116 protein-coding genes, 3 tRNA genes and 1 pseudogene (2 of these 120 running past the window's edge) are annotated in these 110,047 nt (G+C 62.6%); 67 read left to right on the forward strand and 53 right to left on the reverse strand.

Features of this window, described 5'->3' with window-relative positions; translation table 11 throughout:
- Nucleotides 1–10: the end of an RlmE family RNA methyltransferase gene (locus EOA16_RS11690; protein ID WP_127258102.1), read on the forward strand. Its footprint begins 737 nt before the window's first position; 10 of the gene's 747 nt are visible here — the last part of the coding sequence; the start codon falls outside the window, past its left edge; it ends in the stop codon at nt 8–10.
- Between the two features lie 7 nt (nt 11–17).
- On the opposite strand, the gene EOA16_RS11695 is transcribed toward EOA16_RS11690, so the two are convergent.
- Nucleotides 18–1,439, reverse strand: coding sequence for an MFS transporter (locus tag EOA16_RS11695; RefSeq protein WP_127258104.1), 1,422 nt, complete (start codon nt 1,437–1,439; stop codon nt 18–20).
- An 87-nt stretch (nt 1,440–1,526) separates the two neighbouring features.
- Nucleotides 1,527–1,742 (reverse strand): hypothetical protein, encoded by a 216-nt coding sequence (locus tag EOA16_RS11700; protein ID WP_127258106.1) that lies wholly within the window; start codon nt 1,740–1,742, stop codon nt 1,527–1,529.
- On the opposite strand from EOA16_RS11700, the gene guaB reads away from it, so the two are divergent.
- From guaB to EOA16_RS11715, 3 genes are read left to right on the forward strand one after another with little or no spacing between them, the layout of a single operon-like run.
- Nucleotides 1,729–3,231, forward strand: coding sequence for an IMP dehydrogenase (gene guaB, locus EOA16_RS11705; RefSeq protein WP_127258107.1), 1,503 nt, complete (start codon nt 1,729–1,731; stop codon nt 3,229–3,231). The genes EOA16_RS11700 and guaB overlap by 14 nt on opposite strands.
- A gap of 43 nt (nt 3,232–3,274) precedes the next feature.
- Nucleotides 3,275–3,805: a hypothetical protein gene (locus EOA16_RS11710; protein ID WP_164754229.1), complete on the forward strand. Its 531-nt coding sequence runs from the start codon at nt 3,275–3,277 to the stop codon at nt 3,803–3,805.
- 37 nt (nt 3,806–3,842) lie between these two features.
- On the forward strand, nt 3,843–4,262 hold the full coding sequence (locus tag EOA16_RS11715) for an MAPEG family protein (RefSeq protein WP_127258111.1): 420 nt from the start codon (nt 3,843–3,845) through the stop codon (nt 4,260–4,262).
- Between the two features lie 51 nt (nt 4,263–4,313).
- Here EOA16_RS11715 and rnd read toward each other — a convergent pair whose 3' ends face one another.
- From rnd to EOA16_RS11730, 3 genes are all read right to left on the reverse strand, one after another.
- The gene (rnd, locus tag EOA16_RS11720; RefSeq protein WP_127258112.1) at nt 4,314–5,465 is read right to left on the reverse strand and encodes a ribonuclease D; all 1,152 of its coding nucleotides are present in this window, start codon (nt 5,463–5,465) and stop codon (nt 4,314–4,316) included.
- Nucleotides 5,466–5,540: 75 nt separating this feature from the next.
- Nucleotides 5,541–6,785, reverse strand: coding sequence for an MFS transporter (locus EOA16_RS11725; protein WP_127258114.1), 1,245 nt, complete (start codon nt 6,783–6,785; stop codon nt 5,541–5,543).
- Nucleotides 6,786–6,945: 160 nt separating this feature from the next.
- Entirely contained in the window at nt 6,946–7,224 is a 279-nt protein-coding gene (locus EOA16_RS11730; protein ID WP_127258115.1) for a hypothetical protein, read from the reverse strand.
- A gap of 196 nt (nt 7,225–7,420) precedes the next feature.
- Between EOA16_RS11730 and aspS the strand changes: the two genes are divergently transcribed.
- A complete protein-coding gene (gene aspS / locus EOA16_RS11735; protein ID WP_164754237.1) occupies nt 7,421–9,211 on the forward strand; it encodes an aspartate--tRNA ligase in 1,791 nt (596 codons plus the stop codon).
- 115 nt (nt 9,212–9,326) lie between these two features.
- On the opposite strand, the gene EOA16_RS11740 is transcribed toward aspS, so the two are convergent.
- Together EOA16_RS11740 and EOA16_RS11745 are read right to left on the reverse strand one after the other, a co-directional pair.
- Nucleotides 9,327–10,517 (reverse strand): hypothetical protein, encoded by a 1,191-nt coding sequence (locus EOA16_RS11740; RefSeq protein ID WP_127258118.1) that lies wholly within the window; start codon nt 10,515–10,517, stop codon nt 9,327–9,329.
- A 103-nt stretch (nt 10,518–10,620) separates the two neighbouring features.
- Complete coding sequence (locus tag EOA16_RS11745; protein ID WP_127258120.1) at nt 10,621–10,890, reverse strand: hypothetical protein; 270 nt, start codon at nt 10,888–10,890, stop codon at nt 10,621–10,623.
- Here EOA16_RS11745 and parC point away from each other — a divergent pair.
- Nucleotides 10,846–13,098, forward strand: coding sequence for a DNA topoisomerase IV subunit A (gene parC / locus EOA16_RS11750; RefSeq protein WP_127258121.1), 2,253 nt, complete (start codon nt 10,846–10,848; stop codon nt 13,096–13,098). The genes EOA16_RS11745 and parC overlap by 45 nt on opposite strands.
- A 286-nt stretch (nt 13,099–13,384) precedes the next feature.
- Complete coding sequence (locus EOA16_RS11755; protein ID WP_127258123.1) at nt 13,385–14,599, forward strand: AI-2E family transporter; 1,215 nt, start codon at nt 13,385–13,387, stop codon at nt 14,597–14,599.
- A 12-nt stretch (nt 14,600–14,611) separates the two neighbouring features.
- On the opposite strand, the gene EOA16_RS11760 is transcribed toward EOA16_RS11755, so the two are convergent.
- From EOA16_RS11760 to EOA16_RS11775, 3 genes are all read right to left on the reverse strand, one after another.
- The gene (locus tag EOA16_RS11760; RefSeq protein WP_127258124.1) at nt 14,612–15,508 is read right to left on the reverse strand and encodes a DMT family transporter; all 897 of its coding nucleotides are present in this window, start codon (nt 15,506–15,508) and stop codon (nt 14,612–14,614) included.
- Nucleotides 15,509–15,637: 129 nt separating this feature from the next.
- Nucleotides 15,638–16,402, reverse strand: coding sequence for an arginyltransferase (locus tag EOA16_RS11765; protein ID WP_023810205.1), 765 nt, complete (start codon nt 16,400–16,402; stop codon nt 15,638–15,640).
- Between the two features lie 140 nt (nt 16,403–16,542).
- Nucleotides 16,543–17,013, reverse strand: coding sequence for an RDD family protein (locus EOA16_RS11775; RefSeq protein ID WP_127258126.1), 471 nt, complete (start codon nt 17,011–17,013; stop codon nt 16,543–16,545).
- Nucleotides 17,014–17,221: 208 nt separating this feature from the next.
- Here EOA16_RS11775 and sthA point away from each other — a divergent pair, with 208 nt between their 5' ends.
- On the forward strand, nt 17,222–18,610 hold the full coding sequence (gene sthA / locus EOA16_RS11780) for a Si-specific NAD(P)(+) transhydrogenase (RefSeq protein WP_127258127.1): 1,389 nt from the start codon (nt 17,222–17,224) through the stop codon (nt 18,608–18,610).
- 45 nt (nt 18,611–18,655) lie between these two features.
- On the opposite strand, the gene EOA16_RS11785 is transcribed toward sthA, so the two are convergent.
- A complete protein-coding gene (locus EOA16_RS11785) occupies nt 18,656–19,324 on the reverse strand; it encodes an alpha/beta hydrolase (RefSeq protein ID WP_127258128.1) in 669 nt (222 codons plus the stop codon).
- 201 nt (nt 19,325–19,525) lie between these two features.
- Here EOA16_RS11785 and EOA16_RS11790 point away from each other — a divergent pair, with 201 nt between their 5' ends.
- On the forward strand, nt 19,526–20,761 hold the full coding sequence (locus EOA16_RS11790) for an OpgC family protein (RefSeq protein ID WP_127258130.1): 1,236 nt from the start codon (nt 19,526–19,528) through the stop codon (nt 20,759–20,761).
- 2 nt (nt 20,762–20,763) lie between these two features.
- Here the strand turns inward: EOA16_RS11790 and EOA16_RS11795 are convergent, their stop codons facing one another.
- Nucleotides 20,764–21,843, reverse strand: coding sequence for a substrate-binding domain-containing protein (locus tag EOA16_RS11795; protein WP_127258131.1), 1,080 nt, complete (start codon nt 21,841–21,843; stop codon nt 20,764–20,766).
- A 155-nt stretch (nt 21,844–21,998) separates the two neighbouring features.
- Between EOA16_RS11795 and EOA16_RS11800 the strand changes: the two genes are divergently transcribed.
- Nucleotides 21,999–22,142, forward strand: coding sequence for a hypothetical protein (locus tag EOA16_RS11800; protein WP_127258133.1), 144 nt, complete (start codon nt 21,999–22,001; stop codon nt 22,140–22,142).
- A 61-nt stretch (nt 22,143–22,203) separates the two neighbouring features.
- Nucleotides 22,204–22,353 (forward strand): hypothetical protein, encoded by a 150-nt coding sequence (locus EOA16_RS11805; RefSeq protein WP_127258134.1) that lies wholly within the window; start codon nt 22,204–22,206, stop codon nt 22,351–22,353.
- A gap of 63 nt (nt 22,354–22,416) precedes the next feature.
- Here EOA16_RS11805 and EOA16_RS11810 read toward each other — a convergent pair whose 3' ends face one another.
- Both EOA16_RS11810 and EOA16_RS11815 read right to left on the reverse strand, forming a co-directional pair.
- Nucleotides 22,417–22,791, reverse strand: coding sequence for a DUF423 domain-containing protein (locus tag EOA16_RS11810; protein ID WP_127258136.1), 375 nt, complete (start codon nt 22,789–22,791; stop codon nt 22,417–22,419).
- A 41-nt stretch (nt 22,792–22,832) separates the two neighbouring features.
- Entirely contained in the window at nt 22,833–24,092 is a 1,260-nt protein-coding gene (locus tag EOA16_RS11815; RefSeq protein ID WP_127258137.1) for a multidrug efflux MFS transporter, read from the reverse strand.
- A gap of 168 nt (nt 24,093–24,260) precedes the next feature.
- Here EOA16_RS11815 and EOA16_RS11820 point away from each other — a divergent pair, with 168 nt between their 5' ends.
- A complete protein-coding gene (locus EOA16_RS11820) occupies nt 24,261–24,926 on the forward strand; it encodes a GntR family transcriptional regulator (RefSeq protein ID WP_127258139.1) in 666 nt (221 codons plus the stop codon).
- A gap of 112 nt (nt 24,927–25,038) precedes the next feature.
- Nucleotides 25,039–25,272 carry a DUF982 domain-containing protein gene (locus EOA16_RS11825; RefSeq protein ID WP_245455910.1) on the forward strand — a complete coding sequence of 78 codons (234 nt, stop codon included), beginning with the start codon at nt 25,039–25,041 and terminating at the stop codon, nt 25,270–25,272.
- A 53-nt stretch (nt 25,273–25,325) separates the two neighbouring features.
- Here EOA16_RS11825 and EOA16_RS11830 read toward each other — a convergent pair whose 3' ends face one another.
- Together EOA16_RS11830 and EOA16_RS11835 are read right to left on the reverse strand one after the other, a co-directional pair.
- Nucleotides 25,326–25,478: a hypothetical protein gene (locus tag EOA16_RS11830; protein WP_081738829.1), complete on the reverse strand. Its 153-nt coding sequence runs from the start codon at nt 25,476–25,478 to the stop codon at nt 25,326–25,328.
- Nucleotides 25,479–25,654: 176 nt separating this feature from the next.
- Nucleotides 25,655–26,698, reverse strand: a complete 1,044-nt coding sequence (locus tag EOA16_RS11835; RefSeq protein WP_127258142.1) for an aldo/keto reductase — start codon at nt 26,696–26,698, stop codon at nt 25,655–25,657.
- Between the two features lie 278 nt (nt 26,699–26,976).
- Between EOA16_RS11835 and ppk2 the strand changes: the two genes are divergently transcribed.
- Nucleotides 26,977–27,897, forward strand: a complete 921-nt coding sequence (gene ppk2, locus EOA16_RS11840) for a polyphosphate kinase 2 (protein ID WP_127258143.1) — start codon at nt 26,977–26,979, stop codon at nt 27,895–27,897.
- 250 nt (nt 27,898–28,147) lie between these two features.
- Here the strand turns inward: ppk2 and EOA16_RS11845 are convergent, their stop codons facing one another.
- From EOA16_RS11845 to EOA16_RS11865, 5 genes are all read right to left on the reverse strand, one after another.
- On the reverse strand, nt 28,148–28,795 hold the full coding sequence (locus tag EOA16_RS11845; RefSeq protein ID WP_127258145.1) for a dihydrofolate reductase family protein: 648 nt from the start codon (nt 28,793–28,795) through the stop codon (nt 28,148–28,150).
- A 305-nt stretch (nt 28,796–29,100) separates the two neighbouring features.
- Nucleotides 29,101–29,289, reverse strand: a complete 189-nt coding sequence (locus tag EOA16_RS32865; protein WP_127258146.1) for a hypothetical protein — start codon at nt 29,287–29,289, stop codon at nt 29,101–29,103.
- Entirely contained in the window at nt 29,289–29,585 is a 297-nt protein-coding gene (locus tag EOA16_RS11855) for a nucleotidyltransferase domain-containing protein (protein ID WP_127258148.1), read from the reverse strand. Before EOA16_RS11855 ends, EOA16_RS32865 begins: the two co-directional genes overlap by 1 nt.
- Nucleotides 29,586–29,632: 47 nt before the next feature.
- Nucleotides 29,633–30,664, reverse strand: a complete 1,032-nt coding sequence (hemB, locus tag EOA16_RS11860) for a porphobilinogen synthase (protein ID WP_127258149.1) — start codon at nt 30,662–30,664, stop codon at nt 29,633–29,635.
- Nucleotides 30,665–30,752: 88 nt separating this feature from the next.
- Complete coding sequence (locus EOA16_RS11865) at nt 30,753–31,499, reverse strand: DUF2066 domain-containing protein (RefSeq protein ID WP_245455911.1); 747 nt, start codon at nt 31,497–31,499, stop codon at nt 30,753–30,755.
- A 277-nt stretch (nt 31,500–31,776) separates the two neighbouring features.
- Here EOA16_RS11865 and EOA16_RS11870 point away from each other — a divergent pair, with 277 nt between their 5' ends.
- From EOA16_RS11870 to EOA16_RS11945, 16 genes and pseudogenes are all read left to right on the forward strand, one after another.
- Complete coding sequence (locus EOA16_RS11870; RefSeq protein ID WP_127258152.1) at nt 31,777–32,820, forward strand: enoyl-CoA hydratase/isomerase family protein; 1,044 nt, start codon at nt 31,777–31,779, stop codon at nt 32,818–32,820.
- Nucleotides 32,817–33,239 (forward strand): DUF6163 family protein, encoded by a 423-nt coding sequence (locus tag EOA16_RS11875; protein ID WP_127258154.1) that lies wholly within the window; start codon nt 32,817–32,819, stop codon nt 33,237–33,239. The genes EOA16_RS11870 and EOA16_RS11875 overlap by 4 nt, the downstream gene beginning before the upstream one ends.
- A 239-nt stretch (nt 33,240–33,478) precedes the next feature.
- Complete coding sequence (locus EOA16_RS11880; protein ID WP_008875359.1) at nt 33,479–33,994, forward strand: winged helix DNA-binding protein; 516 nt, start codon at nt 33,479–33,481, stop codon at nt 33,992–33,994.
- Nucleotides 33,995–34,285: 291 nt separating this feature from the next.
- Nucleotides 34,286–34,570, forward strand: coding sequence for a hypothetical protein (locus EOA16_RS11885; protein WP_245455912.1), 285 nt, complete (start codon nt 34,286–34,288; stop codon nt 34,568–34,570).
- 329 nt (nt 34,571–34,899) lie between these two features.
- Complete coding sequence (locus EOA16_RS11890; RefSeq protein WP_127258155.1) at nt 34,900–36,153, forward strand: L,D-transpeptidase family protein; 1,254 nt, start codon at nt 34,900–34,902, stop codon at nt 36,151–36,153.
- A 143-nt stretch (nt 36,154–36,296) separates the two neighbouring features.
- Entirely contained in the window at nt 36,297–37,943 is a 1,647-nt protein-coding gene (locus tag EOA16_RS11895; protein ID WP_127258157.1) for a Na+/H+ antiporter, read from the forward strand.
- Nucleotides 37,944–38,122: 179 nt separating this feature from the next.
- Complete coding sequence (gene glyA, locus EOA16_RS11900; protein WP_013532252.1) at nt 38,123–39,436, forward strand: serine hydroxymethyltransferase; 1,314 nt, start codon at nt 38,123–38,125, stop codon at nt 39,434–39,436.
- 76 nt (nt 39,437–39,512) lie between these two features.
- Complete coding sequence (locus tag EOA16_RS11905) at nt 39,513–40,163, forward strand: hypothetical protein (RefSeq protein WP_127258159.1); 651 nt, start codon at nt 39,513–39,515, stop codon at nt 40,161–40,163.
- A 157-nt stretch (nt 40,164–40,320) separates the two neighbouring features.
- On the forward strand, nt 40,321–40,800 hold the full coding sequence (gene nrdR, locus EOA16_RS11910; RefSeq protein WP_127258160.1) for a transcriptional regulator NrdR: 480 nt from the start codon (nt 40,321–40,323) through the stop codon (nt 40,798–40,800).
- 2 nt (nt 40,801–40,802) lie between these two features.
- On the forward strand, nt 40,803–41,918 hold the full coding sequence (gene ribD / locus EOA16_RS11915; RefSeq protein ID WP_127258162.1) for a bifunctional diaminohydroxyphosphoribosylaminopyrimidine deaminase/5-amino-6-(5-phosphoribosylamino)uracil reductase RibD: 1,116 nt from the start codon (nt 40,803–40,805) through the stop codon (nt 41,916–41,918).
- A gap of 12 nt (nt 41,919–41,930) precedes the next feature.
- On the forward strand, nt 41,931–42,548 hold the full coding sequence (locus EOA16_RS11920; protein WP_127258163.1) for a riboflavin synthase: 618 nt from the start codon (nt 41,931–41,933) through the stop codon (nt 42,546–42,548).
- A 36-nt stretch (nt 42,549–42,584) separates the two neighbouring features.
- On the forward strand, nt 42,585–42,845 hold the full coding sequence (locus EOA16_RS11925) for a ribbon-helix-helix domain-containing protein (protein WP_127258165.1): 261 nt from the start codon (nt 42,585–42,587) through the stop codon (nt 42,843–42,845).
- Nucleotides 42,845–43,118, forward strand: a pseudogene (locus EOA16_RS11930) (type II toxin-antitoxin system RelE/ParE family toxin). Before EOA16_RS11925 ends, EOA16_RS11930 begins: the two are co-directional and overlap by 1 nt.
- Nucleotides 43,119–43,196: 78 nt before the next feature.
- Nucleotides 43,197–43,691: a 6,7-dimethyl-8-ribityllumazine synthase gene (gene ribH / locus EOA16_RS11935; RefSeq protein ID WP_127258166.1), complete on the forward strand. Its 495-nt coding sequence runs from the start codon at nt 43,197–43,199 to the stop codon at nt 43,689–43,691.
- Nucleotides 43,688–44,188 (forward strand): transcription antitermination factor NusB, encoded by a 501-nt coding sequence (nusB, locus tag EOA16_RS11940; protein WP_023798402.1) that lies wholly within the window; start codon nt 43,688–43,690, stop codon nt 44,186–44,188. The genes ribH and nusB overlap by 4 nt, the downstream gene beginning before the upstream one ends.
- Nucleotides 44,185–45,396: an MFS transporter gene (locus tag EOA16_RS11945; RefSeq protein ID WP_127258170.1), complete on the forward strand. Its 1,212-nt coding sequence runs from the start codon at nt 44,185–44,187 to the stop codon at nt 45,394–45,396. The genes nusB and EOA16_RS11945 overlap by 4 nt, the downstream gene beginning before the upstream one ends.
- A gap of 8 nt (nt 45,397–45,404) precedes the next feature.
- Here EOA16_RS11945 and EOA16_RS11950 read toward each other — a convergent pair whose 3' ends face one another.
- Entirely contained in the window at nt 45,405–45,977 is a 573-nt protein-coding gene (locus tag EOA16_RS11950; RefSeq protein ID WP_127258355.1) for an NADPH-dependent FMN reductase, read from the reverse strand.
- Between the two features lie 207 nt (nt 45,978–46,184).
- On the opposite strand from EOA16_RS11950, the gene EOA16_RS11955 reads away from it, so the two are divergent.
- From EOA16_RS11955 to EOA16_RS11980, 5 genes are all read left to right on the forward strand, one after another.
- Nucleotides 46,185–47,096, forward strand: a complete 912-nt coding sequence (locus tag EOA16_RS11955; RefSeq protein ID WP_127258171.1) for an ABC transporter substrate-binding protein — start codon at nt 46,185–46,187, stop codon at nt 47,094–47,096.
- Between the two features lie 263 nt (nt 47,097–47,359).
- On the forward strand, nt 47,360–48,523 hold the full coding sequence (locus EOA16_RS11965; RefSeq protein WP_127258172.1) for an ABC transporter permease: 1,164 nt from the start codon (nt 47,360–47,362) through the stop codon (nt 48,521–48,523).
- Nucleotides 48,520–49,458, forward strand: coding sequence for an ABC transporter ATP-binding protein (locus EOA16_RS11970; RefSeq protein WP_127258173.1), 939 nt, complete (start codon nt 48,520–48,522; stop codon nt 49,456–49,458). The genes EOA16_RS11965 and EOA16_RS11970 overlap by 4 nt, the downstream gene beginning before the upstream one ends.
- Nucleotides 49,455–50,204, forward strand: coding sequence for an ABC transporter permease (locus tag EOA16_RS11975; protein WP_023810236.1), 750 nt, complete (start codon nt 49,455–49,457; stop codon nt 50,202–50,204). The genes EOA16_RS11970 and EOA16_RS11975 overlap by 4 nt, the downstream gene beginning before the upstream one ends.
- Nucleotides 50,205–50,442: 238 nt before the next feature.
- Entirely contained in the window at nt 50,443–52,584 is a 2,142-nt protein-coding gene (locus tag EOA16_RS11980; protein ID WP_127258175.1) for a sodium-translocating pyrophosphatase, read from the forward strand.
- Between the two features lie 246 nt (nt 52,585–52,830).
- On the opposite strand, the gene EOA16_RS11985 is transcribed toward EOA16_RS11980, so the two are convergent.
- Nucleotides 52,831–53,343 carry an outer membrane protein assembly factor BamE gene (locus tag EOA16_RS11985; protein ID WP_023810238.1) on the reverse strand — a complete coding sequence of 171 codons (513 nt, stop codon included), beginning with the start codon at nt 53,341–53,343 and terminating at the stop codon, nt 52,831–52,833.
- Nucleotides 53,344–53,457: 114 nt separating this feature from the next.
- Between EOA16_RS11985 and EOA16_RS11990 the strand changes: the two genes are divergently transcribed.
- From EOA16_RS11990 to EOA16_RS12020, 7 genes are all read left to right on the forward strand, one after another.
- On the forward strand, nt 53,458–54,006 hold the full coding sequence (locus EOA16_RS11990; RefSeq protein ID WP_127258357.1) for a ubiquinol-cytochrome C chaperone family protein: 549 nt from the start codon (nt 53,458–53,460) through the stop codon (nt 54,004–54,006).
- Complete coding sequence (locus EOA16_RS11995; RefSeq protein WP_127258176.1) at nt 54,003–54,551, forward strand: DUF177 domain-containing protein; 549 nt, start codon at nt 54,003–54,005, stop codon at nt 54,549–54,551. Before EOA16_RS11990 ends, EOA16_RS11995 begins: the two co-directional genes overlap by 4 nt.
- 113 nt (nt 54,552–54,664) lie before the next feature.
- Nucleotides 54,665–55,735 (forward strand): phosphate acyltransferase PlsX, encoded by a 1,071-nt coding sequence (gene plsX / locus EOA16_RS12000; RefSeq protein ID WP_127258178.1) that lies wholly within the window; start codon nt 54,665–54,667, stop codon nt 55,733–55,735.
- Nucleotides 55,736–55,744: 9 nt separating this feature from the next.
- Nucleotides 55,745–56,716 carry a beta-ketoacyl-ACP synthase III gene (locus tag EOA16_RS12005; protein WP_127258179.1) on the forward strand — a complete coding sequence of 324 codons (972 nt, stop codon included), beginning with the start codon at nt 55,745–55,747 and terminating at the stop codon, nt 56,714–56,716.
- Between the two features lie 103 nt (nt 56,717–56,819).
- Nucleotides 56,820–57,143 (forward strand): integration host factor subunit alpha, encoded by a 324-nt coding sequence (locus tag EOA16_RS12010; RefSeq protein WP_013532231.1) that lies wholly within the window; start codon nt 56,820–56,822, stop codon nt 57,141–57,143.
- A 125-nt stretch (nt 57,144–57,268) separates the two neighbouring features.
- Nucleotides 57,269–57,808 (forward strand): MerR family transcriptional regulator, encoded by a 540-nt coding sequence (locus EOA16_RS12015; protein WP_023810244.1) that lies wholly within the window; start codon nt 57,269–57,271, stop codon nt 57,806–57,808.
- A 91-nt stretch (nt 57,809–57,899) separates the two neighbouring features.
- Nucleotides 57,900–58,202, forward strand: coding sequence for a hypothetical protein (locus EOA16_RS12020; protein WP_127258180.1), 303 nt, complete (start codon nt 57,900–57,902; stop codon nt 58,200–58,202).
- A gap of 229 nt (nt 58,203–58,431) precedes the next feature.
- On the opposite strand, the gene EOA16_RS32605 is transcribed toward EOA16_RS12020, so the two are convergent.
- Together EOA16_RS32605 and EOA16_RS12030 are read right to left on the reverse strand one after the other, a co-directional pair.
- Nucleotides 58,432–58,632: a hypothetical protein gene (locus EOA16_RS32605; RefSeq protein ID WP_164754230.1), complete on the reverse strand. Its 201-nt coding sequence runs from the start codon at nt 58,630–58,632 to the stop codon at nt 58,432–58,434.
- A gap of 197 nt (nt 58,633–58,829) precedes the next feature.
- Nucleotides 58,830–59,444: a hypothetical protein gene (locus EOA16_RS12030; protein ID WP_127258184.1), complete on the reverse strand. Its 615-nt coding sequence runs from the start codon at nt 59,442–59,444 to the stop codon at nt 58,830–58,832.
- A gap of 284 nt (nt 59,445–59,728) precedes the next feature.
- On the opposite strand from EOA16_RS12030, the gene EOA16_RS12035 reads away from it, so the two are divergent.
- Both EOA16_RS12035 and EOA16_RS12040 read left to right on the forward strand, forming a co-directional pair.
- Nucleotides 59,729–60,013, forward strand: a complete 285-nt coding sequence (locus EOA16_RS12035) for a helix-turn-helix transcriptional regulator (RefSeq protein ID WP_127258185.1) — start codon at nt 59,729–59,731, stop codon at nt 60,011–60,013.
- A gap of 185 nt (nt 60,014–60,198) precedes the next feature.
- Nucleotides 60,199–60,660: a YbaK/EbsC family protein gene (locus EOA16_RS12040; RefSeq protein WP_127258187.1), complete on the forward strand. Its 462-nt coding sequence runs from the start codon at nt 60,199–60,201 to the stop codon at nt 60,658–60,660.
- A 118-nt stretch (nt 60,661–60,778) separates the two neighbouring features.
- Here EOA16_RS12040 and EOA16_RS12045 read toward each other — a convergent pair.
- From EOA16_RS12045 to EOA16_RS12065, 5 genes are all read right to left on the reverse strand, one after another.
- Nucleotides 60,779–60,855, reverse strand: a tRNA-Pro gene (locus tag EOA16_RS12045).
- Between the two features lie 56 nt (nt 60,856–60,911).
- Nucleotides 60,912–62,180 carry an O-antigen ligase family protein gene (locus tag EOA16_RS12050; RefSeq protein WP_127258188.1) on the reverse strand — a complete coding sequence of 423 codons (1,269 nt, stop codon included), beginning with the start codon at nt 62,178–62,180 and terminating at the stop codon, nt 60,912–60,914.
- On the reverse strand, nt 62,177–63,712 hold the full coding sequence (locus EOA16_RS12055) for an undecaprenyl-phosphate glucose phosphotransferase (protein ID WP_127258190.1): 1,536 nt from the start codon (nt 63,710–63,712) through the stop codon (nt 62,177–62,179). Before EOA16_RS12055 ends, EOA16_RS12050 begins: the two co-directional genes overlap by 4 nt.
- Before the next feature lie 94 nt (nt 63,713–63,806).
- A complete protein-coding gene (locus EOA16_RS12060; protein WP_127258191.1) occupies nt 63,807–64,937 on the reverse strand; it encodes a glycosyltransferase family 4 protein in 1,131 nt (376 codons plus the stop codon).
- Nucleotides 64,938–64,947: 10 nt separating this feature from the next.
- Nucleotides 64,948–65,511 (reverse strand): polysaccharide biosynthesis/export family protein, encoded by a 564-nt coding sequence (locus EOA16_RS12065; RefSeq protein ID WP_127258193.1) that lies wholly within the window; start codon nt 65,509–65,511, stop codon nt 64,948–64,950.
- A gap of 257 nt (nt 65,512–65,768) precedes the next feature.
- Here EOA16_RS12065 and EOA16_RS12070 point away from each other — a divergent pair, with 257 nt between their 5' ends.
- Nucleotides 65,769–68,039, forward strand: a complete 2,271-nt coding sequence (locus EOA16_RS12070) for an exopolysaccharide transport family protein (protein WP_127258194.1) — start codon at nt 65,769–65,771, stop codon at nt 68,037–68,039.
- A 46-nt stretch (nt 68,040–68,085) separates the two neighbouring features.
- Here the strand turns inward: EOA16_RS12070 and EOA16_RS12075 are convergent, their stop codons facing one another.
- Both EOA16_RS12075 and EOA16_RS12080 read right to left on the reverse strand, forming a co-directional pair.
- Nucleotides 68,086–68,922 carry a GNAT family N-acetyltransferase gene (locus EOA16_RS12075; protein WP_127258196.1) on the reverse strand — a complete coding sequence of 279 codons (837 nt, stop codon included), beginning with the start codon at nt 68,920–68,922 and terminating at the stop codon, nt 68,086–68,088.
- 4 nt (nt 68,923–68,926) lie between these two features.
- On the reverse strand, nt 68,927–70,150 hold the full coding sequence (locus tag EOA16_RS12080; protein WP_127258197.1) for a GNAT family N-acetyltransferase: 1,224 nt from the start codon (nt 70,148–70,150) through the stop codon (nt 68,927–68,929).
- Nucleotides 70,151–70,241: 91 nt separating this feature from the next.
- Between EOA16_RS12080 and EOA16_RS12085 the strand changes: the two genes are divergently transcribed.
- Nucleotides 70,242–71,300: a polysaccharide deacetylase family protein gene (locus tag EOA16_RS12085; protein WP_127258199.1), complete on the forward strand. Its 1,059-nt coding sequence runs from the start codon at nt 70,242–70,244 to the stop codon at nt 71,298–71,300.
- Nucleotides 71,301–71,316: 16 nt separating this feature from the next.
- On the opposite strand, the gene EOA16_RS12090 is transcribed toward EOA16_RS12085, so the two are convergent.
- The gene (locus EOA16_RS12090; protein ID WP_013532215.1) at nt 71,317–71,532 is read right to left on the reverse strand and encodes a DUF2842 domain-containing protein; all 216 of its coding nucleotides are present in this window, start codon (nt 71,530–71,532) and stop codon (nt 71,317–71,319) included.
- 198 nt (nt 71,533–71,730) lie between these two features.
- Here EOA16_RS12090 and EOA16_RS12095 point away from each other — a divergent pair, with 198 nt between their 5' ends.
- Nucleotides 71,731–72,822 carry a COX15/CtaA family protein gene (locus EOA16_RS12095; protein ID WP_127258201.1) on the forward strand — a complete coding sequence of 364 codons (1,092 nt, stop codon included), beginning with the start codon at nt 71,731–71,733 and terminating at the stop codon, nt 72,820–72,822.
- A gap of 25 nt (nt 72,823–72,847) precedes the next feature.
- Here the strand turns inward: EOA16_RS12095 and EOA16_RS12100 are convergent, their stop codons facing one another.
- The 3 genes from EOA16_RS12100 to speB are packed head-to-tail and all read right to left on the reverse strand — an operon-like array spanning nt 72,848 to nt 75,651.
- Entirely contained in the window at nt 72,848–73,690 is an 843-nt protein-coding gene (locus EOA16_RS12100; RefSeq protein WP_206517333.1) for an aminoglycoside phosphotransferase family protein, read from the reverse strand.
- A complete protein-coding gene (argC, locus tag EOA16_RS12105; protein WP_127258204.1) occupies nt 73,687–74,613 on the reverse strand; it encodes an N-acetyl-gamma-glutamyl-phosphate reductase in 927 nt (308 codons plus the stop codon). The genes EOA16_RS12100 and argC overlap by 4 nt, the downstream gene beginning before the upstream one ends.
- 30 nt (nt 74,614–74,643) lie before the next feature.
- The gene (gene speB / locus EOA16_RS12110) at nt 74,644–75,651 is read right to left on the reverse strand and encodes an agmatinase (RefSeq protein WP_127258205.1); all 1,008 of its coding nucleotides are present in this window, start codon (nt 75,649–75,651) and stop codon (nt 74,644–74,646) included.
- A 124-nt stretch (nt 75,652–75,775) separates the two neighbouring features.
- Between speB and EOA16_RS12115 the strand changes: the two genes are divergently transcribed.
- Nucleotides 75,776–76,984, forward strand: a complete 1,209-nt coding sequence (locus EOA16_RS12115; protein WP_127258207.1) for an acyltransferase — start codon at nt 75,776–75,778, stop codon at nt 76,982–76,984.
- Nucleotides 76,985–77,080: 96 nt separating this feature from the next.
- Nucleotides 77,081–78,139: a glycerophosphodiester phosphodiesterase family protein gene (locus tag EOA16_RS12120; RefSeq protein ID WP_127258209.1), complete on the forward strand. Its 1,059-nt coding sequence runs from the start codon at nt 77,081–77,083 to the stop codon at nt 78,137–78,139.
- Between the two features lie 148 nt (nt 78,140–78,287).
- Here the strand turns inward: EOA16_RS12120 and EOA16_RS12125 are convergent, their stop codons facing one another.
- Complete coding sequence (locus EOA16_RS12125) at nt 78,288–79,175, reverse strand: aldo/keto reductase family oxidoreductase (protein ID WP_127258211.1); 888 nt, start codon at nt 79,173–79,175, stop codon at nt 78,288–78,290.
- Between the two features lie 92 nt (nt 79,176–79,267).
- Between EOA16_RS12125 and EOA16_RS12130 the strand changes: the two genes are divergently transcribed.
- Entirely contained in the window at nt 79,268–80,167 is a 900-nt protein-coding gene (locus EOA16_RS12130; protein ID WP_127258212.1) for a LysR substrate-binding domain-containing protein, read from the forward strand.
- A 246-nt stretch (nt 80,168–80,413) separates the two neighbouring features.
- On the opposite strand, the gene rpsI is transcribed toward EOA16_RS12130, so the two are convergent.
- The 3 genes from rpsI to EOA16_RS12145 form a co-directional block, all read right to left on the reverse strand.
- Nucleotides 80,414–80,896, reverse strand: coding sequence for a 30S ribosomal protein S9 (gene rpsI, locus EOA16_RS12135; RefSeq protein ID WP_023810272.1), 483 nt, complete (start codon nt 80,894–80,896; stop codon nt 80,414–80,416).
- Between the two features lies 1 nt (nt 80,897).
- Nucleotides 80,898–81,362: a 50S ribosomal protein L13 gene (rplM, locus tag EOA16_RS12140; protein WP_013532205.1), complete on the reverse strand. Its 465-nt coding sequence runs from the start codon at nt 81,360–81,362 to the stop codon at nt 80,898–80,900.
- Between the two features lie 216 nt (nt 81,363–81,578).
- On the reverse strand, nt 81,579–82,043 hold the full coding sequence (locus EOA16_RS12145; RefSeq protein WP_127258214.1) for a PaaI family thioesterase: 465 nt from the start codon (nt 82,041–82,043) through the stop codon (nt 81,579–81,581).
- 151 nt (nt 82,044–82,194) lie between these two features.
- Here EOA16_RS12145 and EOA16_RS12150 point away from each other — a divergent pair, with 151 nt between their 5' ends.
- The 6 genes from EOA16_RS12150 to EOA16_RS12175 all read left to right on the forward strand — a co-directional run bounded on the left by EOA16_RS12150 (nt 82,195) and on the right by EOA16_RS12175 (nt 86,619).
- Nucleotides 82,195–83,016, forward strand: coding sequence for an enoyl-CoA hydratase (locus tag EOA16_RS12150; protein ID WP_127258215.1), 822 nt, complete (start codon nt 82,195–82,197; stop codon nt 83,014–83,016).
- A 10-nt stretch (nt 83,017–83,026) separates the two neighbouring features.
- Nucleotides 83,027–83,449 carry a VOC family protein gene (locus tag EOA16_RS12155; RefSeq protein WP_127258217.1) on the forward strand — a complete coding sequence of 141 codons (423 nt, stop codon included), beginning with the start codon at nt 83,027–83,029 and terminating at the stop codon, nt 83,447–83,449.
- A 13-nt stretch (nt 83,450–83,462) separates the two neighbouring features.
- On the forward strand, nt 83,463–84,239 hold the full coding sequence (locus tag EOA16_RS12160) for an AAA family ATPase (protein WP_127258218.1): 777 nt from the start codon (nt 83,463–83,465) through the stop codon (nt 84,237–84,239).
- Entirely contained in the window at nt 84,236–84,757 is a 522-nt protein-coding gene (locus EOA16_RS12165; protein WP_127258220.1) for a CoA-binding protein, read from the forward strand. The genes EOA16_RS12160 and EOA16_RS12165 overlap by 4 nt, the downstream gene beginning before the upstream one ends.
- Nucleotides 84,758–84,981: 224 nt before the next feature.
- Nucleotides 84,982–86,262 carry an O-acetylhomoserine aminocarboxypropyltransferase gene (locus EOA16_RS12170; protein WP_127258221.1) on the forward strand — a complete coding sequence of 427 codons (1,281 nt, stop codon included), beginning with the start codon at nt 84,982–84,984 and terminating at the stop codon, nt 86,260–86,262.
- A 6-nt stretch (nt 86,263–86,268) separates the two neighbouring features.
- Complete coding sequence (locus EOA16_RS12175; protein WP_127258223.1) at nt 86,269–86,619, forward strand: cupin domain-containing protein; 351 nt, start codon at nt 86,269–86,271, stop codon at nt 86,617–86,619.
- Nucleotides 86,620–86,681: 62 nt separating this feature from the next.
- Here the strand turns inward: EOA16_RS12175 and EOA16_RS12180 are convergent, their stop codons facing one another.
- Entirely contained in the window at nt 86,682–87,932 is a 1,251-nt protein-coding gene (locus EOA16_RS12180; RefSeq protein ID WP_127258359.1) for a cytochrome P450, read from the reverse strand.
- Nucleotides 87,933–88,035: 103 nt separating this feature from the next.
- Here EOA16_RS12180 and EOA16_RS12185 point away from each other — a divergent pair, with 103 nt between their 5' ends.
- Nucleotides 88,036–89,118, forward strand: a complete 1,083-nt coding sequence (locus EOA16_RS12185; protein WP_127258225.1) for an FAD-dependent oxidoreductase — start codon at nt 88,036–88,038, stop codon at nt 89,116–89,118.
- Nucleotides 89,119–89,158: 40 nt separating this feature from the next.
- Here EOA16_RS12185 and EOA16_RS12190 read toward each other — a convergent pair whose 3' ends face one another.
- Nucleotides 89,159–89,749, reverse strand: coding sequence for a hypothetical protein (locus EOA16_RS12190; protein WP_127258226.1), 591 nt, complete (start codon nt 89,747–89,749; stop codon nt 89,159–89,161).
- A 339-nt stretch (nt 89,750–90,088) separates the two neighbouring features.
- Here EOA16_RS12190 and EOA16_RS12195 point away from each other — a divergent pair, with 339 nt between their 5' ends.
- The 4 genes from EOA16_RS12195 to hupB all read left to right on the forward strand — a co-directional run bounded on the left by EOA16_RS12195 (nt 90,089) and on the right by hupB (nt 95,579).
- The gene (locus tag EOA16_RS12195) at nt 90,089–90,718 is read left to right on the forward strand and encodes an ATP-dependent Clp protease proteolytic subunit (protein ID WP_127258227.1); all 630 of its coding nucleotides are present in this window, start codon (nt 90,089–90,091) and stop codon (nt 90,716–90,718) included.
- A gap of 297 nt (nt 90,719–91,015) precedes the next feature.
- Nucleotides 91,016–92,290 carry an ATP-dependent Clp protease ATP-binding subunit ClpX gene (gene clpX / locus EOA16_RS12200; RefSeq protein ID WP_023759839.1) on the forward strand — a complete coding sequence of 425 codons (1,275 nt, stop codon included), beginning with the start codon at nt 91,016–91,018 and terminating at the stop codon, nt 92,288–92,290.
- Nucleotides 92,291–92,597: 307 nt separating this feature from the next.
- Nucleotides 92,598–95,009 carry an endopeptidase La gene (lon, locus tag EOA16_RS12205; protein ID WP_127258228.1) on the forward strand — a complete coding sequence of 804 codons (2,412 nt, stop codon included), beginning with the start codon at nt 92,598–92,600 and terminating at the stop codon, nt 95,007–95,009.
- Nucleotides 95,010–95,306: 297 nt separating this feature from the next.
- A complete protein-coding gene (hupB, locus tag EOA16_RS12210) occupies nt 95,307–95,579 on the forward strand; it encodes a DNA-binding protein HupB (protein WP_023810287.1) in 273 nt (90 codons plus the stop codon).
- Nucleotides 95,580–95,716: 137 nt separating this feature from the next.
- Here the strand turns inward: hupB and EOA16_RS12215 are convergent, their stop codons facing one another.
- The gene (locus EOA16_RS12215) at nt 95,717–96,739 is read right to left on the reverse strand and encodes an aldo/keto reductase (RefSeq protein ID WP_127258230.1); all 1,023 of its coding nucleotides are present in this window, start codon (nt 96,737–96,739) and stop codon (nt 95,717–95,719) included.
- A 177-nt stretch (nt 96,740–96,916) separates the two neighbouring features.
- Here EOA16_RS12215 and EOA16_RS12220 point away from each other — a divergent pair, with 177 nt between their 5' ends.
- Both EOA16_RS12220 and EOA16_RS12225 read left to right on the forward strand, forming a co-directional pair.
- Nucleotides 96,917–97,483, forward strand: coding sequence for an SIS domain-containing protein (locus tag EOA16_RS12220; RefSeq protein WP_127258361.1), 567 nt, complete (start codon nt 96,917–96,919; stop codon nt 97,481–97,483).
- A 3-nt stretch (nt 97,484–97,486) separates the two neighbouring features.
- Nucleotides 97,487–98,230, forward strand: a complete 744-nt coding sequence (locus EOA16_RS12225) for a creatininase family protein (RefSeq protein WP_127258231.1) — start codon at nt 97,487–97,489, stop codon at nt 98,228–98,230.
- A 56-nt stretch (nt 98,231–98,286) separates the two neighbouring features.
- Here the strand turns inward: EOA16_RS12225 and EOA16_RS12230 are convergent, their stop codons facing one another.
- From EOA16_RS12230 to EOA16_RS12240, 3 genes are all read right to left on the reverse strand, one after another.
- Complete coding sequence (locus EOA16_RS12230; protein WP_126069360.1) at nt 98,287–99,204, reverse strand: carbohydrate ABC transporter permease; 918 nt, start codon at nt 99,202–99,204, stop codon at nt 98,287–98,289.
- A 45-nt stretch (nt 99,205–99,249) separates the two neighbouring features.
- Complete coding sequence (locus EOA16_RS12235) at nt 99,250–100,371, reverse strand: sugar ABC transporter permease (protein ID WP_127258233.1); 1,122 nt, start codon at nt 100,369–100,371, stop codon at nt 99,250–99,252.
- Between the two features lie 89 nt (nt 100,372–100,460).
- Nucleotides 100,461–102,125 carry a sugar ABC transporter substrate-binding protein gene (locus tag EOA16_RS12240; RefSeq protein WP_127258235.1) on the reverse strand — a complete coding sequence of 555 codons (1,665 nt, stop codon included), beginning with the start codon at nt 102,123–102,125 and terminating at the stop codon, nt 100,461–100,463.
- A 289-nt stretch (nt 102,126–102,414) separates the two neighbouring features.
- Between EOA16_RS12240 and ugpC the strand changes: the two genes are divergently transcribed.
- From ugpC to rbsK, 3 genes are read left to right on the forward strand one after another with little or no spacing between them, the layout of a single operon-like run.
- On the forward strand, nt 102,415–103,473 hold the full coding sequence (ugpC, locus tag EOA16_RS12245; protein WP_127258236.1) for a sn-glycerol-3-phosphate ABC transporter ATP-binding protein UgpC: 1,059 nt from the start codon (nt 102,415–102,417) through the stop codon (nt 103,471–103,473).
- Nucleotides 103,474–103,500: 27 nt separating this feature from the next.
- Complete coding sequence (locus EOA16_RS12250) at nt 103,501–103,953, forward strand: RbsD/FucU family protein (protein WP_127258238.1); 453 nt, start codon at nt 103,501–103,503, stop codon at nt 103,951–103,953.
- A 4-nt stretch (nt 103,954–103,957) separates the two neighbouring features.
- Nucleotides 103,958–104,902, forward strand: a complete 945-nt coding sequence (gene rbsK / locus EOA16_RS12255) for a ribokinase (protein ID WP_127258239.1) — start codon at nt 103,958–103,960, stop codon at nt 104,900–104,902.
- Between the two features lie 48 nt (nt 104,903–104,950).
- Here the strand turns inward: rbsK and EOA16_RS12260 are convergent, their stop codons facing one another.
- The 3 genes from EOA16_RS12260 to EOA16_RS12270 all read right to left on the reverse strand — a co-directional run bounded on the left by EOA16_RS12260 (nt 104,951) and on the right by EOA16_RS12270 (nt 107,074).
- Nucleotides 104,951–106,072, reverse strand: coding sequence for a glycosyltransferase family 2 protein (locus EOA16_RS12260; RefSeq protein WP_127258241.1), 1,122 nt, complete (start codon nt 106,070–106,072; stop codon nt 104,951–104,953).
- Nucleotides 106,066–106,626 (reverse strand): dTDP-4-dehydrorhamnose 3,5-epimerase family protein, encoded by a 561-nt coding sequence (locus tag EOA16_RS12265; protein WP_127258242.1) that lies wholly within the window; start codon nt 106,624–106,626, stop codon nt 106,066–106,068. The genes EOA16_RS12260 and EOA16_RS12265 overlap by 7 nt, the downstream gene beginning before the upstream one ends.
- Before the next feature lie 371 nt (nt 106,627–106,997).
- A tRNA-Asp gene (locus EOA16_RS12270) sits at nt 106,998–107,074 on the reverse strand.
- A 216-nt stretch (nt 107,075–107,290) separates the two neighbouring features.
- On the opposite strand from EOA16_RS12270, the gene EOA16_RS12275 reads away from it, so the two are divergent.
- Nucleotides 107,291–107,366, forward strand: a tRNA-Val gene (locus tag EOA16_RS12275).
- A 1-nt stretch (nt 107,367) separates the two neighbouring features.
- Here EOA16_RS12275 and EOA16_RS12280 read toward each other — a convergent pair.
- The 4 genes from EOA16_RS12280 to EOA16_RS12295 form a co-directional block, all read right to left on the reverse strand.
- Nucleotides 107,368–108,021 carry a GNAT family N-acetyltransferase gene (locus EOA16_RS12280; RefSeq protein ID WP_127258244.1) on the reverse strand — a complete coding sequence of 218 codons (654 nt, stop codon included), beginning with the start codon at nt 108,019–108,021 and terminating at the stop codon, nt 107,368–107,370.
- Nucleotides 108,018–108,788: an SDR family NAD(P)-dependent oxidoreductase gene (locus tag EOA16_RS12285; protein WP_127258246.1), complete on the reverse strand. Its 771-nt coding sequence runs from the start codon at nt 108,786–108,788 to the stop codon at nt 108,018–108,020. The genes EOA16_RS12280 and EOA16_RS12285 overlap by 4 nt, the downstream gene beginning before the upstream one ends.
- A 13-nt stretch (nt 108,789–108,801) precedes the next feature.
- Entirely contained in the window at nt 108,802–109,797 is a 996-nt protein-coding gene (locus EOA16_RS12290) for an ABC transporter permease (RefSeq protein WP_127258247.1), read from the reverse strand.
- A 145-nt stretch (nt 109,798–109,942) separates the two neighbouring features.
- A protein-coding gene (locus tag EOA16_RS12295; protein ID WP_127258249.1) for a sugar ABC transporter substrate-binding protein crosses the window boundary here: on the reverse strand, nt 109,943–110,047 show its 3' end. 936 nt of this gene lie beyond the right edge of the window; 105 of the gene's 1,041 nt are visible here — the last part of the coding sequence; the start codon falls outside the window, past its right edge; the stop codon is at nt 109,943–109,945.

The following is a 110,047-nucleotide window of genomic DNA, read 5'->3' on the forward strand; positions in this document are numbered from 1 at the left end:
CGAAGCGTAGGCTGCCATCAGTTGCCGGGTGGGCTCACCGTTTCCAGCGTCTTGGGTGTTGTCAGCCGGCCGTGACCGGAGATGGCGTTGCCGGCATCGGGCGCCAGCCGGACGAAGGACAGCGATGCCGCCGCCGAGACCGCTGCAACGATGAAGAAGGCAATGTGGAAGTCGTCCAGCGACAGCGGGCCGCCATGGATCGACGTCGATACTTCCAGGATTCCGCCGGCCAGCGCCACGCCGAGCGCGACCGACAACTGCTGGAACACTGCTGTAATCGGCGTCGCCTTGCTGGTGTCTTCAGCCGAAACCTCGGCATAGGCGAGCGCATTGACGCCAGTGAAGAACATCGAGCGGATGAAGCCGCCGACGAGCAGCATGGCCAGCATCAAGAGATAGGGTGTGTCGGGTGTGAACAGGCCGTTGATGGCGATCGAGGCCGCGGCGACCAGCGAACCGACAACCAGAACGCGGCGGAAGCCGGCGACGCGGAAGATCAGCGCGGTGACGAATTTCATGCCGATGGCGCCGATTGCAGAGACGAAGGTGATCATGCCGGACTGGAACGGCGTCAGCCCAAAGCCGATCTGGAACATCAGCGGCAGCAGGAACGGCACAGCACCAATGCCGATGCGGAACAGCCCGCCGCCAAGCACCGAGGAGCGGAACACCTGGTTGCGGAACAATTCGAGCGCCAGCAGCGGGTTTTTGGCGCGGCGTGCGTGCAAGAGGTAAAGCGCACCCGACAGCAGGCCAACCGCTACGGTGATGACCCCGATGATTGGCGGCAGGTAGGGCAAGCTGACCACCGACAGGCCGAACACCACGCCCGATGCCGCCAGCCCGCTCAGCACGAAGCCGATGAAATCAAGCGGCGGGGTCTGCGCGGGTTCGATCTCCGGGAGGAAACGGGTCGCCAGCCAGATGCCGACCACGCCGATCGGCACATTGATCAGAAAAATCCAGTGCCAAGTGAAGTAGGTGGTGATGAAGCCGCCGACGGGCGGCCCGACCAGCGGCCCGACCAGTGCCGGAATGGTCAGCCAGGACATTGCCGCGACGAGTTCGCTTTTCGGTGTCGCGCGCACCAGCACCAGCCGCCCGACCGGTGTCATCATGGCGCCGCCAATGCCTTGCAGGAAGCGCGAGACCACGAAAGCCGGCAGCGAACCGGAGAGCGCGCAGGCGATCGAGCCGACGATGAAGACGGCGATTGCGGCGCGAAACACGTGCTTGGCGCCGAAACGGTCGGCCATCCAGCCGCTGACCGGAATGAAGATCGCCAGCGATACCAGATAGGCGGTCAGCGCCAGCTTGAGCGCGATCGGGCTGGTGTGGATATCGACGGCAATCGCCGGCAGCGATGTGGCGATAACAGTCGAATCCATGTTTTCCATGAAAAGGGCGACCGCCAGGATGAGCGGGATGGTGCGGTTCAAGGAACGCGTCCAGACTTGAATGTTGCGTTGCCGGTTGCATGTCGGCCTTGAGGCGGGCGGTTACCATGCCTTCGCCGGGATGTCGCATTAATTTGCTGTCACTTTTGTGCGACCGGCAACCACAGGTGGCATCCCTTCGCCGATAAAGTCACCTTTCCGGGAGCGTGAAATCATCGGCTTTTCATCGGCGCCGGGACGTGTTACCAGCCAGCGCCAATCCTGAAAGGGAAGAAACGAGTCGGCGCTGTCCATTCCGGTCCAGCGCTTTTTTGTATTCCGAGGGCTGGCCATGGCAAAAATCATCGAAACGTCCACCGGCGCATTGGCGCTGACCTTTGACGACGTGCTGCTGCAGCCGGGCCATTCCGAGGTCATGCCTGGCGAGACCGATGTGCGCACCCGCATCGCCGGCGACATCGACCTCAACGTGCCGATCCTCTCGGCGGCGATGGACACCGTCACCGAGGCGCGGCTTGCCATTGCCATGGCCCAGGCCGGCGGCATTGGCGTCATCCACCGCAATTTCTCGCCGGCCGAACAGGCCGAGCAGGTGCGGCAGGTCAAGAAATTCGAATCCGGCATGGTGGTCAATCCCGTCACCATCGGCCCCGACGCGACGCTCGCCGACGCGCTGGGCCTGATGCGCAGCTATTCGATCTCCGGCATTCCGGTGGTCGAGAACGGCGGCAGCGGCGGCCACAAGATCGGCCGGCTGATCGGCATCCTGACCAATCGCGACGTGCGCTTTGCGTCCGATCCGGCGCAGAAGGTCCATGAACTGATGACTCGTGACAACCTGATCACGGTCAAGGAGAACGTCGACCAGGACGAGGCCAAGCGGCTTCTCCATCAACACCGCATCGAAAAGCTGGTCGTCGTCGACAGGCAAGGCAACTGCGTCGGGCTGATCACGGTCAAGGACATCGAGAAGTCGCAACTCAACCCGCACGCCTCCAAGGACTCGCAAGGCCGCTTGCGCGCCGCCGCCGCCACCAGCGTCGGCGATGACGGTTTCGAGCGCGCCGAACGCCTCATCGATGCCGGCGTCGACCTTCTGGTGATCGACACTGCGCATGGCCACTCACAACGCGTGCTCGACGCCGTCACGCGGGCGAAAAAACTATCCAACTCGGTCCGCATCCTGGCCGGCAACGTCGCCACCGCCGCGGGCACGCAGGCGCTGATCGACGCCGGTGCGGACGCCGTCAAGGTCGGCATCGGCCCGGGTTCCATCTGCACCACCCGTATCGTTGCCGGCGTCGGCGTGCCGCAGCTCTCGGCCATCATGTCGGCGGTCGAAACGGCGCACAAATCCGGCGTCTCGGTGATCGCCGATGGCGGCATCAAATATTCCGGCGATCTGGCCAAGGCGCTCGCCGCAGGCGCCAGTGCGGCCATGATCGGCTCGCTGCTGGCCGGCACCGACGAAAGCCCGGGCGAGGTCTATCTGCACCAGGGCCGCTCCTTCAAGGCCTACCGCGGCATGGGCTCGGTCGGCGCCATGGCCCGCGGCTCCGCCGATCGCTACTTCCAGGCCGAGGTGCGCGACACGCTGAAACTGGTCCCGGAAGGCATCGAAGGGCAGGTTCCCTACAAAGGACCTGTGTCTGGCGTGCTGCACCAGCTTGCGGGCGGCCTGAAAGCCGCTATGGGTTATGTTGGTGGCCGCGACCTTGCCGATTTCCGCGAGCGCGCCACCTTTGTGCGCATATCCAACGCCGGACTTCGTGAAAGCCACGCCCATGACGTCACGATTACCCGCGAAAGCCCGAACTATCCCGGCGGAGCCTGACCAGTACGGGCTCGGGCGGAGCCTGACAGCGACGGTCCTGCGGTTGTCGCGCCACGCGGGCGCACTCTGTTTCCTGTCGGCGGTGGTTTTCATCGCCATGACGGCACTGGAATTCTTCTATTTCCGCCAGTTGAGCGGCGGCTTGCCGTCACTCGACACGCGTGTTTTCGGCTTCACGCCCGACGAAGGCATGGCCTGGCTGACGGCGCTCGGCCGGCGCGGCGGCGAGATCATTCTCGTCTGGCACTATCTGACCTTCGATCTGTTGTTCCCGGCGCTGCTGTCGGTGACGCTGGTCAGCCTGATCCTGGCCGCCGGCCGGCGATTGAAGGCTTTCCGCGTGCTGCCGGCGCAGCTGCAGTCGATCTTCGCGCTGGTCCTGGTGCTGCCCTACACGCTTGCCGACTACGCCCAGAACATCGCGGTAGCGCGGCTTCTGTCCGATTTCCTGTCGGCGAACCCGGACTCGCTGTCTTTGGCTTCGGCGCTCACCGTCACCAAATTCGCGCTTTTCGCCATCCCGGTGATCGTCATTGCCGCCTTCTGGCTGGCAGGCCAGAAACGCCAGGCCTGATGCCGCGCGAAAAGCAGAGCCGCGTAGGGGACACTTCGTGAACCAGACCACGATCTTCTGGCCTGTTCTGGCGCATGTGCTGCTGATCTACATCGTCTACTGCGTCCTGGGTCGCCGCAGATACGGCGCAGTCAGGTCAGGCGAAGCCAAGGCCGGTCAGTTCAAGGTGCGCTCGACCGAGCCGGCCTCCAGCGTCACCGTTGCCGCCAATCTCACCAACCAGTTCGAACTGCCGGTGCTGTTCTATGTGCTGTGCCTGACGCTGCACCTGACCAACGGCGTCAACTATCTGACCCTGGCGCTGATGTGGATATTTGTCGCGTCGCGCTATTTCCATGCCTGGGTTCACCTGACCAGCAACAATCTGCTGCTGCGCAGCAGGTCATTCTTCGTCAGTGCGGTGATTCTCCTGCTGGGATGGATCTGGTTCGCGCTACACCTGCTCGGCGTGGTTTGAACAGACAGTTCTGCCTTCTCCCCAGCTTGCGGGAGAAGGAAGAACGCTCGTCTACAGGTCGAACACCGCGATCTTGCGCTTGTCGAACTTGATGCCGATCTCGCCGCGCACCAGTTTGAGCGCAGCCTCGCCGAACACCGCGCGCCGCCAGCCCTGCAGGGCCGGTACGTCGGCTTCCTCGCCCTCGGCGGCGATACGGTCGATGTCGTCGCTGGAGGCCAGCACCTTGGAGGCGACGCCTTCCTTTTCGGCGACGATCCGCAGCAGCACCTTCAACAGTTCCGCCGCGGCGCTCGAGCCCTCGGGCGGCTGGAAACTCTTTGGCAATTTCGGCATCTGCTCCTTGGGCAAGGCAAGTGCGGTGTTGACCGCGCCTAGCAGCGCCGTTGCCGTCGACGAGCGCTCCCAACCCTTCGGTGTCGTGCGCAGCTTGCCAAGGGCTGCCGTGTCGCGCGGCGCCTGCTGCGCCACCTCGTAGATCGCGTCGTCCTTGAGCACGCGGCCGCGCGGCACGTCGCGTTCACGCGCTTCGCGCTCGCGCCACGCCGCCACGCCCTGTACGATCGCCAGTTCCTGCGGCTTGCGCAGCCGCATCTTCAGCCGCTTCCAGGCGTCCTCGGGGTGCGGGTCATAGGTCTCGCGCGAGGTCAGGACCTCCATTTCCTCATTGAGCCAATGGGCGCGGTTTTCCCGCTCCAGTTCGGCGCTGAGGTGTTGATAGACCTCGATCAGATGGGTGACGTCGGCCAGCGCGTAGTCGAGCTGCTTGTCGGAAAGCGGCCGGTGGCGCCAGTCGGTGAAGCGTGATGACTTGTCGAGCCGCGCCCCGGTGATCCGCTGCACGAGCTGATCGTAGGAAACGCTGTCGCCGAAGCCGCAGACCATCGCCGCCACTTGCGTGTCGAACACTGGATGCGGAACCAGGTCGCCGAGATGGACGATGATTTCGATGTCCTGGCGCGCGGCGTGGAAGACTTTGATCACCGCTTCATTGGCCATCAGCCTGAAGAACGGCTTCAGGTCGATATCGGGCGACAGCGGATCGATCAGCGCCGTCACGCCGGGAGCGGCCATCTGGATCAGGCACAGGATCGGCCAAAACGTCGTTTCTCGAATAAATTCGGTGTCGACAGTGACGAAATCCGACTTTTCGAAAGCGGCGAGAACGGTCTCGAGTTCTTTCTGGGTGGTGATGACTTGCATCAAATCGCTTTTGGCAGGAGTAAGGTCTTCCTAGATTTCAGCCGCCGGGGCTTTCGTCAAGCTTTGGCACCGCCATCATGAGGTTCCCGGACCATCGGAATCGCCGTTTCTCCTGGCCAGCCGCGCGAAAACCGTGGAAGTGCGCAGAAGCGCGGTGAAGCGGCCGCGCCTGCCTGCCGGCACGCCGGACCGAGCCTGCATGCGGTAGAGGATGACGGCGATGAAGATCGCATAGACCACCGCGCTGAATACAAACAGGGCGCCCGGTCCGAAATATTGCATCGCCGTCGAGGCGGCGAACGGCCCGCCAATGGCGCCGAAGGAATAGAACAGCATCAAGGCCGCGTTGATCAGCACGAACTCGCCGGTGTCGGCGCGATCGTTGGAATGCGCCGCCGACAGCGAATAGAGCGGCATGGCGAAACAGCCGAAGATGAAGATGAGGATGAAGTTGAGCGCCGGATTGCTGCCGGCGATGAACACCAGCGCCAGCGCTGAAAGCATCGCGCAGCAGGTCGTCATCAGCAGCACCCGGCGCCGGTCCCAGCGGTCGGAGAGATAGCCGAGCGGATACTGGATGATGGCACCGCCGAAGATGCCGACGCTGACGAAGGTGACGACATCGGCGACCGACATGCCGATCTGCTCGGCATAGACCGGCGACAAGGTGCGAAAGGCGCTGTTGGTGACGCCGACGGCGATGCAGCCGAAGCAGCCCAGCGGCGAAATCCGCCAGACGCGCGCCAGGTCGAGCTTGACGTCCTCGGGCGGCGTCGGATTGGAGCGGTCGCCGAGCGAGACCGGCACCAGTGAGAGCGTGATCATCATCGACATGATGGCGAAGATGGCGAAACCGCCGGCGCCGAAGATCGGGATCAGGAACTGGGCTGATGTCACCGAACCAATATCGACCATCCGGTAGATCGCCAGCACGCGCGCACGGTCGTGGTTGCTGACGCCGGAATTCAGCCAGCTTTCGACGATCGTGAACAGCCCGGCGAAACAGAACCCCCCGGCAAAGCGCACCGCGCACCACATCACCGGATCGATCACCAGCACCAGGAGCAAGGTGCCGACCGAGGCGATCGCCGCCAGCGCCGAAAATGCCCTGATATGGCCGACCGCCTTCATGATGCGGGTGATGGCCAGGCAGCCGAGTAGGAAGCCGGCGAAGTAGAAGGTGCCCATCAGGCCGATGTCGGAAGCCGAAAACCCTTCCTGCGCGCCGCGCAGCGCGATCAGCGTGCTCTGCAGCCCATTGCCACCGAGCAGGATGCCGGCGGCGAGAAGGAGCGGGATCATCGGGCGGATGGAGGACATGAAGCAATCACGTGTCGGTGATCCCTTCTTGAACCATCGTCTTGGTCAATACCAGCTGCAATTCCCGGCAACTACAGCGAGGATATGTCCAATTCCTCGTAGAAGCTCCAAACGCTTATGAACGGGCCATCGTTCAGGGCCCTACTATAGAGGGTAAGGATTACCCTTTGTTGCCGGTGATCGCGCGGAACCAACTGGCCGATGATGAGCCGGAAACCGTCGGGAGGTATTCAACGCCAAATTGCCGGTCCAGGTCGATCCGATCGTAGTCGATTGCCAGGCGCGAGCCATCGAACTGTTCCTGCATCGATTCGTCGTTTCCAAAGCCGCCGTCCGAGAGCGCCTTGAACCGCGCCCAATCGTCGATGCGAGCCGCGTCAAGCAGGTTGACGATGCGGCTGCGCTCTTGGGGCGTCAGAGAGAGCTTCTGGTTTTGCATACGCTGATCTCATTTGCAGCAAACGTAGCGGTAAAGGGTATCGCTATCCATTGTGCCGCCCAAGTTTACAACTGATGGCCTGCCCAACGCCGCTTGCCTTGACAAATCCGGCCTCCCATGCGCTTTTCGCGCAAATTTTGAGGCCGGGCTTGATGCTTCGGCCTGCAACCCAGCACCCCGGACTTTACCAATGACAATGCACCGTTACCGCAGCCATACCTGTGCCCAGCTGAGGAAGAGTGACGTCGGCTCGACCGTTCGCCTGTCGGGTTGGGTGCATCGCGTGCGCGATCATGGCGGCCTGCTCTTCATCGACCTGCGCGACAATTATGGCCTGACCCAGATCGTCGCCGATCCCGATTCTCCGGCCTTCAAGGTCGCCGAGACCGTGCGCGGCGAATGGGTCATCCGTGTCGACGGCGAGGTCAAGGCGCGCTTGCCCGAGACCACCAACGCCAATTTGCCGACCGGCGAGATCGAGATCTTCGCCCGCGAGATCGAAGTGCTGTCGGCGGCCAAGGAATTGCCGCTGCCGGTGTTCGGCGAGCCTGACTACCCCGAGGATATCAGGCTGAAATACCGCTTCCTCGATCTGCGCCGCGAGACGCTGCACAAGAACATCATTGCGCGGACGAAAATCATCGCGGAAATGCGCAAGCGCATGGGCGAGGTCGGCTTCACCGAATTCTCGACGCCGATCCTCACCGCCTCGTCGCCGGAAGGCGCGCGCGACTTCCTGGTGCCGTCGCGCATCCATCCCGGCACCTTCTACGCGCTGCCGCAGGCGCCGCAGCAGTACAAGCAGCTGATCATGGTGTCGGGCTTCGACCGCTACTTCCAGATCGCGCCCTGCTTCCGCGACGAGGACCCGCGCGCCGATCGTCTGCCCGGCGAATTCTACCAGCTCGACCTCGAAATGAGCTTCGTCGAGCAGGACGACGTGCTGTCGACCATGGAACCGGTGATGCGCGGGGTCTTCGAGACCTTCGCCAACGGCAAGCCGGTGACGCAGAATTTCCAGCGCATTCCCTATGATGTGGCCATGCGCAAATACGGTTCCGACAAGCCGGACCTGCGCAACCCGATCGAGATGCAGGCCGTTTCCGACCATTTTCGCGATTCCGGCTTCAAGGTGTTCGCCAACATCCTGGCCAACGACCCGAAGGCCGAGGTGTGGGGGATTCCCGCCAAGACCGGCGGCAGCCGCGCCTTCTGCGACCGCATGAACTCCTGGGCGCAGGGCGAAGGCCAGCCGGGCCTGGGCTATATCTTCTGGCGCAAGGAGGGCGACAAGCTCGAAGGCGCCGGCCCGCTCGCCAAGAACATTGGCGAGGAGCGCACGGAGGCGATCCGCCTTCAGCTCGGCCTGGCCGATGGCGACGCCGCCTTCTTCGTTGCAGGCGACCCGAAGAAGTTCGTCTCCTTTGCGGGGGCTGCGCGCACCCGTGCCGGCGAGGAGCTGAACCTTGTCGACCGCGAGCGTTTCGAACTGTGCTGGATCGTCGACTTCCCGTTCTTCGAGTGGAACGAGGAAGAGAAGAAGATCGACTTCGCCCACAACCCGTTCTCGATGCCGCAAGGTGGCATCGATGCGCTGAATGGCGAGGACCTGCTCGGCATCAAGGCGTTCCAGTACGACATGGTCTGCAACGGGTTCGAGATCGCCAGCGGCGGTATCCGCAACCATCTGCCCGAAACCATGGTCAAGGCGTTCGAGACGGTCGGGCTGGATCGCGCCACGGTCGAGGAGCGCTTCGGCGGCCTCTACCGTGCCTTCCAGTATGGCGCACCGCCGCATGGCGGCATGGCTGCCGGTGTCGACCGCGTCGTGATGCTGCTGCTCGGCGCCAGAAACCTGCGTGAGATCACCATGTTCCCGATGAACCAGCAGGCCTATGATCTGTTGATGAACGCACCGTCGGAAGCGAGCCCGCAGCAGCTTCGCGACCTGGCGCTGCGCGTTGCCGTGCCCAAGAAGGACGTCTGATCGCGCTTCGGGCGATGCTTTAAAGAACCGCCCGAACCGATTCTTTCGATTTGCTAATCCATAAAAAAGCCCAGCATCGCTGCTGGGCTTTTTCTTGATCTTGAGATCGCTTCGATCAGTCTTCGTTGGCCTTGACGGTGACGCCGAGCGTCTTCGGCAGGTCTAGCGGGTTGGACATGGCGCCCGCCATGATCAGCGCGAACGGCACGGACGCCGGCGGCTCGGCCGAGATTTCGAGGCTCTTCGGATCGTCGAGGAATTTGCTGACCGCGGCCGTAACCTGCGCAGTCAGTTCCGGATTGTTGAGCTGCGCCATGCCGAACGGCACGATCGCCTTGGCCTGGTTGGCGATGTCCTTACCGGACATGCCTTGCTGCTTGCCGACATAGTCCAGAACCTTGTTGGTCAGCGAATCGTCGTCGAAGCGGATTGAGGCGCTGTTGAACGAAAGCTGCTGCAACAGGCCTAGCATGGCCATCCCTTGCGCCGAATTGTCGGCGCCTTCAGGCTGTGCCGCCATCTTCTTCTGCATTTCCTGCAGCGACTTGATAAAGTCCAGTGTGTAGCCGCCGAGATTGAAGGTCATGCCGAGCGTGCCGGCATTCTCGACCGAGATGTCGTATTTCGACAGTTCCATCTTGCCGTCCGTGGGCTGCCAGGTGCCGGCCATTTCGAGATTGCCCGCGATGTTCTGGTAGCCGAGCGCGTTGATGACTTCCTTCGACTTGGGATCGTCCACCAGCGTCAGGTCGGCGTTGAACTTCTCCGTGGTGGCGGTGAATTCCATCGCCTTGCCGTCCGCCGGCGGCGTGATTTCGATGGCAAGTCCGTCCATCGAGAAGGCGGTCTTGTCGGCGACCTTGACGGTCATGTTCGAGAGTTCGGCTGACTTGTACATCATCAGCGAGCCGAGCGGGCCGGTTGCGCCGTCGGCCGGAACTGTCATGTCATGGATGACGAAGGGGCTGAGGTCGAGGGTGACGCCGTCCTTGCTGTGTGTGAAGGCAGCCGTCGATACTGTGGCGATGTCATAGCCGCCATTTGCCTCGGTCACACCTTCGAGTTTGACGTCACCGATGGGAAGCGCTTCCTTCTCCGCCGCCGGCTTGATGGCAACGCCCTGCAGCACCATGCTGGTGTTGTCGCCGGTCACCCCGGTCCAGGTGATGTCGACACCTTGTGCGACAAGCGCTGCCTTCAGCCGGTCGGCCACTGCCGTGTCCTGTGCGAGGGCCGCATTCAGCGGCAGCGTGAGCAAGAAGGTCGAAAAAGCCAGTTTCTTGAGAGTTGAGCGTTTGATTGTCATCGCAAGGTCCCTGAGAGTGTCCTGAAATTGTTTTTTCAATTATTTGCGCCATCACCATTCCGTGACGAACTGGACCGGAAAAAGGCGTGTCCCGGCACATTGGTCAAAAATCGCGGTGAAAGGCAAACCCGATCCCACCGTCTTTGCGCAAACCGGTGAATTTGTCATGAAGAGCCGATAGCCGGATATCGTCGCGCTTGGCCATAGAACCCGCATGTAACAGGCTGATGTTGGCCGACATCCCCCGGGGTGCGGTTTCATGTTGCAGAAGGGCCGGTATCTCCGTCGGGCTCTTGCCGCGAATCACCCGCTCGGCTAGTCCGAGCCCATGGGAAAAAGGCTTTTGCCGCCTGAAAATGGCGGTGGCGATCATATCGAGCCGGTCGATCTGAAGAAGGCGCTGGAAGAGCGCTATCTGGCCTATGCGCTGTCGACCATCATGCACCGGGCACTGCCCGATGTGCGAGACGGACTGAAGCCGGTCCATCGCCGCATCATGCACGCCATGCGCCTGTTGCGGCTCAACCCCGACCAGGGCTTTGCCAAATGCGCCCGCATCGTCGGCGAGGTGATGGGCAAGTTCCACCCGCATGGGGACCAGTCGATCTATGACGCGCTGGTGCGGTTGGCGCAGGATTTTTCGATGCGCTATCCCCTGGTCGACGGGCAGGGCAATTTCGGCAACATCGACGGCGATAACGCCGCCGCCATGCGCTACACCGAAGCGCGCATGACCGATGTGGCGACCGAATTGTTGTCCGGCATCACCGAGGACGCCGTCGACTATCGGCCGACCTACAATGAAGAAGACGAGGAGCCGGTGGTCTTGCCCGGCGCCTTTCCGAATCTGCTGGCCAACGGCTCGTCCGGCATCGCGGTGGGCATGGCGACATCGATCCCGCCTCACAACGCCGCCGAGCTTTGCGATGCCGCACTTCACCTGATCGAAAACCGCGACGCGCCGGTGGCGAAGCTGATGGAATTTGTCCAGGGGCCGGATTTCCCGACTGGCGGCATCATCGTCGATAGCCGCGCCTCGATCCTCGAAGCCTACGAAACCGGTCGCGGTGGCTTTCGCGTGCGCTCGAAGTGGTTTCAGGAGGACCAGGGCAGGGGCACCTGGAGCATCGTCGTCACCGAAATCCCCTATGGCGTGCAAAAGGCGCGGCTGATCGAGAAGATCGCCGAGCTGCTGATGGCGCGCAAGCTGCCGCTGCTCGAGGACATCAGGGACGAAAGCGCCGAGGACGTCCGCGTCGTTCTGGTGCCGAAGAGTCGTTCGGTCGACCCCGGCATCCTGATGGAATCGCTGTTCAAGCTGACCGAGCTCGAAAGCCGCTTCCCGCTCAACATGAATGTGCTGTCGCGCGGCAAGGTGCCCAACGTGCTGTCGCTGAAGGGCGTGCTGCAGGAATGGCTCGAGCACCGCCGCGAGGTCTTGATCCGCCGCTCGAAACACCGGCTCGGCGAAATCGAAAGACGGCTGGAGATACTTGCCGGCTACCTGATCGCATACCTCAACATCGACGAGGTGATCAGGATCATCCGCGAGGAGGATGAGCCAAAGCAGGTGATGATGGCCCGCTGGTCGCTCACCGACAACCAGGCCGAAGCCATCCTCAACATGCGGTTGCGCGCTCTGCGCAAGCTTGAAGAATTCGAGATCCGCAAGGAATTCGATGGCCTGAGCGCGGAGAAGAAGCAGATCGAGGCACTGCTTGCTTCAAACGAGAAGCAGTGGGCGACGATCAAGTGGGAAGTCACCAACATCCGCGACAAGTTCGGCCCGGAGACCGAGCTCGGCAAGCGCCGCACCCAGTTCGCCGACGCGCCCGAGCATGATCTGACCGACATTGCCCATGCCATGATCGAGCGCGAGCCGGTCACCGTCGTCGTCTCGGAAAAGGGCTGGCTGCGGGCGATGAAGGGGCATCTGGCCGATCTCTCGACGCTGACCTTCAAGGAGGGCGACAGCCTCAAGCTCGCCTTCCATGCCCAGACCACCGACAAGGTGCTGGTCTTCACCACCGGCGGCAAATTCTACACCATCGGCGCCGACCGGCTGCCTGGCGGGCGAGGCCATGGCGAGCCGATCCGCATCATCGTCGATATGGACAATGACCAGGACATCGTCACCGCCTTCGTTCATGACCCGAAACGCAAGCTGCTGCTGGCCTCGCACGACGCCAACGGTTTCATCGTGCCGGAGGAGGAAGTCGTCGCCAACACCCGCAAGGGCAAGCAGGTGATGAACGTCAAGGCGCCGGACGAAGCCAAGCGCTGCATCCCGGTCACCGGCGACCATCTCGCCATCGTCGGCGAGAATCGCAAGATGCTGGTGTTCGCGCTCGCCGAGATTCCGGAGATGGGCCGCGGCAAGGGCGTGCGCCTGCAGAAATACAAGGACGGCGGCCTTCTCGACCTCAAGCCGTTCACGCTGGAGAGCGGCCTCTCCTGGCAGGATTCAGCCGACCGCACCTTCATAAGGTCGCGGGAGGAACTGGCCGAATGGATCGGTGCGCGTGCGTCGGCCGGACGCATGGTGCCGAAGGGATTCCCGAGGACGGGGAAGTTTGGATAGTGGGTGAAGCTGCAATCTCCCCCCTCGTGGGGGAGATGCCCGGCAGGGCAGAGGGGGACGCTGTCCCGCCGACGGTCGAGTTCACAGATACCTGATTGTGCCGGTGTGCGGTTGGTCACGGTCCAAATCCAAGGCTGGCGCTCCTTCACGCCCCCCTCTGGCCTGCCGGCCATCTCCCCCACGAGGGGGGAGATTGGCAGTTTCACCCTCACCATTTGGACTATCGTCACGATTGCTGCACTATATCGGTCCATAAACAGGAGGGGTGTTTGGGAGAGCCAGGCGTTTGAAGGAAGCAAAAATCCAGAAACCGGAGCGGCAGCAGCGCCTGTTCGGCCTGTCGACGCCGCTCAGGGCAGCCGTCATCCCGCCGCTGTCGGCGGCACGCTGGCTGCTGGTGCTGATCGTCGCCGCCGGCGTCTATTTCTTCCACGGCTTCCTGTTTCCGGTGCTGGCGGCGCTCGTCATCGCTTTCGCCAGCTGGCCGCTTTACCGCCGCCTGCTTGTCGCAGTCAGTGGCAACCGAACCATCGCCGCGACCTTTGCCATCCTCTTCATCCTCGCTTTCCTGGTGATCCCGATCGCGCTCGCCGGCACGTACGCGATCAACGAGGTCCGCGAATGGGTCGCCTGGGCGATCGAGACCAACCGTCATGGCGCGGTGACGCCGCACTGGATCGCCACCATGCCTGTCGTGGGCGAGTGGCTGAACGAGCAGTGGACGACCAATTTCGGCCACCCCGGCGGCATTGGTGAACTGATCCAGCTGGTCAGCGGCGCCAACATCGGCAGCATCTATCGCGGTGTGCTGGCCGCCGGCGGCAGTGCTTTCGGCCTCCTGTTGACGCTTTTGTTCATGATGATCGCGCTGTTCTTCGCCTATCGCGACGGCGAGCATTTTGCCGGCCAGGTCGACCGTCTCGGCGAACGCATCCTGCCGACCAGATGGGAGCGGATTTCGCGTGTCGTGCCGGCGACGATCTCGTCGACCGTGACCGGCATGACCGTCATCGCCATCGGCGAAGGCCTGGTGCTGGGCATTGCCTACTGGCTGGCCGGCGTGCCGTCGCCGGTAACACTCGGCGCCCTGACCGGCGTCATGGCGCTGATCCCCGGCGGGGCGCCGCTGTCGTTCACGCTGGTCTCGATTTATCTCGCCGCCAGCGGCTCGCCGATGGCCGGGCTGGCGCTGTTCCTCTGGGGCGCTGTCGAACTGTTCATTGTCGACAAGACACTGCGCCCGAAGCTCGTCGGCGGGCCGATAAAACTGCCCTTCCTGCCGACGTTTTTCGGCCTGATCGGCGGCGTCAAGACCATGGGGTTTCTCGGCCTGTTCATCGGCCCGGTGCTGATGGCCCTGCTGGTCGCGATCTGGCGCGAATGGCTGCGCGAGGTGGAAATGGCCGACGACGTCGTTCCGGGCTCGCCAGCCGAAATCGAAGCCGGTCCGCAAATCGAGGTTTTGCCGGAACCTGACGTGGCGAAGAAGGCCAGCGCCTGATCTCAACGCACCTTAGGCCGGATGTTGCACCGCAAGGTCGCCACGCCGCTTGCGTCCCTCATGAAGTTGCCACAGCGAATGCGCTACCAGCGTGACGATCAGGATCCCGCCCCCGATCAGGCTGTTGCGCGTCGGTGTTTCGGCAAAGATCATCCACACCCAGACCGGCGCCAGCACGGTTTCGAGCAGGTAGAACATCGCCACTTCCGGTCCCGAAATGTATTTCGGCCCGGCGGCAAGGCAGAAGAACGCCACCGGCATGATGACGGCGCCGTTGAGGATGATCCACCAGGGCGCCTCCACCTGAAAGCCGGTTTTGGAGACCATCAACGCCGCCAGCCCGAAAGGCAGGACGACGCCGATCAGTGAGGTAAAGCCCATATCCTTGCCGCTGGCGCGCGAGATGGTGATGGCGCATGCGATCAGGAAGGCCGAACACAATGCCATCAGGTCGCCGAACAGATGTCCGGTGCCGACGGAATCGCCGACGATGATGGCGACGCCGACGATCATCATGGCCAATGCCGCAAAGGTCAGCGGTCGCGGCCGCTCCTTCAGGAATACCCACGACAGCAGCGCGGCGAACATGGTGGTGAAGGCCAGGATGAAAACCAGGTTGGCGGTCGAGGTGTTGTAGACGCCGGTGATGAAGGCAATCGCGCCGAGCCCGTAGATCGCGGCAACGATCAGGCCCGACCAGCCAGGTATCAGCTGCGGCGCATTCTTGCTGAACGAGCGCCAGATGGTCCACATGATCAGTGCCGCGGCCAAGGTGCAGCCGGTGCGCAGCAGCAGGATTGTCCACGCCTCGCCGTGGGCGAGCCGGATCAGCGGGATGTCCACGGTCAGCGTCAGCCCGCCAAATGCGGTGAGCAGAAGTCCTTTGGTGTGAGTATCGTGAGACGACATGCAGCGACTTTCACAATGAATTCGGGAGAGGATGGCGGACCGGCGCAATCGCACGCTCTCCGCCAACCAGCGGAAAGACCAGCATCGTCTCGATTGAGAATGTTTAAGCCCGGACTTGGGAAAGAGTAATCAGCGCGCGACCGCTTCGTTGGTGTAGCGCTCCCAGCCCTTCGGGCCGAGATGCTCCTGCGGCATGAAGCGCATCTTATAATTCATCTTGCGCGAGCCGTTGACCCAGTAGCCGAGATAGACATGGGGCAGGCCCATCGCCCTGGCGCGGGCGATGTGGTCGAGGATCATGAACGTGCCGAGCGACCGTTCCTCGAAATCGGGATTGAAGTAGGAATAGACCATCGACAGGCCGTCGGCCATCTTATCGGTGAGCGCCACCGCGATCAGCTCGCCTTGTCCCTTGCCAGTGATGAAGGTGTCGGGCCCGCGTCGGCGATACTCGATCACCTTGGTGTCGACATGGGTATCCTCGACCATCATCGCATAGTCGAGCACCGTCATGTCGGACATGCCGCCACGGCGGTGGCGGGCGTCGAGATAGCTGCGGAACAGGGAATATTGTTCGGTCGAAGGCTCTGCATTGTGCATGTGGCCGACGAGGTCGGAATTGTGCTGCAGCACGCGCTTCATGTTGCGGCTGGCGACGAATTCCTGGGCGAGGATGCGTACCGAAACACAGGCGCGGCAGGTCTCGCAGGCCGGCCTGTAGGCGATGTTCTGCGAGCGCCGAAAGCCGCCTTGCGTCAAGAGGTCGTTCATCTCCGCCGCCTTGTCGCCGACCAGGTGCGTGAACACCTTGCGCTCGAACTGGCCGTCGAGATAGGGGCACGGCGACGGCGCGGTCAGGAAGAATTGCGGCGACTGGGTCGGATGCTGCGTCATCGAGCCTTGGAAACACTCCTTCGAATCGCTCTACCTTTGGCGCGGACGGCGAAAAATTCAACAGGATTGTGTGGGCGTGGTCGACTCGACGCCTTCACATTTGTGCTCAACGGGTTGCGACTGCTCTTCAGAGGGCCGTTTCAGCGGTCGGTGCGGCTGACGACCGTGCCAAGCAAAAGATCGTGCAAGGTGCGCTTGCGGTCGGAAAACAGCGTCACCAGAAGCACCAGCGGCGACAGGATGACGTTGCCGGCCCAGAACAGCACCGAATGGACGACCGCGGTGAGACCGTCGATCGGCCTGCCGTCGATCCGATCCAGCCGGATGCCCATCATCTTCATGCCCGTGGTGGCCTGGTCGGCACTGCCAAGTGTGTTCCAGATGTAGAGAATGGCCACGGTCGGCAACAGGATGCCGAACAGCATCCAGCCAAGCCCGAGGGTCAAAAGCCCGAGGAAAAACACCAGAATGGCAAACGGGATGGTGAGCAACGCGACGATCACATAGTCGATCACGAAGGCCAGGATGCGCTTCGTGCGCACGCCGTCATAGGCCCTGACATCGTCAAGCCTGCCGGTGATGATTTCGCCGTCGAGAACGCGCGCGTTCATGTCATTTCCTCGTAACAAGGTCCGACATAGGGTGCGGACCGCTCAGCCATGAAATGGTGAAGGCCTGTGGCGGAATCAAGATCGGGCTTCGTGCGGTGCGCCGGCTTCGATGGCGCCGGGCGCAATGTGAGCCGGTTGAATTTGCGGCGCGGATAGCATTAGCTTGCTGCGGCGCAACAAAGCGCTCAGGGGTAGGGGACGGGGCAAGATGGACTATGACATGCTGGTCATCGGCAGCGGCCCTTCCGGTCGCCGTGCCGCGGTGCAGTCGGCCAAGCTCGGCAAATCGGTGCTGGTGGTCGACCGCGGCCGGCGTCTGGGCGGTGTCTCGGTGCATACCGGCACCATTCCGTCGAAAACGCTGCGTGAAACGGTGCTCAACCTCTCCGGCTGGCGCGAGCGCGGCTTTTATGGGCGCGGCTACCGGGTCAAGCAGGATATCTCGGTCGGCGATCTGGTCGAGCGCCTGCACAAGACGCTCGACCATGAGGTCGAGGTGCTGCAGCACCAGTTCATGCGCAACACGGTCAAGAGCGCCCGCGCCGCGGTAAAATTTCTCGGCCCCAACAAGGTCAGCCTGACCACGGATACCGGCGACTACAGCGAGGTTGGTTTTGCCAATGCGCTGATTGCGGTCGGCACCAGGCCGCACCGGCCGCACGACGTGCCTTTCGACAAGACCCGAATCTTCGACAGCGACGAGATGCTGGAGCTTGACCGCTTGCCACGCACGCTGACGGTGATCGGCGCCGGCGTCATCGGCGTCGAATATGCAACGATCTTCTCCGCGCTCGATGTGCCGGTGACCTTGGTCGAGCCGCGCAACTCCATCCTCGATTTCGTCGACCGCGAGATCGTCGACGATTTCATCCACCAGATGCGCGATCGCGGCATGACCATCCGGCTGGGCAGCGCGGTGAAGGAAATACGCTCCAAGCCCGACGCTGCCGAGGTCGAACTGGCCGATGGCCGCACCATTCGTTCGGAGGTCGTGCTCTACGCCGCCGGCCGCACCGGCAATGTCGGTAGCCTGGGCCTGGATGTCGTGGGCATCGACGCCGACTCCAGAGGGCGTATCAAGGTCGATCCGCAATCCTTCCAGACCAGCGTGCCCAACATCTATGCCGCCGGCGACGTCATCGGCTTTCCGAGCCTGGCCTCGACTTCGATGGAGCAGGGCAGGGTGGCCGCCTGCCATGCCTTCGGTGTGCCTTTGCCGCCGCCACCGGAGACCTTTCCCTATGGCATCTATGCGGTGCCTGAAATTTCGACGGTCGGCCAGTCCGAGGAACAGGTGCGTGAGAGCGGTGCTGCCTATGAGGTCGGCGTGGCGCGTTTTCGCGAGACCTCGCGCGGCCACATCATGGGCGTCAACACCGGTTTCCTGAAACTCTTGTTCTCGATCGAAACGCGCCGTCTGCTCGGCGCACATATCATTGGCGAGGGCGCCACCGAGCTCATCCACATCGGCCAGGCGGTGATCAATCTCGGCGGCACCGTCGACTTCTTCGTCAACAACACCTTCAACTATCCGACGCTCGCCGAAGCCTACAAGATCGCCGGGCTGGATGCCTGGAACAGGATGGGACGAGGGTAGAAGGAGCTGCAGTGATGAAGGAGCAGGCCGAACATCGAAGGCCCCTCAACCTGTCTGCGCCCCCGCCGCCGCTCCCGCCCGCCATTGCCTGACGATCGCCGCGTCGGCGCTGCCGAATTCATGACCCGATGCAACAATCCGGGCATCGATCTCCGCGCCGTGCCGGCTGAGCAACGTCACCAGAGCAGGGGCGAAAGGTGCATAGGTGAGGTCGGCGGCGCCGGCGATCATCAGCACCCGCATCTTTGACAGATCCGTCGCAGGCACATCATCGAGCACCGGCATCGGCCGCAGCAGCGCGGCGCGTTCGACCAAGCCTGGATACAGCAGCATCAGGCTCGAAACCAAATTGGCGCCGTTGGAATAGCCGAGGAACGTTGTGCGCGAGAGGTCGAGATGGTGACGTGTAACCGCGTCGGCGACGAAGCCGGCAAATGCCCCGGTTTCGGTGCGGATGCTTGCCTGTTCGAAGCGCGTCGGCGTGATCCGCGCGAACCAGCGGAAACCATCCTCCTGGACAACGCGGCCACGCACCGCGATGAGCGTGGCACGCGGTGCGATCTCTCGCGCCAGCGGAACCAATGTCGTCTCGTCGACACCCGACCCATGCAGCAGGAAGAAGCACTCGCCGGTTGAATCCGCCGGGCTGTAAAGGCGGTAGTGGAAGGCGAGATCACGCCGCAACGCACCATCTTGTGAGGTCTCTTCGATCATCGCCCATCCTCTTGATTATATGACGTTTCGCTCAATTTGCCGGCTTCAAAACGCAATATTTTCAAGCTCCGCGAAAGTTGATTGAACCGGGCGCATTACAGTCCGTTTCTCCGCCGATAACATTCCTTCGGGAGGAATCGAAGCGGTGCGCCGGGGGTCGCATTGCCGGTAGGAACAACCAGCTTTGAGGCCTTTTTGTCGATGACCACCCAGATTTCCCCGGACCGCGATTCGCGTGTCCCAGACCGCGAGGCGCGTGTCCCAGATCGCACTGAGCGTGACACGCGCATCGATGTGATCCGTGCTTTCGCCTTGCTGACCATCTATGTCGACCATGTGCCGGGTACCGCCTTCGAGTATCTGACGTACAAGAATTTCGGCTTTTCGGATGCGGCGGAGGTCTTCGTGCTGATCTCGGGCATCTCGGTCGCGCTCGCCTACGGCAAGAAATTTCAGCCTGGAAACCGGCTGTTGGCAACCTTGAAGATGTTGCGCCGGGCCGGTGTGCTTTATGCCACCCACATCGTCACCACCATGGTGGTGATGGCCATTTTCTGCGCTGCGGCGGTGTTTGCCAGGCGGCCGGAGCTTTTGACGATGATCAACATCGAGCCGTTGATCAAGAATACGCCGCAGGTGCTGATCGGCATCGTGACGCTGGGCCACCAACTTGGCTACAACAACATCCTGCCCGTCTATGCGGTGCTGCTCTTGCTGACGCCGCTGTTTCTGCTCATTGTCAGCTATCGGCCGGTCCTGGCACTGGCGGCATCCGGCGCCCTGTGGCTGGTCGCGGGGATTTATCAGATTGCACCGCCCAACTATCCCGAGCCCGGCTTCTGGTTTCTCAACCCGCTGTCGTGGCAGTTCCTTTTCAGTATCGGCCTGGCAGGCACGCTGCATGTGCGTCGCGGCGGCACCATCCCGGTCAATCGCTGCCTGGTTGGCGCGGCCTTGGCCTACACCGCGACCGCGCTGGTCTGGGTGCACAGTCCGCTCTGGGGGCAGATCTCCTGGTTGGGCCTGCCTCCGGTGCTGACCGGCTTCGACAAGACGTTCCTGTCACTGCCGAGGCTGCTGCATATATTGGCGGTGAGCTACCTGATCGTGGCATTCCCAGCCATCTCGAACCTGTTTCGCACCGGGCGCGATCATCCGCTTGCCATATTGGGCAAACGATCGTTGCCGGTTTTCATTGCCGGCACCGTGCTTGCAATGGCGGCGCAGGTGCTGAAGCTGATCAATCCGGGCGGGTTTGCCTATGACAGCCTGTTGATATCGGCCGGCATCGTCATGCAGTTCGCGCTTGCCTACTATCTCGAGTGGCTTTCGGGCCTTGGCTGGTCCGCCAAAAGCAGGCCGGCTCACAACGCCGCACCGCCCGTCCATGCTGCATCCTTCGCGATGCCGACCATGGCGACAAGAATGGGCCGTTGAGCTCAGGCGGGCGAGGGGCCGGATGAGGCTCGCACCACCAGTTCGACCGGCAGCGATTGCCGGCTGAACGAGCCGTCGTTTTCAAGGATCGCCTTGACGGCAAGGCGGCCCATCTCGGCGATCGGCTGGACGATCGTGGTCAGCGGCGGCTTGGAAACCGCCCCTTCCGGAACACCGTCGAAGCCGACGACCGAAACATCGCCCGGTACCGAGATGTCGTGTTTCCGCAACCAGTCCAGCGCATGGAGCGCCATCCTGTCCGACATAGCCAGGATGGCTGTCGGCGTCTCGGCACCGGCGAAAATATGGTCGAGGCCGGCCCAAACGCTCTCCTCGTCATTGACGGTTTCGTAGATCGGCACACGCTCGACGTCGATGTCGACGCGGGAGAGTTCGGCGAAATAGCCACGCAGGCGGTCGCGCGTCCCGGAATAGAGGGCCTTCTCCATCTGCTCCCTTGTGGTGGGGCCGAAGCCGGAGTCCGCGACGGGCAGGGCAAGCACAGCAAAGCGACGATGCCCAAGCTCGGTCAGATGTCGAGCCGCGAGGCCCGCCCCGGCGATGTTGTCGACACCGATGGCCGCGACGGCGTCGTCGTCGTCCGAATCGAGATCGAGCGCAACGAAGGGGAGCTTGCGTTCGCGCGCCAGTTCGACCAGCTTTGAACCGCCGTCGACACAGAAGACGATGAAGCCATCGACCAGCGCGCTCTGGATGTTCCAGGCGAGCTGCTCATTGTTGGCGGCGGAGACCAGCGAAATCCCCGCACCGGTCGCGTCACAAGCCTGCGAGATGCTGGCCATCATCACCCGGGCGAAAGGGTCTTCGAAGAAATAGGAGAGGGGTTCCGCGGTCGCGACACCGATGGCGTTGACCTTGCCGGCGCGCAGCAGCCGGCCCTTGGGGTCGGGCCCGCCATATCCCATAGCCTCGGCTGCCGCCTTGACTCGCTCGCGGACCTCCTCGCGCACGATCTCCGGACGGGCGAACACGTTGGACGCGGTGCCGTGCGATACGCCGGCTGCCTTGGCGATGTCCGCCAACCGGACCGGTCTTGTCTTAGCAGAGATAAGTGGCGCCATCTTCGTCTCCTGAATTCTTCCCATCTAACACTTTCGTTGGATCGGTTCAAATTTTGACTTGATCGAAGCCTCGATAAGGCCTATGTTTGAATCGATCCAAGGGAATGCCGGTCGTCAGGATTGGATCGATTCAACATCAAGCAGGGAGTTGTGTCATGCATCCCGTCAATTTTCTGTTCGAAGACATTTACCGCAACGACTGGAGCATCTCGTCGAACACCGCGACGCAGAGGCGTCGTGGCAAAGCCGGTCCATGGGTCCGCGAGCTGCGGTTCCTTGTGGAGCGCAAGCGGAGCTGAGCGGGGCGGTTTTTCGTGCCCATCGATTGGATCGATTCAAGCAATGAAAGGAGTGCACATCATGCATCCCGTGAGCTATCTATTTGAAGACATCTATCGCAACTATTGGGGCATCGCGCCGGCTTCCGAACGGCCGGAGCGGCGTCGGTTGGCAAGGTTCCGGCGGCGCAATCGCGAATTGGTCATCCAGCCCGAGCCCCGGCAGGACTAACGGCCCGGCAAACGACGTTTGATAGGCGGAGGTCTGTTTATCGGGCAGGGCGCCCAGAGGCGTTCAGGAACGTGCGCGCACCAGCGCCGAGGCAGCGATCGCCAGCCAACCGGCGATGAGTAGGGTGCCGCCGATCGGCGCCGACAGCGGGAACAGTCGCGACCCGATGAAATCGCGGGCTAGCAGATCGCCGCAGAAAAGCAGAAGCCCAACCAGCAGGATCAGGCTGGCGATGCGCAGGATCCGGTTTGCGCCAAGCAGTCCGGCGGCAAGGAAGACCGGCGCGTGCATCAGCAGGAACGATGCCGCGGTGCCGACGAAAGCGCCACCCAGATGCGCCGCCGCGGCCGACAGCGCCACACCCGCCGCGCCGCAGAGGCCGCTGGCCAGGACGAGGATACGGCTGCTGGCGCCGGAAAATTGCTCGGCTGTGCTCATGTCCGTGGCTCCGTGGTATCAGAGGGATATGCCTGACTCGGTCAGGGCTTGCCGGGGTTGGCGAGCATATCCTGCGCGCGGCGTGATTGCGCCAGCCAGTTATACACCGCACCCCCGGCCATCAAGACGGATGTGCCCAGAAACACCGAGCGCATGCCGAAATGACCACCGGCAAAGCCGCCCAGCAAGGGGCCGGCGACTTGCCCGACATACTGGGCGGAAATCGACAACCCGAGCACATTGCCGCCGACGCCATCGGGAACATTGTGGCGGATCACGCTGGTGATGCAGGGCAAGAGACCGCCCAGCGCCAGGCCCATCAGGAAGCGCAGGCCGATGAGTTGCCAGCTTTGTGTGACGAAGGCCTGCGGGATCAGCAGCAGCGCCGAGACGGCAAGTGCGCCGATAATGACGTTCCAGTGGCCGACGCGGTCGGCGAGCTTGCCGAGGCGCGAGGCCGACAGGATGGCGCCAAGGGCCGCCGCCGACATGACGACGCCTGATATCAGCGTGACGCGGCTTTGGTCCGCAATCAACTGCTGCACATAGACGGTGATGATCGGCTCGATCGACATGGTGGCGAAGCTCAACAGCATGCCGGTCGCCAGCATGGCGACGACAGGCCGCTTGTCGGGGATTTGTGCCCAGCCGCCTTTCTGCTTCTGCTTCGACGCGGCGTCTGCTGTTTTCGGCCGGGGATTCTCCTTGATTAGAAACGTGGTCGCCAGGAACGCCAGGAAGATGACGCCGCCGGACAACAGGAAGGTGGCGCGGATGCCGATCAGCGGCGGCAGGGCGCCGCCAACCAGCGGGCCGACCAGAGCCCCGCCCGTGATGCCGGCCGACAGCAGGCCCAACGCCCAGCCGGAACGCTCCTTCGGCGTCTGCATGGCGACGAGGATGGTCGATCCCGAGGAATAGCCGCCGGCAAAACCGATCAGCAGCCGCAGCAGCACCAGTTGCCAGACCGTCTGCACCATGCCGGTCAGCGACATGCATATGGCCATGCCAAAGCTGGCGCGAACCAGCATCACCTTGCGGCCGTAGCGGTCACCGAGACGTCCCCAGAGCGGCGCCACCAGCGCCGCAGCGAAGAACGTCGCGCCATAGGCGATCCCCGACCATTGCACGATCGCCGCGTGGCCCTCGGCGCCGAGCTGCTCGATATAGAGCGGCAGGAAAGGCAAAAGCAGTGTCATGGCGACGAGCGTCGAGAACGACCCGGCGAAGCACACGAACAGATTGCGCTGCCAGTGGATGTTGTAGGTGCTGTCGGTCGCCGGGGGCGTATTCTGCGGCATGTCATGTGTCCTGTCCGAGCAACGCCGAGCTGTGGGTTGCTGCGGATACCAGTTTGGGATACCAATATGGTGCACGTCATGGACGCAAGCTTGGCCGCTGTCAATGCAACCTGTCGAACGTGATCGGCAAGACGATTGCCAGCAAACGACCAGAAGATGGAAACGACAATGTCGCAGATGCAGAACGTCGAAAAACAGCTTCGGCAGATGATCCTGGGCCTCGAGATCGGTCCCGGCGAAAAGCTGACCGAGCGCTGGATAGAGAGCCGTTTCGGTGCATCGCGAACCCCGGTCAGGGCAGCACTTCTGCGGCTCGAGACCGAGGGCCTGGTCGGCAGGGACGGGCGCGGCTGGACGGTGTCGCCGATCAATCTGGCTGAACTCGAGCAGATCGCCGTCTACAGGGAGGCGGTCGAGATCGCGGCCCTTCGCCTGACATGCAGCCTGGCGGACCGGAGCGCCGTCGATGTCATCGAGGCGATGCTCGAATCCTGCGACAACGACACGCCGCGCGAGGAATGGCATCGCGTCGGCATGGATTTTCACATCGAACTGGCGCGTCTGTCGGGCAATGAATTCCTGTTCCGGGCGGTGCGCGATGCCATGACGCGCCTGTCGCGGGCGCGCTGGCTGGAGGTTCGCGACGAAGCGGCCCTCAGCCGCGCCTGGACCGAACATCGCGCCATACTGGCGGCGGCACGCCTTGGCGACGCCGATGAAGCCGCACGCCTGCTCTCGGTCCACATCGTAGGCAGCCGCGACCGGCTGGTGACGTCGCTCGCCAACGATCGGCGCGGTCTTCGCGCCAGAGGCTTTGCCGTCGTTGCTGCTTGAAGGTGATGAAGGGGCGCAAAGCGGCGTCTGAATGTATGCGCACTTTCGCCTCGCTTCGCAGACGCCGATGGCGTAAGGAGCGGCGATGGAAAACAACCGATTTGAAACACCTGTGACTGTGAAGTCAGTCGCGGCGGGAAATACTCAGCTCCTGCGCACGGCGCGTGAGGCTTCCGACTACCTCCTCAACAGCTGGCCCGGCAAGCGCAGCCCCAAGCATCGCGCAGCCCTGCAGGCCTGCCATGACGCACTCGCTGGCGACAAGCCGGCGATGAATGCCAGGCGCGCCTTCATTGCGGCAGCACGCGAAGTGGACGTGTTCGTCAGCGACAAGACGCCGGCCTAATATCAGGCGACATCAGGATTGAGGCACGGCCCGCATTCGCGGGCCTTTTGCCGTCACTTTGCCGTTTCGGTTTCGCCTTCGGTTTCATCCTCGGGCTTCGAACGTTCCCTCGCTGCAACCTTGGCTGCGAGCTTCTCAGCCTTCTTGGCCGCCTTCTGGCGGTCGCGTTCCTTGCGTTCCTGATCGTAATTTGGTGGTCGCGCCATATCAGCTCCTTTTCACTGCCTCGCGGCTCTGGTCCTGCCTAGGAGCATTAGCCGTCAAACACAACAGCTGAAGCGATAGTGCGTCGATGATGGCCAGGCTTGCAAGATGCGCGTCGCGATGAAGGGGCCAAGCCCGTTATTGCGGTGGCCGATACCTATCGCCGTCGATTTGCCGATCAGATGCCGCTTCGGTCAATCACCAGATCGGCGGCACCAAAGCGGTCCTTTGCCGTCAGTTGCTGGTGCCAGTAGGGATAGAGCAAGGGCGGCCGGCTGACCGCGTCGAGGCGCTCGCGCTCCTCGCCGGAAAGCACCAGGCTTGCCGCCGCGATGTTGTCCCGGAACTGCGTTTCCGTCCTGCCGCCGATCACCAGGGAACTGATGGACGGCCGGCCAAGCAGCCAGGCCAGCGCCACCTGCGCTGCCGACACGCCGCGCTGCGCGCCGATCTCCACAAGCACATCGACGATCCGCCACAGCCGGTCCTCGTCGCGGATCGGTGGTTCCGACCAGCCCGCGAGCTGGCGGGCGGTGGGGCTGTCGCGGCGGTATTTGCCGGACAGCAATCCGCCGGCAAGCGGGCTCCAGACCAGAACGCCCAGCCCCTGGTCGACGGAAATCGGCAGCAGTTCGTACTCCGCCTCGCGCGCTTCCAGCGTGTAATGGATCTGCTGCGTGACAAAGCGCGGCTGATGATGGCTGTCGCTGATGCCGAGCGCCTTCATCACCTGCCAGCCGGAGTAGTTGGAGCAGCCGACATAGCGGATCTTGCCCTGGGCAACCAGCGTGTCGAGCGCGCCGATGGTTTCCTCCAGCGGTGTCACGCCATCCCATTCGTGCAGGAAATAGATGTCGATGACGTCGGTCTTGAGCCGTTTCAGGCTCTTCTCGCATTCGCGGATCAGGTGATAACGCGACAGGCCTTCATCGTTCGGACCTTTGCCGATCCGCATCCGCGCCTTGGAGGCGATCAGCACGTCGCCCTTGCGCTTGCCGCCGAGCGCTTCACCGACGATCTCTTCCGAAATGCCGTTCGAATAGACATTGGCGGTGTCGATGACATTGATGCCGGCGTCGATGCAGAGGTCGATCATCCGGCGCGCCTCGTCGAGGTCGGTCTTGCCGACAGCCGAAAACGCGCCGGCGCCACCGAAAGTCATGGTGCCCATGGTCAGCGTCGATACTTTCAGGCCGGAACGGCCGAGAGTGCGGTATTCCATGTAGGTCCTCGCGATTGCATTGGGAAAGGGGCCGGGGAAGGGGCCCGAATATGGCCGCTATTTGTAGGATAATTTGGGTGACTTGTCTCCATGCCAGGACGACGGATCGATCATGCCTGGCGGGATTGGCAGCTGCGGTGATCACGCTCGGCTGCAATAAAACCGTCATTGCAGGCCTATATTGAAGTCGGCTCAGGTGTTGCCTTTCCCAGGCCGTAAGCCGGGATTCTGGGGCGCCGGACGTGGATCGACAGAGCTTGCAAGTGGAGCAGCCGATAATGACCGAGCTAAAACAGAATTCTGCGGCCAGGGATTGGCTTGAAGCCGAGCTCGCCGACACGCTTGACGAAGACTATGAGCTCGAAATGTCGGAGCCGGCGCTGTCGATGGAGATCGCCAAGATCTACAAGAACGCGCATCCGCCTTCGATCGATCGCATGCAATATTTTCGTGATTTGATCAGCCTGCAGTCCGAATTGATCAAGCTTCAATCCTGGGTCGCCTACCACAAGAAGAAGCTGGTGGTGATCTTCGAGGGCCGCGACTCGGCCGGCAAGGGCGGGGTCATCAAGCGCATCACCCAGCGGCTCAATCCGCGCATCTGCCGTGTCGTGGCACTGCCGGCGCCGACCGAGCGCGAAAAGTCGCAATGGTATTTCCAGCGCTACGTTCCGCATCTGCCGGCCGGCGGCGAAATCGTGCTGTTCGACCGCTCCTGGTACAACCGCTCCGGCGTCGAACGGGTGATGGGCTTTGCCCAATCCGATCAGGTCGAAGAATTCTTCCGCGACGTGCCGGAGTTCGAGCGCATGCTGGTCCGCTCGGGCATCACCGTGGTCAAATACTGGTTCTCGATCACCGACGAGGAACAGCAGATGCGCTTTTTGATGCGCATCCACGATCCGATGAAGCAGTGGAAACTGTCGCCGATGGACCTGCAGTCGCGCGTGCGCTGGGAGCAGTACACCAAGGCCAAGGAAGAGACCTTCGCCCGCACCAACATCCCGGAAGCGCCCTGGTTCATCGTCGAAGGCAACGACAAGAAGCGCGCGCGGCTGAACTGCATCGACCACCTGCTCAAGCAACTGCCCTACGAGGAAGTGCCGCACGAGGAGATCACGTTGCCGGAGCGCGTCTTCAACCCCGAATACGAGCGCCAGGTGCTGCCGCGTGAGCTCTACGTGCCGGAGAAGTATTGAGAAGTACTCCCTTCTCCCCGTCTCTATACAGGGAGAAGGTGCCGGCAGGCGGATGAGGGGCGGCGCCGACTTCGGTAGTTGGCTGCGGACAAGCAGCTGAACGGGCGAAACTTATTCTGGCATCATATTGCCGTCGGGGGCATTCCCGACAATACTATATTCAGCCGGTAGCGCTGCCCTCAATGCCCTGCCGGGCATTTCTCCCCGTATAGTGACGGGGAGAAAGGGGCCAGCACCGAGGTTTCGCCACCTACGCCCGCTTGATGGTGACATGCGTGGCAAGCGCCGTTGCTACCTGCTCGCCGCAGGCATAACCGAGCTTTACCATATCCAGGCCGGCAAAAAGGTTCTCGCCTGTTCCCAGCAGCACCGGCGAGATCGCCAGATGCATCTCGTCGATGAGCTTTTCCTGCAAATACTGGCGGATTGTAGCGACACCCCCGCCGACCCGCACATCCTTGGCGCCAGCGGCAGCCTTGGCCTGTTCGAGCGCCGAATGGATGCCATCAGTGACGAAGTGGAAAGTGGTGCCGCCCTCCATCGTTATCGGTTCCCGCTTGTGATGGGTGAGCACGAAAACTGGCACATGGTAGGGCGGGTTGTCGCCCCACCAGCCCTTCCAGCTGTCGTCACGCCATTCGCCGCGGATCGGTCCGAACATGTTGCGGCCGAGGATCCAGGCGCCGACATTCTCGAAGCTGCGCGCCGCGAACGCCTCGTTGATGTCGGTGGTGCCGCCATCTTGCCCGAGCACCATCTCGCGGAAGGTGCGGGTGTCGACAAACCACTTGTGCAAGGATTCCCCACCGACGCCGAGAGGATTTTGCAGATCCTGATCGGGACCGGCGCCATAGCCGTCGAGCGACAGGGTGAAAGCGTTGACGCGAAGTTTGGACATGCGAGCCTCCTCGATAACCAGTTGTATTTTGCAATCAGTTATTTGGTACCAAACTGATTGTGAATTGCAAGCAGTATTTTTAGGCGAGGATCGGACTTTCGGCTTTGAAGACAAGCCAGCAGCCTCGCCGGCGAGAACCCGCCGTTCGCCGCACTAGTTACATGAGCGGAGAAGAAAGATCCGGTGGTCTCGACACGTGAAAAAGCTCCGTTGCCTGGATGCGATTGCGTGTGACGAGATAAATCTCACACTCCTCCCTTGCGACGCGAAGCAGGATGCCGCCGCAGCCTGTCTGCTAGCCACAATCACTGGCGCCGCGATGCTTCGAGCATACGTTCGACAGCAAGACGTAGTGGCTGCAGGCTGTCGGTCACCACAGCCCACACTATCCCACCGGAGGTCTTGTGATATTCGTGACGCAAAATGTCAGCAGCGATGCCGTCCAAGGCCTCTACGATTTCGGCTAGAATCGGTTTGATCCGGCGCACTGCCATCAGAATATGCGCACAGCAGATCGTTCGATATCGGCCTTCAACATGGGATTGAGGCTGTCGCGGGTGGTGATATCGATCTCCGCTGACATCTTCTCTTCAAGAAATTGCTTGATGCCGACCAGATCGATCAGCGAAAAGCGCCTTGCAGGATCATAATCGATGAAGAGGTCGAGATCGCTGTCGGACCCTGCGTCGCCCCGCAAAGTCGATCCGAAAAGATAAAGCGAAGTCGCGCCCATACCTTTGATGGCATCCGTATTTCTCTGCAACCGCTTTATGACCTCATTCCTGCTCATGAATTCATTCTAGCGGATTGCGTTAAAATTCCAAACGATCTAGCGGCCTATCCCTTCAGCAGTTCCGCCACTTCCGGAGCGAAATAGGTCAAGATGCCGTCGCAGCCGGCACGCTTGAACGCGAGCAGCGATTCCAGCATTGCTTTCTCGCCGTCGATCCAGCCATTGGCGCCTGCCGCCTTGATCATCGAATATTCGCCCGACACCTGGTAGGCGAAGGTCGGCATCTGGAACTCGTCCTTCAGCCGCCGGATGATGTCGAGATAGGGCAGGCCGGGCTTGACCATCAGCATGTCGGCGCCCTCGGCGATGTCCTGTTCGGCCTCTCGCACCGCCTCGTCGGAATTGGCATGGTCGATGTAATAGGTCTTCTTGTCGCCCTTGAGCAGGCCGGCGGTGCCGACCGCCTCGCGATAGGGACCGTAGAAGGCCGAGGCGAATTTGGTCGCATAGGACATGATCGCGACATCCTGAAAGCCGTTGGCGTCGAGCGCGTCGCGGATGGCACCGATGCGGCCGTCCATCATGTCGGACGGCGCAATGATGTCGGCGCCGGCAGCCGCCTGGATGACGGCCGCTGCGGTCACCTGTTCCACCGTCTCGTCATTGACGATGATGCCGTCGCGCAGGATCCCGTCATGGCCGTGGCTGGTGAATGGGTCGAGCGCTGCGTCGGTGATGATGCCGATCTGCGGCACCGCATCCTTGATCGCACGGGTGGCGCGGTTGATGACATTGTTTGGGTCGAGGATGTGCGAGCCGGTCTGGTCGCGCAGCGAGATGTCGACATTGGGGAAGGTGGCGAGTGCCGGAATGCCGAGTTTTGCCGCGCGCTCGGCCTCCTTGACGGCGAGATCGATCGACAGGCGGAAGACGCCGGGCATGGCGGCGATCGGCTCGCGGACACCCTTGCCGTCGACGACGAAGATCGGCCAGATCAGGTCGTCGACCGAAAGCCTGTTCTCCTGCACGAGACGGCGCGACCAGTCGGCCTTGCGCATGCGGCGCAGACGGCGGCTGCCGGTGATCTCGTCGACGCCGCGCGCGCCGGCGGGCTTTGTGGGGGTGAATTTGTTCATCGCCAATACTCTCGTTCGGGCAGGCTTTTACCACGAGCTCCCGCCGCTGACCAATGCGGCACGATTATGCCAGCGACGCGGTCGAGGCTTATTCGGGTTGCCCATTGCCTGATAGAATCTGTGCTGCGCCCCTGATGGCGACACGGAAAGCCTCGTCGAAGCCGACACCGCGCACCTGCCAGATGTAGCTCTTGCCGGCCATGGCCAGCCGCCAGTCGGCGATCCAGCCCAGTTCCTTGTCGCTCCAGACGAGACTTCCGGAAAGCGCCTGGTCGGCGCCGGCCCTCCTCGCCAGTGTGTCGAGCTTCGTCATCTCGGCATTGCGAAGCACCTGATCGTCCAATCCGGCCTGCGACAGCTGCGCCGCCGTGAGAAAAGCCACCTGCATGGCCAGCGGTGCGGCGGCATTGCCGAACGATTCGCGCATCAGCATGCCACGGTCGTCATCGGCATCGAGCGCGTAATGCATTGTTCCGCGCTCGGTCGTCAAAAACACCGCCAGCCGCGGCCGCTCGGCCAGCCACGGCCTGCTGCCGAGCGAGGCCAGCACCGGGTCGATTTCAGCCGGCTTGTACTGACAGTAAAGGTTATGGGGCCGATCGTACGTGCCCTGGTCGTCATGGTTGGGAATGCCTTCCATGCGGTCGCGGTAGCGGAAGCTGGCGACGAAGCTGCCGGCCTTGTCGCGCAATAACGTCATTTCAGGCTTCGTCGGAAGGCGCTGATCACCGGAAACCCGCACCAGAACCGCGTCGAGACAGCGCTTGAATCCGGACTGACGGTTCTTCTCGTACTTGCCGTTGACGATGGTCTGCGAACTGTAGAGGTCTTCCAAAGTCTCCGCCAAGACCGGGTGAACAGCCAAGCAGATGCTTAGCCCAATTGCCACCGGCGCAAGGCGTGAAAATCGAGTCATAACCAATCGTCCCGTTCGAAGACCCGCCAGAGCTGCGCTGCAATGAACCCTATCTGGTTTTTCAGCATTGCAGCTCGATTTTTAGCACTGGCTCCTGGTCCGGGCCAGAGTTCGCACTGGTGTGCTCGCCATTGACGCACCCATGCGCCACGCTTTAGCACTTCAGTCCCGGCGGCCGGGAGAGGGATTCTTCACGATGGACTTTGGCGGAGGCGACGAGATCCGCTTCGAACATCTGGGCCGGGCCGGCGTCGTCACCTTGACGCGGCCGCAGGCGCTCAATGCGCTGACGCACCGCATGATCGGGGCGCTCGACGCTGCTCTTTCCGCCTGGGAGGTCGACCAGGGCATCGACGTCGTCGTCGTCAAGGCAGAGGGCAGGGCCTTTTCGGCCGGCGGCGATATCCTGCATGTCTATGAGACAGGCCGGGCGGGAAAACCGCCGGTCGAGTTCTTCTCCGATGAATATCGCCTCAACGCTCGCATCAACAGTTTCAAGAAACCTTACGTCGCCCTGATCGACGGCATCGTCATGGGCGGTGGTGTCGGCATCTCCTTCCACGGCTCGCACCGGGTGATGACCGAGAATGCCCAGTTTGCCATGCCGGAAGTCGGCATCGGCTTCTTTCCGGATGTCGGCGCCAGCCACCTGCTGCCAGATCTCGGCGGCTCCTTCGGTATGTATCTGGCGCTGACCGGCAATCGCATCCGCTATGGCGATGCGCTGTGGTCGGGGCTGGCCACCCATACCATCAAGGCCGAGGATCAGGCTGGCTTCCTCGACCGGCTGGCGTTGACCGGCGATCCGGAATCGGTGCTGCGCGGCTTCTTCGTGCAGGCAAGGCGAGAAACCGACAGACCGACGTTGGAGGCGATTGTTCGCCATTTTTCGCAACCGTCCCTGAACCGCGTCATCGACAGCCTCGAGCGTGCGGCGGATACCGATGAGTTCGCGGCAAAGACACTGGCGACGATCCGCACCCGTTCGCCGACCAGCCTGCGCGTCGCCTGGCGGCAGATCAGCGCCGGACTGACGCTGTCCATGGAAGCCTGCATGAAGATGGAGTTCCGCATCCTCAACCGGATGCTTGCCGGCCATGATTTCTACGAAGGCATCCGCGCCGCCATCATCGACAAGGGCTCGAAGCCGCAATGGCGGCCGGCAAGCCTCGCTGCGGTCAGCGAAGCCGATGTCGATGCCTATTTCGCTCCGCTCGGCGAACGGGAACTCTTGATATGAGCGAGGTGACCTCAAGGCGCGTCGTGCTGCAGCCCTCCGGAGTGGAGGTGATCTTCGCCTGGTTCCAGCGCGTCATATCGGGCTACTGCCTGCTGTTCGGCATTCTCTACTGGATCAAGCTGATCGGCTTTTATCCGGGCACACTGTGGCGTTTCGACCTGATGCCCGTGCACTGGCAGGTCGCGGCGGTGGTGCTCGCCGTGTTCTTTCCCTTTGCCGCTGCCGGCCTGTGGATGCTAGCGTCCTGGGGCCCGGTGATCTGGTTCATTTGCGCGGTGACCGAGACGGTCATGTATGCCGGCTTTCCCGAGCTATTCGGCCACCGCTTGCTGATTGTCGTCTCGCATGCGGCGGTGGCGGTGCTCTACATCGTCTTTCGCGTCGTCATCTACCTGCAGAAGCGCCCGCTCCGTCACTAAGCCGTTGAACCCATTTGGCGGCCCGGCTGTCGCCTCGCACGAGCCCCGCAATCGTTGCCGAAATCTTTAGGTTAATTATCCTTGCTCGGGTGACCGTTCGTTAAGCTTCTTACGAAACCTCTTACCGGTAAGCTCTTGTTAGCCCTAGCGTTTAAGTCGAATTTTATGAGTATTCGATAGTGTCGCGATCAAGGTGAAAAACAAAAAATCACCAGGGCGACAAACGAGAGGCAAAGACAATGATCAATTCGCGTCCGGCGGCGAAGACCGCCAACGTATCCGACGATCGCCGCGAGGCTATCCGTTCCCTGTACATGGAATCGCTGCAGCTTGTTGAGCGGCTGCACCGCCGCCTGCTTGATGTGATCAAGGACGAATTCGACCGCAACGGCCGTTCCGACATCAATGCCATCCAGGCGCTGCTGCTGTTCAACATCGGCAACTCCGAGCTGACCGCCGGTGAGCTGCGCTCGCGTGGCTACTATCTCGGCTCCAACGTCTCCTACAATCTGAAGAAGCTGGTCGATCTCGGCTTCATCAACCACCAGCGCTCGCGCATCGACCGCCGTTCGGTCCGTGTCTCGCTGACGCCGAAGGGCAATGAGGTGGCCGAGGTCGTCGCCGGCCTTTACGAGCGTCATGTCGGCTCGATCGAACAGGTCGGCGGCATCAACACCGACGAGTTCAAGCAGATGAACCGCGCTTTGCAGCGGCTCGACCGCTTCTGGAACGACACCATCGCCTACCGGATGTAAGGCGCAGAGATCCGGCCCGCGCCACAGAAGCGCGGCCGAAATATCGACCTTCAGTCAGGGCCGGTGCCGAGAGGCATCGGCCTTTTCTTTTCCTGATCCCAAAGCCCAAATATCCGGCCAGGTTTGCTTTCGCAGCAGTGCCTAATGTCACGGCTTGGAAGAGCGCGGTGATGGGTGAGGGAAAACGCTCGAAGATTTGCTTGGGTGCCGCAGTGCTTTTGTTGGTATCGCAAACGGCTTTTGCCGAGGAGTGGTGGAAGGATTCTTTCGCTGGGGAAGGCGGCGAGCCCTGTGACAACCGACAAAGCAACGGAGATGTGGGTGGTCCGCTGCACGTTGGACAAGGTTCAGAAGATCAACCACCTGGATGTCGTCATCCTGGATATGACGTGTACGGATGGCGAGAGCACAGACAAGAGGCGGGAGCTGCTGCTCAAGATGGAGGACAACAAAGTCCTGCGCTACCCCCAGCATGAGGTGTTGCAACGATGTTCGGAATTGAAGGCGCAGCCAGGTCCGGGTCCAAAGGTTGAAACCCCACTGAGGGATCGTGAGGATAGGCAGCGCGTCTCGTGAGCGTCCGAACCGCCGCCTGCTTGACGCGATCAAGGACGCCGATCGATACCGAAAAAGCACGGGCCTTTCATTTCGCTGCGTCGCCCGATGCAAATCGCGGGCCAAGGCCACGTTGCCGCCATATTCCAGTGGAACCGAGAGTGGCAGTGATGCTGGTGTGAAGGCCATGCGTTCACCCGCAATCCGTATCGCGCCTGGGCGCTGTCACACCAAGGTGATGCGGAGCATGGTTGGCTAATTGTTAAGATTGCCAATTTTACAGTGCGGGCGAGATCGCCCGGTGATCAACGCAGCAAGTGATCGAACTGCTACCAATGTCTGGAACGTCCATGAGAACCAGCCGTCGTTTTTTCCTCTCCGGAGCCTCCGCGCTCGCAGCCGCGGTGGTCGCCGGCGGCGCCAATGCGCAGGATGTGATCGGTGATATCCTGAAATCCTCGGCGCGCGGCAATTGGGACGACCAGTTCGACGCCCGCGCCAGCGAGGGCGGCAAGGTGGCCTCGACGCTGCCGATCTTCAGCCCTCAGACCGTCGCTTTCACGGAGCAGGCGGTTGGGCAATACCAGAACATTGTCGGGCAGGGTGGCTGGGTGGAGGTTCCCGCGACCAAGAAGCTGCAGCTCGGCGTCGATGATCCCGATGTGGTGCCGTTGCGCAAGCGGCTGATGGTTTCCGGCGACCTGTCGCAAAGCGCCGGCATTTCGACGGCTTTCGATTCCTATGTCGACTCGGCGGTCAAGCGCTTCCAACTGCGTCACGGCCTGCCGGCTGATGGCTCGATGGGCAAATACACCTATGCGGCGATGAACGTTTCGGCGCAGATCAGGCTTGGCCAGTTGCAGACCAATCTGCAGCGGCTGCGCGAGAAGGCCGGCACGCTGGGCAGCCGCTACGTGCTGGTCGACATTCCGGCAGCCCAGGTCGAAGCGGTCGAGAACGACCGCGTCGTGCTTCGCCACACCGCGATCGTCGGCAAGATCGACCGGCAGACGCCGATCGTCAATTCCAAGATCAACGAGATCATCGTCAATCCATACTGGAACGCGCCGGTCTCGATCGTGCGCAAGGACATCATTCCGCTGATGCGGAAAAATCCCGATTATCTCAAGAACAGCCACATCCGCCTGTTCGCGCCGGATGGCAGCGAAGTCGATCCGATGAATGTGGACTGGTCGACCGACGACGCCGCCAAGTACCGGTTCCGCCAGGATCCCGGCTCGGAAAACGCCATGGCTTCGGTGAAAATCAATTTCCCGAGCCCTGACGGCGTCTACATGCACGACACGCCGCAGCAGAGCCTGTTCGGCAAGATGTTGCGTTTCGATTCCTCGGGCTGCGTGCGCGTGCAGAATGTGCGCGACCTCGTCACCTGGATCCTGCGCGACACGCCCGGCTGGGACCGTCAGCATTTCGAGGCGGCGATCAAGACTGGTGAAAACACGCCGATCCAGGTCACCAATCCGGTGCCTGTCCACTTCCTCTATCTCTCGGCCTGGTCGACCGGTCCCGGCGTCGTGCAGTTCCGCGACGACGTCTACGCGCTTGATGGCAACAACGAACTGCAGATCACGTCCGCATTATAAACGTTTGATTCTTATGTAAAAAGGGCCGCCTCTCAGGGCGGCCTTTTTCATTGATTGGGTGCCGCAGCGTTTTTCACGGGACGGGCGGCTGGACGGATCGGCCGGCTTTGCGCATGGTCGGCGGGAAAGCCTGGAACCGGACCATGGAAGTCGCCGTCTTCATTCTGGTCGTGCTCGTCTTCGTGGCGCTTTCCGGCGCTCTGGTTCGCATGGTGCGGGTGCCGTTGCCGGTGCTGCAGATTGCGATCGGTGCCGCGCTCGCCTGGCCGGTGCGCGGCATCCATGTCGAGATCAATCCGGAACTGTTCCTGCTGGTGTTCATTCCGCCGCTGCTGTTCGGCGATGCCTATGGTGCACCGAAGCGTGAACTGATGGCGCTGCGCGGACCGATCCTGGATCTGGCCATAGGGCTGGTCTTCTTCACCATCGTCGGCTTCGGCTACGCCTTGCATTGGCTGGTGCCGAGCATCCCTCTGATGGTCGCTTTTGCGCTTGCCGCGGTGCTGTCGCCGACCGACGCGGTCGCCGTGTCCTCGATCGTCGACAGGAATGTCGTCCCGGCGCGGCTGATGCACATTCTTGAAGGCGAGTCGCTGCTCAACGATGCGTCGGGGCTGGTTATGTTCCGCTTTGCCGTCGCAGCAGTGCTGACCGGCAGCTTTTCCCTTGCCGCGGCTTCGCTCAGTTTTCTCTTTGCCGTGGCGATCGGCATCCTGATCGGCGTGGCGGCGCTGTTCGTTGCCGCCAAGCTGCTGCAATTGCTCAACCGGATCGGCGGCGTGCCGGCCGAGGCGCAGGTGCTGGTGATGGTGTTGCTGCCCTTCATCTCCTATCTCGGCGCCGAGCATGTTGGGGCTTCGGGTATTTTGGCGGCTGTTACCGCCGGCCTGCTCACCGGCGGCTCCGGCGTGTTTCGCTTCCTCGGCGTCTCGGCGCGCATGCAGACGATGTCGCTGTGGACGACGCTTTCCTTCGTTTTCAACGGTGCTCTCTTCATCGTGCTCGGGCTGCAGCTTCCCGACATCATCCGCCATGTGCCGCCGGAACTCATGAGCCTGCATCCGATCATCCAGCCGATCGCGACCGTCATTGCGCTGACGCTGTGCCTGATCGCGCTGCGCTTCCTGTGGATCTGGGTTGGCGATCTCGCGGCCGGCATCGCCGCGCGTCTGGGCAAGCGCAAGGTGGAGCCGTTCGGGCTGCGCGTGCGACTTGCCGGTTCGGTGGCCGGCGTGCGCGGCGCCATTACGCTGGCCGGCATATTGTCGCTGCCGCTCGCCATGCCGGATGGCTCGCCGTTTCCGGCGCGCGACCTGGTCATTTTCCTGGCCGCCGGCGTCATCATCTGCTCGCTGGTCTTCGCCAGTCTCGCTCTGCCGACGATCGCCAGGGGGCTGGTCGAGCCCGGTGAGGATGCCGGCGCCGCCGAGGAGCGCCTGGCGCGTGTCGGCGCCGCCAAGGCCGCAATCGCGCGCATTGAGAGCATTGCCGGAGCCGCTGATGATGAGGGAGGCGAGGTGCCCGGCGCCAGGCTTGCCGCCGCCGATAATATCGTCGCTGGTTACCGGCGCCGCATCGCCGCCTCGGACGAAGCCGATGAGGCCCGCGCCGAGGCGCGCGAAGCCGGAAGGCTGGAACTCGAATTGAGATTTGCGGGCATCGAAGCCGAGCGCGAGGCCGTGCGTGCCATGTTTCGCAGCGGCGAGATCAACGACCATACGTCGCAGGCGCTGTTCACCGAGATCACGCTCACCGAGGCCTTGCTGAAAGGCCGGAAGGCGAGGAAATAACGACCCGCAGGCTTGGCTGGCGCAATCCGGCCAGCAAATTTCGCGCCGCAAACGTGGCGGGGCGAAAACAACTGTGTTAATGGCGCGGCAAATGCAAGTCGCCCAAAACTGTGCAGCGGTTTTGGAACAACGGCATGCATAAATCGAAAATTGCCCCCGAACCCCGAGGATTTCAGGCCATGGCAACAGCAGCGGCAGTGTCGAACAAATTCGAATCCTTCTTCGAAACCACGCTGGCCGATGCCGATCCGGAGATTTTCGGCGCCATCCGCAACGAACTCGGCCGCCAGCGCCACGAGATCGAGCTGATCGCCTCGGAAAACATCGTTTCCCGCGCCGTGCTTGAAGCGCAGGGCTCGATCATGACCAACAAATACGCCGAGGGCTATCCGGGCAAGCGCTACTATGGCGGCTGCCAGTTCGTCGACGTGGCCGAGGAACTGGCCATCGAGCGCGCCAAGAAGCTGTTCGGCTGCAACTTCGCCAACGTCCAGCCGAATTCCGGCAGCCAGATGAACCAGGCGGTTTTCCTGGCGCTATTGCAGCCGGGCGACACGTTCATGGGCCTCGACCTCAATTCCGGCGGCCATCTGACCCACGGTTCGCCGGTCAACATGAGCGGCAAATGGTTCAAGGTCGTCTCCTATGGCGTGCGCCAGGACGACCATCTGCTCGACATGGACGCCATCGAGAAGACCGCGCATGAGACCAAGCCGAAGCTGATCCTGGCCGGCGGCACCGCCTATTCGCGCGTCTGGGACTGGAAGCGTTTTCGCGAGATCGCCGATGCGGTCGGCGCCTATCTGATGGTCGACATGGCGCACATCGCCGGACTGGTCGCCGGCGGCGTGCATCCGTCGCCGCTGCCGCATGCCCATGTCGTGACCACCACGACGCATAAATCGCTGCGCGGCCCGCGCGGCGGCATGATCCTGTGCAATGACGAGGACATCGCCAAGAAGATGAATTCGGCGGTGTTCCCCGGTCTGCAGGGCGGCCCGCTGATGCATGTCATCGCCGCCAAGGCTGTCGCCTTCGGCGAAGCGCTGAAGCCGAGCTTCAAGGTCTATGCCGAGAGCGTCGCCGCCAATGCCAAGGCGCTTGCCTCCAGTCTCAAGGAAACCGGGCTCGACATCGTCTCCGGCGGCACCGACAACCATCTGATGCTGGTCGACCTCAGGCCCAAGAACGCCACCGGCAAGCGCGCCGAGGCGGCGCTCGGCCGTGCCAACATCACCTGCAACAAGAACGGCATCCCGTTTGATCCGGAAAAGCCTTTCGTCACCTCGGGCGTTCGTCTCGGCACCCCGGCCGGCACCACGCGCGGCTTCGGCCAGGCCGAGTTTCGCGAGATCGGCAAGCTGATCGCCGAAGTGCTGGATGGTCTCAAGGTCGCCAATTCCGACGAGGGCAATGCCGCCGTCGAAGCAGCGGTCAAGGCCAAGGTCGTGGCGCTGACCGATCGCTTCCCGCTCTATCCCTATCTCGGCTGACGCGATAGGAAGTCTTGCCGCCTGCTGCAACGACAAGCGTCGTCTCAGCAGGCCGGGGCGACCGGCAGGAGCCTTGATGATGCGACCATTTCGTTTCGCCGACCTTGGCGCCGTTGGCGCTCTGGCTGCTTTGATCGCCGTGCCTTTCCCCGGCATCGCCTTGGCGCAAACCGCCCCTGCTCAAGCCGCGCCCGCGCAACCCGCACCTCAGGCCGAGCCCGCGGCGCCAGCCCAGGCGGCACCCAAGCTCGAAACCTTTGGCAGATGGTCGACCCTGGTCGACGAGGTCGACACCGGTGAGGATCTGCGCAAGACCTGCGCGGCCTCGACCGCCTTCATCGGCGCTGGCGGCGAGAGCGGCGTTCTGACGCTCATCATCACGAATGGCGATGCACTGCCGCCGGATGCCTACCCGTCCATAGTGATCGCCGTCGACAACAAGGCCTTGCCGGCCGGCAAGTCGGTTGCCGCCATCTTCGGCGACGACAAGGGCCGCGTCACTACCAGGCTCCATTCCGATGGCTCCGTCAACGGCCGGCTCAGCTGGACCGCGGACAACCAGGCCAAGACCAGCCTGGCGCTCCTGCGCGCCATGCGCCGGGCATCGGTGCTTGATGTCTCCTTCGGCGATGCGCCGGTTGGAAGCATATCCATGGACGGCTTCACCAAGGCCTATCGCAGTCTCGGCGCATCGTGCGGGTTTCCGACCGCCGACGTTGCTCCCTGAGGACGTCGGTACGCTGTGCGGCTGCCTGGCGAGGCTGGCAATCCTGCTTGCGCCTCGCTATCTCTGAAGGGCGAGGGGCTGTTGGTGACACTTTGCCATCACTGCAAAAACCTCTAAGCCTTTCGCTTCACCAGATTCGCCAACCAAAGGCTTCTCCATGCGCTGTCCCTATTGCCAGTCGGAAGATACGCAGGTGAAGGATTCGCGCCCCGCCGAGGATGGCGCGGCGATCCGCAGGCGGCGCGTCTGCCCCGATTGCGGCGGCCGCTTCACCACCTTCGAGCGCGTGCAGTTGCGCGACCTCGTGGTGGTCAAGAAATCGGGCCGCAAAGTGCCGTTCGACCGCGACAAGCTGTTGCGCTCGGTGGAGATCGCCGTTCGCAAGCGCAATGTCGATCCCGAGCGCATCGACCGCGCGGTGACCGGCATCGTGCGCCAGCTCGAAAGTTCCGGCGAGACGGAAGTGGCCTCCGGTGAGGTTGGCCGGCTGGTCATGGAAGCGCTGAAATCGCTCGACGATGTCGCCTATGTCCGTTTCGCCTCGGTCTACCGCAATTTTCGCGAGGCCAAGGATTTCCACGAATTGCTGGGCGAGCTCAAGGGGGACGAAATCAAGGGCGAAGAGGACGCCAACTGAGCATGACTGCAAGCCAACAGGCCACCCTTGATCGCCGCTTTATGGGAGCGGCACTCAGACTGTCGCGAAAAAATGCCGGGCGCACCGCGACCAACCCGTCTGTCGGCACGCTGATCGTGCGAGATGACGGCAATGGTCCGATGATCGTCGGCACCGGCGTTACCGCTGTCGGCGGCCGTCCGCATGCCGAGACCGAGGCCCTGGCCGAGGCCGGCGAGCTCGCGCGCGGCGCCACCGCTTACGTCACTCTCGAACCTTGCGCCCATCATGGCCGTACGCCGCCTTGCGCCAACGCGCTGGTCAACGCCGGCGTTGCGCGCGTCGTCGGCGCCGCCAGCGATCCCGATTCGCGCGTGTCCGGCAAGGGCTACGCAATCCTGCGTGCCGCCGGTGTCGAGGTGGTGGAGAAGGTGTTGGCCGAGCAAGCCTCCGAGCAGATGGCCGGCTATTTGATTCGTTCGTTGAGAAAACGCCCGGAAGTGATTCTCAAGCTTGCGCTTTCCAGCGACGGAAAGATCGGCAGGGAAGGCGGTGGGCAGGTGTCGATCACCGGCGATATAGCGCGCCGCGAAGTGTATCTGATGCGGGCCGAGGCGGACGGCATACTGGTTGGTATCGGCACGGCCCTTGAGGATGATCCGGCCCTGACGGTGCGTTTGCCGGGGCTGGAGAACCGTTCGCCTGCCCGCATCGTGCTCGACCGCCAGATCCGGTTGCCGGAGGCTTCGAAACTGGCTTCGGGCGTGGACCGGGTGCCGCTCTATGTCGCCGCTTGCCTGGAGGCCGATCCGCTGCGGCGGGCAGCGCTCGAACGCGCTGGCGTCCGCTTCATAGGCACCGAGACCCATGAGGGCGGTATCGCGCTGCCGGAACTGCTCGAGGATCTGGCCGCGCTCGGCATGGCCAGCGTGCTGGTTGAGGGCGGCGCCAGGGTGGCGAGCGCTTTCCTGGCCGATGGGCTGGTCGACCGCATCGTGCTGTTCCACGGGCCGGAAGCGATCGGCGACGACGGCATTGCATCGCCGATCGACGCCGACCATATCCCGGCAGGTTTTCGCAAGCTTCGCGAGATGCGTTTCGGCGAAGACAGCTACGCCGAGTGGATAAGAGACCTTTAGGGATCAACACCGATGTTTACCGGAATTGTCACCGATGTCGGCACTGTCGCTTCCGTCAAACCTCTGAGGGAAGGGGTGGGTTTGCGCATCGACACCGCCTATGATCCGCAGACCATCGCGATTGGTGCCTCGATCTCCTGCGGCGGTGTCTGCCTGACGGTTACCGCCTTGCCCGACAGCGGCTCGAACGCGCGCTGGTTCGAGGTCGAGGCCTGGGAAGAGGCGCTTAGGCTGACGACGGCGATGGGCTGGAAGTCGGGCACGCGGATCAATCTGGAGCGGGCGCTGAAGATCGGCGACGAACTCGGCGGCCACATCGTTTCGGGCCATGTCGACGGCATAGCCGAAATCGTCGAGCGCAAGGACGAGGGCGATGCGGTACGCTTCACGCTGGAGGCGCCGCGCGACCTGGCGAAGTTCATCGCGCCCAAGGGGTCGGTCGCGCTCGACGGCACCTCGCTCACCGTCAACAAGGTCGAAGGCACGCGCTTCGACGTGCTGCTGATCCACCATTCGCTGACCGTGACCACCTGGGGCGAGCGCAAGGTCGGCGACCGCGTCAATCTCGAGATCGACACCATGGCCCGCTACGCGGCGCGGCTGGTGGAGGCTGCCAAAGAGGGGCTTTGAGTGTGTCAGCCGCCTGCACCTGATTGTGAGGCTCAGATGGATACAAAAGTGATCACCGCTAACGTTCCGCTGCCGCTAGCAGAAAAGGTGGATCAGTTGGCTGCCCGCCTTGAGCGCCCGCGCGGCTGGATCGTCAAACAAGCTCTATCCGCGTGGGTGGATTTGGAGGAGGAGCGCCGACGGCTCACGCTTGAAGCAATGGCCGATGTCGACGCAGGACGTGTCGTCGATCACCAGGCCGTGCAGGCGTGGGCTGAGAGTCTTGGTACCGAAAAGCCACTGCCGGTGCCTCGTTGATGGAATTGAAATGGACCGACAAGGCTCTGTCCGACTCTCCGGCTCCATAATTTTCTCGCGCCAGCAAATGGCCCGGCGGCTGCACGTGCAGTGCAGTCGCTTACTGCCGCACCGGCGCGGTTAGTCGGGTATCCGCGCATCGGTGAGAAACCAGAAGAATTCGAGCCACGAGAAGTGCGCCGCATTTTGGTAGGCAGCTACGAAATTCGTTATGAAATACAGAACACGACAATTTCCGTGTTGCGCCTGTGGCATACGCGAGAAGATCGATAGCGCGCGTCCATCCCGCAATCTTCCGCTTGCGGTCAACCCGGCTTCGGCCTAAGTCACCGGCGATCCCCGGAGACTTTTATGGCTGGCACATCCCAACACGGCAAAGCCTTCATTCGTCCGAAGACGAAGGCCCATCTGCTCATTGTCGAAGCGCGCTTTCACGACGACCTGGCCGACGCGCTGCTCGACGGCGCGACAAGCGCGCTCGATGAAGCGGGCGCGACTTACGACGTCGTCACCGTTCCAGGTTCGCTCGAGATCCCCGCGGTGATCACCTTCGCACTGGACGGCGCGACGGAAGGCGGCACACATTATGATGGCTTTGTCGCGCTCGGCACCGTCGTCCGCGGCGACACCTATCATTTCGACATTGTCGCCAATGAATCCAGCCGCGCGCTCATGGACCTGACCGTGCAGGACTCGGTCTGCATCGGCAACGGAATCCTCACCACCGAGAATGACGCCCAGGCCTGGACTCGCGCCAAGCGCTCGGAAGGCGACAAGGGCGGCTTCGCGGCACGTGCGGCGCTGACCATGATTGCCCTCAAGGAACAACTGGGAGCGCGATCGTGAGCGAACCCGCTTCGCCCGGCCAGCCGGCAGTGCGCCACGCCAACAAGCGCGGCGCTGCCCGTCTGGCCGCCGTGCAGGCGCTCTATCAGATGGATGTCGCCGGCAGCGGTGTCTTCGAGATCACCGCCGAATACGAGGCGTTCCGCCTTGGCAAGGAAGTCGACGGCGCGCTCTATCGCGAGGCCGATGCGCAATGGTTTCGCGCTATCCTGGCGGGTGTCGTCGAGAACCAGAAGACCATCGATCCGATCATCCGCCAGGCGCTGACCGAGGACTGGCCTCTGTCGCGGCTCGATTCGACGCTGCGCGCCATTCTGCGTGCCGGCGTCTACGAGTTGATGAAGCGCGAGGATGTCCCCGTCGCGGTCATCGTCTCCGAATATGTCGACATCGCCAAGGCCTTCTACGAGGAGGACGAGCCGAAGCTGGTCAATGCCGTGCTCGACCGTGTGTCTCGCCGGGTGCGTGGCGAGGGGCGCGGCAAGGACGCATCATGACGGCCATCGCCCTTGAGGCTGGTCAGGAGGCGCGCCGCACCGCTTTGATCCTCGCCGCCTCGCAGGCGATCATCGGCTCGGCCGCTCCCATCGCCATCTCCGTGGGGGCGCTGGCCGGGCAATATCTGCTTGGCCCCGACAAATCATTGGCGACGGCGCCGATCACCGGCTTCAACATCGGTGTGGCGCTCGGTGCGCTGCCTGCAGCGGCCATCATCCGCAGCATGGGCCAGCGCGGCGGTTTCATGACCGGCACGATCGTCACGGCGCTCGGTGGCCTGATCACCACTCTGGCGCTTTTTCAAGGCAGCTTCTGGCTGTTTGCCTTCGGCTTGCTCACGATCGGTGTCGGCGGCGCCTTCGTCCAACAGTTCCGCTTCGCCGCCGCCGACAACGCACCGGCGGAATTCAAGGCGCGCGCCATCTCCTTCGTGCTGGCCGGTGGTATCGTCACCGCCATCCTCGGGCCGCAGATTGTTATCTTCACCCGCGAATTGTTGGCGCCGGTCATGTTTGCCGGTTCGTTCATCTCCATCCTGCCGCTGGCCGCCGTCGGCGCCATCATCCTGTCGTTCCTGCGGCTTCCGGCGAAAGCATCCGGCAAGGTGGAGATCGCCGACAGCGATGCCAGGCCATTGGCTGAAATCGTCACGCAGCCGCGTTTCGTCGCCGCGCTTTTCTGCGCGGTCGGCAGCTATGCGCTGATGAGCTTCGTCATGACGGGCGCACCGCTGGCCATGGTCGGTTGCGGCCTGTCGGAGAACGACGCGACGCTCGGCATCTCCTGGCATGTCATGGCGATGTTCGCGCCAAGCTTCTTCACCGGCTCGCTGATCCATCGCTTCGGCGCCGAACGCATTGTGGCCACCGGCCTGATCCTGCTCATCGGCTGCGCCATTGTCGCTCTGTCGGGCCTGGCGCTGTGGCAGTTCTGGACGTCGCTGATCCTGCTGGGCCTTGGCTGGAACTTCGGCTTCATCGGTGCGACCGCGATGGTGGCCGCGACCTACCGGCCGTCGGAAAAGGGCAAGGTGCAAGGCTTCCACGACTTCGTCCTGTTCGGCTCCGTCGCCTGCGCCTCGCTGATGTCGGGCATGGTCTACAATGCCTGGGGCTGGGAGATGCTGAACTGGATAGTCTTTCCGGTCACCGTCCTGTGCTTCGTGGCGCTCGGCGCGTTGAAGCTGACAAGCGCGCGCCCGGTTTGACGCCAAACCTATGCGTCCGGCGGCAACACCTGAAGCACCCGCGCTATGAACATGTGGAACTCAGCCATGTAGTTGCGTAGGAAGTCCTCGGTTGATTCGACCGTCACTTCGCCGTCGGCCGTTATCAGTCCTGGCGTGAACTGGATATAAGCTTCCGGCGCATTCATCTGGGGTGAGTTGCAGAAGCTCAGAACGCTGCGCAGGCTTTGTTGAGCGACAGCGGTTGCGATGGCGCCCGGCGATGTTCCGATGACGGCGGACGGTTTGCGCGCGAATGAGTTCTTTCCATAGGGGCGGCTGGCCCAATCGATCGCGTTCTTTAATCCGCCAGGGATCGAGCGATTATACTCCGGGGTAACGAACAGGACGGCCTGAACGGAGGCGATCGCCTTTTTGAAATCCTGGGCGACCGGTGGGAAGTCCGCATCATAATCGTAGCTGTAAAGGGGCAAATCCCTGAAGGCGATTTCCGTCATTTCCAGTTCCGGAGGAGCCAGTTGCACGAGCGCCTTCGCGAGCTTGCGGTTGATAGATTCCCGGGCGAGACTTCCGATGAGGTAACCGACTTTGTGTATGGCCATGACACGCTCTCCGTGTTTGTCCACCCGCACCCTTACTGCATTATCCGCCAGATGGCGGCAGATCGCCAGCGCCGCCTCGAGAACGGCCTTTGGAACAAAAATATTGCGCTGATCCCCTTTCTTATGAAACCGTGTGCCCCGACTGGCCGTTGAAGCCATGCTCATATGCGGCCACCGCATTTCGGTTCATAGCAAGGGGTTTTCACGATGTTTTCAGTCAAGTTTCTGGCCGGCGCGGCATTGGCGCTCGGCATCACGGTGGCTTCCGCCAATGCCCAGGTGGTTGTCTCTTCGAAGATCGACACCGAGGGTGGCGTGCTCGGCAACATCATCCAGCTCGTCCTCAACGCCAACAACATCAAGACATCTGACCGTATCCAGCTCGGCGGCACGCCGGTGGTGCGCAAGGCCATCACCGCCGGCGAGATCGACATCTATCCCGAATACACCGGCAACGCCGCCTTCTTCTTCGAGAAGGCCGACGATCCGATCTGGAAAGATGCCGCCAAGGCCTATGAGACGGCCAAGAAGCTCGACTATGACGCCAACAAGATCGTCTGGCTGTCGCCGTCGCCCGCCAACAACACTTGGGCGATCGCGCTGCGCAAGGAGGTTGCCGAGACCAACAAGCTCGCCACGCTCACCGACTTCGGCAAATATGTCGCCGGCGGCGGTCAGGTGGTGCTGGCGGCTTCCGCCGAATTCGTCAACTCGGCTGCCGCCCTGCCGGCCTTCCAGACCACCTATGGCTTCACGCTGAAGCCTGAGCAACTGATCACCCTCTCGGGCGGCGACACCGCGGCAACCATCGCCGCAGCCGCCAACCAGACCAATGGCGCCAATGCAGCCATGGTCTACGGCACCGATGGCGGCATCGCACCGTCCGGGCTCGTCGTGCTCGACGACGACAAGGGCGTGCAGCCGGTCTACCAGCCGGCGCCGATCATCCGCGAAGCGGTGCTGAAGGAACATCCCGAGATCGAGACGCTGCTGAAGCCGGTCTTCGCCAAGCTCGACCTCGTCACGCTGCAGGAGCTGAACGGTCGCGTGCAGGTCGGCGGCGAGCCGGTCAAGGGCGTCGCCGAAGACTTTTTGAAGAAGAACGGGTTTTTGAAGTAGTCCGCGCGTTTCAACAAAGTGACGTTGGTGCCAAGCACCCCCCTCTGTCCTGCCGGACATCTCCCCCTCAAGGGGGGAGATTGGCGGCGTCGGCGCCGGAACTCAGCTTGCACTGCTGAAAGTTGGCGAAAGCCATCGAGGCATCCGATCTCCCCCCTTGAGGGGGAGATGGCCGGCAGGCCAGAGGGGGGCGCCTCGCGCAGACGTCACAATCCTGTAGCTGCATCTTCCTCAGGGTACGTCGCTTTGCAGGCGCGCGCGCCATGAACATCCGATTCGACAAGCTCGGCGTGGTCATTGCCGCGATATCAGCCTACGCGGCTTTCGCCGCGCCCTTTGCCACGTTCCGCGCCAACCGCATCGTCCCCGGCCAGGCGCGCTCGATTCTCGAGGCGCTGCCGGCAACCACCGGGGCGCTGCTGCTCGCCATCATTGTCGTTGCCGCACTCATTGCTCTGTTCAAAACACCGCTTGTGCTGCGCCTTGCCGCCAGCGTGGCGGCGCTTGCCGCGCTCGCGCTGCTGATCGGCGTCGCCGGCACATTTCTCACGCCGGCGGGCAACACCTTTGCCCGGATTTCGCCAGCCTCCGGTTTCTGGATTCTGATTTTTGCCTTCACGCTTTTGCTCGCCGATGTGCTGACACGCCTGAACCTGTCGCCATTGGCACGGGTTGGCGTGCTTGTGGCTTCAGCTTTGGCGATCGGGCTGCTGTTGATTTCGGGAAGCTGGGACAATCTGTCGATCCTGAAGGAATATTTCAACCGCGCCGACAGTTTCTGGGCGGAGGGCTCCAAGCATGTGACGCTGGCGCTCGGTTCGCTGGCGGCCGCGGTGATCGTCGGCCTGCCGCTCGGCATCCTGTGCCATCGCGTCGAAAATCTGCGGGCCGGGGTTCTCAACGTGCTCAACATCATCCAGACCATTCCCTCGATCGCGCTGTTCGGCCTGCTGATCGCGCCGCTCGGCTGGGTGGCCACGCATGTGCCGGGGGCTGCCGCGCTCGGCATTCGCGGCATCGGCACCGCACCCGCCTTCGTCGCGCTGTTCCTCTATTCGCTGCTGCCGGTGGTGGCCAACACCGTGGTCGGTCTCGCCGGCGTGCCGCGCGCGGCCAACGACGCGGCACGCGGCATGGGCATGACCGACAGGCAGCGCCTGTTCGGCGTCGAGTTTCCGCTGGCTTTTCCTGTCATCCTCACCGGCATCCGCATCGTTCTGGTGCAGAACATTGGCCTCGCCACCATTGCCGCGCTGATCGGCGGCGGCGGTTTCGGCGTGTTCGTCTTCCAGGGTGTGGGCCAGACGGCGATGGACCTTGTGCTGCTCGGCGCGGTGCCAACGGTCGCACTCGCCTTTGCCGCCGCCATCATCCTCGATGCGGTGATCGAAATGACCGCCACCAGGCGCAGGGTTGAAACGGCATGATCGAGATCGAAGGCATTACCAAGCGCTATGACGCGACGACCGTGGTCGATGACGTTTCGATGGTCATCGAGCCGCGCTCCATCGCCGTCATTGTCGGCACGTCCGGTTCCGGCAAGACGACGCTGCTGCGCATGATCAACCGGCTGGTCGAGCCGACCTCGGGCATCATCAAGCTCGATGGCGCCGACAACCGCTCGCTGCCCGGCTACGAGCTGCGCCGCAGCATCGGCTACGCCATCCAAGGCCACGGCCTGTTTCCACATCGCACGGTGGCACAGAACATTGCCACCGTGCCGGTCCTGCTTGGTTGGGACAAGGACCGTATCAAGGCCCGGGTCGACGAATTGATGACGCTCTATCAACTTGACCCCGAAGCCTTCGGGCCGCGCTATCCGCACGAACTGTCCGGCGGCCAGCAGCAGCGCGTCGGCGTTGCTCGCGCACTCGCCGCCGAGCCCAACGTGCTGTTGATGGACGAACCGTTCGGCGCCCTCGACCCGATCATCCGCACTAAGGCGCAGGAAGATCTGCTGGCGATCCAGAAGCGCTTCGGCACCACCATCATCCTCGTCACGCACGACATGGAAGAGGCCGTGCATATGGGCGACAAGATCGGGGTCATGGATGCCGGCAAGCTGGTGCAATACGCCAAGCCGGCCGAGATCCTGGCAAAGCCGGCAAGCGCCTTCGTCGAGACTCTGGTTGGCGCCAGCGAGAGGCCGTTCCGGTTGCTGTCGCTAGGCCGGGTCCGCGATGCCGTGGAGAAAGGCTCCGCCGAAGGCGAGGCGATCCCCGGCGATGCCAGCCAGCGCGACGCGCTGGCCGAATTGTTGTGGTCGGGTCGGCCGGCGCTGCCGGTCACAGGCGCCGACGGCAAGCCAATTGGCCGCGTCACGGTCGACGGCCTAGTGAAACGCGCGGCGAGGCCGGCATGAAGGCCTGGCTTCCATCGCTGCTCAGGCTGGCTTTGGTGGTGCTGCTCGTGGCCTTCGTCACCAATCCCGGCTGGTTCGAGCCGCTGCTGAAGCCGCTGACCGAAAACAATGCGCCGGTGATCTACAACCAGGGCAGCCTGCTGACGCTGACATTGCTGCATTTGCGCACGGTTCTGATCGCCACCGTGGCGGCAACCATCGTTGCGGTGGCGCTTGCCATCCTGGTCACCAGGCCCGCCGGCGCCGAATTCCTGCCGCTGTCGCGCAGCCTGGTCAACATTGGCCAGACCTTTCCGCCGGTGGCGGTGCTGGCACTCGCCGTGCCGGCCGTCGGCTTCGGCGAGAAGCCGACGCTGATCGCGCTGTTTCTCTACGGCCTGTTGCCGATCTTCGAAAATGCGCTGACCGGCCTGACGACGCTGCCTGCCAATGTCGTCGAGGCGGCGCGCGGCGCCGGCATGACCGGTTGGCAAAGGCTCACCAAGGTCGAGCTGCCGCTCAGCGCCCCGATCATCCTGGGCGGCATCAGGCTGTCGGTGGTGATCAGCCTTGCCACCGCCACCATCGGCTCGACGGTGGCCGCCAAGACGCTGGGCGAAGTGATCATCGCCGGTCTGTTGTCCAACAATCTCGCCTTCATCTTGCAGGGCGGCCTGATCGTGGCAGCCCTTGCCGTGCTGATCTATGACGGTCTGTCGGCCATCGAGCGCTACACGGCCCGCCGCATGGGCCGGGAGGCAGAGTAGCCGCGTCCTGCGTCAGGCCAATTTCAATCGATCTAATAGGGGCGTGCTGACGGCGGCCGTCGCTTGGCCCGAACCATTTGGGCGAAAGCCGGGCAAAAACCGAACAATATCTTGACGTTCGCAGCCCTGTTTCGCATACACCGCTGCGAAGAGGCGGATTCCGTGCACGGAGTCCGGTCTTTGTCTCAACGGCCCAGGGAGGGGTTCTTTTGGGCCATCAATCGAGGAAAATCCGGCAATGACAATTATTTCCGCCGTCATCGCCTGCGGCCTGCTTTCAATCCTTTACGCCATCTGGGCGACACGATCGGTCCTTGCGGCCGATCAGGGCAATGCACGCATGCAGGAAATCTCCGCGGCTATCCGCGAGGGCGCACAAGCCTATCTGGCGCGTCAGTACACCACCATCGCCATCGTTGGCGTCGTCGTCCTCGTACTCGCCTGGTGGTTGCTGTCCATCACCGCCGCGATCGGCTTCCTGATCGGAGCGGTGCTTTCGGGCGCTGCCGGCTTCATCGGCATGCATGTCTCCGTTCGCGCCAACGTTCGCACGGCGCAGGCCGCATCGAACAGCCTCGCTGCCGGCCTCGACATCGCTTTCAAATCGGGCGCCATCACCGGCATGCTGGTTGCTGGCCTGGCCCTGCTCGGCGTGTCGATCTACTACCTCGTCCTGACCCACTTCATGGGCCTCCAGCCCAATGACCGTATTGTCATCGACTCGCTGGTCTCGCTCGGCTTCGGCGCATCGCTGATCTCGATCTTCGCCCGTCTCGGCGGCGGCATCTTCACAAAAGGTGCGGATGTCGGCGGCGATCTCGTCGGCAAGGTCGAAGCCGGTATTCCCGAAGATGATCCGCGCAACCCGGCCACCATCGCCGACAATGTCGGCGACAATGTCGGCGACTGCGCCGGCATGGCCGCCGACCTGTTCGAAACCTATGCGGTGACCGTCGTCGCCACCATGGTTCTGGCTGCCATCTTCTTTGGCGGCACCGCCGTTCTGGGTGCGGCCATGCTTTATCCGCTCGCTATCTGCGGCGCCTGCATCCTGACCTCCATCGTCGGCACCTTCTTCGTCAAGCTCGGTTCCAACGGCTCGATCATGGGCGCACTCTACAAGGGCCTGATCGTCACCGGCCTCTTGTCCATTGTCGGCCTCGGCGTCGCCACCCAGGTCACCCTCGGCTGGGGCGAGATCGGCACGGTCGCCGGCATGGTCATTACCGGCAAGAACCTGTTCATCTGCGGCCTCGTCGGCCTCGTGGTGACCGGTCTCATCGTCGTCATCACTGAATACTACACCGGCACCAACAAGCGCCCGGTCAACTCCATCGCCCAGGCGTCGGTCACCGGTCACGGCACCAACGTCATCCAGGGCCTTGCTGTCTCGCTGGAATCGACGGCGCTGCCGGCGATCGTCATCGTCGGCGGCATCATCTCGACCTATCAGCTCGCCGGCCTCTTCGGTACGGCGATCGCGGTCACGACGATGCTCGGCCTTGCCGGCATGATCGTTGCGCTCGACGCCTTCGGCCCGGTCACCGACAATGCCGGCGGCATTGCCGAAATGGCCGGCCTGCCCAAGGAAGTGCGCCACTCCACCGACGCGCTCGACGCGGTCGGCAACACCACCAAGGCGGTGACCAAGGGCTACGCCATCGGCTCCGCCGGTCTCGGCGCACTGGTGCTGTTTGCCGCCTACTCGAACGACCTGAAGTTCTTTGCCGCCAATGGCGACAAATATCCCTACTTCCAGGGCATGGGCGAGATCTCCTTCGATCTCTCCAACCCCTACGTCGTGGCCGGCCTGATCTTCGGCGGCCTCATCCCGTACCTGTTCGGCGGCATCGCCATGACGGCCGTCGGCCGTGCGGCGGGCGCCATCGTCGAGGAAGTGCGCAAGCAGTTCCGCGAGGATCCGGGCATCATGGCCGGTACCTCCAAGCCGAACTACGCCCGCGCGGTCGACCTGCTGACCAAGGCGGCAATCCGCGAGATGATCATCCCGTCGCTGCTGCCGGTTCTGGCGCCGCTCGTCGTCTATTTCGGCGTGCTGCTGATCTCGGGTTCGAAGGCGTCCGCTTTTGCCGCCCTTGGTGCCTCGCTGCTCGGCGTCATCGTCAACGGCCTGTTCGTCGCCATCTCGATGACTTCGGGCGGCGGCGCCTGGGACAACGCCAAGAAGTCCTTCGAAGACGGCTTTGTCGACAAGGACGGCGTCAAGCATCTCAAGGGTTCCGAGGCGCACAAGGCTTCGGTGACCGGTGACACGGTCGGCGATCCCTACAAGGACACGGCTGGCCCGGCCGTCAACCCGGCGATCAAGATCACCAACATCGTCGCGCTCCTGCTGCTGGCCGTGCTCGCGCACGGCTGATCGAGGCTTCAGCCCGCAAAAACCCGCGGGAGCGATCCCGCGGGTTTTTTGTTGAGCAATGCCATGTCCACACGTTAACGAGCGGATCTCCGCCTTGTATGCGGTGAATGCGCCGGCATCTCATCTGCCCGGCTTGGGTTTCGACGGCTTAAGCACCGCCGGCCACAACAAAAACCCGCAGGATCGCTCCCGCGGGTTTTTGGTCGCCTGAGATGATGAGGCTTCCGGAATGGAAGCCGAAAGGAATTAGACGCCGCCGCCTGGAATGCTGGGTGCCAGCTTGCTGGCACCGTTGATGATCTGGCTGAGGAAGTTCTGGTCCTTGCCGCCGGTCGGTGTGGTGCGCGAGATGAAGTCGAACATCTTGCCGTCCTTCATCCCGTAATTGGCGATCTGGGTGACGCGACCGTCGGCGCCGAAATAGACCGCCAGCACATGCTGGTCAATGAGCCGTGGCTTGTCGAAGGCGACGTAGCGCTTGCGCGTCTGCGAAATGTAATAGAAGGCCTCGTTGTCGAAGGTGGCGGTCGTCGACGGCGTGCCGAGCGCCAGAAGCACCTGCTCGCGGCTCGAACCGACCGGCACCAGGTCGATTGCCTGCTGGTCTATGACGTAACCTTGCGTCAGCGTCTCACTCGGGCTGAGGTCGCCGATCATCTTGGAGGTGTGGCAGGCGGACAGTGCCGAAACGATCATCAGCAGCGAGATCGCGCCGGCGGGCCTGGACGAGAAGGTCGACTTGAAATTCAGCGCGCGCAACAACAACTCCATTAGCTGGCCGCAACTTGCGCTGGGCCGCGAAACCGGTAAACCAGCTTGCTTGCCGATGCAACAAGCCCACTTCAACAAACGGTCCCCAGGAGACCATCCCCAATGTTCCAGCGCTTTTTTGGCCGCGAACGCTACGCCAACCGCGCTATCACCGAGGCGCTTTACGCACAAATCGTGGCGGCGGCGCGGCAGACTGTGTTTTATTCCCACTGGAATGTGCCAGACACGCCGCTTGGCCGTTTCGAGATGCTGTCGCTGCACATGTTCCTGTTCCAGCACAGGTTGCGCGGTGAGAGCGGTGCGGCGCAAGAGGTGGCCCAGGTGCTGATCGACGAGTTCTTCCTCGACGTTGACCATTCGTTGCGGGAATTGGGCATTGGCGACGTTGGCGTGCCCAAACGCATGAAAAAGCTGGCAAAGATGTTTTATGGCCGAACCGCTGCTTATGACGATGCCCTGGAAAGAAACGACCGCGAGGGGTTGACCGCGGCTCTTGCCCGCAATGTCCGGCCCGACGCGGGCGCCTGGCCGGAAGCATCGCTGCTGGCCAACTATGTTACCGACGCGCGCAATCATCTGGCCGCGCAGACATCCGAATCGATTGTCTCCGGCACGCTGACCTTTCCCGCCGCCAAGGAGGTTGAACAATGAAGCATGTTGATCCGCAAAGCCCGGTCTCCTTCCGCGCCAACGTTACGCGCCTGCCGCAGAAGGGTTTGCCGGTGGTTATCGAGGCCGACGCCGCACAGCGTGCGGCGCTGGCCGAGGAACACGGGCTGATTTCGGTCGAATCCTATCGCGCCGAGCTCCTGGTCGCGTCGTGGAAGCGCAATGGCGTGAAGATAAGCGGTCGCGTCGAAGCCGACATCACCCAGGCCTGCATCGTCACGCTCGAGCCTGTCGAGGCGCATATCGACGAACCCGTCGAAGCGCTTTTGCTGCCCGAGGATTCCAAGCTTGGACGGCAGGGTTTCGATGGTGGCGGCGAGATCCTGCTCGACGCGGAAGGCCCTGACAGTCCAGAGACATTTTCCGGTGACACGATCGATGTCGGGGCACTCGCCGAACAGTACTTCGGGCTCGCCATCGACCCCTATCCGCGCAAGCAGGGCGCATCGCTCAACGCCGGCAGCGAGAACGAACCGGCGGAGAATGAATTTCAGCAAAAACTGCGATCCTTGCTGGGAAAATCCTGAAAAGCTCGCCCGCGACGGAAAAGTCGGTTGTGCGGCAGCCCAAAACCGTTATTTTCGCCGAACCTTCGCGGTCGCTAAAGCGACCTGCCGCCTAACCGTGAGATAAATACCGCGTGATCAGGATTTCCATCGATGCCATGGGCGGCGATCACGGACCAGCCGTGGTCATTCCAGCGCTCATGACGGTCGCGACCCGTCGTCCCGACATCCGCTTCGTCATCTTCGGGCGTGAGGAGGTCGTGCGCCCGGAGCTTGCCAAATTTCCCAAGCTCGCCGAGATCAGCGAATTCTTCCATTGCGAAATTGCGGTCAGGATGGACGACAAACCGAGCCAGGCGCTGCGCCACGGCCGCTGGAAGTCATCGATGTGGAAGGCCGTCGAAGCGGTCAAGTCCGGCACGGCCGACGCCTGCATTTCCGCCGGCAACACCGGCGCGCTGATGGCGATGTCGAAATTTTGCCTGCGCACCATGGCCACCATCGATCGCCCGGCGATCGCAGCCCTTTGGCCGACATTGCGCGGCGAAAGCGTGGTGCTGGACGTCGGCGCGACCATTGGGGCCGATGCGCAACAGCTCATTGATTTTGCCATTCTCGGCACCGGCATGGCGCGCTCGGTCTTCGGCATAGCCAGGCCCAGCGTCGGCCTGCTCAATGTCGGCGTCGAGGAGATCAAAGGCCAGGAAGAGGTCAAGGAGGCGGGGCGCATGCTGCGCGAAGCCAACATGGCCTCGATGAACTATCACGGTTTCGTCGAGGGCGACGATATCGGCAAGGGCGTGGTCGACGTCGTCGTCACCGAAGGCTTTGCCGGCAACATCGCGCTGAAGACGGCGGAAGGCACAGTGCGCCAGATCGGTGGCTATCTGCGCGCGGCGATGAGCCGGACTCTGATGGCCAGGATCGGCTATGTCTTCGCCAAGGGCGCCTTCGATCGCCTGCGCGAAAAGATGGATGTCGGCCGCTCCAATGGCGGCGTTTTCCTGGGGCTGAGCGGCATCGTCGTCAAAAGCCATGGCGGTGCTGATTCTGACGGGTTCGCCGCCGCGATCGAACTCGGCTATGACATGGTCCGCAACAACCTCCTCGACCGCATCGAGGCCGATCTGGACCTGTTTCATGCGCGCAACCCGCGTGCCCTGTCATCTAGGAAATCCGACGTCGTCACCGACGGAAAGGAATAGGAAAGAACTTTGATCAGATCAGTCGTGCGCGGCACGGGCGCCGCGCTGCCCCGCCGAATCATGAAGAATGCCGATTTCGAAGGCATGGTCGAGACTTCCGACGAGTGGATCGCCCAGCGCACCGGTATTCGCCAGCGCCATATCGCTGGCGACGACGAGACGACGGCGTCGCTGGGGGAAGCGGCGGCACGTGCCGCACTTGCCAATGCGGGCCTCACGCCCGCCGATATCGATCTGATCGTGCTGGCGACCTCGACGCCCAACAACACATTTCCGGCCACCGCCGTCGAGATCCAGAATCGGCTCGGCATGCATCACGGCTTTGCCTTCGACATGCAGGCGGTCTGTTCGGGCTTCGTCTATGCCGTGACCACCGCCGATCTCTACATCCGCGGCGGCCTGGCCAAGCGTGTCCTGGTGATCGGTTCGGAAACATTCTCGCGCATCCTCGACTGGAGCGACCGCTCGACCTGTGTGCTGTTCGGCGATGGCGCCGGTGCCGTGATCCTGGAAGCAGGCGAGGGGACGGGCACGATCGCCGACCATGGCGTTCTGGCGGCCAGCCTGCGCTCCGACGGAACGCACAAGGACAAGCTATTCGTCGACGGCGGGCCGTCGACGACGGGTACGGTCGGCCACCTCCGGATGGAGGGCCGCGAAGTCTTCAAGCACGCGGTCGGCATGATCACCGACGTCATCGAGGCGACGTTTGCGCAAGCCGGCATCTCAGCCGATGATCTCGACTGGTTCGTGCCCCACCAGGCCAATAAACGAATTATTGACGCTTCCGCCAAGAAGCTCGGGATAGCTGAGCAAAAGGTGGTGGTTACGGTCGATTTGCACGGTAACACCTCGGCTGCTTCCGTGCCGTTGGCGCTGTCGGTGGCCGTTGCCGACGGCCGCATCAAGAAGGGCGATCTCGTCCTCCTGGAAGCGATGGGTGGCGGCTTCACCTGGGGCGCTGTCCTGGTTCGCTGGTAAGTGCCGAACGGTCCGGTTTCGGTCCTTGACCTTGACGGATCAATTACTTAGGCTCTGCCGTTGTTGTGCCGAATTTTATGTTTTGAGCTGATGGGACGGTCGCATGGGGGGAAAGACACTTACGCGCGCCGACCTTGCCGAGGCAGTTTACCGGAAGGTCGGCCTGTCGCGCACTGAATCGGCCGAGCTCGTCGAAGCGGTGCTGGATGAAATCTGCGAAGCCATCGTGCGCGGCGAAACGGTGAAGCTGTCGTCCTTCGCGACATTCCACGTCCGCTCCAAGAACGAACGCATCGGCCGCAATCCCAAGACCGGTGAGGAAGTTCCGATCCTGCCGCGTCGGGTGATGACCTTCAAGTCGTCGAACGTGCTGAAGAGCCGTATCCTGCGCTCCCATCAGAGCGGCAAGGCCAAAAGCGGCAAGTAGTCCTATTGAGCGGTTGAAAACCGCCGCCGCCATGACGCCGGGCTTGAATATTGCTTCATAAACCGCTGAAATAAGCCCCGATTCGGCAGGTAGGCCGGATCATCGTCCAGCGTGAGGATTCGCCCATGGACAAGAGCCCCGACGCCTTTCGTACCATCAGCGAGGTCGCCGAAGATCTCGATTTGCCGCAGCATGTGCTGCGCTTCTGGGAAACGCGTTTCAACCAGATCAAGCCGATGAAGCGCGGCGGGGGCCGTCGTTACTACCGGCCGCAGGATGTCGAGCTGATCAAGGGCATCCGACACATGCTCTACGACCAAGGCTACACCATCAAGGGCGTGCAGAAGCTGTTGCGCGAGAACGGCAACCATTTCCTGGTTGCCATCGGCAATGGCGACATGGCCGCCGTCGAGGCGATCTCGCAGCGAAGGCAGGCTGACCAGGTGCCGCTGACACCGGCGGCCCAGCCGCGTGGCATGGACGACGAACTGGTCGGCCAGCCGCGGGTGAAGCCCAGCCGCCGCTTTTTCGGCCTGGGCAAGAGCGACGAGGACGGTCCGGTGCAGCCGGATGCATCAAAACTCTCGCGCGACAACAGGGCCTTGCTGCAGGAGGCGCTATTCGACCTCCTGGAATGCAAGCGCCTGCTTGACCAGGTGCGCTGAGCGTCGCTCCAAGCGACATCGATATTGCCAAAACCGGAACCCGTCTTCCGGTGAGGCGTTACGTTTCCTTCTGCAATGAAGGAAACATATCATGGCATCATTTTCGACCCTCTCCGACATCGATCTCGACAGGCAGGTCGCGGCTCTCACCAAGGAATTGACCAGCCTGAAGAAGGCAGTGGCCAGGCGAGGCGGCGCCTACTACGAGGACGGTCGCGATGCCGCGCTCGACACCTATTCCGATCTTGCCGGGCGTCTGCGCGACGCCATGCCGGCAATCCGCAAACAGGGCAGGGTGATCGAGAGATCGGCCCGCGACCATCCGGCGGCGGCCGCCACTGTCGGCCTTGTGGTGCTCGGTCTTGTCGTCAGTCTGCTGTTCAGCCGGCGCTGAGGAATGGGCCCGGTCCCCGGACTGGTCGCAAATTGCCTTCGCGCAAAGGGTTTCGCTGGGTCGCGGTATCGGGATTTGCGCCGAAATCTCACACTGTCGTTCGACGAACTTGGTGGCCCGAAACGTGTCGAGCCTCGCGTCGCATTGCCGCTCGCGTCGCATTGCCAAGAGAAGGCCAGCCTCGAACAAAGAAGCCAAGGCCGGTCTTCGCGTTGGCAGTCTGGTGTGCTTAGTAGGCCTTCTTCATCGTCTTCTTCACGTGGTGGTGATGGTGGTGATGATGGTGGTGGCGGACATGGTGGCGATGGTGATGGTGGTGACGATGATGCTTGGCCATCGGGGCCGCATCCGCACTCGTCGCGCCGATGACGGGCACCGTGAAAGCCAATGCAACTGCAAGCCCGAGGGCCGAGAGGAGGGACTTCTTCATGGATCGTTTCCTTTTGTTTCGCGGGCGCATATGGATCGGGGCGATAGCCCGGCCGCCGCGAATGGAATTACGCGCCCGAATTTTTTCGTCAGTATTTCCCGATTATAGAATTTTGTTTCTGGACTGTTTCTGACCAATCCAGCCTCCCGACACCATGCACGGCAAGATCGAGAGGCGGCCATTGGCCGCCTGTTCGACTACATTGGCGGCACGACACCGTTGGTTCCGACCACGACGCGGCTGGCGCTCAGCGCCCCGTCACTGCCCCGCTCTGCGGTGACGAAGACAGTCGCACCCGGCTTGAGGTCGGTCGGTGTCGCCGGCGCGAAGGTCACGACAGGCGTGGTGTCGGGGATCGAAATCTTCTTGGTCTGGCCATTGTCATAGGTCAGCGTGACGGATCGCCCGCTTATATCGGTAACGTCGGCAACGGTGCCGTTGGTCATCCGGCTGTTTGGCTGCAGGTCCCAGGGGCGGTCGCCCTCGCCAGTGCCTTTCAGCGCGGCCGGAAAGACCACCACCTCCAGGGCGCCACTGCCGCCATCGGCTTTCGAAACGGAGGCAATGCCGAGGAAATCGCCCTGCTTGATGTCTTTTGCCGAGGCGTTGGCGACGCCCGAGATCTTCCAGCCGGCCTTGAGCTTGATCGCGTCGGTATCGCCCTGGCGGGTTTTCACGGTGAGCAGCGTGGGCTCAAAACTGACCACCGTGCCGCGCACACGCAGCGCGTCCGCGGCTTGGGCGGCGCTCGCGCCGGCGAGGGAAAGGCTGGAAATCGTGCCGAGCACGACCATGACTGTCTTCAGGTTCATTGCAAAAAATCCTTCCGGGAACGAACTGGCTGGGACCGGATGGTTACAGGCCAGCGACCCGGAGATAACGAATGGGCGCGGCGAAACTGCCGGCAAAAGGCTGATCAGGCCTTCAAAACAACTTGATCGCGACGTGTGCGCGAGAGGGCCGCGCCAGGCCCCTGGTTCACGATCCCGTGACGGCCCTTTTGGCTCTTGGCAAATCGCCGGCGAGAGGGCATCTTCCCGACCGTCTCAGGCAACACTCCTCATTTGATCAAACTCTTTCAGTCATGGAGTTGCCAATGCCCCATAATGCGAAAAGCGAACCCCACTCCGAGCCGGCAACCAACGGGAGCGGGCCGGATTACAGCACCCTCAGAGCGATGCGGGAGACCCGCGGTTACAGCGTGGAAGAGCTCTCCCTGACATGCGGCCTGGCGGTGGACGAAATTAAGGATATCGAAAGCGGCAGAGTGACCGACCCGTCGAAGCTGCGTCGTATTGTGTCCGCGCTTCACCTTCCCCAGGAGGCTCTGATCACCCCGGCTGTGCCGACGCCGGCGGCGCAAGGTCGATCACTGGCGTAGATCCGCACCAGGCATTCCAGAGAACCCGCCAAGGCCCCTTGGCGGGTTTCTTGTACCCTGCCGCAGCGTCTGCTTCAGCCTGGCGCTTGCCGATCTGTCTATCGCACGTGCTTATGCGTGCTGCGGCCTCGGCTGCTGAACCGTTATCTGCCGTCCATCAAGTTCTGAACCATGGGTTTTTCGATATGAGCCTGGACTCCGTTCGTGCCTTCTTTGCCACCCACGCACCCGACATCGATGTCATCGTGACCCAGGCGAGCTCGGCTACCGTGGCATTGGCGGCTGAGGCGCATGGCGTGCTGCCGGCCCAGATCGCCAAGACGATCTGCCTGCGCGTCGGCGACCGCACCATGCTGGTGGTGACCAGCGGCATCGCCAGGCTGGACAATCGCAAGTTCAAGGACCAGTTCGGCGGCAAGCCGCGCATGCTCGATGCCACGGAGGTTGTCGAAGCGACGAGCCACCCGGTGGGCGGTGTCTGCCCGTTCGGCCTGCCGGCGCCGCTGCCGGTCTATTGCGACGTGTCGCTACGCGAATTCGACGAAGTCGTCCCCGCCGCCGGCGCCACCAACGCTGCTGTGCGGATTGCGCCGCAGCGCATGGTTGAGCTGATCGGCGCCGAATGGGTCGATGTATGCCAAGGGTAGAATTGGCGCCCGAGCCGGAGTTCAAGCGGCGGAGGACATGGTTGCCCCGATCCGAGATTTGGCCGGGCTGACCTGGGCATCTGGAGGGGGGACTTCGGGGGCAAGTCCTACTTTGAATTGGTCGGAGTGGCCGGATTCGAACCGACGACCCCTTGACCCCCAGTCAAGTGCGCTACCGGGCTGCGCTACACTCCGGACCGGTCGCGATGTATCGTGATAACCCCGTGCGGGTCAACCGAATTCCGCGACTTTTATCCCGCTGCGATTGCCGGTGCCGGCGAGCCCTGCAAGACTGGCCGCAACAGCCGCTGATGGCTGTATTCCAGCGCGATGGCGCCCCAGATCAGGCCGAGCAGCAGATAGACGTGGCGCCAGTGATCGATGTCGATGAAGGTGCCGAGCCCGATATTGCCGATGAAAGCGACATAGGCGCACAACAGATACGGCTGCCACGGGCGGTCGCGCAGCAGGATGCGGAAACCGGCTGCTAGCGTCCATAAGACGAGCGCAAGGAACGACACGAAGCCGAGCCAGCCATAGTCCATCAGCATCTTCAGCCAGATGTCGTGGGTGTCTTCACCGAAGATCGTGCCGAAGACCAGCGGGCCGATGCCGAACGGATGCTCCATCGCCATCTGGAAGCCGATGCCGTAGCGGGCGAAGCGGCCTAGGCGGGCGGTGTCGTAGCTCTGTTCGAGATGGGCACGGTTGGAGAACATCTCCGACACGCCGGGCAGCTGCAGGATGACGATCATAGCGACGACCAGCAGCGCCAGCGCGGCCATCGTCATCACCACCACGCGCAGCCGGAACTTGCCGCTGGCGCTCTGCAGGAACAGGCAGCCGGTGAGCAGGACAGCCGAAACGGCGAACATGCCCCAGGCGCCGCGGGAGAAGGAGAAGAAGATGCCGGCGGTGATGATCAGCAGCGGCGCCGCCAGCAGCGGCATGCGTGTCACCGGTCCGGTCAAAAGCAGATAGAGCAGATAGATGCCGGGCAGCACCAGGAACGGGCCGAACACGTTCGGGTCCTGGAAGGCGCCGGCGGCACGGTCGTATTTGGTGAACATCTCCGCGCCCGGAAAGGCATGGAAGTAGCCTGCAATGCCAAGCAGCGAGGTGGCTACGGCCGAAACCACATAGGCAATGAAGATCAATCGGTAGAGGTTCGGCTGTACGGCGGTGATCGACGCGAAGAACACCGCGCTGAAGGCGAGAAACAGCGACACGGCGAGATAGAGCGGCGTGTTGGCGAGGTCCGCCATCTGCGTCATGGAGATCATGCCGCCGATGTTCATCGTCACCAGCAGCACCAGCAATGGCGTTGCCGCGCGGGAAATCCTCAAGCCGAAAAGCGCCCAGATGGCGATCAGCCCGGCCATATAGAGCTCATAGGGCGCCGGCTCGCTGATGACGAAGCCGGACAGCAGAATCCCGAGGAAGACCGCACCCGAGGAAATCAGCGCGACCAGCTTGGCGTTGACCGCCGCGCGCGGCAGATCATGGCTGATCGCGCTCAATAGGCATTTTCCGTATTGAGCAGCCGGAGCGGCGTCAGGAACAGGATCCGCAAATCGAACAGCAGCGACCAGTTCTCGATGTAGTAGAGATCATATTCCGTGCGCATGCGGATCTTCTCGTTGGTGTCCATCTCGCCGCGCCAACCATTGATCTGCGCCCAGCCGGTGACGCCGGGCTTGACCTTGTGGCGGGCGAAATAGCCGTCGACAACCTCGTTGTAGAGCAGGTTATGCGACTGCGCGGCAATGGCGTGCGGACGCGGGCCGACCAGCGACAGCGAACCCAACAGCGAGTTGAAGAACTGCGGCAGCTCGTCGATCGAGGTCTTGCGGATGAAGCGGCCGACACGGGTGACGCGCGGGTCGTTCTTGGTCACCGTCTGCTTGGCGGTCGGGTCGGCTTTGTCCGTATACATCGAACGGAACTTGTAGACCTCGATGATCTCGTTGTTGAAACCGTGCCGCTTCTGATGGAACAGCACCGGCCCCTTGCTGTCGAGCTTGATGGCGATGGCGGTCGCCAGCATCACCGGCGAGAACACGACGATGCCGATCAGGCTGAAGACGATGTCGAAGGCGCGCTTGGCGACCGAATCCCAGTCGTTGATCGGCTTGTCGAAGATGTCGAGCATCGGCACCGCGCCGATGTAGGAATAGGCGCGCGGGCGAAATTGCAGCGCGTTGGAATGCGCCGACAGCCGGATGTCGACCGGCAGCACCCACAGCTTCTTCAGCAGCTGCAGAACGCGCGATTCGGCGGTCAGCGGCAGCGATACGATCAGCATGTCGATACGGGCGATGCGGGCGAATTCGATCAGCTCCGAAATGGTGCCGAGCTTGGGGTAGCCGGCGACGATGGGCGGCGAGCGCTTGTCGCCGCGATCGTCGAAGATGCCGCAGATGCGGATATCGTTGTAGGGCTGCTTTTCGACCGAGCGGATCAGGATTTCCGCCGCCTTGCCGCCGCCGACGATGACGGCGCGCCGCTCCATGCGGCCATCGCGCGCCCAGGCCCGGATCAGCTTCGACATCACCAGCCTGAGGCCGAAGATGAGAACGAAGCCGACGACGAACCACGTGCCGAACAAAAGGCGCGAATAGTCCTGCGACATCTTCATGACGAATGCCGTCAGCGCCATCAAGGCGAAACTGCCGGCCCAGACGAGCAGCACGCGGCCGAAGTTGGCGATGGGCCGCATCAGGGCGACGATCTGGTAGCAGTCGGTGACGTCGAGCAGCACTACGGCAAGGAACGAGCCCGCTGCGATCGTCACCGGATATTGCCAGGCGAGATAATTGAAGAACCCGACATAGTGGAAATAGACGGCGAGCCCGGAAAGGAACAGCAAGCCGAATTCGACCATGCGCAGGACACCGCTGACCATGATCGGCGACATCGTATCGCGCCTGTACTGCGAGGCGACCTGGCGGGCGACATCGTTCATGCCGCTTGGCGTGTCGCCATCGGCCGGGCCGTCGAATTTACGCACCGCCTCTGCTGAAAAGCGGCGCGCGGGGTCGATCTCGTTCATGAGGGCTTTCCGCAAGCTTCCCCACGGTCATAGCAAAAGAGAGCTAAGAAACCCTTGAAACAACGTATGGCTTTGGAACGGCTTGGTCCTGCGCCTACCCGTCGAGCGCGGCGAAATAGGCCTTCTCGATGTCGGCGGCCATCACATCGGCGCCGAAGCGCGCCTTGAGGTTGGCGCCATCGGGCATCAGGTCGCGATAGGCGGCCGGGTCGGCCAGCGCCTGGCTCATCCTTTCGGCGAGCTCGATCGGGTCGGGTCGGATCAGGGCAGGGGAACCGGTGTCGAATATCTCCGGAATGCCGCCGACCGCGGTTGCAATCATCGGCTTTCCCGCGGCAAGCGTTTCCAGGACGATATAGGGCATGGCTTCGGCGCGCGAGGGAACGATGACAAGCGCGGCAAGGGCAAAGGCCTCCCTGGCCGGCATCGGCGGCAGGAAGCGGACATGTCGCTCGAGCCCGAGGCGTTTCACTTGCCCGTGGTAACGCGGAAGGTCGTCGCCGTCGCCGACCATCACCGCGGTCAGCGGGCGGCCGAACCGTGAGCCGGCGAGCGCCAATGCATCGATGAAGATGTCCGGTCCCTTCAGGTCGCGCATCATGCCGATATAAAGCAGGTCGGCTGCGCCCGGCGCGGTGATCACCGGCTCGAATTCTGTGGCGCGCAGGCCGTTATAGACGAGGGTGTTGGGAATGGGCGGCTCGCCGACCTTGTGGCGATAGGTCCGCCGCTCATAGTCCGAGACAAACAGCAGATAGTCGGTGAAGCGCGCCATGAAGCGCTCGAGCACGAAGAACAGCTTTCCGGTGGTCGTGTTCTCGTCATAGTGGAGGGAGCCGCCATGCGGCGAATAAAGGCGGGCTACGCGAGACCTTGATACCCGCAACAATGAGCCGAACAGACGGGCATAGGCGCCACCCTTGGCGCCATGCCCGTGCAGTACGTCCGGCCGCAATTCCTTGATGATCCTGTATGTGCGCCAAGCTGAGGCAAGGTCGCCGGGACCGACGTGGCGCTGCATCGGCGTGCGATGAATGCCGAGCGCCAGCATGTCCTTCATCTGATCGAACAGATGTTCCTCGAACGCGCCGCCCGTCGTCGAATCGCAGACGATGCCGACGGAATGCCCGGCGGCGACCTGCGCCTCGGTCAGGTCGCGCACATGCCGGAAAATTCCTCCGACGGGTGAGCGAAAGCAATGGACGATCCTGAGCCTGTCCGCCACTTGGTATCTGTCAGAACAGACGTTCGCGGACGTAGACCGTATCGCCCGGCAGCAGCGGGTCGGAGGTGACCACGCGGCCGGTCATCACCTTGCCGTTGATGTCGCGGGTGATGTCGACGCTTTCCTGGTTGGCGCGCGGCGTGAAGCCGCCGGCAATGGCGATCGCCTTCTGCACCGTCAGGCCGGGAACATAGGAATATTGGCCGGCGGCACCCACTTCGCCCATGACGAAGATCGGCCGGTAGCGGTCGATCTCGACCGAAACGTCGGGATCGCGCAGATAGCCTTGCCGCAATTTGTCGGCGATCTCCTTTTCCATCTGCTGCGCGGTGTGGCCGCGCGCCGGTATGGCGCCGACAAGCGGGAAGGAGAGGTAGCCGGATTGGTCGACGCTGTAGGTGTTGGTCAATCCGTCCTGCTCGAACACGGTGACGCGGACGCGGTCGCCGGCGCCAAGACGATAGGGCTGATCGAGCACCTCATGGAAGGCCGCCGGCGTCGGCCGGTAGCTGGAACAGCCAGCAAGCATCGATACGGCAAGCAGCGCGCGAGACAGGGAAGCAGTGCTTTTCATGGCCGGACAGGTACCTTCGACTGGTCGCTGCAACGTCGCAGCAACTCTGGGGATCGAGGTCCGTTATCATCCTGTTAGGGTTAATGGCCGGTAAAGGGAGCGCCCGGCACATCACGTCGCGGCAAGAGTTTTACGATTTTTGGCGGTTTTGTTTATCGCCCGCCAGTAAACCCTAACGGAAACTTACCGCGATCTTAACGGCTGAGTTACCATAGTTGTTTACGGTGCGTGCTGACCCAGTATCGGAGTAGGGATGCATGTCCGTTCAGTCCGCGGCCGCAGATGTCGATGTCGATCTCAGGCAGCTCTTCGCCAGCCTGGCGAGGAATTGGCTGCGTATAGTCCTCGTCGTCCTGTTGGCAACCGGGCTGGCCTTCGCTTTCGCCTCGCTGGCAACCCGGCACTACAAGGCCGAGACGCAGGTGGAGATCGCGCCGCGCGAATCCATCTACACGCGGCCGGCCAGCAACAACAACGACACCGACAAGCCTATTCTCGACGAGCAGGGCGTCGCCACCCAGGTCCAGATCATTTCCTCCAACGAAATCCTCAAGCAGGTCTCGCAAAAGCTTGGTCTGGAAAAACTGCCCGAGTTCAATGAAGCGCTCGACATGTCGGCATTGAGCCGCGCTCTGGTCCTGGTCGGCCTGAAAAGCGACCCGATGGAAATTCCGACGGAAGAGCGCGTGCTCAAGAAAATGCACGAGAAGCTCAATGTCTACGGCGTCGAGAAGACCCGCATCATTGCCATCGAGTTCTCATCGGAAGATCCCAAGCTCGCGGCCGCCATACCTGACGCTATCGCTGCCGCCTATATAGCGGGGCAAGGGGCGGCCAAGCTCGAATCGAACAGCGCCGCCGCCGACTTCCTGGCGCCCGAGATCGCCGACCTGCAGCGGCAGGTCAAGGATGCCGAGGCGAAGGTCGCCGCCTACCGCGCCCAGTCCGATCTTCTGATGGGTGGCAACAATTCGGTGCTGGCCACCCAGCAGCTTTCGGAGCTGTCGAGCGAACTGTCGAAAGTGCGCGCCAACCGCGCCGCTGCCGAAGCGACCGCCGACGGTGTGCGCAGGGCGCTGCAGAATGGCGGTTCGCTGGATGCCGTGCCGGAGGTTCTGTCATCGGACCTGATCCAACGCTTGCGTGAGCGACAGGTCGAATTGCGCTCCAACATCGCCGATCTGTCGACGACACTGCTTGGCAATCATCCGCGCATTCGCGCGCTGAAATCGCAACTGTCCGATCTGGACGCACAGATCCGCAGCGAGGCCCAGAAGATCATGAAAGGCCTGTTGATGCAGGCCGAGACGGCAAAGGCCCGCGAGAACCAGCTTGTCGCCGACGTCAACACATTGAAAGCCGCTTCGGCGCAGGCCGGCGAACAGCAGGTCGATCTCGACGCACTGCAGCGCGACGCGACCGCCAAGCGACAGCAACTCGAACTGTACCTGACCAACTACCGCGAAGCCGCTTCGCGCCAGGACCGCAACTATCTGCCCGTCGACGCCCGGATCGCCTCGAAGGCTTCGGTTCCCTCCGAGGCCTATTTCCCGAAGGTCGGGCCGATCGTCGGCGCGGCTTTCGCCGCATCGCTGCTGATCATGGCCATCGTGACGCTTCTGCGGGAGCTGTTTTCAGGCCGCGCGATGCGGCCGGCGAGCGGTTCCCGTTTCGAACGGATCGATGAGGTCGCAATGCCCCATGTGGTGCAGACGCCGGTCTCCGAGCCATTTGTCCGCCACGAGCCTGCCATCCTGCAGGACGCCGTCATTCGCAAGGAACTGCCTGAACGTGCGGATGAAGCCGATGCGGAGCCCTATGCCGCCGCGATGCCGGCCATGGCCGAGGCGCCGGATGTGGTCGCAATGCCCGCTACGGCGGCGGCTGAGCAAACGGCTGTCGAGCCCGAACCGGCGCGTTCCACCCTGGGCGAGATCGATATCGAGAAGGCTGCCGAAAAGCTGATCTCCAGCGGTGCGGCGCGCGCCATATTCGTCTCGCCGGAAGGCGACGAGGCGGCTGCATCCGCGATCCTGGTGGCGCGCGAGGTCGCCGACGCCGGCCTGCGCGTGCTGTTGCTGGACCTCACCGCGTCGGGGGCCGCCTCGCGGCCGATGCTGGACAGCGGCCTTTTCCCGGGCATCACCAACCTGCTCGCTTCGGAAGCGCAGTTCAGTGACGTCATCCATGCCGATCTCTACTCGGACTGTCACGTCATTCCGGTCGGAACCGCCGATCCGGTTCGTGCCATGCGTGCCGCCGACCGGCTGCCGATCATCATGCAGTCGCTGACCACAGCCTACGACCTGGTCGTGGTCGAGTGCGGACCGGCCGACGCGCAAGGCATCGGCCGTCTGACCGGCGACGCCACCGAGGTCTTCCTCTCCATGCTGGAGGCCGACGATGAGGTGACGCAGGCTGCGGTCAAGCTGATCGAGAACGGCTATCCCGACCTGACGCTGGTGACGCCGCTCGGCCACGAACCGCCCGGCAATCCGGTGCCGGGACGGCGCACTGCCGCCGCCTGAAAGAGCTGCGGATCGCTTGGCGGAGCCGTTCAGCGCTTCGCCCGATCTATCCCAGTTCCAGGGTCGTTACGCCGAACACCCTTTGCAGGTCCAGTTCCGGCGCAGGTCCTTTGTACATGCGCGTGGTGGTGAAGGTCGGCGCAAAGCCGGCCGCATCGAGCGCAGTTATGAAGCCGGTGTTATCGGCCGGGACATCGATGTGCAACTCGCCGCCCTCACAAGCACCGGCCAGTCCCTCCAGGAGTTGCAAAGCGATTTCCACGTCGTCGGCAAACAGCGGGCCGATCTTGAAGCCGGATCGACAGCGGCGTGCCACGCCAAAGCCGGTGACGCCGCGCGAGCCGATTGACGCCAGCCCATGATGCGGTTCCTGCAGCCATCGCTGCAGGAAGGCCCATCGCGACGCCGGAAAACAATGGGAGTCATAGGCGACGATGTCGGACAGGAGCTGCGTTGTAATCATCCGCAACCCATCGCCCCTGACCGCCGGGCCTGCCTTGCGCCCGGTGAAGCGGATGGTCTCGTAGGCCGGTGCGAAGCCCTTGCGCCGGTAATTGGCCTGCTGCTCGGCGACGCCGTCGAGGCCGACGGTCCGGCCTGCGAGCCTTTTCATGCCGGCGTCCCACACCGTCTTGCCGTAGCCCATGCCGCGCATGTCAGGCCGGGAGATATAGAGGCCGATGAAACCGAATTCGCTTCCATAGGCCACGGCCGAAATTGCCGCGACCATGTCGTCGCCGACAAAGGCGCCGATGAAGCCTTCGGGGTCCGCCGCCTGGAGCATCGCCGGGTCTTCAAGACCTGGGTTCCAGCCTTCCGCGGCCGCCCAGTCGACGAGAAGCGCCAGTTCCTGCAGGGACAGTGTGCGGATGATCGGCTTCATGGCGCTAGCTGTCTTCTTCCGAGGGCGCTGCCTGGCCGGCGGCTTTGCGGCGCAGCAGCTTGGTCAGCTTCCAGATCGTCGGGCTGTTCTTGACGAAGGCTTTCAGCCGCGCGCCTTGCCGAAGCGTCAGCGCCAGCATGCGGCCCTTCACGGTCAAGGGGACCAGCACTTCGAAATGTCGCGTTTCGATATCGCACCACAGCCGCTTGTAAGGCTCATCGCCGACCGAAAAGTCATAGACCTCGAAACCGGTCTCGCAGGCTTCCTGGATGTTGTCGAAGAACAGGAAGTCGCCGGGGCTGGCGTGCCCGAGATCGTCCTCGGCGATCGCTCCGAATTCGCAGATCAGGCGTTTGCCCGAGCGGCTTGAACCGGTGATGGCGCGCAGCTTGCCGGCAACCTCGAGCCCGTGCAGCAGGAAGGAAGGCTTGTCCTCGGCAAGCGCCTGCATGAACAGCGCGCGGAAAAAGCCGCGTACCTGTGCGTCGCCAAAAACATTGGCGATGCCCATCTTGCGGAAGCGGAGTTCCTTCATCTCGAAGAAGGCGTCGAGCAGCCTGTCCACCTCGTCGGGGGTGCGGGCCTCGATGCGCCGATGGCTGCCTACGGCCTCGAATTTCCGTATTTGCGACCGGTGCTTCTTGCGTTTGCGTTTGCCGCTGGCGCGGGAAAGCAGCGCATCGAAACCGCCGGCGAGATCGACGGCCAGCGACAGATTGGGGCTGGAAAAATGGTCAAGCGATGCAAGCGGATTGGCGACGCCGTCGAGATCGGGTAGCAACCGCTCGAGCGCGACCAGATCGATGTCCGGGCGTGCCTTGGCGATGGCCGCCAGCACTGATCGGAGGGCCGGTATATCCGGCTTGGCCAGCCAGTTCGGGTCCGCGGCGACGAAGTTGCCGTTGGCGTGGCGGCCGCCCATGAAACGGGCGACGCGGAACGGCCCCTTGCAGGCAACCTCCAGCGCCAGCGAAAAAACCGGTTTGCCCTCGGCGCTCAGCGTTGCGACGAGCAGGTCCGGTCGTGTCTCGGCCGCCCAATTCTGGACCCAGGCAGCACTCTGCGCCGGCCCAAACAGGGCCGAGCGGCAGAACTCGGCATGGGCCGCGAGCCCGTCCGTGGACGCCACTGAAATCGACAGGCCGGCATGGTCCCGTGGCAAGGCGCGCGACGATGCTTCGGCCGCCGCGAGCCGATTGTCGTCAAATGACGCAGTTGCGTCAACCATACCTCAATCCTTAGGGCGTATTGATCGCGATTTGGGGGGTCGCATAGGCGCATTCCGTGCTTGGATCAGCCTAGGCGCAAAAGGTGAATGAATGATCGACGGCGGGGAGGCAATCCGGAAACTGGCGCTGAACGTCGCCCGCTATACCGGCCTTGCACCGCTGGCCAAGCCGTTTATCGGCGGCATTGGCGCCATCCTGATGCTGCACCGTGTTACCGCGACGCCGGAACGGCCCGACAGCGTCAACCGACACCTGAATATCGCGCCTGGTTTCCTCGATGCCATGATCGCCGACATGAAGGGGCACGGTTATGCCTTTGTTTCCATGGACGAAGCGGTGGAGCGCATCAAGGCAGGCGGCAAGGGCGGTCAGTTTGCCACGATCACCGCCGACGATGCCTATCGCGACAATATGACCGAGGCGCTGCCGGTGCTCGAGAAGCACGGCGCGCCGATCACCATCTATGTCGCGCCCGGGCTGATCAACGGCACAGCCGATCTGTGGTGGGACGTTGTCGAGGACATCGTCAACGCGCGCGATACACTGACGCTGACGCGGCCGAATGGTCCGCTGACGATCGATTGCTCGACCCCCGCGAAGAAGCTGCAGGCCAATGCACGCCTGCACGCCTATCTCACCGCCGAAATCCGCGAGGAGAACCTGCAGGCCGTGTTGCGTGACCTGGCTCGCGCAAACGGCATCGACGCCGACGGCCCGCGCTTGCGCACATTGATGAACTGGGACGAAATCCGCCGCATCGCCGCGCATCCGTTGGTGACGATCGGCGCCCATACGATCAACCACAGCAATCTGAAGCGGCTCTCCGAAGCCGATGCACGGCGTGAGGTAGGTGACGTGCGCGCCATGTTGCGGGCCGAACTGGACGAAGAGCCCCGCCATTTTGCTTACCCGTATGGCTATGCGAGTGCCGTAGGCTGTCGCGAAGTGGGCTTTGCCCGCGACGCCGGCTACATATCCGCGGTGACGACACGCCACGGTGTGCTGCGCGCCGAGCATGCCGGCTTCCTGCATGCCTTGCCGCGCATTTCAGTCAACGGCCGCTACCAGAGCCTCGCCCACATCCGCACCATGCTGTCGGGTGTGACGACGCCGCTCGCCAATGCCGGCAAGATGGTCGTTACCATCTGACGGTGGTGGGTTCTGCTCAGCGCTTGGCCCTCGGCTCCAGCATCAGCCATTTGATGATGCCCATCGCCGGCAGCACCCAGAGCAGGCCGCTGAGCAGGAAGAACAGGAAATGCACCCACGGGCCGGACTCTGAGAGCCGGGCGACCGCGAAGATCGATGCGACCAGCGCATAGATGATGACCAGCGCCACCAGCAGGAACATTCCGATCAGCTTTTTCAGGCGCAGGGGCATGGTTGGTCTCCTGATCGAGCATGCCGGAATTTGCACAGGCGGCCTGCAGACTCAAAGGGGTATTGGCTTCGCATAGGCCTTGAGGCGAGACTGTGCAACCGGTGAGACGCGGCGCGACGGCGTGCCGCGCCGCATGGCCTTGCCAGCAAGGGTGCGATGGTCCACCAATCCGCGAAATCAACCTGCCGGGATAAGATCATGGCTGCCATATCAGCTGCCGCGCCATACGTCGCCCGCGACCGCGACCTGCACAATAGGGCGCTGCTGCGCGGCTGGCTCTATGTGGTGCTTCTGGTGCTGTTTGCCCTGGTGCTGGTCGGCGGCGCCACCAGGCTCACCGATTCCGGCCTGTCGATCACTGAATGGAAGCCGATCCACGGCGTGATCCCGCCGCTCAACGACGCCGAGTGGCAAGAGGAATTCCAGCTCTACCAGCAGATTCCGCAATATGCCGAACTCAACAAGGGCATGAGCATCGAGGCGTTCAAGTCGATCTTCTGGTGGGAATGGGCACACCGCATCCTGGCGCGCAGCGTCGGCCTGGTCTTTGCCTTGCCGCTGCTGTTTTTCTGGGCGACGCGCCGCATCGAACGCGGCCTGGGAGCGAAGCTGGTGGGCATTCTCCTGCTCGGCGGCCTGCAGGGCGCCATCGGCTGGTGGATGGTGGCTTCCGGCCTGGTCGACCGGGTTTCCGTCAGCCAGTACCGGCTGGCGACCCACCTGACGCTTGCCGCGCTGATCTTCACCGCCACCATGGTGGTCGCGCGAGGGTTGGCACCGCATTCCGAGCCTGCCGCCGATAGGTCGACGCAGAGGCTGGCCGGCTTCATCGTGCTGCTGGCGCTGATCCAGATCTATCTCGGCGGCCTGGTCGCCGGGCTCGACGCGGGCCTAAGCTACAACACCTGGCCGTTGATGGACGGCAAGATCATCCCGGGCGACCTGCTGATCCTCGAGCCGGCATGGCGCAACTTCTTCGAGAGCCCGAAGACGGTGCAGTTCATCCATCGGCTCGGCGCCTACACGGTGCTCATCGTGACTCTATGGCACATGATTGCCGCGCGCCGGCTGTTGCCCGGATCAACCCATGCGCGTCGCGCGACGCTGCTGTTTCTACTGGTGCTGGTGCAGGCGTCGATCGGCATCAGCACGCTGTTGATGCATGTGCCGCTGCATATGGCGCTGACCCATCAGGGATTTGCGCTGATCGTGCTGGGCTTTGCAGCAGCCCATTGGCGCGGCACCAAGGGAGCCTATCCCTTGCCGACGGGAATAGCGCTCAGGGGCTGATCCCGAGCTGATCTACTGGATCGGATCAGAAGCTTGCCCGCACCGCTCGGACCGCCTCGGCGATCGACAATTCGCGGTTCTCCTCGACCGCGTTGTCGTCCTCATGATGCCAGGACGCCGACAGGCACCCATAGGCAATGGCATGATCGAGGATAGCGGTCGGTGTCTGGCCCAGAGTGTTGGCAAAGACTTCGGCCATATGCGCGATCCGCTCAGGGTCGAGGCAGAGATCGTCCCGGTCGAGCGGGTTGTAGAGCATGTTCGCGGCATCGAAGCCAGGATCGCCGAGCACGCCCTTGGGGTCGATGGCCAGCCAGCCGCGCGGCCCGTGCAGGATGTTTTCGTGATGCAGGTCGCCATGCAGGGGCCTGATATCATGTGGATCAGCCAGCAGCCGGTCGGCAATGATGGCGGCCTCGACATAAAGGCTGTCATGGTCCGAATCGCGGTCGGTTGCGGCCTTCTTGAATAGGCTTGAAAACCGTTCCCGGAGCGGCTGAAGTTCGGGCGGGAAGGGGTCTTTCCCCTGCGAAAACAGTTTTGCCATCACCTCCGCCGCGATTGCGGTGGCGGCGTTGTCGCCCTGTTCGTCGAGCACCTGCTGCAGCAGGGTTTCACCGGCATATTCGAGCAGCATGCTGCGGCCGTCGCGGCCGAGCAGACGCACCGCGCCTTCGCCGCGCCGCCAGGCGAGATAATGCTCGCCGCGCAACTCGTCGGCGAAGTCATCGAAGGGCTTGAGCGCCTTGACGATCGCCGGCGATCCGTCTTCGCGCAAAACCTTCCAGATGCGGCTCGAAAAGGTCTCGGCAATGAGTTCGGGCGCGCTGACTTTCCAGCGCGCCGGAAAGGCTGGCGTGTCCATCAGAGGCCGAGCATCAGGTCCATGTTCTGGACGGCGGCACCCGAGGCGCCTTTGCCGAGATTGTCGTAGACCGCCAGCAGCAGGGCCTGCGCCCGTTTGTCGTTGGCGAAGACGTAAACCTTCATCCGGTTGGTGCCGTTGTAGATCTCCGGATCGATCTCCGGCATGCGCTCCGAATGCGCATAGGGCGCCACCTCGACCACGCCGCCCTTGATGGCGGCGAAATGGTCGGCAATCGCCGCATGCAGTTCCGCGCCCGTCGGCACATGGTCGAGGCCGCCAAGCTGCAAGGGCACCACGGTGATCATGCCTTGCGCGAAATTGCCGACTGCCGGCTGCATGATCGGATCATGCGACAGCCTTGCATAGGCCCTCAGTTCCGGCACGTGCTTGTGCTGCAGAGTGAGGCCGTAGGGCAGGAATTCCGAGGCGTCCTCGCCCTTGGCGACATAGTCCTCGATCATCGGCCGTCCGCCGCCCGAATAGCCCGAAATGCCATTGACGGTGATCGGGAAATCCGCCGGCAGCAGGCCTGATGTGACCAGCGGCCGCAGCGTTGCGATCGGTCCCTGCGGCCAGCAGCCGGGGTTGGCGACGCGTTTTGCCGAGGCGATCGTCTTGGCCTGCGTCTTGTCCATCTCGGCGAAACCATACGCCCAGCCTTCCGCCACGCGATGCGCGGTCGACGCATCGATGACCTTGGTGGTGTCGTTGGCGATCAGCGAGACGCTTTCCTTCGCCGCATCGTCGGGCAGGCACAGGATCGCGACATCGGCGGCATTGAGGAACTCGGCGCGCGCGGCCGTTTCCTTGCGACGCTCAGTCGGGATGGAAATGATCTCCAGATCATTGCGCTCAGCCAGCAACGCGCGGATCTGCAGGCCGGTGGTGCCGTGTTCGCCGTCGATGAAGATTTTCGGTTTCATGGACTGATCAAATTCCCTGATATTCTAGGACTATATGCCGTTGCCGTGATTCACTGCGGCACCGTTGTGATGGCCGTTGTTCAGCTCTTCAAGCCGTGCCTTTCGCTCCGCCAACAGGCCGAGGTATTGCATGGCCACCATCGAGCCGGCGATTGCCGTTATATCGGCGTGATCATAGGCCGGCGCAACCTCTACGACATCGGCGCCGACAATATCGATCTGGTTGAGCTGGCGCAGCGTTGACAGGATTTTCGCCGAGGACGGTCCGCCGGCGACCGGCGTGCCGGTTCCCGGCGCATAGGCCGGATCGAGGCAGTCGATGTCGAAGGTGAGATAGGTCTTCTTGCCGCCGGTGCGGTCGACGATGGCGTAGGCGATATCGGACGCCCGCATCTCCTCGATTTCATGGCCGTAGAGAATCTTGATGCCGAACGTGTCGGGCGCATGGGTGCGGATGCCGATCTGGATCGAACGATCGGGATCGATGATGCCTTCCTTGACGGCGCGGCCGACGAAGGAGCCATGGTCGATGCGCTTGCCGTCGTCCGGCCAGGTGTCCTGATGCGCATCGAACTGCACCAGTGCGAGCGGACCGTGGATGGCGGCATGCGCCTTGAGCAGCGGCCAGGTGACGAAATGGTCGCCGCCGAGCGTCAGCAGGAAGGCGCCCGACTTCAAGATCTTGGCGGCTTCGCGCTCGATCGTGCCGGGTGTCTTCTGGTGGTTGCCCGAATCGAGCAGGCAATCGCCATAGTCGACCACCGCCAGATGCTCGAACAGATCGCGTGAAAAGGGATACTGCGGGTCGTTGTCGAGGATCGCCGAGGCACGGCGGATGGCCTGCGGCCCAAAGCGGGCGCCAGGCCGGTTGGTGACGGCGGCGTCGAAGGGGATACCCCACACCACCGCGTCCGCGCCCTTCACGTCCTTGGTGTATTTGCGCCGCATGAACGACAGCGCGCCGGCATAGGTCGGCTCGAACGCGGCGCCCGTTTTGGAACGGGCGGTGAAGGCGTTGTCGATGTTGTTGTTCGCCATTACGGATCCTCGTTTTTCATCGGGGTGCAACCACTACAGAACCGGCACGGAAGATGCCAGTCACAGCTTGGCGAGACGGAATGGCGCTCAGCGAGTGCCACGGTAAGACAGGATTTGTATCATCATGACGCAGACCGCGTTTCTCAACCCCACCCGTGCCGCGGCGTCGACCCACACCGGTACGATCGCGGGTGAACGCTTCCTGGTTCTCGATTCGTGGCGCGGCATCTGCGCGCTTCTGGTGGCACTGTTTCACTTCCCGACCGGTTCGACGATTTCGCAAAGCGCCTTCATTGGTTCGTCCTACCTCTTCGTCGATTTCTTCTTCGTTCTGTCCGGCTTCGTCATTGCCAGCAGCTACGGCGATAGGCTGAACCAGCCGGAACAGGTCGCGCGCTTCGCACTGGTCCGTTTCGGCCGCATCTACCCGCTGCATCTGCTCATGCTTGCCGCCTTTGCCGGCTTCGAGCTGCTGCGGCTGATGCTGCCGCAATTGCACGGCACCGGGGCTGCTCCCTTCACCGGTGGCTTCGATCTCAACAGCCTGCTTGCCAATCTTCTGCTGCTGCAGGGTGTCGGCTTCGAGGATCAATTGACCTGGAATGCACCAAGCTGGAGCATTTCGGCCGAGTTCTTCGCCTATCTCTTGTTTGCCGGCGTGGTCTTCGTCGCCGGCGCGCGCGCCTGGATATGGTTCGTCGCCGCCGCCGTCACCGCGCCGCTTTTCCTGCTCGGCTTCTCGACCCATCATATGGATGTGTCCTTCGATTTCGGCTTCATCCGCTGCCTGTACGGCTTCTCGCTCGGCGCCTTGCTGGCCTGGTTTCAGCATGATTCCATTGCAGGGGCGCGACAGGCCCTCGCCAGGGGCGGCCCACGCATGGCCTGGACACTTGCCGAAATCGTCATGGTCGCCGTCATCGTGCTTTTCGTCTCGCTGGCCGGCGGCAATGATTTTGGCATCGCGGCCCCGCTGGTGTTCGCGCTGGCGCTGTTTCTGTTCGCTCATGAGGGCGGCTGGATCAGCGCCTTGCTGAGAGCCCCATTCATGCTGACGCTCGGCGCGCTGTCCTATTCGATCTACATGGCCCACATCTTCGTCCAGGCGCGCCTGATCAACGTCGCCGGGCTCGTCGAGCGCAAGCTCGGTCTCGGCCTGATCGGCGACTTCATGCTGCGTGGCCACTCTGCCACCGGTTTTGGCGCCGGCTGGACGGGAGCGGTGGCGATCATCGTCATGCTCGCCGCCACCATTGCCGTCTCCTGGATCACCTGGCGTTTCGTCGAGATGCCGGCCATGGCGTGGTTCCGCAGGCTCTCGAAACGCATCTGACGCACCTGCTGCGAGTATTCCGCTAGCCGGCTTCGTTCACCCAGATGTCACGGGCATCGCCTATCCGGGTGTCGATCCGGCAAGGAGCGATTCTCGATGCGGACCCTTTGGCTGAGTCTTCTGCTTTACACGGCCCAGGCAGCCGCCTCTGGCCAGGCCTTTGCCGGCGAGACCCGCGCCAGACAGATCCTCGACCGCTTCGAGCATGCCAACCAGTGGCGCGACCACGTCATGGTGGCAGCGCATCGCGCCGGCAGCATGCAGCTCGGCAAGACGCTCTATGCGGAAAATTCGATTGCCGCTGTCGAAGGCTCGATCGCCATGGGGGCCGAAATCGTCGAGGTCGACATCAGGCGCTCGAAGGACGGCGAGTTCGTCGTCATGCATGACAGCTGGCTCGACCGCACCACGACCTGCAAGGGCGAGGTGGTCAAGTACACGCTGGCCGAACTGAAGACCTGCCGGCTGCTGGTCGAAGGCACCGGTGCGGTGACAGGTGAAACAGTCTCGACGCTGCGCGAGATGCTGACGGCGACCAGGGACAGAATCCTCATCAACCTCGACAACAAGCTCGACGTGGGCGACCTCCCGGGCATGATTGCGGTCGCCCGCGATCTCGGCATGGCCGAACAGGTCATCGTCAAGGAGAATTTGTGGAACCAGGACAGGATCACCGCAGTCAAGGCCGCAATGACCGCCATCGGCGGCGGCTTCCAGTTCATGCCGATCATCGCCGATGACGCGGTGCGTGATGTCAGCTTCGCCGAGGCGGTCGACCATGCCTTCTCGCCGCGTGCGATCGAGCTGATCAACTGGCGGGCAGGCGCCGAGACGCTGACCGAGACCGGCGGACCACTGTTCAGCACGCGCATGCGCGCGGCCGCAGTGCGGGGCGACTGGCACATCTGGGCCGACACCTACGCCATCATTGGCAAGCCGGGCGGCTTCCTCGCCGGCGGCCGCGGTGACGAACTGGCCGTGCAGGCCAGCCTGCCGCGCGAAGCCTGGGGTTTCTGGGCTGATCGCGGCGCCACCATCATCCAGACCGACGAGCCGAAGGCGGCCATCGACTGGCTGGCGGCGCATGATTTTCGCGTGCCTTATGCGAACGAGGCGCGGCAGGCTGAGCCGGCGAATACGGCGAGTATCAATTAGCAATCGATGATGGCGCAGTCACCCCACCTTGGGAACGCCGGCGCCATCACCCCACCCGGCGCGAAGCGCCGGGTGGGGTGACTGTCGAGCCCTAAAAAGGCGTCCGAAGACGGCCTTAGCTTCCATAGCTGCATGCAGGTCCTGCGCCTCAAGCCGCCATCGCCATCGCATCCAACTCCCCCAGCACACCCTCCGAAAGCTGCAGTTCGCCCGCCGCCAGGTTTTCCCTGAGATGCCCGACCGACGATGTGCCGGGGATCAGCAGGATATTGGGCGCGCGGCGCAGCAGCCAGGCGAGCGCCACCTGCATGGGGGTGGCGCCGAGGCGCGCTGCGACGTCCGACAGGGTGGACGATTGCAACGGATTGAAGCCGCCGAGCGGGAAGAACGGCACATAGGCAATGCCGTCGCGGGCAAGGTCGTCGATCAGCGCATCGTCGCCGCGATGCGCCAGATTGTATTGGTTCTGCACGCAGACGATCTCGGCGATCCGGCGTCCTTGCGCGATCTGCGCCGACGTCACGTTGCTCAGCCCGATGTGCCTGACCAGGCCCTTTTGTTGAAGCTCGGCCAGCACGGTGAGCGGCGCTTCGATCGATCCCTCGGCTGGACCATGGGTATCGAACATGATGCGTAAATTGACGACGTCGAGCACCTCGAGCCCGAGATTGCTGAGATTGTCGTGCACCGCCTGGGTCAGCGCTTCTGGCGAAAAGGCCGGCAGCCATGATCCATCCGCGCCGCGCTGGGCGCCGATCTTGGTGACGATGACCAGATCGTCCTTGTAGGGCGCCAGCGCCTCGCGGATCAGCCGGTTGGTGACGTGCGGACCGTAGAAGTCGCTGGTATCGATGTGGTCGATCCCCTGCGCAACGGCCTCGCGCAACACGGCCAATGCCGCGTCATGGTCTTTGGGCGGCCCGAACACGCCGGGACCGGCAAGCTGCATGGCACCGTAGCCAAGCCGCTTCACGGTGTGGCTGCCAAGCTTGAAGGTGGCGGGAGTGAAGGTGCCGGCCTGTTGAATATTGGACATGATTGATCTCCTTTGAAGGAGCCAGAGATAGGCGCTGCCCAACCTCGTGATAATCCGGTACAATCCACACAGGCCGTGCGGAATAGCGAACAATGATGGACCTCAGTGATCTGAACGCTTTCGTGGCAGTGGCGCGCGCCGGCGGCTTTCGCGATGGCGCGCGTGCCAGTGGCGGCAGCGCTTCGGGCTTGAGCGAGGCGGTGCGTCGCCTCGAGGCACAGCTTGGTGTCAGGTTGTTCAATCGCACGACGCGCAGCGTTGTTCCGACCGAGGCGGGCCTTAGCCTTCTGGAGCGGCTCGGCCCGGCGCTGTCGGAGGTGGAGGCGGCGCTGGACGTGGTGAACGGCTTTCGCGACAGGCCGGCGGGCTCGTTGCGTCTCAATGTGCCGGTTAGTGCTGCTCGGCTGATATTGCCCGACATCGTCCCGGGTTTCCTGGCCGCTTATCCCGGTATCAGGCTGGAGGTGATCGCCGACGAGAACTTCGTCGACGTGCTGGCGGCCGGCTGCGATGCGGGCATCCGCTACGACGAACGGCTGGAACAGGACATGATCGCAGTGCCGATCGGACCGCGCGTGCAGCATTTCGCCGCCGCCGCCAGCCCTGCCTATCTTGCTCGCCATGGGCGCCCGGAACACCCGAGCGACCTGCTTGGCCATTCCTGCGTGCGCGGACGCTTTGCCAGCGGTGCGATGCTGCCATGGGAATTCGAGCGCGACGGCGAGGTGGTGCGGGTCGATCCGACGGGGCCATTGATCGTGCGGATCGGCGGTGCAACCGATCTAGCCGTCGACGCGGCCATCGCCGGCACCGGCATCATCGGCCTCTTCGAGGGCTGGCTTCGCCCTTACTTCGACAGCGGTGCGCTTGAGCCGGTGCTCGAACCGTGGTGGCAGAGTTTTCCCGGACCGTTTCTCTATTATCCCGGCCGGCGCCTGGTTCCGGCCCCGCTGCGGGCGTTCATCGACTATATCAAGGGCGGCAAGGCCTGACCTGTTTTATGCCGGCGCCATCCCGGCGCTGCGCGCCGACCTCCCATCAAGGGGAGGTAGGGCGCCGCGCTCTTCGTTCTGGCGCCTGCCGATTTTGCCGATATCTCGGCAAGCGGAATTGCCGCGCTCTTCTACCTCCCCTCGATGGAGAGGTCGCGCCGCAGGCGCGGGTGGGGTGACTGCCGAGACCTAAACGAAAAAAGGCCGCCCGGAGGCGGCCTTCGATTGTCTGAAGCTGCGAAGTGCTTAGCGCTTCGAGAACTGGAACGAACGACGGGCCTTCGCCTTGCCGTACTTCTTGCGCTCGACGACGCGGCTGTCGCGGGTCAGGAAGCCACCCTTCTTGAGCACGGCGCGCAGCGTCGGCTCGTAGTAGGTCAGCGCCTTGGAGATGCCGTGACGCACGGCGCCCGCCTGGCCGGAGAGACCGCCGCCGACGACTGTCGCGACGATGTCGTACTGGCCGGCGCGGTTGGAGGCGATGATCGGCTGGTTGAGGATCATCTGCAGGACCGGACGCGCGAAATAGGTCGCGAATTCCTTGTCGTTGACGATGATCTTGCCGGAACCCGGCTTCACCCAGACACGCGCAATGGCGTTCTTGCGCTTGCCGGTGGCATAGGCGCGGCCCGACTTGTCGAGCTTCTGGACGTGGACGGGGGCTGCCGGCTGGGTATTGGTGTTGCCGGTGGCGGCGCCCAGTTCTGCGAGCGAGGAAAGCTCAGCCATCTTATGCGACCTTCTTGTTCTTGGCGTTCAGCTTGGCCACGTCGAGCACGACGGGCTGCTGGGCGACATGCGGATGCTCGGCGCCTGCGTAGACGCGCAGGTTCTTCATCTGGCGACGGCCGAGCGGACCACGCGGGACCATGCGCTCAACGGCCTTCTCGACGACACGCTCGGGGAAACGACCCTCGAGCAGCTGGCGCGCGGTGCGCTCCTTGATGCCGCCTGGGTGGCCGGTGTGCCAGTAATAGACCTTGTCGGTGAACTTCTTGCCGGTGAACACCACCTTGTCGGCATTGATGACAATAACGTTGTCGCCGTCGTCGACATGCGGGGTGAAGGTCGGCTTGTGCTTGCCGCGAAGATGATTGGCGATGACAGTGGCCAGACGACCGACGACGAGACCTTCGGCGTCGATCAGGATCCACTTCTTCACCACATCCGCAGGCTTCTGCGAAAAGGTTGTCATGTTTTCTGCTCTCGGTTCTGACCTTCATAAGAGAAGGCGTTTCTTGTTGCTTGGATTGGCGAAAGGCGCTTGCCCGCCGCCAATAACAAAACGGCGGCCTTTGCGGGCCGCTGCTTCGTGAGGGGCTTATAGGGGAGGGTGGTGATCGCGTCAAGGCGAACGAAAAGTCGGACATCAGGTAAAATGTAGCAAAAACAATAAGTTGAACAAAAGGTATTATTTTACCACATCGCCATTCCGCTTAGGTGGGATCGAATAGGTGCCGGTGGCGTGCGCCACCGTGTGTCCGCCCGGGCCGGCGACGATGTCGATGTCGAACACCATCAGGCTCTTCCCCAGCTTCAGGATGCGGCAATGGCCGTCGATCGGTCCGGCCTCGGCCTTGCGGACGAAATTGATGTCGAGGTTGACGGTGACGGAAAGGGCATCCGGCCCGGCATGACTGAGCACACAGACATAACCGCCGATGTCGGCCAGCGTGAACAGCGACGGGCCGGATACGGTGCCGCCGGGACGCAGGTGCCGCTCGCCGGCATTGAGCCGCACGGTACAGCCGCCAGGGAACACATCGATCGCCTCGTAATATTTGAACTGTTCGTTGAGCTGCGGGTAGACGGTTTCCATCAGCGCATTGACTTGTTGCGCGGTCAGCACCGGCTTCAAATTGGTCTGGGCGGGCATGTCGGTCTCACGTTTTGTGCGTAGCTGTATGGGCGCAGCGCGGCATTTCTGACAACCTTCGTCCCTTGGCGCAAGCAATGGGTGTTGGACGAAACCTGATCCGGTATTAGATACTCTGGCAGCCCCGAGCGGAATCGCGGAGACCTTATCCATGGCCGAAATCCTTGCCATCAAGCCTGCCGCCGTTGAGGGGCCGGTTGTTGCACAACTGGACAAGGGCGTGCTGCGCCTCACACTCGCCAATCCGCCCGCCAACGCCCTGTCGCTGGCGGTAATGGCGGCGCTGACGACGGAATTCGAGCGCGCCAAGACCAACAAGGCCGTTCGCGTCATCATTTTGTCGGCGGCCGGAAAAGTGTTCTGCGCCGGCCACGATCTCAAGGAAATGACCGCGCGCCGCACTGACGCCGATCATGGCAAGGCCTTCTTCGCAGAGACGTTTGCTGCTTGTGCGACGCTGATGCAGGCGATCGTGCGCCATCCCGTGCCTGTCATCGCGGAAGTTGACGGCCTCGCCACCGCCGCCGGGCTGCAACTGGTCGCCAGCTGCGATTTAGCGATCGCTTCGCATGAGGCGACTTTCTGCACGCCGGGCGTCAACATCGGCCTGTTCTGCTCGACGCCGATGGTGGCGTTGTCGCGCAATGTCTCGCGCAAGCATGCCATGGAGATGCTGCTGACCGGAGAGACGATCGATGCGGCGACCGCCAAGGAGTTCGGCCTGGTCAACCGCGTCGTGCCGCGCGAATATCTGAATCAGATCGTCACCAAATACGCGCAAACCATTGCTTCCAAATCATCTTTGGTGATCAAGACGGGCAAGGAAGCCTTTTACGCGCAGGCCGAGATGGGGCTGGCGGACGCCTACGCCTATACCGGCCGGATCATGGTCGAAAACATGCTGGCGCGTGACGCCGAGGAAGGCATCGGCGCCTTCATCGGCAAGCGCAAGCCGGAATGGACGGAGGAATAGGAGCAGCACCATGGAGCCGCGCATCTCCATCATCACGATCGCGACTGACGATCTCGACCGCGCGGTGCGTTTCTATGAGGCGATGGGCTTGAAGCGGCATGCCGGCATTACCGAAGGTGTCGCCTTCTTCCAGATGGGCGGCGTCATTCTGGGCCTGTTCCCGCGCGCCAGCGCCGAAGAGGATTCCGGCATCGCCTTCGCCGCGGCGCCATCGGCGGTCTCCCTCGCCTACAACACTCGCTCCGACGCCGAAGTCGACGACGTGCTCGCCAGGGCGGAAAAAGCCGGCGGCCGGATCGTCAAGCCGGCCGGCCGCGCCTTCTGGGGTGGCTGGTACGGCTATTTTGCCGATGCCGACGGACATGTCTGGGAAGTGGCGCACAATCCGGCCTTTCCGATCGCGGAAGACGGCACGATTTCACTGCCCAAATGATGCGAACCGGCTGATGGCCCATCGCAAGCAGCTGACGCGGCTAAAGGCTCCCTACCTAAAGCGCATCCTGCTCGCCGCCGAGCGGGTCGAGGATTGGGAAAAGTATCCATGGAACCTGCCGCTGTTTCGCGGCCACGAGTTCGAACTCGAATTCACCACGCCGATCACCATCATTGTCGGTGAGAACGGCACCGGCAAATCGACGCTGCTCGAGGCGATAGGCGCATTGGCCGGCTATGATGAGGCCGGCGGCGGCAAGGGATATAGGCCGGTCGACCATTCCGGCGCCGTCGACAAAAGTGGTGCAGCACTTGCAGACACATTCCGTGGCCACTGGCTGCCGAAAGTCACCGCCGGCTGGTTCTTTCGCGCCGAATCCTTCTACTCCGTGGCTCGCTATCTCGATCGGGCGGCGCTGGAGTCTGGCGAGGCACCGCCGGACTTCCTGTCCTGGTCGCATGGCGAAGGTTTTATCCGCTTTTTCGAGGAGCGCTGCCGCAGGCAAGGCATCTACATCCTCGACGAGCCCGAGAGCGCGCTTTCGCCGTCGCGTCAGATCGAGCTGCTCAAGATGCTGCGGCGCATGAACCAGTCAGGCACCGCGCAAGTGATCATGGCAACGCATTCGCCGCTGCTGATGGCTTGTCCAGGCGCGCGGCTGTTCCGCATCAGCCGGTTCGGGCTCGAGCCCGCGGACTTTCGCGACACGGACCACTTCCGCATGCTGCGCGATTTCAGCAATGACCCGGATGGCTTTCTCGACGAGGCGTTGTATGAGGACGAGGCATGAACCACGATAGCTACGACAACACCTACATCGCCGGCATCCTCAATTCGGTGAAGACCATCGCCATGGTCGGCGCATCCGCCAATGATGTGCGGCCAAGCTATTTCGTGCTGAAATATCTGCTGGCCAAGGGGTTTTCGGTGTTCCCGATCAACCCTGGCCAGGCCGGCAAGGAGAATATCGGCCGGATGACTTATGCGAGGCTCGCCGATATTCCAGAGCCGATCGACATGGTTGACATTTTTCGCGCGCCGGCGGCTGTGCCTGGCATCGTCGACGAGGCGTTGCGGCTCGATCCCTTGCCGAAAGTCATCTGGATGCAGCTCGGAGTGCGCCATGACGAGACCGCCGCGCGCGCCGAGGCTGCCGGCATCAAGGTGGTGATGAACCGCTGCCCCAAGATCGAATATGGCAAGCTGTCCGGAGAGATCGGCTGGACCGGCGTCAATTCCGGCGTGCTGTCTTCGAAGAAGCCGCTGATGCGGTCGGGATTCCAGAGTTTCGGCGTGCGCCAGAAATAGTGCGCGTCGCTCAAAAGTGCGCGGCGGTTTTGGGATAACGACGTGCACCAAAAGCAAGGCCTGATGCGCAATGCGCCTTGGCGCAAAATTATTCCTCAGGTCAGCGCATTTTCTACGGCCTCGGCCGCAGATCATTCGCCGAAGGGCATTTTCTTCTTTGCATTCCCGCTCGGGCTTCGCCAAGAATGCCCGGCCATTTCAAGAATTTCAAAAGGGAGGTTTCGATGACCCGCACGCCCGGTTTCAATACGCTCGCCGTCCATGCCGGCGCCAAGCCAGACCCGGCGACCGGCGCGCGCGCCACGCCAATCTATCAGACCACCTCCTTCGTCTTCGATGATGCCGACCATGCCGCCTCGCTGTTCGGGCTGAAGGCCTTCGGTAACATCTACACCCGCATCATGAACCCGACCCAGGCGGTGCTGGAAGAACGCATGGCGGCCCTCGAAGGCGGCACGGCGGCCCTCGCGGTCGCCTCCGGCCATGCAGCGCAGGTGATCGTGTTCCACAATCTGATGCAGCCGGGCGACAATTTCGTCGCCGCCAACAAGCTTTACGGCGGTTCGATCAACCAGTTCGGCCATGCCTTCAAGAATTATGGCTGGGAGGTGCGCTGGGCCGACACATACGACATCTCGACTTTCGAAAGCCAGATCGACGACAGGACCAAGGCGATCTTCATCGAGAGCCTCGCCAATCCGGGCGGCACCTTCGTCGATATCGAGAAGATCGGCGACATCGCGCGCAGGCACGGCCTGCCGCTGATCGTCGACAACACGCTTGCCTCGCCCTACCTGATCCGGCCGATCGAGCATGGCGCCGACATCGTCGTGCATTCGCTGACCAAGTTCATCGGCGGCCATGGCAATTCGATCGGCGGCGCCATCGTCGATGGCGGCACCTTCGACTGGTCGAAGTCGGGCAAATACCCGATGCTGTCGGAACCGCGTCCCGAATATGGCGGTCTCGTCCTGCACGAAACCTTCGGCAATTTCGCCTTCGCCATCGCCGCGCGCGTGCTCGGCCTGCGCGATCTCGGCCCGGCGATCTCGCCGTTCAACGCCTTCCTCATCCTGACCGGCCTGGAAACCTTGCCGCTGCGCATGCAGCGCCACTGCGACAACGCCGTGACGGTCGCTGCCTGGCTGTCCAACCACCCGAAGGTCGCGTCGGTGAACTACCCCGGCCTGCCCAGCGACAAGAACAACGCGCTGCAGAAGAAGTACTCACCGCTTGGCGCCGGCGCCGTGTTCACCTTCGCTCTCAAGGGCGGCTACGACGCCGGCGTCAAATTCGTCGAGGCGCTCGAATTGTTCTCGCACCTCGCCAATGTCGGCGACACCAAGTCGCTGGTCATCCACCCTGCTTCGACCACGCACCGCCAGCTTTCCGACGAGCAGAAGGTCAAGGCCGGCGCAGGACCGGACACGGTGCGGCTTTCGATCGGCATCGAGGACGTCAACGACATCGTCGCCGACCTCGAACAGGCGCTTGCCAAGGTCTGACCGATCATGAGCGAGTCAAAATTCCTTGCCATCGGCGTCGACACTGTCGACGCCGAACAGGGCGCGCCGGCGCCGGACCGGCTGATCTCGGGCGATCCCAAATTCCGCACCTGGAATGTCGAGGAGCGCGACGGCGGCCTCTACGCCGGCATCTGGGAATCGACCCCGGGCAAATGGCGCATCGTCTATGACGAGTGGGAATTCTGCCACATCCTGTCCGGCGTTTCGGTGATCGCGGAGGACGGCGGGCAAGCGCGCACCGTTCGGGCCGGCGACAGTTTCGTGCTGAGGCCCGGCTTCAAAGGCAGCTGGGAAGTGCTTGAAACGACTCGCAAGGAGTATGTGATCAAGCTCTGATCACTTCCCCGGAAACTGGCTGAGCAGGCTGTCCTGGAAGGTCAAGACCAACCCGCGCTTCGTCAAAAGCCAACGGCGAGCGTTTCCAGCCCATGGAAGTGGTAAGTGTCGCGGAAGCTTGGCCTTTCGGCAAGATGCAGCTTCGGGTGCCGTTCGAACAAGGCTTTCAGCGACACCTGCAATTCGAGCCGGGCGAGCGGCGCGCCGATGCAGAAATGGATGCCGGCACCGAAGGACACGTTCTTCTGGTCCGAACGGCCGGGCCGGAAGGCGAGGGGATCGGCGAAGGCGCGTGGGTCGTGATTGGCCATGCCCAGCAGCAACCCGATCGTCTGGCCCGGCTGCACGACGATACCGGGCGCGACCTCGACCTCCTGATAGGCATAGCGCGCGAACATGTGCAGCGGCGCGTCGAAGCGCAGGCATTCCTCGACCGTTGCCGCGGTCGCCTCGGGCGAACCGAAGAAGCGACTGACGTCGCCGCCTTGCATAAGGATCGAGCGGACGGCATTGCCGGTCTGATGCACGGTCGCTTCGTGGCCGGCATTGAGCAGCAGGATCGCCGAGGACACCATCTCGTCCTCCGATAACCTCTCACCGTCCTCCTGCGCCGAGATCAGCAGCGACAACAGGTCGTCGCCGGGATTCCTGCGCCGCTCGATGACGTGGCCCCGGAGGAAATCCGCAAATTCGCGGGCGGCGCGGTTGGCCGTCTCTTCGATCGCGCGTGTGCGGCCATGCATGTACATGGCAACCATCTGGTGCGACCAGTCGAGCAGTTGCGGCCCCATTTCGACCGGCACGCCGAGCATTTCGGCAATGATGGTGATCGGCAAGGGTGCCGCGAAATCAGGCAACAGGTCGACCGTCTTGCCCGGTTCGAAACGGTCGATCAACTCGTTGGCCAAGACCTCGACACGCGGCCGCAGCCGTTCGACCTGGCGCGAGACGAAGGCTCGGTTGACCAGTGTTCTCAGCCGCGTGTGCACCGGCGGCTCCAGTTCCAGCATCGAATTGGCTTCGACGCCGTCGAAAGCGCTGAGATGGCTGCGGTCCTGACCGATGCCGCGACTGTCTGGAATGCCGGCCGGGTTCTGGCGACCGAAGCGGCGGTCGCGCAGCAGCCGGTTGACGTCGTCAAAGCCGCCAAAGCACCAGAAGCCGAATTCTTCCCAGAAGAATGCATTCGATACGCCGTGCAGGAAAGCATAGGCGTCATAAGGGTTTTGAAAAAAAGCCGGCTCGTGCGGATCAAGCCGCAGATGTCGAGTGGCTGGATCAAAGGCCAGGGCGGGAGGCGTCAATTTGCTCATGCCAGACCAATAGCGCGGCTTGCCAGCCTGGTTCCAGACCGTATGTTGGCGCCCGCAATCGAATATGTTGAGCCAGCCGACCGGCTGCGGAAAGTCTGATTTGATGAAGGTGATCATTGTCGGTGCGGGTATTGCTGGTCTCTCGACGGCGTGGTCGCTGGTCAAGGCGGGTCACAGCGTTTCGATCGTCGAGCAGGGGCTGATCCCGAACCCGCTGGCCGCGTCGGGCGACCATCATCGCATCATCCGCCGCGCCTACCGAGCGGGGACCGGCTATGGCCGGCTGATCACCGAAGCCTACCAGGCCTGGGACGAGATGTGGGCCGATCTCGGCGAAAGCCATCTCGATGCGCGCGGATTTGTCTGCATTTCGCGCGAGCCGGGCGACGAGGCCGAGGAATATCGGGAGGGCCTGGAAGAAGGCAATTTTCCGTTCGAGTTGCTGGAGCCGGACGCAGCCGTGAAGCGCTGGCCGTTTCTTGAATCCGGTTCGTTCCGCTATGCCTATTTTTCGACCGAAGGCGGCGCGCTGCATTGCCGCAAGATCGCCTCCGGCCTGGCAAAGTGGCTGCGCGTCAACGGCGCCAATGTCTACGAACACAGCAGGGTCACCGTGATCGACGCCGAAGCCGGTCATATCGTGCTCGAAAGCGGCGAGACCATGCAGGCCGACCGCATCGTCGTCGCCGCCGGTGCCTGGGTGCTGAAACTGTTCCCGGAGCTGGACAGCGAACTGAAGACCTATCGAACAGCACTCGCCTATGTCGAACCGCCGGCCGACCTCGAGGCCGCCTGGCAGGCTTCACCGGTTGTCCTCGATATCGGCGGCGCGGTCGACGGCTATGTGATCCCGCCCTCGGGCGGCGCCGGCATGAAATTCGGTTCGGGGCTGCACAGGGTGCCGACCAGCGACGCCGACTGGAACCGTGAGCCGGTGGCCGGCGAGGGCGAGGCGATCCGCAACCTGTTCTCGCCGCCGATCGCCCGGATCGAGGAATACAGGGTGACCGAGGTCGTCACCTGCGCCTACACCTTCACATCAGACGAAAAATTCATGGCGCATGAAAAGGGCAAGTGCCTGATCGTCTCGGCCTGTTCGGGCCATGGCTACAAGTTCGGCGCGGCGGTCGGCAGGCGCGTTGCGGCGGCGGTAGGCGACGGCGACATCGCCGGCCTGAAGACATAGCTGCGGGCGGAAGTGGCCTCAACGCCCGCTGAAGCTTGACCTAATCCTGGCAATGCCTGGGAATATGCACGCGTCGCCAGCCCGATGAGCCTTCTCGGACCAGCACGCGGCGCGCGACGGTCTGGTAGGAGGCGGGGACATCGATGATGCGCCTTTGCTCCGGCTGCACCAGCACTTCCTCGGCGATGCTGTCGTACTGTGCCGGGATGACGACACGGCGCGTGCGTTCGGGCTGGATCACCACGGTTTTGGCGACACGTTCGTAGCGCGTCTTGTGCCAGACCTTGCACAGCACCTTGCGGCCATGGATGGCGCGCCATTCCCAGGAATAGCCGCCGCCATCGACCCGGACCATGCTGTAGACGGTGCGGGTGACGGCCGGCACGATCTGGTAGGTCACTTGCGCCGGAACGGTCATCACGACGCGCTCGCGCGTGCCATAGATAGGGGGGATATAGTCGACCTGCTGACCGGGAGGACTGATCATCACGTCTTCATAGACCGTGTCGTACACGGCCGGACTGCGGACCGGTTCATAGCATTCGACGGCTTGGCCGCCGGCCGCTGTCTGCGAAATCGTGCCGAGCATGGTCAGCCCGGCAATGGTGAAGCATGCGGTTTTCCCGGACATGACACTCCCCGTGTTGAACTCCACGCATAAGTTCAACGTTGAATTGTAGAGGAAGCCGTTTCGGAGAAAAGCGGTTTCGGCGCATTTCGTTAAGTGACGCGGTTAAGAAACTGCTACCTTTGCGAGACCGGCCATGCGGCTCCAGACCCGCGGAAGCATCCGTCGGCCCGAATCCTTGGTCAGAAAGCTTGATTCGACTTACCCAGATGGCTAGGAGGGGTCGGCCTTGCACAAGGATGAGCCGGCATCCTATTTACGGAATAACGATCCAGAACCGATTCTGCCCGATCTGCCAGCATTCCCGGCGCCGGAATCCCACCGCGAGATAAGAGACAACTGATGAAGAACCCCGTCGAAACCTACATGAACCTCGTTCCGATGGTGGTCGAACAGACCAATCGCGGCGAGCGGGCCTACGACATTTTCTCGCGCCTCCTCAAGGAGCGCATCATTTTCATCACCGGTCCGGTCGAGGACGGCATGGCGACGCTGGTCTGCGCGCAGCTTTTGTTCCTCGAAGCCGAGAATCCGAAGAAAGAGATCAACCTCTATATCAATTCTCCGGGCGGCGTCGTCACCTCGGGCATGGCGATCTACGACACCATGCAGTTCATCAAGCCGGCCGTGTCGACGCTTTGCATCGGCCAGGCGGCTTCGATGGGCTCGCTGCTTCTGACCGCCGGTCACAAGGATATGCGCTTTGCCACGCCGAACGCCCGCATCATGGTTCACCAGCCTTCCGGCGGCTTCCAGGGCCAGGCGTCCGACATCGAGCGCCACGCCATGGATATCGTCAAGCTGAAGCGTCGCCTCAACGAGGTCTACGTCAAGCACACCGGCAAGAGCTACGAAGAGATCGAGAAGACGCTCGACCGCGACCATTTCATGACTGCCGACGAAGCCAGGGATTTCGGCCTCATCGACAAGGTCATTTCGTCGCGCGAGCCGCCTGAAGGCGCTGTGGCATAAGGGCTTATTGGCAGTTGGATGGCGGCATCACGCGCTTTTGGTGTGTCTTGCGGCATTTCGGCCACAATTGGCTGTTCCCTCGGGGGACAGGATTGCCTACGTTAAGGCTATGTTGAGTTTCGGCGGCTTAGCTTTATGCGGGGTTGTCGCGAATCATTGCCACGTTTTCTGATTTGTGTTTCGTACGGAATGCGTTGCGGGAGCCGGGACACACTGGCGGCGGCGGATTCCCGCGATAGATAGAGTATGCGCCCTTTCAGCCAGACCATCGGCGGGCGGCCATGAAAGGACATGAAAATGAGCAAGGTCGGCAACAACAGCGGCGATTCCAAGAACACGCTTTACTGCTCGTTTTGCGGCAAAAGCCAGCACGAGGTGCGCAAGCTGATCGCCGGTCCGACGGTCTTCATCTGCGACGAGTGCGTCGAGCTCTGCATGGACATCATCCGTGAGGAGAACAAGACCTCGATGGTGAAGTCACGCGAAGGCGTGCCGACACCGCAGGAGATCCTCAAGGTTCTCGACGACTATGTGATCGGCCAGCCCTACGCCAAGCGCGTGCTGTCGGTGGCGGTCCACAACCACTACAAGCGCCTCGCGCACGCCGGCAAGAACAACGATGTCGAACTGGCGAAGTCCAACATCCTTTTGATCGGCCCGACCGGTTGCGGCAAGACGCTGCTCGCGCAGACGCTGGCCCGCATCATCGACGTGCCCTTCACCATGGCTGACGCGACGACGCTGACCGAAGCCGGTTATGTCGGCGAGGACGTCGAGAACATCATCCTGAAGCTGTTGCAATCGGCCGACTACAATGTCGAGCGGGCCCAGCGTGGCATCGTCTACATCGACGAAATCGACAAGATTTCGCGCAAGTCCGACAATCCCTCGATCACCCGCGACGTGTCGGGCGAGGGCGTGCAGCAGGCGCTCCTGAAGATCATGGAAGGCACCGTCGCCTCCGTGCCCCCGCAGGGCGGCAGGAAGCATCCACAGCAGGAGTTCCTGCAGGTCGACACCGCCAACATCCTGTTCATCTGCGGCGGCGCCTTCGCCGGGCTGGACAAGATCATCTCGGATCGCGGCCGCAAGACCTCGATCGGCTTCGGCGCCATCGTCGCTTCGCCGGAGGATCGCCGCACTGGCGATGTTTTCCGCCTGGTCGAGCCCGAGGATCTGTTGAAGTTCGGTCTTATCCCCGAATTTGTCGGCCGTCTGCCGGTCTTGGCGACGCTGGAAGACCTTGACGAACCGGCGCTGATCCAGATCCTGACCGAGCCGAAGAACGCGCTGGTCAAGCAGTATCAGCGGCTGTTCGAGATGGAGAATGTCGACCTGACCTTCCACGAGAACGCTCTTTCGGCGATCGCCAAGCGCGCCATCGAGCGCAAGACCGGCGCGCGCGGCCTGCGTTCGATCATGGAGGCGATCCTGCTCGACACGATGTTCGAGCTTCCCGCACTCGAAGGCGTGCGCGAAGTGGTGATTTCGGAGGAGGTGGTGACCGGCAGTGCCCGGCCGCTCTACATCTACTCCGAGCAGAAGGAAAAGAAGGGCAATGTCAGCGCCTGACATGAGCCCGCAGCGAAATTCTGAAACGGCGCCGCAAGGCGCCGTTTTGCTGTCGCACAGCGGTTTTACGCGGCGTATGGGCTTGGCGTCGCAAATGTGTCACTCGCGGACGGGTTGGACGTGCGGATTTGGACACGCCCCTTGATCTTTGGGGGTTGTGCATCCAACTAACTGGAGAAGGCCGAGGTGCCCGATTTCTGTGCTGTAAAACTCCCGTCACAAACGGTGGTAGGCGGAACGATCCCCGGTCGTTAATATAAGATTCGCGGTTGGCTCAATTAGCGGCCGCGACATGAAAGGTTGGACAATGGCCAAAGTATCCAAGGCACCCAGCGACGGCGTCTTCGCAGTTCTCCCACTGCGCGACATCGTGGTGTTCCCGCACATGATCGTTCCGCTCTTCGTTGGGCGTGAGAAGTCGATCAAGGCGCTGGAAGAGGTGATGGGTCAGGAAAAGCAGATCCTGCTTGCCACCCAGATGAATGCCGCCGACGACGATCCCGAGCCCGATGCCATCTTCGACATCGGCACGCTCGCCAATGTGCTGCAATTGCTCAAGCTGCCCGACGGCACCGTCAAGGTTCTGGTCGAAGGCGCTTCGCGTGCGAAGATCGTCTCGTTCACCGATCGTCCCGACTTCCACGAGGCCCGCGCCGCGGCGCTGGTCGAGCCCGAAGAGGAAGAGGTCGAGGTTGAGGCGCTGGCGCGTTCGGTCGTCACCGACTTCGAGAACTACGTCAAGCTGAACAAGAAGATCTCGCCCGAAGTGGTGGGTGCTGCCAGCCAGATCGACGACTATTCCAAGCTCGCCGACACGGTTGCCTCGCATCTCGCCATCAAGATCCCTGAAAAGCAGGAAATGCTGGCCACGCTCTCGGTCAAGGAGCGGCTGGAAAAGGCTATGGGCTTCATGGAAGCCGAAATCTCCGTCCTGCAGGTGGAGAAGCGCATCCGCTCGCGCGTCAAGCGCCAGATGGAGAAGACGCAGCGCGAATACTACCTCAACGAGCAGATGAAGGCGATTCAGAAGGAACTCGGCGAAGGCGAGGACGGCCGTGACGAGGCCGCCGAGATCGAGGCGCGCATCAAGAAGACCAAGCTCTCCAAGGAGGCCCGCGAAAAGGCGGAAGCCGAGTTGAAGAAGCTCCGGACGATGTCGCCGATGTCGGCTGAATCGACCGTCGTGCGCAACTATCTCGACTGGATCCTGTCTATCCCGTGGGGCAAGAACTCCAAGGTCAAGCAGGACCTGGCTTTCGCGCAGAACGTGCTCGACACCGATCATTTCGGCCTCGACAAGGTCAAGGAGCGCATCGTCGAGTATCTCGCCGTGCAAAGCCGCCAGAAGAAGCTGAAGGGGCCGATCCTGTGCCTCGTCGGCCCTCCCGGCGTAGGCAAGACCTCGCTCGGCAAGTCGATCGCCAAGGCGACCGGTCGCGAATTCATCCGCATGGCGCTTGGCGGCGTGCGTGACGAGGCCGAGATCCGTGGCCACCGGCGGACCTATATCGGCTCGATGCCCGGCAAGGTCATCCAGTCGATGAAGAAAGCCAAGAAGTCCAACCCGCTTTTCCTGCTCGACGAGATCGACAAGATGGGCCAGGACTTCCGTGGCGATCCGTCATCGGCATTGCTTGAGGTTCTCGACCCGGAACAGAACTCGACGTTCATGGACCATTACCTCGAGGTCGAATACGACCTGTCGAGCGTGATGTTCGTGACGACGGCGAACACGCTGAACATCCCGGCGCCCTTGATGGACCGCATGGAGATCATCCGTATCGCCGGCTACACCGAGGACGAGAAGATCGAGATCGCCAAGCGGCACCTGATGCCGAAGGTGATCCGCGATCACGCCCTGCAGCCGAAGGAGTTTTCCGTCGGTGAGGACGCGATCCGCGCCATCGTCCAGACCTACACCCGTGAAGCGGGCGTCAGGAGCCTGGAGCGCGAGCTGATGAAGCTCGGGCGCAAGGCGGTGACCGAGATCCTAAAGACGAAGAAGAAGACGGTGAGCATCACGGCGGAGAACCTCTCCGATTACCTTGGTGTCCAGCGCTTCCGCTTCGGCCAGGTCGAGGCTGACGATCAGGTCGGTGTCGTCACAGGTCTTGCCTGGACGGAAGTCGGCGGCGAACTGCTGACGGTCGAAGGCGTAATGATGCCCGGCAAGGGCCGCATGACGGTGACAGGCAATCTGCGCGACGTGATGAAGGAATCGATTTCGGCGGCGGCCTCCTATGTCCGCTCGCGCGCCGTCGATTTCGGCATCGAGCCGCCGCTGTTCGACAAGCGCGACATCCACGTGCACTTGCCGGAAGGCGCCACGCCGAAGGACGGCCCGTCGGCAGGTGCTGCCATGGCGACAGCCATTGTGTCGGTGCTGACGGGTATTCCGGTCCGGGCGGATGTGGCGATGACCGGCGAGATAACGCTTCGCGGCCGCATCCTGCCGATCGGCGGGCTCAAGGAGAAGCTGCTCGCCGCACTGCGCGGCGGCATCAAGAAGGTGCTGATCCCGGAAGACAATGCCAAGGACCTGGCGGAGATTCCGGACAATGTGAAGAACGGCATGGAGATCATTCCGGTCTCACGTGTCGGCGAGGTGTTGCGCCACGCGCTGGTGCGTATGCCGGAGCCGATCGAATGGGTCGAACCGGTCAATCCGCCGGCCACGACAGACAGTGCCGACGACGCTGGAAAGTCCCTGGCGCATTAGAGCGCCAGGCGTCCATCTGGACGCACAAATGACGTTCTAACGCTCAGACTTGCGCATGGCCCCTGCCGAAAACCAGCTACGGTTTTCGGGCCATGCGTTGGTTTTCGTCAAGGTTGCAGCGCACAAACGGAGAGCCGGGCCTAGCGCCCGGCTTTTTCATGTGAAAAACCCAGCGTTTCCGGGCTTTTTCCGCTTTTTTCCTGCCTTTTCGACTTGGTTGCGGCAACGCTTCTTTCTAAAGTCCGTTTCCTGCCGGATGAGTCGTTAGTTCCGGTGTTCTCATGGAAGGGAATTTTTATGAACAAGAACGAACTGGTGTCCGCTGTCGCCGACGCCGCGAGCATTTCGAAGGGTGACGCGCAGTCGGCGGTCGATGCGGTATTTTCCACCATCACCGGCGAACTGAAGAAAGGCGGCGATGTCCGGCTTGTCGGCTTTGGCAATTTCACCGTGTCAAAGCGTGCCGCCTCGACCGGCCGCAATCCTCAGACCGGCGCCGAAGTGAAGATCCCGGCGCGTACCGTGCCGAAGTTCTCGGCCGGCAAAGGCCTCAAGGACGCAGTCAACTAAGCGTTTTTTCTTTTCAGAGACCAGAAAAGCCGGGCTTGCCCGGCTTTTCATTTTTATGCCCACCGCAGGCACATGCGACCAGAAAAGCCGGGCTTGCCCGGCTTTTCATTTTTGTGCCTGACGCGATGGCGGCCGGCTTATGCGGTCGGCGCTTCAGGGCGCATAAGACCTTGCTTCTTGAGGTCGGCCCAAAGCGCTGCGGGCAGTTTCGCATCGAGCAGCGAGCGATTGCTCTCGACCTCGCTCGGCCGCTGGCCACCGGGGATCACCGAGACGACCGAGGGATGCAGCAGCGGGAATTGCAGGGCGGCCTCGATCAGCCTGACACCATGACGCTTGCAGACGTTTTCGATCCCGGCGACCCGGTCGAGGATGTCCTCCGGCGCTTCGGAGTAGTTGTAGTAGGCGCCGGGCTTCGGTCCGGTCGCCAGGATGCCGGAGTTGTAGGGTCCGCCGAGAACGATGCCGATGCCGCGTGCCTGGCAGAGAGGCAGGAACGACGTCAGCGCCTCCTGTTCCAGGAGCGTATAGCGCCCTGCCAGCAGGAACAGGTCGAAGTCGCCGCGCTCGGCCAGCGTCTGCGCGACCTGCCACTCATTGATGCCGCCACCGAACGCCTTGATGACGCCCTGGTCGCGCAGCGAAAGCAAGCCGTAGTAGCCCGAGCGCATGAACTCCTCGATGCGCCGGTCGGAGGCTTCCTTGCTGCCGTGCGTGAAGATGTCGACATCGTGCACGAAGAGGATGTCGATCCGGTCGACGCCGAGGCGCTCAAGCGAGGCTTCGAACGAGCGCATGACACCGTCATAGCTGTAGTCGTACACCTCGCGGCGTGATGGCGTGTCGAAGAACTTGCCAATGCCGGTGCGCTCTTCGGGCGGGCAGGCGCGCATGATGCGGCCGACCTTGCTCGACAGCACATAGTCGTCGCGCTTCTTGCCGCGCAGGAACGGGTTGAGCCGCGTTTCCGACAGGCCGAGCCCATAGAGCGGCGCGGTGTCGTAGTAGCGGCAGCCGGTCGCCCAGGCGGCCTCCAGCGTGGCGTTGGCGTCCTCGTCGGAGACGGCACGGTAGAGGTTGCCGAGCGGCGCCGTGCCGAAGCCGAGCTCGGTGAAACTGATGCCGCCATTGCCGATGCGGTCGAAATGCCGTGTCTTCATATGCTGCCGTTTGCCTCGCTTGATTTGTCTGACATGACACTACCACGCCTGTGATCAGGCAAAAGCATAGCTGCGCGTTGGACACGCATTTTCGCGGTTGCTAGCATGAACGAAATCGAGCTGTTTGTGGCAGCAAGAGCGGCAAATACCAGGGTGATTTTCAATGGCAGGTTTGCGGTGAGCGACAAGAGCAAAAGCCTGTTCGAGACCGCGCTTGAGGAGCTGGGTGGCGTGCTGGCACGCATCGACGAAAGCCGGATCGACGCCGCCTGCAAAATGCTGGCCGGCGTGCGACAGATCGTCGTCTATGGCTGCGGCCGCGAGGCCTTGCAGGTCAAGGGGTTTGCCATGCGGCTCTACCATTTGGGCCTGCCGGTTTCCGTGGTCGGCGACATGAACACGCCGCCGCTGGGGCAGGGCGATGTCTTCCTGGTCAGTTCCGGGCCGGGAGAGACCTCGACCGTGCTGACCCTGATGCAGGTCGCGCGCCAAGCAGGTGCAACCAATCTCCTGCTGACCGCCCAGGCCGAAGGCAGCGCGGCAAGGCTTGCCGACTTCACCCTGCTCATTCCTGCGCAGACCATGGCCAACGATCAGGGGGCGCAAAAAACATCGGTGCTGCCGATGGGCTCGGTGTTCGAAGGCGCGCTGTTCCTGCTGTTCGAGGTGATGGTGCTGAAGCTCAGGGAATTGATTGGCGCGTCGCCCGAAGCGATGCGCGCCCGCCACACCAACCTGGAATAGATCATGCGCTACGAACTGATGCTGCCACACCAGATCCGCAGGGCGATCGCCGAGAATTGGCCGGTCGTTCTGCCGCTCGGCGTGCTCGAATACCATGGTGAGCACATGGCCGTCGGCATGGACACGCTGGCCGTCATCAAGTCGCTGGAGCTGTTCGAAAAGGAGAAGGACGTCGTCATCCTGCCACCCTTCTACTACGGTGCGGCGAGCTATGCGGTGGCGCCGCCGGAGGGCAGCGGCTCGGTGCAGGTCGGCGGCACTGCACTGGCGCCGTTCGGTGAGGAGCTGTTCTACAGCCTGCTGCGCATCGGCTTTCGCAACATCCACGCCATCATCCACCATCAGACCGAGAACTTTGTCGCCGGCATGCCGACCGATCTGGCGTTCAAGACCGCCGGCCGCCAGGCGATCTTTCGCTTCCTCGAAAAGGAGCGCGGCGAGGGCTGGTGGGGCTCGCAGGCGATGGCGGACTATTATTCAGGGCATGCTGCGGGTGAAAACTTCTTCAACTGGGTGCAGGTTCATCCGCTGATGTCGGCTGACATGAACGGCAAGTACCCGTTCGACCATGCCGGCATCGGCGAGACCTCGCTGATGCTGGCGCTATGCCCGGAGGCTGTCGATGCTGCGCACTTCGACGACAACAAGAGCTGGTATACGGCGAGCGCCACGGATGCTTCGGCGGAACTCGGAGAAAAGGGCGTGGCCATGATCCTTGATCATCTGCGGATGATTCTAAGGGCCTAGCTAGCGGGGTTCTTCCTTCTCCCGCAACACAAGGGGGAGAAGCGAAGGCCGCCCTGCTACTTCACCGCTCCCGCGGTCATGCCCATGATCAGATAGCGCTCCAACGCGATGCCGATGACGGCGAGCGGCGCGATGGCCGCCGTGGCGAGCGCTGCCATCGACCACCAGTTGATGCCTTGCGAGCCGGTCTGGCTCGCCACCATGACGGGGATCGTCTTGGCGTCGGTCGAGGTCAAAAGGGCGGCGAAGAAATACTCGTTCCAGCACAGCACCATCGCCAGGATGAAGGCGGCGACCATGCCCGGCAGCGCGATCGGCATGACGATGCGGAAGAAGGCGCCCCAGATCGACAGCCCGTCGACAAGTGCGGCTTCCTCGAGCTCGACCGGGATCGAGTTGAACTGGTCGCGCATGATCCAGATGACGATCGGCAGCACCATTAGCGTGTAAAGCAGGATCAGTCCGATGCGCGTGTCGAGCAGGCCGACCTCGCGATAGAGCACCAGGAAGGGCAGGGCCAGCACCACCGGCGGCAGGATCAGCTGCGACAGGAAGAAGAACGAGATGTCCTCGTTCTTGAACCAGGCGAAATGATAGCGATAGCGGGTGAGCCCGTAGGCGGCGAGGCTGCCGATGACGATGGCGAGGCTCGACGCGCCGACCGAGGTGATCACCGAATTCATGAAGCGCTTGAGGAACTCCTCGCGCACCGTCGAGGTCTGGAAGATCGAGTCCGGCGACAGGCCGAGCGAGCGCCAGCCTTTCCAATCCGGCTGGAAGTCGACGAAGGGAATGAGATGGCCTTGCGTGACGTCGACCGCGGTCTTGAACGAGGTCGTGATCGTCCAATAGATCGGGAACAGGCAGATGAATGCCCAGAAGGCCAGCGCCCCGTAGATGAAGACGCGGCTGGCGAGGAAACTCGCCGGCGAGCGGATCTCCGAGGCGACATATTCGGTGGTCTGAACGCTCATCTTAGCTCAATTCACCCGATCTTGCTTCAATTGACCCATCCTGCTTCAATTCACATTGCGGACAAAACGATTGGCAAATTTCAACAGCCACGTGACGAAGACGACGATGATCACCAGATAGGCCATCGCCAGCATGGTTCCGTAGCCGACATTCGAGCGGTCGCGATATTCGCGGTAGATGAAGCTCGAAACGGAATCTGTAGCGCCGCCGGGCCCGCCGGACGTCACCGTAATGATGATGTCGGCAAGCTTCAGCTTGAAGATAATGCGCAGGATCACCGCCGTCACCGACACCGGCAGCATCAGCGGGAAAGTGACCTGCCAGAAGGTCTGCCACGCATTGGCGCCATCGACGCGTGCGGCTTCGAGCACCTCGCGCGACATCGCCTGCAGCCCGGCCAAGAGCATGATCATCATGAACGGAATGAAGGTCCAGGCATCCAGTATCATGATCGATATGCGCGCGATGATCGGGTCCGAGAAGAAGGCCGGATTTTCCCAGCCGAGATGGCGCGCCAGCGTTGCGGCCGGTCCGAACCTGTACTCCATCAGCGATTTGCCGATCATCCACGACACCGCGACCGGCGACAGCATCAGCGGCATCAGGAAGACGACGCGGAAGAATTTTCGCGCCCGGATCTGGGCGTTGAGGAGCAGCGCCAGGCCGAACGCGATGACATACTCGACCGCCACCGCGAGCACATAGAGCACCATGTTGAACAGCGCGTTGCGGTAGTAGGGATCGGCCAGCATCTGCCAGAAATTGTCGAGCCCGTTGAACTTGCGGCCGCTGAAGGAACTGAGGTTCCAGTCGGTGAGGGCGATGTAGAACCCGAAGAGCGTCGGGAAGATCACCATGGCGATGGTGAACAACAGCGCCGGCAGCAGGAACAGGGCACGCTGGCCGTCCTCGCCGCGCGTCAGCACCTGGCCGATGCCGATCGCCACGCCCCACAGCACATAGGCATAGACGACGGGGCGCCAGGTCTCGAAGCCGATCGTATCGGCGCTGCCCTTGTAGAGGATTTCCAGCACGATCGTGGCCAGCAGGCCGAGCGTCGCAACGGCCATCAGCGCCCATCCCAGGCGTTTGCGGCCTGGAGAGATCAGATCGGAAGGGCCGGCATCTGCCGGCCACTGGTTCGCGGTCGAAGTCTGGTCAGCCACAAATCTCGCCCGTTTGAAGGCTCTCGAGGAGCCGGAGCCGGTCTAAAGTGGTCCGGCGTTGCCGCCGGACCACGGGTTCATAGGCCAGCCTACATGCCGAGCGAAGCTTTGTAGAGCTTGATCTGGTTGTCGCGGCCGATCTGGTCGGTCAGCTTCTCCCAGGCCGCCGCAATGGCGTCGGCGCCTTCCTGCGCCTTCATCTTGCCGGCGAAAGTGTTGGCCAGGATGTCCTCGGCGGCGCTGTAGTACTGGAAGATGCCGGGGATGCGTGGCTCGATCGCCGCATTCGGATGGTTGTAGCTGTCGGCTTCCGACTTGAGATACGAGGTGATGAATGCCTCGTCGTAGCCGGCCGCCACCCACTCCGGAATGTCGAAATGGGAATTGCGGTACGGCTGGAAGCCCGACGGATACGCCGCGCACCAGAGCGAGAGGTCCTTGCCGCCAAGATGGGCGGCAGCGGACCAGGCTGCCTTTTTCTTCTTTTCGTCGCTGTCGACGCGGGCCATGACATAGACGCCCCAGCCGAGATAGGCGCAGTTCGGCGCATAGTTCGGGCCGCTGGCAAGCTTGTCCCACTTGCCTGTCTTGGAATTGTAGACATCGTCGGAGCCTGGCAGGATCGAGAAGCCGGTGACGTCCCCGACGACCGAGGAGTCGCTGGTCTTCGCATTCGAGCCAGCGTCTCCCCACCAAGCCAGCATCGAACCAGTGCCGCCCAGGAATTGCGAGAAACAGGTCTGGTTCGGGTCAGCGTTGATTTGATCTTGCGGTTCGAAAGGCAGCGCATCGATCACGTCCTGGATCGCCCGCACCCAGGCCGGGTTGTTGACGCGCGGTTTCATCGTATCCGGATCGAACAGCCACGCCTTGTCGTCGGGATGCTTGGCATAGGCGCTGGCGCGGCTGCCGAGGAAGTAGAAGCCGAAACCGCCCCAGGGCTTGGGCGCGTCGAGATAGCCATAAACGTCCTGGCCCTTCATCTGCTTGCCCTTGAGGAATTTGGTCACCGCCTGCACCTGCTGCCAGGTCTTCGGTACGCCCCATTCGCCCGCACCGCCGCCATCCTTCCACGCCTTGGCGAGGTCGGCATCGGCGAAGACGTCGGTGCGGTAGTTGAAGTTGTGCGCGTCGCCGTCGACGGTCACGCGATATTGCTTGCCGTTCCAGGTACCGACCGGAGGCTTCAGATAGGCCACCAGGTCGTCCATATCGATCTGTTTCCTGACCCAGTCGGGCATTTCGGAAGTCAGACCCTTGCCGCAAACGTCGCCTTCGAATGGCGCGCCCATCTCGACGATATCAAAGTCGATTGTGTTCGTGGCGATCGCCTGCTGCAGGCGCGGATTGTAGTCCGCCTGTGCAAGGTCGATCCAGTTGATCTTGGCGCCAGTATAGGCCTCCCACGGCTTCAGGAAGCCGCGGAACAGCACATTGTGCAGGTTCTGGTTGTTGAGACCCATGAAGGTCAGCTCGACGCCGGCGAATTCGCCTTCCTTCACGTTGGCCTTGGTCGCCTCGAGGCAGAGTTCACCGACCTTCTGGAAATCGGCGTCCGTCGGCTGGCCTTTGCCGACGCCGGGGATTTGCAGGATTTTTGTGCGCAGTTCGCTTGCCGCGGAGGCCGGGCGCGTCAAGGCGCCAAGTCCGGCGCCGGATGCGGCTGCGATCGCGGCCATGCTGGCCGCACCCTTCAATATGTCGCGCCTTGTGGCGCCGGCTCGAACCAGTTTGTCGTAAAGACCCGTTCTCATCGCCTATTCCTCCCAGAACATCAGTGTGAATAAATCGGCCAACTGTCGGACGCCAGAGCGCCAACGATGCTCCCGGTTCGGAAACGAATTAGGCAGGACCCCACCCTGCGTGGATTGAAGTTCCGATTGCGGATCGGGTACCGACATTTTGACCAGCGCCTGCCACTATTCTCACAACCAAACGCCGTGTCAACGAGAACGGGTTTTTATCTATAAGGGACCGACTTGCCCTGACAGGTCGCGTTGGTTAGCTTCTGCGCCTACGGCTAATGGAGCCGATGGGGGAGATATGGCGCAAGTCGCGATCAGCAAGGTGGCCAAGGCCTTTGGAACGGTCAAGGTTCTGCACGAAGTCAGCGTCGATATCGCCGACGGACAGTTCGTGGTGCTGGTTGGCCCTTCGGGTTGCGGCAAGTCCACGCTGCTGAGGATGGTGGCCGGGCTGGAGACCGTCTCCGCCGGCACGATCGCCATCGGCGACCGCGTCGTCAATCATCTGCCGCCGGCCAAGCGCGACATTGCCATGGTGTTCCAGAACTATGCGCTCTATCCGCACAAGACGGTCGAGCAGAACATGGCCTTCGCGCTCAAGCTGCGGAAAACCGATCCGGCCGTGGTCGCCGAGCGGGTCAAGCGCGCCGCCGACATCCTCGACCTCAATCCCTATCTGAAGCGCTATCCCCGCCAGCTTTCCGGCGGTCAGCGGCAGCGCGTGGCCATGGGCCGCGCCATCGTGCGCAATCCGCAGGTCTTCCTGTTCGACGAGCCGCTGTCCAATCTCGACGCCAAGCTGCGCGTGCAGATGCGCACCGAGATCAAGGAACTGCACCAGCGGCTGAAGACCACCACCATCTACGTCACCCACGACCAGATCGAGGCCATGACCATGGCCGACAAGATCGTCGTCATGCGCGACGGCCGCATCGAGCAGGTCGGCGCGCCGCTGGAACTGTTCGACCGCCCGGCCAATCTGTTTGTCGCCGGCTTCATCGGTTCGCCTTCGATGAACCTGCTCAAGGGCACCATGCGCAAAGGCGACAAGCCCGGTGTCGACATCGCGGGCACGCTGTTCCCGATCGCATCGGGCAATGCCGCGCAGGACGGTCAAGACGTTGTCTATGGCGTGCGACCGGAGCACCTCGAGATCCATCCCGACGGCGTGCCGGCGAAGATTTCGGTGGTCGAGCCGACCGGCTCGGAGACGCTGGTGTTCCTGCGCTTCGGCGAAGGCGAGATGGTGGCACTGTTTCGCGAGCGCCACGACTTCAAGCCGGGCGATACGCTGAAGCTGAAGCCAAGGCTCGACCAGATCCATCTTTTCGACGCAGAGACCGGCAAGCGTCTCTGATCCCAACCCGGCTTCACGAGGAATACCATGCTCAAAGGCATCAACCCGCTGCTCAATGCCGACGTGCTGCAGGCATTGCGGGCAATGGGGCATGGCGATGATCTGATCATCGCCGACACCAATTTTCCATCCGATTCGGTGGCGCGCCAGACGGCGCTCGGCCGCGTGCTGCGCATCGATGCCTCGGCGGCGCAAGTGGTCAAGGCGGTGCTGTCGCTCTACCCGCTCGATACATTCGTCGACGATTCGGCTGCGCGCATGGAAATCGTCGGCAAGCCCAGCGAAATTCCGCCCGTGCAAAGCGAAGTGCAGAAGGAGGTCGACAAGGCCGAGGGCAAGTCGTGGCCCATGATCGCGGTCGAGCGCTATGCCTTCTATGAGCGCGCCAAACAGGCCTATTGCGTCATTCAGACCGGCGAACGCCGCTTCTACGGCTGCTTCGCCTTCCGCAAGGGCGTCGTGCCGCCGGATGCGGAGTAGCGGCATGGCTTCGGGCAAGCCGGTCGTCATGAAGCCTGTCGTCATATTGGGTGTGTTCGTCGCCGACACCGCCTACAGGGCGCAGCGGCAGCCGCGCATGGGCGAAACCATCCTCGGCACTTCCTTCACGCTGGGACCGGGTGGCAAGGGCTCGAACCAGGCGGTTGCCGCCGGCAAGCTCGGCGCCGACGTCACCTTCCTCACCCGCCTCGGCGTCGATCCCTTCGCCGACATGGCCAGGCAGACCTGGGCGCAGGCGGGCGTCAAGAATGCCGTCATCGACACGCCGGAAAGCTACACCGGTGCGGCCTACATTTTCGTCGAGGAGACCACCGGCAACAACGCCATCATTGTCAGTCCCGGTGCTGCCATGCTGATCTCGCCAGCCGATATCGAAGCCAATGCCGCGCTGATCAGCAGTGCCGGCGTTTTCGTCACTCAGCTCGAACAGCCGATCGAAGCAGCTATGCGGGCGCTGGGGATCGCGCGTGGGGCAGGGGTGACGACGATCCTCAATCCGGCCCCGGCGGCAAAGCTTCCCGACCGCATCTACACGCTGTGCGACTACCTCACACCCAACGAGACGGAGACTGAGGAATTGACCGGGATGAAGGTCTCCTCGGTCGATGACGCGCGAGCTGCTGCGGATAAGCTGCTCAAAAAGGGGGTCGGCACAATCATCATCACGCTCGGTGACAAGGGCGCGCTTTTGCACTCGAAAGATCGCTCCGACCATGTTCCAGCTGTCAGCGCCGGCCCGGTGGTCGAAACCACGGGGGCAGGCGATGCCTTCAACGGCGGGCTGGCCGCGGCACTGTCGCGAGGCGTGGAGCCGCTGCAGGCGGTGCGCTTCGCCTGCGCCGTCGCTGGCATTTCGGTGACGCGACCAGGGACGGCGCCATCGATGCCGACGCTCCGGGAGGTCGAGGCGCTGCTGGCGAGGGGATGAGATCGGCTTGGCTGACCGGCCGACGCCGCCTCCGGCCCGTTTTCAAGCCTATGATTTTTTCGAACGCAAGCTTGTGGAGATCTTGCGCAGCGGGCCTGTGAAGCGCCAGCTTCTGGACTGATGCAAGGCCGCGACTTGCATCTGGCACGCTTGCAACCTTTGTTCGATCTCGTCCTTCTCGTTCCTGGCCTCCGAAGCGGCGCTTCGCAGCCCGACGCTGCTTTGGTGAGCCGCCTCAAGCTCACTGCGCAATCTTGAGATTTCAGAATGCAACGTCGCCTTCTCGGCTTCAGCGCTTGCAAGCATCGGTCGGATCGTCTGCACATCCTCCCAGGCAAGGCGCGCTACCAGATCCCCGACGGCACGGCGCATCTGCTCGCTCCAGGCCGCGGGATCAACCCGCATGAGGCGCGAGTACTCGGATTGTTCCTTGCTGGCGTTCGGTATCCAGACGCGCAAGGCCGAAGGCCACCAGCCGGCTCTGTCGGCGATATCAAGCAGCGTGGCGAGTTGAGATACTGCGGAGTGCCGTGATTTCTTCCATGCGGCGCTGAAATGCAGGACGGTTGGAACGCGGCAATAGGTGAAGGGATTTCGCGGATTCTCGCGCATAATTCGCCGCCACAATTGCCAGTCCCCGGCCGATGCGACATCTTCCGGCCAGACATCTCGCGAAGGCAGGCAATCAGCCCGATACAGGAAGCAACTGGCGGGTATCGTGTTGCCGACCTCAGTGAACACCCTGAACTCGTCGGCCAGATCCAGATTGGTCAGGAAGGGTGCTGCGATGCCATCGGTGGAAACCCACAGCGCCTGACTGTACGCGATGGCAGCTCCATTTTTGAGGCCATCCGCCAGGGTTTCAAAATGATCCGGAAACAGGAGGTCGTCATCGGCGGCAAAGCCGATCATCTCGCCGCGTGCCTCATGCAGCACGATGTTGCGGTTCGCGTAGCCGAAGTTCGGCGCCTTGGGGAGATCGAAGAAACGAATGCGGCTGTCATGGAAGGCTTCGACCACCTCGGCCGTGCCGGCCGCGCAGCCGTCGCCGACGACCAGCAGTTCAAAATCCTCGACGGTCTGGTCCAGCACCGACTGGATAGCCACACCGATGACATCCACGCGCGAGTGCGTCGGCATGAGGATGGAAAAGCGGGGCTTGCTCACCATCCCTTCGCGCTGCCGAAATCATGGGGGATGAGATCGGTATCGATCGGCAGGCGGTACTTATCGGGATTTGCGTGATCGTATTGTATCGTCGGGAAATTGATGGCGACCAAATCGGATGTTCCGATGTTTCTATCGGCATGCCAGACAAATTTCGGAATGTTGACCAGGCGTGGATGATTGCCGGAGAGGTAAACCTTCGAAACCTTGCCATATGTGCTGGATTCGGGGCGGGGGTCATAAAGGACCAGTTCCATCTCGCCGCTGATCACAAAATAGCGGTCCTCATGCAGCTTGTGCAGGCCCCACCCTTTCACCACGCCAGGGCGAATTGTGAACATGTAGGAAAAGACCAGCGGGTCGGCATGCCAACCCCAGCGCGGGTCATAGATCTCGGTCACGCTGCCGCGGTCGTCATTGTGCCGGATGCTGTCGAAAAAGGACATGCCGTCCACAAGGGGCGTAGTGCTTTGCCGTTGCTCGTCCAGAGTCCGTTGATCCTGCTTGGCAGCGGCAAGTGTTGTGTCCAGAAGATTCAGGCTGGTGTGATCGCTCATGAACAAAGCTTCCGTTTTTGACCGTCTTAGCCCGACCTTCTTCTCACAATTTTCGATGGATGTCCTGATCGGGCTAACAGGTACGTGCAGCCATGATGACTTTTTCGGGCACGGTTGGGGTTTCGATGGGAGCGGAGGCAGGCGCGTAGCGGGGGGTGCCACCGACAAGATTGGGAAGCGCCTTGCTTTGCGCCGGTTGAACGCGACCAGAGCGTGACGCGTCAATGCCGACGTTGCAGAGGCGTCTTGCGTCCATGCTTGGCAGATCCAACTCAGATACGAGACAATCCGAGTTGCCTCATCCAAGAAGATTTTTGACAATCAATGTCGACATTTCTCCAAAGCCAAGGGCTTGTATCCCTTGAGAGAAATGGCGCGAGTGACGGGGCTCGAACCCGCGACCTCCGGCGTGACAGGCCGGCACTCTAACCAACTGAGCTACACCCGCGCATGACGAACACGTGTCAGCCGTGTTCGTCGTTGGGGCGCTGGATAAGGGGTTCGCCACCGGGTGTCAAGCGTGACAGGACAGCATAACAGCAAACAGGAGAAGGTTTTTTGACAGCCGGCGTTTTGTTGGCAAAACCGGCATCCAACCAGGGCGTCCTGCACTCATTTGGCCTTGCGAAGCGGACCCTGACCGCTTAAAGGTCCGGCCCGGAGCGGGCGATTAGCTCAGTTGGTAGAGCGCTTCGTTTACACCGAAGATGTCGGCGGTTCGAGCCCGTCATCGCCCACCATTCACACGATCTCCGGTGCGGTTGTAAGCCGTTTGGCGACATAGATGCTGTGGTCCGGCAATCCCGGCTCCCGCAACACCGCGAACCCGATGGCCCTGTAGAAGCGCAGCGCATTGTGATTGTCCGGCATCACTTCGAGGCAAAGCCCGCGTGAACCGAGCGCGGCGAGCCTTTGCTCGAGAAAAGCCATCGCCCGCCGGCCGATGCCTTTTCCACGCGCCTGCGGCAACAGGTCGATATGACCGTGCGAAGGGTAGGCAGCCAGGGCCGGCGGAATGGTGAAATCGCGATGATGGATCTGGTGGCGAGCCCAGTCGCTGCCGCTCCAGCATGCGCGGTCGGGTCCGGGATCGGTCACCTGCGCCTGAAGGCGCGGATACCACTTTGCGGCCAGGCCGGCATTGAAAGCCTTTGTGTCTTTTGCACCCAGCAGATAGCCGGCGGCGCCCGTTGGCCCATCGACGATGAAAGCGAGGTCGGGCTCCAGCACCTGGTAGGGGATGGTGTAGATCTGGCCCAACAGATCCGGAGCGTCTTCGCGACCGGTTGCATCCTTGCCGGCATCACCGGTCTTGAGGCAGATCATGGCAAGTGCGGGATGGTCGGCCTCGGTCGCCTGGCGCAGGAAGAAGCCATCGCCGAAATCGGTAATCATGGCGGAACGAGCCGGAAATCGCTGCCCTCGGGCAGCAACTGCCCGCCATCGACGACGATGGTCGTGCCGGTGATGTAACTGGCGTCGTCCGAGGCGAGGAACAGGAAGGCATTGGCGACATCGCGCGGGCTGCCGAGGCGGCCAAGCGGGATGGAATCCTCCATGTTCTTGATGAACGCCTCGCCGCGATGCAATTCGATCGCTTCGGTCAGGATGTTGCCGGGCTCGACGCCGTTGACGGTGATGCCGTAGCCGGAGAATTCGAGCGCGGCGGCGCGGATGAAGCCGTTGATGCCGGCCTTGCTGGCCGAATAGTGGCCATGGCCCGGGCTGGTGACGTGCGGGCCGGTGATGGACGAGGTGTAGAGCATGCGGCCGAAGCCTTGCGCCTTCATCGGCACCAGGGCCGCGCGGCTGGCATTGAAGGTGCCGCGCAGATTGACCGCCATGACGCGGTCCCAGTCATCAGTGCTGGTGTTCTCGATCAGCTGCCAGGGATAGATGCCGGCATTCTGCACGATGATGTCGAGGCGGCCATACTGCTTCAGCGCCAGCGCTACGGCGGCCTCGGCGTCGCTCATTTGCGAGATGTCGGTGCGGATGAAGGGGACGCCCAACTCCTCAGCGGTGGCTTGCCCGGCCTCGACCTCGGTGTCGGCGAGCACCAGCCGCGCACCCTCTTCGGCAAAGCGCAGGGCGATGCCCTTGCCGATGCCGCGGGCGGCGCCGACGATGAGCGCCGCCTTGTCCTTTAGCCGTCCTGTCATGCGAGCCGTCCTGTCATGCGAGTCTTTGGCGAATGGTTTGCTTGAAGGCGTCGAGCAGCACCGCGGCCAGCACCAGCAGGCCATGAATCACCTGGGTGAAATTGGCCGGCAGGCCCATCAAATTGATCGCCGTGTTGATGGCCGAGAGCAAAAGCACGCCGGCATAGACGCCGGGGAGGGTGCCGACGCCGCCTTTCAGGCTGACGCCGCCGATGACGACGGCGGCGAAGGCGTTGAACAAAAGGCCGACGCCGAGATTGGCGGTGGCGCCCGACGTGCGGATCGCCAGCAGCCAGCCGGCGAGGCCGGCGATGGCGCCGGCGAGAACGAAGGCGATGATGAGATTGCGGTTCACCCGGATGCCGGCGCGGAAGGTCGCGGTCTCGTTGCCGCCGATCATCACCAGATGCCGGCCGAACGGTGTCTTGGCCATGATCAGCGAAAAGACCACGAAACAGCCAACCGCGATCCAGGCGGTGAGCGGCAGGCCGAGAAGGCGCTGGATGCCGAACCAGCGGATGGCCGGCGCCAGGTCCTGCGCCGAGCGGCCGCCCGACACGACCAGCACGAGGCCGCGCACCCAGATGTAGGACGCCAGGGTGATGATGAAGGCGCTCATCTTCACCTTGACCACCAGATAGCCGTTGAAGGCGCCGATGAGGCCGCCGACGGCCAGTGCCAGCAGCAGCGAAACCGGAACCATCAGCCATTCGGGATGCAGCTGCACGCCCATGCCGATGCCCGACGAGCAAAACAGGATGCCGACCGCCATGGCGCTGAGCGCTGCGACGGATTCGACCGACAGATCCATGTGGCCGGCGATGATCACCAGCGCCAGGCCGATCGACATGACGCCCAGCACGCTGGAAGCCTCGATGATGTTGGCGAAAATGCCGAGCTGAAAGTAGTTCGGGACGAAGATGGAGAAGACCACCAGCACGAACAGCAGCATGAACCAGACGAGGTTGTCGAGTACGAACTCCAGGGCTTTGCGTGTGCGCGGGTTCATGGGCTGATCCGGTTGGCGCCCCCGCGAAATCAACTCGATTTCGTCGGGTTAGGGCGCGGATTCAAATTCGCCACGGCATCCTTTCGGACGCGGCGTTGTGAAAGGGCAGGCTCCGGGCCGCTATGGCCCGGAGCGCTTTCAACGACTATTCGACCGACTTGACGGTGTCCGTCGGCGGCTTCTGGTTGCCCCAGAAGGCCGGATTGTCGACGTTTTCCTTGGTGATGGCGGCACCGGGGATCTTGATGTT

The sequence above is a fragment of the Mesorhizobium sp. M7A.F.Ca.US.008.03.1.1 genome (genome assembly GCF_003997495.1).
GTDB lineage: Bacteria > Pseudomonadota > Alphaproteobacteria > Rhizobiales > Rhizobiaceae > Mesorhizobium.

Coding starts and splice junctions, on each gene's coding strand:
- EOA16_RS11890 (WP_127258155.1), top strand. CDS start 34,900: ATGAGAACCAGCCGTCGTTTTTTCCTCTCCGGAGCCTCCGCGCTCGCA.
- argC (WP_127258204.1), bottom strand. CDS start 74,613: ATGAAACCGAAAATCTTCATCGACGGCGAACACGGCACCACCGGCCTG.
- EOA16_RS11855 (WP_127258148.1), bottom strand. CDS start 29,585: ATGAGCAGGAATGAGGTCATAAAGCGGTTGCAGAGAAATACGGATGCC.
- EOA16_RS12230 (WP_126069360.1), bottom strand. CDS start 99,204: ATGAGCGTTCAGACCACCGAATATGTCGCCTCGGAGATCCGCTCGCCG.
- EOA16_RS11945 (WP_127258170.1), top strand. CDS start 44,185: ATGACGGCCATCGCCCTTGAGGCTGGTCAGGAGGCGCGCCGCACCGCT.
- EOA16_RS12065 (WP_127258193.1), bottom strand. CDS start 65,511: ATGAAAAGCACTGCTTCCCTGTCTCGCGCGCTGCTTGCCGTATCGATG.
- EOA16_RS12280 (WP_127258244.1), bottom strand. CDS start 108,021: ATGATTACCGATTTCGGCGATGGCTTCTTCCTGCGCCAGGCGACCGAG.
- EOA16_RS12125 (WP_127258211.1), bottom strand. CDS start 79,175: ATGTCCAATATTCAACAGGCCGGCACCTTCACTCCCGCCACCTTCAAG.
- EOA16_RS12225 (WP_127258231.1), top strand. CDS start 97,487: ATGCGCTACGAACTGATGCTGCCACACCAGATCCGCAGGGCGATCGCC.
- EOA16_RS11995 (WP_127258176.1), top strand. CDS start 54,003: ATGAAGCATGTTGATCCGCAAAGCCCGGTCTCCTTCCGCGCCAACGTT.
- EOA16_RS11800 (WP_127258133.1), top strand. CDS start 21,999: ATGCATCCCGTCAATTTTCTGTTCGAAGACATTTACCGCAACGACTGG.
- EOA16_RS12010 (WP_013532231.1), top strand. CDS start 56,820: ATGGGGGGAAAGACACTTACGCGCGCCGACCTTGCCGAGGCAGTTTAC.
- EOA16_RS12120 (WP_127258209.1), top strand. CDS start 77,081: ATGCGGACCCTTTGGCTGAGTCTTCTGCTTTACACGGCCCAGGCAGCC.
- EOA16_RS12165 (WP_127258220.1), top strand. CDS start 84,236: ATGAACCACGATAGCTACGACAACACCTACATCGCCGGCATCCTCAAT.
- EOA16_RS12180 (WP_127258359.1), bottom strand. CDS start 87,932: ATGAGCAAATTGACGCCTCCCGCCCTGGCCTTTGATCCAGCCACTCGA.
- EOA16_RS11820 (WP_127258139.1), top strand. CDS start 24,261: ATGTCGCAGATGCAGAACGTCGAAAAACAGCTTCGGCAGATGATCCTG.
- EOA16_RS12170 (WP_127258221.1), top strand. CDS start 84,982: ATGACCCGCACGCCCGGTTTCAATACGCTCGCCGTCCATGCCGGCGCC.
- ppk2 (WP_127258143.1), top strand. CDS start 26,977: ATGACCGAGCTAAAACAGAATTCTGCGGCCAGGGATTGGCTTGAAGCC.
- EOA16_RS11955 (WP_127258171.1), top strand. CDS start 46,185: ATGTTTTCAGTCAAGTTTCTGGCCGGCGCGGCATTGGCGCTCGGCATC.
- EOA16_RS12265 (WP_127258242.1), bottom strand. CDS start 106,626: ATGAGCGATCACACCAGCCTGAATCTTCTGGACACAACACTTGCCGCT.
- EOA16_RS12055 (WP_127258190.1), bottom strand. CDS start 63,712: ATGAACGAGATCGACCCCGCGCGCCGCTTTTCAGCAGAGGCGGTGCGT.
- EOA16_RS11870 (WP_127258152.1), top strand. CDS start 31,777: ATGGACTTTGGCGGAGGCGACGAGATCCGCTTCGAACATCTGGGCCGG.
- EOA16_RS12150 (WP_127258215.1), top strand. CDS start 82,195: ATGGCCGAAATCCTTGCCATCAAGCCTGCCGCCGTTGAGGGGCCGGTT.
- EOA16_RS11785 (WP_127258128.1), bottom strand. CDS start 19,324: ATGATCGAAGAGACCTCACAAGATGGTGCGTTGCGGCGTGATCTCGCC.
- EOA16_RS12090 (WP_013532215.1), bottom strand. CDS start 71,532: ATGCCCCTGCGCCTGAAAAAGCTGATCGGAATGTTCCTGCTGGTGGCG.
- EOA16_RS12155 (WP_127258217.1), top strand. CDS start 83,027: ATGGAGCCGCGCATCTCCATCATCACGATCGCGACTGACGATCTCGAC.
- aspS (WP_164754237.1), top strand. CDS start 7,421: ATGCACCGTTACCGCAGCCATACCTGTGCCCAGCTGAGGAAGAGTGAC.
- EOA16_RS11895 (WP_127258157.1), top strand. CDS start 36,297: ATGGAAGTCGCCGTCTTCATTCTGGTCGTGCTCGTCTTCGTGGCGCTT.
- EOA16_RS11880 (WP_008875359.1), top strand. CDS start 33,479: ATGATCAATTCGCGTCCGGCGGCGAAGACCGCCAACGTATCCGACGAT.
- EOA16_RS11990 (WP_127258357.1), top strand. CDS start 53,458: ATGTTCCAGCGCTTTTTTGGCCGCGAACGCTACGCCAACCGCGCTATC.
- EOA16_RS11905 (WP_127258159.1), top strand. CDS start 39,513: ATGATGCGACCATTTCGTTTCGCCGACCTTGGCGCCGTTGGCGCTCTG.
- EOA16_RS11980 (WP_127258175.1), top strand. CDS start 50,443: ATGACAATTATTTCCGCCGTCATCGCCTGCGGCCTGCTTTCAATCCTT.
- EOA16_RS12085 (WP_127258199.1), top strand. CDS start 70,242: ATGATCGACGGCGGGGAGGCAATCCGGAAACTGGCGCTGAACGTCGCC.
- rpsI (WP_023810272.1), bottom strand. CDS start 80,896: ATGGCTGAGCTTTCCTCGCTCGCAGAACTGGGCGCCGCCACCGGCAAC.
- EOA16_RS11700 (WP_127258106.1), bottom strand. CDS start 1,742: ATGATTTTTGCCATGGCCAGCCCTCGGAATACAAAAAAGCGCTGGACC.
- EOA16_RS11760 (WP_127258124.1), bottom strand. CDS start 15,508: ATGTCGTCTCACGATACTCACACCAAAGGACTTCTGCTCACCGCATTT.
- ribD (WP_127258162.1), top strand. CDS start 40,803: ATGACTGCAAGCCAACAGGCCACCCTTGATCGCCGCTTTATGGGAGCG.
- EOA16_RS12075 (WP_127258196.1), bottom strand. CDS start 68,922: ATGAAGCCGATCATCCGCACACTGTCCCTGCAGGAACTGGCGCTTCTC.
- EOA16_RS12130 (WP_127258212.1), top strand. CDS start 79,268: ATGATGGACCTCAGTGATCTGAACGCTTTCGTGGCAGTGGCGCGCGCC.
- EOA16_RS11765 (WP_023810205.1), bottom strand. CDS start 16,402: ATGACGCAGCATCCGACCCAGTCGCCGCAATTCTTCCTGACCGCGCCG.
- rbsK (WP_127258239.1), top strand. CDS start 103,958: ATGGCTTCGGGCAAGCCGGTCGTCATGAAGCCTGTCGTCATATTGGGT.
- EOA16_RS11805 (WP_127258134.1), top strand. CDS start 22,204: ATGCATCCCGTGAGCTATCTATTTGAAGACATCTATCGCAACTATTGG.
- EOA16_RS11970 (WP_127258173.1), top strand. CDS start 48,520: ATGATCGAGATCGAAGGCATTACCAAGCGCTATGACGCGACGACCGTG.
- rnd (WP_127258112.1), bottom strand. CDS start 5,465: ATGCAAGTCATCACCACCCAGAAAGAACTCGAGACCGTTCTCGCCGCT.
- EOA16_RS12095 (WP_127258201.1), top strand. CDS start 71,731: ATGGCTGCCATATCAGCTGCCGCGCCATACGTCGCCCGCGACCGCGAC.
- EOA16_RS11925 (WP_127258165.1), top strand. CDS start 42,585: ATGGATACAAAAGTGATCACCGCTAACGTTCCGCTGCCGCTAGCAGAA.
- rplM (WP_013532205.1), bottom strand. CDS start 81,362: ATGACAACCTTTTCGCAGAAGCCTGCGGATGTGGTGAAGAAGTGGATC.
- EOA16_RS12285 (WP_127258246.1), bottom strand. CDS start 108,788: ATGACAGGACGGCTAAAGGACAAGGCGGCGCTCATCGTCGGCGCCGCC.
- EOA16_RS12035 (WP_127258185.1), top strand. CDS start 59,729: ATGCCCCATAATGCGAAAAGCGAACCCCACTCCGAGCCGGCAACCAAC.
- EOA16_RS11730 (WP_127258115.1), bottom strand. CDS start 7,224: ATGCAAAACCAGAAGCTCTCTCTGACGCCCCAAGAGCGCAGCCGCATC.
- EOA16_RS12190 (WP_127258226.1), bottom strand. CDS start 89,749: ATGTCCGGGAAAACCGCATGCTTCACCATTGCCGGGCTGACCATGCTC.
- EOA16_RS12070 (WP_127258194.1), top strand. CDS start 65,769: ATGTCCGTTCAGTCCGCGGCCGCAGATGTCGATGTCGATCTCAGGCAG.
- EOA16_RS11790 (WP_127258130.1), top strand. CDS start 19,526: ATGACCACCCAGATTTCCCCGGACCGCGATTCGCGTGTCCCAGACCGC.
- sthA (WP_127258127.1), top strand. CDS start 17,222: ATGGACTATGACATGCTGGTCATCGGCAGCGGCCCTTCCGGTCGCCGT.
- EOA16_RS11920 (WP_127258163.1), top strand. CDS start 41,931: ATGTTTACCGGAATTGTCACCGATGTCGGCACTGTCGCTTCCGTCAAA.
- EOA16_RS11975 (WP_023810236.1), top strand. CDS start 49,455: ATGAAGGCCTGGCTTCCATCGCTGCTCAGGCTGGCTTTGGTGGTGCTG.
- nrdR (WP_127258160.1), top strand. CDS start 40,321: ATGCGCTGTCCCTATTGCCAGTCGGAAGATACGCAGGTGAAGGATTCG.
- ribH (WP_127258166.1), top strand. CDS start 43,197: ATGGCTGGCACATCCCAACACGGCAAAGCCTTCATTCGTCCGAAGACG.
- EOA16_RS12250 (WP_127258238.1), top strand. CDS start 103,501: ATGCTCAAAGGCATCAACCCGCTGCTCAATGCCGACGTGCTGCAGGCA.
- lon (WP_127258228.1), top strand. CDS start 92,598: ATGGCCAAAGTATCCAAGGCACCCAGCGACGGCGTCTTCGCAGTTCTC.
- EOA16_RS12215 (WP_127258230.1), bottom strand. CDS start 96,739: ATGAAGACACGGCATTTCGACCGCATCGGCAATGGCGGCATCAGTTTC.
- EOA16_RS12145 (WP_127258214.1), bottom strand. CDS start 82,043: ATGCCCGCCCAGACCAATTTGAAGCCGGTGCTGACCGCGCAACAAGTC.
- EOA16_RS11875 (WP_127258154.1), top strand. CDS start 32,817: ATGAGCGAGGTGACCTCAAGGCGCGTCGTGCTGCAGCCCTCCGGAGTG.
- hemB (WP_127258149.1), bottom strand. CDS start 30,664: ATGAACAAATTCACCCCCACAAAGCCCGCCGGCGCGCGCGGCGTCGAC.
- EOA16_RS12115 (WP_127258207.1), top strand. CDS start 75,776: ATGACGCAGACCGCGTTTCTCAACCCCACCCGTGCCGCGGCGTCGACC.
- EOA16_RS12030 (WP_127258184.1), bottom strand. CDS start 59,444: ATGAACCTGAAGACAGTCATGGTCGTGCTCGGCACGATTTCCAGCCTT.
- EOA16_RS12015 (WP_023810244.1), top strand. CDS start 57,269: ATGGACAAGAGCCCCGACGCCTTTCGTACCATCAGCGAGGTCGCCGAA.
- EOA16_RS12040 (WP_127258187.1), top strand. CDS start 60,199: ATGAGCCTGGACTCCGTTCGTGCCTTCTTTGCCACCCACGCACCCGAC.
- EOA16_RS12160 (WP_127258218.1), top strand. CDS start 83,463: ATGGCCCATCGCAAGCAGCTGACGCGGCTAAAGGCTCCCTACCTAAAG.
- EOA16_RS11835 (WP_127258142.1), bottom strand. CDS start 26,698: ATGGAATACCGCACTCTCGGCCGTTCCGGCCTGAAAGTATCGACGCTG.
- EOA16_RS11725 (WP_127258114.1), bottom strand. CDS start 6,785: ATGTCCTCCATCCGCCCGATGATCCCGCTCCTTCTCGCCGCCGGCATC.
- EOA16_RS11950 (WP_127258355.1), bottom strand. CDS start 45,977: ATGGCCATACACAAAGTCGGTTACCTCATCGGAAGTCTCGCCCGGGAA.
- EOA16_RS11845 (WP_127258145.1), bottom strand. CDS start 28,795: ATGTCCAAACTTCGCGTCAACGCTTTCACCCTGTCGCTCGACGGCTAT.
- EOA16_RS12240 (WP_127258235.1), bottom strand. CDS start 102,125: ATGAGAACGGGTCTTTACGACAAACTGGTTCGAGCCGGCGCCACAAGG.
- EOA16_RS11830 (WP_081738829.1), bottom strand. CDS start 25,478: ATGGCGCGACCACCAAATTACGATCAGGAACGCAAGGAACGCGACCGC.
- clpX (WP_023759839.1), top strand. CDS start 91,016: ATGAGCAAGGTCGGCAACAACAGCGGCGATTCCAAGAACACGCTTTAC.
- EOA16_RS11740 (WP_127258118.1), bottom strand. CDS start 10,517: ATGACAATCAAACGCTCAACTCTCAAGAAACTGGCTTTTTCGACCTTC.
- EOA16_RS11810 (WP_127258136.1), bottom strand. CDS start 22,791: ATGAGCACAGCCGAGCAATTTTCCGGCGCCAGCAGCCGTATCCTCGTC.
- guaB (WP_127258107.1), top strand. CDS start 1,729: ATGGCAAAAATCATCGAAACGTCCACCGGCGCATTGGCGCTGACCTTT.
- EOA16_RS11815 (WP_127258137.1), bottom strand. CDS start 24,092: ATGCCGCAGAATACGCCCCCGGCGACCGACAGCACCTACAACATCCAC.
- EOA16_RS12020 (WP_127258180.1), top strand. CDS start 57,900: ATGGCATCATTTTCGACCCTCTCCGACATCGATCTCGACAGGCAGGTC.
- EOA16_RS12080 (WP_127258197.1), bottom strand. CDS start 70,150: ATGGTTGACGCAACTGCGTCATTTGACGACAATCGGCTCGCGGCGGCC.
- parC (WP_127258121.1), top strand. CDS start 10,846: ATGGGAAAAAGGCTTTTGCCGCCTGAAAATGGCGGTGGCGATCATATC.
- hupB (WP_023810287.1), top strand. CDS start 95,307: ATGAACAAGAACGAACTGGTGTCCGCTGTCGCCGACGCCGCGAGCATT.
- EOA16_RS11795 (WP_127258131.1), bottom strand. CDS start 21,843: ATGGCGCCACTTATCTCTGCTAAGACAAGACCGGTCCGGTTGGCGGAC.
- EOA16_RS32865 (WP_127258146.1), bottom strand. CDS start 29,289: ATGGCAGTGCGCCGGATCAAACCGATTCTAGCCGAAATCGTAGAGGCC.
- EOA16_RS12260 (WP_127258241.1), bottom strand. CDS start 106,072: ATGGTGAGCAAGCCCCGCTTTTCCATCCTCATGCCGACGCACTCGCGC.
- EOA16_RS11965 (WP_127258172.1), top strand. CDS start 47,360: ATGAACATCCGATTCGACAAGCTCGGCGTGGTCATTGCCGCGATATCA.
- EOA16_RS12185 (WP_127258225.1), top strand. CDS start 88,036: ATGAAGGTGATCATTGTCGGTGCGGGTATTGCTGGTCTCTCGACGGCG.
- EOA16_RS11745 (WP_127258120.1), bottom strand. CDS start 10,890: ATGATCGCCACCGCCATTTTCAGGCGGCAAAAGCCTTTTTCCCATGGG.
- EOA16_RS12290 (WP_127258247.1), bottom strand. CDS start 109,797: ATGAACCCGCGCACACGCAAAGCCCTGGAGTTCGTACTCGACAACCTC.
- EOA16_RS12175 (WP_127258223.1), top strand. CDS start 86,269: ATGAGCGAGTCAAAATTCCTTGCCATCGGCGTCGACACTGTCGACGCC.
- speB (WP_127258205.1), bottom strand. CDS start 75,651: ATGGCGAACAACAACATCGACAACGCCTTCACCGCCCGTTCCAAAACG.
- EOA16_RS32605 (WP_164754230.1), bottom strand. CDS start 58,632: ATGAAGAAGTCCCTCCTCTCGGCCCTCGGGCTTGCAGTTGCATTGGCT.
- ugpC (WP_127258236.1), top strand. CDS start 102,415: ATGGCGCAAGTCGCGATCAGCAAGGTGGCCAAGGCCTTTGGAACGGTC.
- EOA16_RS11775 (WP_127258126.1), bottom strand. CDS start 17,013: ATGAACGCGCGCGTTCTCGACGGCGAAATCATCACCGGCAGGCTTGAC.
- EOA16_RS12195 (WP_127258227.1), top strand. CDS start 90,089: ATGAAGAACCCCGTCGAAACCTACATGAACCTCGTTCCGATGGTGGTC.
- glyA (WP_013532252.1), top strand. CDS start 38,123: ATGGCAACAGCAGCGGCAGTGTCGAACAAATTCGAATCCTTCTTCGAA.